The 115,343-nt window shown below is 64.6% G+C and carries 106 protein-coding genes and 1 tRNA gene (2 of these 107 only partly in view); 29 read left to right on the top strand and 78 right to left on the bottom strand.

Features of this window, described 5'->3' with window-relative positions; translation table 11 throughout:
* Window positions 1-135, bottom strand: the beginning of a protein-coding gene (locus E3N85_RS03410) for a DnaJ domain-containing protein (protein ID WP_134459340.1). It extends 801 nt beyond the left edge of the window; only the first 135 of its 936 coding nucleotides appear in the window; it begins with the start codon at window positions 133-135; the stop codon falls past the left edge of the window.
* A 135-nt stretch (window positions 136-270) separates the two neighbouring features.
* Here E3N85_RS03410 and E3N85_RS03405 point away from each other — a divergent pair, with 135 nt between their 5' ends.
* Window positions 271-918 carry a DUF1345 domain-containing protein gene (locus E3N85_RS03405; RefSeq protein WP_241978276.1) on the top strand — a complete coding sequence of 216 codons (648 nt, stop codon included), beginning with the start codon at window positions 271-273 and terminating at the stop codon, window positions 916-918.
* 38 nt (window positions 919-956) lie between these two features.
* Here the strand turns inward: E3N85_RS03405 and E3N85_RS16185 are convergent, their stop codons facing one another.
* Together E3N85_RS16185 and E3N85_RS03400 are read right to left on the bottom strand one after the other, a co-directional pair.
* Window positions 957-1,121, bottom strand: a complete 165-nt coding sequence (locus E3N85_RS16185; protein WP_166783839.1) for a hypothetical protein — start codon at window positions 1,119-1,121, stop codon at window positions 957-959.
* A 104-nt stretch (window positions 1,122-1,225) separates the two neighbouring features.
* Window positions 1,226-1,936: an SOS response-associated peptidase gene (locus E3N85_RS03400; RefSeq protein WP_134459338.1), complete on the bottom strand. Its 711-nt coding sequence runs from the start codon at window positions 1,934-1,936 to the stop codon at window positions 1,226-1,228.
* Window positions 1,937-1,996: 60 nt separating this feature from the next.
* Here E3N85_RS03400 and E3N85_RS03395 point away from each other — a divergent pair, with 60 nt between their 5' ends.
* Together E3N85_RS03395 and E3N85_RS03390 are read left to right on the top strand one after the other, a co-directional pair.
* Entirely contained in the window at window positions 1,997-2,833 is an 837-nt protein-coding gene (locus E3N85_RS03395; RefSeq protein WP_134459336.1) for a DUF3097 domain-containing protein, read from the top strand.
* A gap of 309 nt (window positions 2,834-3,142) precedes the next feature.
* Window positions 3,143-3,346 carry a cold-shock protein gene (locus E3N85_RS03390; protein WP_035840308.1) on the top strand — a complete coding sequence of 68 codons (204 nt, stop codon included), beginning with the start codon at window positions 3,143-3,145 and terminating at the stop codon, window positions 3,344-3,346.
* Window positions 3,347-3,437: 91 nt separating this feature from the next.
* Here E3N85_RS03390 and E3N85_RS03385 read toward each other — a convergent pair whose 3' ends face one another.
* The gene (locus E3N85_RS03385; protein ID WP_174722454.1) at window positions 3,438-3,917 is read right to left on the bottom strand and encodes an Lrp/AsnC family transcriptional regulator; all 480 of its coding nucleotides are present in this window, start codon (window positions 3,915-3,917) and stop codon (window positions 3,438-3,440) included.
* Between the two features lie 106 nt (window positions 3,918-4,023).
* Here E3N85_RS03385 and E3N85_RS03380 point away from each other — a divergent pair, with 106 nt between their 5' ends.
* Entirely contained in the window at window positions 4,024-5,247 is a 1,224-nt protein-coding gene (locus E3N85_RS03380) for a PLP-dependent aspartate aminotransferase family protein (protein ID WP_134459332.1), read from the top strand.
* Here the strand turns inward: E3N85_RS03380 and E3N85_RS03375 are convergent.
* A complete protein-coding gene (locus tag E3N85_RS03375) occupies window positions 5,244-7,061 on the bottom strand; it encodes a DEAD/DEAH box helicase (protein ID WP_241978275.1) in 1,818 nt (605 codons plus the stop codon). The genes E3N85_RS03380 and E3N85_RS03375 overlap by 4 nt on opposite strands.
* 87 nt (window positions 7,062-7,148) lie before the next feature.
* Here E3N85_RS03375 and E3N85_RS03370 point away from each other — a divergent pair, with 87 nt between their 5' ends.
* The 3 genes from E3N85_RS03370 (at window position 7,149) to E3N85_RS03360 (ending at window position 9,664) form a co-directional block, all read left to right on the top strand.
* Entirely contained in the window at window positions 7,149-7,937 is a 789-nt protein-coding gene (locus E3N85_RS03370; RefSeq protein ID WP_134459328.1) for an SGNH/GDSL hydrolase family protein, read from the top strand.
* Window positions 7,938-8,102: 165 nt separating this feature from the next.
* Entirely contained in the window at window positions 8,103-8,471 is a 369-nt protein-coding gene (locus tag E3N85_RS03365) for a metalloregulator ArsR/SmtB family transcription factor (protein WP_134459326.1), read from the top strand.
* A complete protein-coding gene (locus tag E3N85_RS03360; RefSeq protein WP_134459324.1) occupies window positions 8,468-9,664 on the top strand; it encodes a cation diffusion facilitator family transporter in 1,197 nt (398 codons plus the stop codon). Before E3N85_RS03365 ends, E3N85_RS03360 begins: the two co-directional genes overlap by 4 nt.
* Window positions 9,665-9,823: 159 nt before the next feature.
* On the opposite strand, the gene E3N85_RS03355 is transcribed toward E3N85_RS03360, so the two are convergent.
* Together E3N85_RS03355 and E3N85_RS03350 are read right to left on the bottom strand one after the other, a co-directional pair.
* A complete protein-coding gene (locus E3N85_RS03355) occupies window positions 9,824-11,065 on the bottom strand; it encodes a D-alanyl-D-alanine carboxypeptidase family protein (RefSeq protein WP_134459322.1) in 1,242 nt (413 codons plus the stop codon).
* A 45-nt stretch (window positions 11,066-11,110) separates the two neighbouring features.
* Complete coding sequence (locus E3N85_RS03350; RefSeq protein WP_134459320.1) at window positions 11,111-11,920, bottom strand: RNA methyltransferase; 810 nt, start codon at window positions 11,918-11,920, stop codon at window positions 11,111-11,113.
* Between the two features lie 128 nt (window positions 11,921-12,048).
* Between E3N85_RS03350 and E3N85_RS03345 the strand changes: the two genes are divergently transcribed.
* Complete coding sequence (locus tag E3N85_RS03345; protein ID WP_134459318.1) at window positions 12,049-12,972, top strand: Sir2 family NAD-dependent protein deacetylase; 924 nt, start codon at window positions 12,049-12,051, stop codon at window positions 12,970-12,972.
* 48 nt (window positions 12,973-13,020) lie between these two features.
* Window positions 13,021-13,632: a histidine phosphatase family protein gene (locus E3N85_RS03340; protein WP_134459316.1), complete on the top strand. Its 612-nt coding sequence runs from the start codon at window positions 13,021-13,023 to the stop codon at window positions 13,630-13,632.
* Between the two features lie 70 nt (window positions 13,633-13,702).
* On the opposite strand, the gene E3N85_RS03335 is transcribed toward E3N85_RS03340, so the two are convergent.
* Window positions 13,703-14,773, bottom strand: a complete 1,071-nt coding sequence (locus tag E3N85_RS03335; RefSeq protein WP_134459314.1) for a glycosyltransferase family 1 protein — start codon at window positions 14,771-14,773, stop codon at window positions 13,703-13,705.
* Window positions 14,770-15,705 carry an alpha/beta fold hydrolase gene (locus tag E3N85_RS03330; RefSeq protein WP_134459312.1) on the bottom strand — a complete coding sequence of 312 codons (936 nt, stop codon included), beginning with the start codon at window positions 15,703-15,705 and terminating at the stop codon, window positions 14,770-14,772. Before E3N85_RS03330 ends, E3N85_RS03335 begins: the two co-directional genes overlap by 4 nt.
* A gap of 116 nt (window positions 15,706-15,821) precedes the next feature.
* On the opposite strand from E3N85_RS03330, the gene treS reads away from it, so the two are divergent.
* From treS to E3N85_RS03315, 3 genes are all read left to right on the top strand, one after another.
* Complete coding sequence (gene treS / locus E3N85_RS03325) at window positions 15,822-17,519, top strand: maltose alpha-D-glucosyltransferase (protein WP_134459310.1); 1,698 nt, start codon at window positions 15,822-15,824, stop codon at window positions 17,517-17,519.
* 131 nt (window positions 17,520-17,650) lie between these two features.
* Window positions 17,651-18,343, top strand: a complete 693-nt coding sequence (locus tag E3N85_RS03320) for a GAF and ANTAR domain-containing protein (RefSeq protein WP_134459308.1) — start codon at window positions 17,651-17,653, stop codon at window positions 18,341-18,343.
* 208 nt (window positions 18,344-18,551) lie between these two features.
* On the top strand, window positions 18,552-19,238 hold the full coding sequence (locus tag E3N85_RS03315; RefSeq protein WP_134459306.1) for an exonuclease domain-containing protein: 687 nt from the start codon (window positions 18,552-18,554) through the stop codon (window positions 19,236-19,238).
* 68 nt (window positions 19,239-19,306) lie between these two features.
* Here the strand turns inward: E3N85_RS03315 and E3N85_RS03310 are convergent, their stop codons facing one another.
* The 3 genes from E3N85_RS03310 to glgA all read right to left on the bottom strand — a co-directional run bounded on the left by E3N85_RS03310 (window position 19,307) and on the right by glgA (window position 21,781).
* Window positions 19,307-19,558 (bottom strand): type B 50S ribosomal protein L31, encoded by a 252-nt coding sequence (locus E3N85_RS03310; protein ID WP_092107894.1) that lies wholly within the window; start codon window positions 19,556-19,558, stop codon window positions 19,307-19,309.
* Window positions 19,559-19,707: 149 nt separating this feature from the next.
* Window positions 19,708-20,490 (bottom strand): ABC transporter ATP-binding protein, encoded by a 783-nt coding sequence (locus E3N85_RS03305; protein WP_134459304.1) that lies wholly within the window; start codon window positions 20,488-20,490, stop codon window positions 19,708-19,710.
* Window positions 20,491-20,599: 109 nt separating this feature from the next.
* The gene (glgA, locus tag E3N85_RS03300; protein WP_134459302.1) at window positions 20,600-21,781 is read right to left on the bottom strand and encodes a glycogen synthase; all 1,182 of its coding nucleotides are present in this window, start codon (window positions 21,779-21,781) and stop codon (window positions 20,600-20,602) included.
* Between the two features lie 80 nt (window positions 21,782-21,861).
* Between glgA and E3N85_RS03295 the strand changes: the two genes are divergently transcribed.
* The gene (locus E3N85_RS03295) at window positions 21,862-23,106 is read left to right on the top strand and encodes a glucose-1-phosphate adenylyltransferase (protein WP_134459300.1); all 1,245 of its coding nucleotides are present in this window, start codon (window positions 21,862-21,864) and stop codon (window positions 23,104-23,106) included.
* Complete coding sequence (serB, locus tag E3N85_RS03290) at window positions 23,103-23,756, top strand: phosphoserine phosphatase SerB (RefSeq protein ID WP_241978274.1); 654 nt, start codon at window positions 23,103-23,105, stop codon at window positions 23,754-23,756. Before E3N85_RS03295 ends, serB begins: the two co-directional genes overlap by 4 nt.
* A 35-nt stretch (window positions 23,757-23,791) precedes the next feature.
* Here serB and fabG read toward each other — a convergent pair whose 3' ends face one another.
* Window positions 23,792-24,502: a 3-oxoacyl-ACP reductase FabG gene (fabG, locus tag E3N85_RS03285; RefSeq protein WP_134459298.1), complete on the bottom strand. Its 711-nt coding sequence runs from the start codon at window positions 24,500-24,502 to the stop codon at window positions 23,792-23,794.
* Between the two features lie 154 nt (window positions 24,503-24,656).
* Between fabG and E3N85_RS03280 the strand changes: the two genes are divergently transcribed.
* Genes E3N85_RS03280 through E3N85_RS03270 form a run of 3 tightly spaced genes read left to right on the top strand, consistent with a single transcriptional unit; the run spans window position 24,657 to window position 26,042 of the window.
* Complete coding sequence (locus tag E3N85_RS03280) at window positions 24,657-24,932, top strand: DUF3099 domain-containing protein (RefSeq protein ID WP_134459296.1); 276 nt, start codon at window positions 24,657-24,659, stop codon at window positions 24,930-24,932.
* A gap of 46 nt (window positions 24,933-24,978) precedes the next feature.
* Window positions 24,979-25,197, top strand: coding sequence for a hypothetical protein (locus tag E3N85_RS16650; protein WP_370288993.1), 219 nt, complete (start codon window positions 24,979-24,981; stop codon window positions 25,195-25,197).
* Complete coding sequence (locus tag E3N85_RS03270) at window positions 25,194-26,042, top strand: SURF1 family protein (protein ID WP_134459292.1); 849 nt, start codon at window positions 25,194-25,196, stop codon at window positions 26,040-26,042. Before E3N85_RS16650 ends, E3N85_RS03270 begins: the two co-directional genes overlap by 4 nt.
* 47 nt (window positions 26,043-26,089) lie before the next feature.
* Here E3N85_RS03270 and E3N85_RS03265 read toward each other — a convergent pair whose 3' ends face one another.
* From E3N85_RS03265 to sufB, 8 genes are all read right to left on the bottom strand, one after another.
* Entirely contained in the window at window positions 26,090-27,337 is a 1,248-nt protein-coding gene (locus E3N85_RS03265) for a glycosyltransferase (protein WP_241978273.1), read from the bottom strand.
* A gap of 56 nt (window positions 27,338-27,393) precedes the next feature.
* Entirely contained in the window at window positions 27,394-28,992 is a 1,599-nt protein-coding gene (locus E3N85_RS03260) for an ABC-F family ATP-binding cassette domain-containing protein (RefSeq protein WP_134459288.1), read from the bottom strand.
* A gap of 117 nt (window positions 28,993-29,109) precedes the next feature.
* Window positions 29,110-29,757: a TetR/AcrR family transcriptional regulator gene (locus E3N85_RS03255; protein ID WP_134459286.1), complete on the bottom strand. Its 648-nt coding sequence runs from the start codon at window positions 29,755-29,757 to the stop codon at window positions 29,110-29,112.
* A gap of 121 nt (window positions 29,758-29,878) precedes the next feature.
* The gene (locus E3N85_RS03250; protein ID WP_134459284.1) at window positions 29,879-30,208 is read right to left on the bottom strand and encodes a metal-sulfur cluster assembly factor; all 330 of its coding nucleotides are present in this window, start codon (window positions 30,206-30,208) and stop codon (window positions 29,879-29,881) included.
* Between the two features lie 4 nt (window positions 30,209-30,212).
* On the bottom strand, window positions 30,213-30,977 hold the full coding sequence (gene sufC, locus E3N85_RS03245) for a Fe-S cluster assembly ATPase SufC (protein WP_134459282.1): 765 nt from the start codon (window positions 30,975-30,977) through the stop codon (window positions 30,213-30,215).
* Window positions 30,978-31,043: 66 nt separating this feature from the next.
* Entirely contained in the window at window positions 31,044-31,370 is a 327-nt protein-coding gene (locus E3N85_RS03240) for a non-heme iron oxygenase ferredoxin subunit (RefSeq protein ID WP_104200731.1), read from the bottom strand.
* Between the two features lie 2 nt (window positions 31,371-31,372).
* On the bottom strand, window positions 31,373-32,620 hold the full coding sequence (gene sufD / locus E3N85_RS03235; RefSeq protein ID WP_134459280.1) for a Fe-S cluster assembly protein SufD: 1,248 nt from the start codon (window positions 32,618-32,620) through the stop codon (window positions 31,373-31,375).
* Entirely contained in the window at window positions 32,621-34,039 is a 1,419-nt protein-coding gene (gene sufB, locus E3N85_RS03230) for a Fe-S cluster assembly protein SufB (RefSeq protein ID WP_134459278.1), read from the bottom strand. It abuts the gene before it with no gap.
* Window positions 34,040-34,350: 311 nt separating this feature from the next.
* Between sufB and E3N85_RS03225 the strand changes: the two genes are divergently transcribed.
* Both E3N85_RS03225 and E3N85_RS03220 read left to right on the top strand, forming a co-directional pair.
* Complete coding sequence (locus tag E3N85_RS03225; RefSeq protein WP_134459276.1) at window positions 34,351-35,316, top strand: heme A synthase; 966 nt, start codon at window positions 34,351-34,353, stop codon at window positions 35,314-35,316.
* Window positions 35,317-35,617: 301 nt separating this feature from the next.
* On the top strand, window positions 35,618-36,205 hold the full coding sequence (locus tag E3N85_RS03220) for a hypothetical protein (RefSeq protein ID WP_134459274.1): 588 nt from the start codon (window positions 35,618-35,620) through the stop codon (window positions 36,203-36,205).
* Between the two features lie 124 nt (window positions 36,206-36,329).
* On the opposite strand, the gene E3N85_RS03215 is transcribed toward E3N85_RS03220, so the two are convergent.
* Window positions 36,330-37,250, bottom strand: a complete 921-nt coding sequence (locus E3N85_RS03215) for a heme o synthase (RefSeq protein ID WP_134459272.1) — start codon at window positions 37,248-37,250, stop codon at window positions 36,330-36,332.
* A gap of 328 nt (window positions 37,251-37,578) precedes the next feature.
* Between E3N85_RS03215 and tkt the strand changes: the two genes are divergently transcribed.
* From tkt to pgl, 6 genes are all read left to right on the top strand, one after another.
* The gene (gene tkt, locus E3N85_RS03210) at window positions 37,579-39,672 is read left to right on the top strand and encodes a transketolase (RefSeq protein WP_134459270.1); all 2,094 of its coding nucleotides are present in this window, start codon (window positions 37,579-37,581) and stop codon (window positions 39,670-39,672) included.
* Window positions 39,673-39,785: 113 nt separating this feature from the next.
* Window positions 39,786-40,913 carry a transaldolase gene (gene tal / locus E3N85_RS03205; protein ID WP_134459268.1) on the top strand — a complete coding sequence of 376 codons (1,128 nt, stop codon included), beginning with the start codon at window positions 39,786-39,788 and terminating at the stop codon, window positions 40,911-40,913.
* A complete protein-coding gene (locus tag E3N85_RS03200; RefSeq protein WP_134459266.1) occupies window positions 40,913-42,514 on the top strand; it encodes a glucose-6-phosphate isomerase in 1,602 nt (533 codons plus the stop codon). Before tal ends, E3N85_RS03200 begins: the two co-directional genes overlap by 1 nt.
* Window positions 42,515-42,637: 123 nt before the next feature.
* Entirely contained in the window at window positions 42,638-44,179 is a 1,542-nt protein-coding gene (gene zwf / locus E3N85_RS03195; RefSeq protein WP_134459264.1) for a glucose-6-phosphate dehydrogenase, read from the top strand.
* Complete coding sequence (locus tag E3N85_RS03190; RefSeq protein ID WP_134459262.1) at window positions 44,176-45,138, top strand: glucose-6-phosphate dehydrogenase assembly protein OpcA; 963 nt, start codon at window positions 44,176-44,178, stop codon at window positions 45,136-45,138. Before zwf ends, E3N85_RS03190 begins: the two co-directional genes overlap by 4 nt.
* A gap of 2 nt (window positions 45,139-45,140) precedes the next feature.
* The gene (gene pgl, locus E3N85_RS03185) at window positions 45,141-45,926 is read left to right on the top strand and encodes a 6-phosphogluconolactonase (protein ID WP_134459454.1); all 786 of its coding nucleotides are present in this window, start codon (window positions 45,141-45,143) and stop codon (window positions 45,924-45,926) included.
* 77 nt (window positions 45,927-46,003) lie between these two features.
* Here the strand turns inward: pgl and E3N85_RS03180 are convergent, their stop codons facing one another.
* The 10 genes from E3N85_RS03180 to uvrA form a co-directional block, all read right to left on the bottom strand.
* Window positions 46,004-46,372, bottom strand: coding sequence for an RNA polymerase-binding protein RbpA (locus E3N85_RS03180; RefSeq protein WP_092107849.1), 369 nt, complete (start codon window positions 46,370-46,372; stop codon window positions 46,004-46,006).
* Window positions 46,373-46,518: 146 nt separating this feature from the next.
* The gene (gene secG, locus E3N85_RS03175; RefSeq protein ID WP_092107845.1) at window positions 46,519-46,770 is read right to left on the bottom strand and encodes a preprotein translocase subunit SecG; all 252 of its coding nucleotides are present in this window, start codon (window positions 46,768-46,770) and stop codon (window positions 46,519-46,521) included.
* A gap of 131 nt (window positions 46,771-46,901) precedes the next feature.
* The gene (gene tpiA, locus E3N85_RS03170) at window positions 46,902-47,702 is read right to left on the bottom strand and encodes a triose-phosphate isomerase (RefSeq protein WP_174722451.1); all 801 of its coding nucleotides are present in this window, start codon (window positions 47,700-47,702) and stop codon (window positions 46,902-46,904) included.
* Window positions 47,693-48,907 carry a phosphoglycerate kinase gene (pgk, locus tag E3N85_RS03165; protein ID WP_134459260.1) on the bottom strand — a complete coding sequence of 405 codons (1,215 nt, stop codon included), beginning with the start codon at window positions 48,905-48,907 and terminating at the stop codon, window positions 47,693-47,695. The genes tpiA and pgk overlap by 10 nt, the downstream gene beginning before the upstream one ends.
* A gap of 10 nt (window positions 48,908-48,917) precedes the next feature.
* A complete protein-coding gene (gene gap, locus E3N85_RS03160; RefSeq protein WP_134459258.1) occupies window positions 48,918-49,925 on the bottom strand; it encodes a type I glyceraldehyde-3-phosphate dehydrogenase in 1,008 nt (335 codons plus the stop codon).
* Between the two features lie 96 nt (window positions 49,926-50,021).
* Window positions 50,022-50,648: a superoxide dismutase gene (locus E3N85_RS03155; protein WP_134459256.1), complete on the bottom strand. Its 627-nt coding sequence runs from the start codon at window positions 50,646-50,648 to the stop codon at window positions 50,022-50,024.
* A gap of 124 nt (window positions 50,649-50,772) precedes the next feature.
* Window positions 50,773-51,762: a DNA-binding protein WhiA gene (whiA, locus tag E3N85_RS03150; protein ID WP_134459254.1), complete on the bottom strand. Its 990-nt coding sequence runs from the start codon at window positions 51,760-51,762 to the stop codon at window positions 50,773-50,775.
* A gap of 84 nt (window positions 51,763-51,846) precedes the next feature.
* Window positions 51,847-52,722 (bottom strand): RNase adapter RapZ, encoded by an 876-nt coding sequence (gene rapZ / locus E3N85_RS03145; RefSeq protein WP_134459252.1) that lies wholly within the window; start codon window positions 52,720-52,722, stop codon window positions 51,847-51,849.
* 72 nt (window positions 52,723-52,794) lie between these two features.
* On the bottom strand, window positions 52,795-54,699 hold the full coding sequence (uvrC, locus tag E3N85_RS03140; RefSeq protein WP_134459250.1) for an excinuclease ABC subunit UvrC: 1,905 nt from the start codon (window positions 54,697-54,699) through the stop codon (window positions 52,795-52,797).
* A 14-nt stretch (window positions 54,700-54,713) separates the two neighbouring features.
* Window positions 54,714-57,581, bottom strand: coding sequence for an excinuclease ABC subunit UvrA (gene uvrA, locus E3N85_RS03135; RefSeq protein ID WP_134459248.1), 2,868 nt, complete (start codon window positions 57,579-57,581; stop codon window positions 54,714-54,716).
* Between the two features lie 136 nt (window positions 57,582-57,717).
* Here uvrA and E3N85_RS03130 point away from each other — a divergent pair, with 136 nt between their 5' ends.
* On the top strand, window positions 57,718-58,323 hold the full coding sequence (locus E3N85_RS03130) for a PadR family transcriptional regulator (RefSeq protein WP_134459246.1): 606 nt from the start codon (window positions 57,718-57,720) through the stop codon (window positions 58,321-58,323).
* 393 nt (window positions 58,324-58,716) lie between these two features.
* Here the strand turns inward: E3N85_RS03130 and uvrB are convergent, their stop codons facing one another.
* The 8 genes from uvrB to polA all read right to left on the bottom strand — a co-directional run bounded on the left by uvrB (window position 58,717) and on the right by polA (window position 70,722).
* A complete protein-coding gene (uvrB, locus tag E3N85_RS03125; RefSeq protein ID WP_134459238.1) occupies window positions 58,717-60,780 on the bottom strand; it encodes an excinuclease ABC subunit UvrB in 2,064 nt (687 codons plus the stop codon).
* Between the two features lie 45 nt (window positions 60,781-60,825).
* The gene (gene coaE, locus E3N85_RS03120) at window positions 60,826-61,503 is read right to left on the bottom strand and encodes a dephospho-CoA kinase (RefSeq protein ID WP_134459236.1); all 678 of its coding nucleotides are present in this window, start codon (window positions 61,501-61,503) and stop codon (window positions 60,826-60,828) included.
* Window positions 61,504-61,584: 81 nt separating this feature from the next.
* Entirely contained in the window at window positions 61,585-62,439 is an 855-nt protein-coding gene (locus tag E3N85_RS03115; RefSeq protein WP_166783838.1) for a response regulator, read from the bottom strand.
* A gap of 348 nt (window positions 62,440-62,787) precedes the next feature.
* A complete protein-coding gene (rpsA, locus tag E3N85_RS03110) occupies window positions 62,788-64,242 on the bottom strand; it encodes a 30S ribosomal protein S1 (RefSeq protein WP_092448535.1) in 1,455 nt (484 codons plus the stop codon).
* 213 nt (window positions 64,243-64,455) lie between these two features.
* Complete coding sequence (locus E3N85_RS16645; RefSeq protein ID WP_241978272.1) at window positions 64,456-64,740, bottom strand: hypothetical protein; 285 nt, start codon at window positions 64,738-64,740, stop codon at window positions 64,456-64,458.
* A 21-nt stretch (window positions 64,741-64,761) separates the two neighbouring features.
* Window positions 64,762-65,985: a multicopper oxidase domain-containing protein gene (locus E3N85_RS03105; protein ID WP_241978271.1), complete on the bottom strand. Its 1,224-nt coding sequence runs from the start codon at window positions 65,983-65,985 to the stop codon at window positions 64,762-64,764.
* A gap of 238 nt (window positions 65,986-66,223) precedes the next feature.
* Entirely contained in the window at window positions 66,224-67,897 is a 1,674-nt protein-coding gene (locus E3N85_RS03100) for a DUF885 domain-containing protein (protein WP_134459232.1), read from the bottom strand.
* A gap of 143 nt (window positions 67,898-68,040) precedes the next feature.
* The gene (gene polA / locus E3N85_RS03095; protein ID WP_134459230.1) at window positions 68,041-70,722 is read right to left on the bottom strand and encodes a DNA polymerase I; all 2,682 of its coding nucleotides are present in this window, start codon (window positions 70,720-70,722) and stop codon (window positions 68,041-68,043) included.
* 52 nt (window positions 70,723-70,774) lie between these two features.
* Here polA and E3N85_RS03090 point away from each other — a divergent pair, with 52 nt between their 5' ends.
* Window positions 70,775-71,200: a hotdog fold thioesterase gene (locus tag E3N85_RS03090; protein ID WP_134459228.1), complete on the top strand. Its 426-nt coding sequence runs from the start codon at window positions 70,775-70,777 to the stop codon at window positions 71,198-71,200.
* A gap of 10 nt (window positions 71,201-71,210) precedes the next feature.
* On the opposite strand, the gene E3N85_RS03085 is transcribed toward E3N85_RS03090, so the two are convergent.
* On the bottom strand, window positions 71,211-74,882 hold the full coding sequence (locus E3N85_RS03085; RefSeq protein WP_134459226.1) for a bifunctional RecB family nuclease/DEAD/DEAH box helicase: 3,672 nt from the start codon (window positions 74,880-74,882) through the stop codon (window positions 71,211-71,213).
* Window positions 74,883-75,010: 128 nt separating this feature from the next.
* Entirely contained in the window at window positions 75,011-75,616 is a 606-nt protein-coding gene (locus tag E3N85_RS03080) for an ANTAR domain-containing response regulator (protein WP_035879545.1), read from the bottom strand.
* A gap of 38 nt (window positions 75,617-75,654) precedes the next feature.
* On the opposite strand from E3N85_RS03080, the gene E3N85_RS03075 reads away from it, so the two are divergent.
* Window positions 75,655-75,737: transfer RNA gene (locus E3N85_RS03075), tRNA-Leu, on the top strand.
* Window positions 75,738-75,959: 222 nt separating this feature from the next.
* Here the strand turns inward: E3N85_RS03075 and pyk are convergent.
* The 15 genes from pyk to rpe form a co-directional block, all read right to left on the bottom strand.
* Window positions 75,960-77,405 (bottom strand): pyruvate kinase, encoded by a 1,446-nt coding sequence (gene pyk, locus E3N85_RS03070; RefSeq protein ID WP_134459224.1) that lies wholly within the window; start codon window positions 77,403-77,405, stop codon window positions 75,960-75,962.
* Between the two features lie 66 nt (window positions 77,406-77,471).
* Entirely contained in the window at window positions 77,472-78,929 is a 1,458-nt protein-coding gene (locus E3N85_RS03065; RefSeq protein WP_134459222.1) for a glutamate synthase subunit beta, read from the bottom strand.
* Window positions 78,922-83,499: a glutamate synthase large subunit gene (gene gltB / locus E3N85_RS03060; RefSeq protein WP_134459220.1), complete on the bottom strand. Its 4,578-nt coding sequence runs from the start codon at window positions 83,497-83,499 to the stop codon at window positions 78,922-78,924. Before gltB ends, E3N85_RS03065 begins: the two co-directional genes overlap by 8 nt.
* Before the next feature lie 151 nt (window positions 83,500-83,650).
* On the bottom strand, window positions 83,651-84,667 hold the full coding sequence (lgt, locus tag E3N85_RS03055; RefSeq protein WP_134459218.1) for a prolipoprotein diacylglyceryl transferase: 1,017 nt from the start codon (window positions 84,665-84,667) through the stop codon (window positions 83,651-83,653).
* A gap of 81 nt (window positions 84,668-84,748) precedes the next feature.
* The gene (trpA, locus tag E3N85_RS03050) at window positions 84,749-85,573 is read right to left on the bottom strand and encodes a tryptophan synthase subunit alpha (protein ID WP_134459216.1); all 825 of its coding nucleotides are present in this window, start codon (window positions 85,571-85,573) and stop codon (window positions 84,749-84,751) included.
* Complete coding sequence (gene trpB, locus E3N85_RS03045; protein WP_134459214.1) at window positions 85,570-86,781, bottom strand: tryptophan synthase subunit beta; 1,212 nt, start codon at window positions 86,779-86,781, stop codon at window positions 85,570-85,572. The genes trpA and trpB overlap by 4 nt, the downstream gene beginning before the upstream one ends.
* The gene (gene trpC / locus E3N85_RS03040; protein WP_134459212.1) at window positions 86,782-87,552 is read right to left on the bottom strand and encodes an indole-3-glycerol phosphate synthase TrpC; all 771 of its coding nucleotides are present in this window, start codon (window positions 87,550-87,552) and stop codon (window positions 86,782-86,784) included.
* Window positions 87,553-87,571: 19 nt separating this feature from the next.
* Window positions 87,572-87,799, bottom strand: a complete 228-nt coding sequence (locus E3N85_RS03035) for a DUF6704 family protein (protein ID WP_134459210.1) — start codon at window positions 87,797-87,799, stop codon at window positions 87,572-87,574.
* Between the two features lie 59 nt (window positions 87,800-87,858).
* Entirely contained in the window at window positions 87,859-88,542 is a 684-nt protein-coding gene (locus E3N85_RS03030; protein WP_134459208.1) for a Trp biosynthesis-associated membrane protein, read from the bottom strand.
* Window positions 88,542-90,113: an anthranilate synthase component I gene (locus tag E3N85_RS03025; protein ID WP_134459206.1), complete on the bottom strand. Its 1,572-nt coding sequence runs from the start codon at window positions 90,111-90,113 to the stop codon at window positions 88,542-88,544. Before E3N85_RS03025 ends, E3N85_RS03030 begins: the two co-directional genes overlap by 1 nt.
* Window positions 90,110-90,475, bottom strand: a complete 366-nt coding sequence (gene hisI / locus E3N85_RS03020; protein WP_134459204.1) for a phosphoribosyl-AMP cyclohydrolase — start codon at window positions 90,473-90,475, stop codon at window positions 90,110-90,112. Before hisI ends, E3N85_RS03025 begins: the two co-directional genes overlap by 4 nt.
* Window positions 90,475-91,236 (bottom strand): imidazole glycerol phosphate synthase subunit HisF, encoded by a 762-nt coding sequence (hisF, locus tag E3N85_RS03015; protein ID WP_134459202.1) that lies wholly within the window; start codon window positions 91,234-91,236, stop codon window positions 90,475-90,477. Before hisF ends, hisI begins: the two co-directional genes overlap by 1 nt.
* A 21-nt stretch (window positions 91,237-91,257) precedes the next feature.
* Window positions 91,258-92,097 carry an ATP phosphoribosyltransferase gene (hisG, locus tag E3N85_RS03010; protein ID WP_134459200.1) on the bottom strand — a complete coding sequence of 280 codons (840 nt, stop codon included), beginning with the start codon at window positions 92,095-92,097 and terminating at the stop codon, window positions 91,258-91,260.
* A gap of 71 nt (window positions 92,098-92,168) precedes the next feature.
* Window positions 92,169-92,432 (bottom strand): phosphoribosyl-ATP diphosphatase, encoded by a 264-nt coding sequence (locus tag E3N85_RS03005; RefSeq protein WP_104139287.1) that lies wholly within the window; start codon window positions 92,430-92,432, stop codon window positions 92,169-92,171.
* A complete protein-coding gene (gene rpe / locus E3N85_RS03000; protein WP_134459198.1) occupies window positions 92,429-93,112 on the bottom strand; it encodes a ribulose-phosphate 3-epimerase in 684 nt (227 codons plus the stop codon). The genes E3N85_RS03005 and rpe overlap by 4 nt, the downstream gene beginning before the upstream one ends.
* A gap of 139 nt (window positions 93,113-93,251) precedes the next feature.
* On the opposite strand from rpe, the gene E3N85_RS02995 reads away from it, so the two are divergent.
* A complete protein-coding gene (locus tag E3N85_RS02995) occupies window positions 93,252-94,703 on the top strand; it encodes an alkaline phosphatase PhoX (protein ID WP_134459196.1) in 1,452 nt (483 codons plus the stop codon).
* A gap of 287 nt (window positions 94,704-94,990) precedes the next feature.
* On the opposite strand, the gene E3N85_RS02990 is transcribed toward E3N85_RS02995, so the two are convergent.
* The 21 genes from E3N85_RS02990 to efp form a co-directional block, all read right to left on the bottom strand.
* Entirely contained in the window at window positions 94,991-96,424 is a 1,434-nt protein-coding gene (locus E3N85_RS02990; protein WP_134459194.1) for an RsmB/NOP family class I SAM-dependent RNA methyltransferase, read from the bottom strand.
* Window positions 96,421-97,338, bottom strand: coding sequence for a methionyl-tRNA formyltransferase (fmt, locus tag E3N85_RS02985; protein ID WP_134459192.1), 918 nt, complete (start codon window positions 97,336-97,338; stop codon window positions 96,421-96,423). Before fmt ends, E3N85_RS02990 begins: the two co-directional genes overlap by 4 nt.
* Window positions 97,339-99,414 (bottom strand): primosomal protein N', encoded by a 2,076-nt coding sequence (locus E3N85_RS02980; RefSeq protein WP_134459190.1) that lies wholly within the window; start codon window positions 99,412-99,414, stop codon window positions 97,339-97,341.
* Between the two features lie 29 nt (window positions 99,415-99,443).
* Entirely contained in the window at window positions 99,444-100,637 is a 1,194-nt protein-coding gene (gene metK, locus E3N85_RS02975) for a methionine adenosyltransferase (RefSeq protein WP_134459188.1), read from the bottom strand.
* A 107-nt stretch (window positions 100,638-100,744) separates the two neighbouring features.
* Window positions 100,745-101,995, bottom strand: coding sequence for a bifunctional phosphopantothenoylcysteine decarboxylase/phosphopantothenate--cysteine ligase CoaBC (gene coaBC, locus E3N85_RS02970; protein ID WP_134459186.1), 1,251 nt, complete (start codon window positions 101,993-101,995; stop codon window positions 100,745-100,747).
* 24 nt (window positions 101,996-102,019) lie between these two features.
* On the bottom strand, window positions 102,020-102,280 hold the full coding sequence (gene rpoZ, locus E3N85_RS02965) for a DNA-directed RNA polymerase subunit omega (protein ID WP_134459184.1): 261 nt from the start codon (window positions 102,278-102,280) through the stop codon (window positions 102,020-102,022).
* Window positions 102,281-102,393: 113 nt separating this feature from the next.
* Window positions 102,394-103,314, bottom strand: a complete 921-nt coding sequence (gene gmk / locus E3N85_RS02960) for a guanylate kinase (RefSeq protein WP_134459182.1) — start codon at window positions 103,312-103,314, stop codon at window positions 102,394-102,396.
* Entirely contained in the window at window positions 103,307-104,236 is a 930-nt protein-coding gene (gene pyrF / locus E3N85_RS02955; RefSeq protein WP_370288982.1) for an orotidine-5'-phosphate decarboxylase, read from the bottom strand. Before pyrF ends, gmk begins: the two co-directional genes overlap by 8 nt.
* Window positions 104,233-107,520 carry a carbamoyl-phosphate synthase large subunit gene (carB, locus tag E3N85_RS02950; RefSeq protein ID WP_134459180.1) on the bottom strand — a complete coding sequence of 1,096 codons (3,288 nt, stop codon included), beginning with the start codon at window positions 107,518-107,520 and terminating at the stop codon, window positions 104,233-104,235. The genes pyrF and carB overlap by 4 nt, the downstream gene beginning before the upstream one ends.
* Window positions 107,520-108,653: a glutamine-hydrolyzing carbamoyl-phosphate synthase small subunit gene (carA, locus tag E3N85_RS02945; protein ID WP_134459448.1), complete on the bottom strand. Its 1,134-nt coding sequence runs from the start codon at window positions 108,651-108,653 to the stop codon at window positions 107,520-107,522. The genes carB and carA overlap by 1 nt, the downstream gene beginning before the upstream one ends.
* Window positions 108,654-108,741: 88 nt before the next feature.
* On the bottom strand, window positions 108,742-109,320 hold the full coding sequence (locus E3N85_RS02940; protein WP_134459178.1) for a hypothetical protein: 579 nt from the start codon (window positions 109,318-109,320) through the stop codon (window positions 108,742-108,744).
* On the bottom strand, window positions 109,313-110,680 hold the full coding sequence (locus tag E3N85_RS02935; protein ID WP_174722450.1) for a dihydroorotase: 1,368 nt from the start codon (window positions 110,678-110,680) through the stop codon (window positions 109,313-109,315). Before E3N85_RS02935 ends, E3N85_RS02940 begins: the two co-directional genes overlap by 8 nt.
* Window positions 110,670-111,632 carry an aspartate carbamoyltransferase catalytic subunit gene (locus E3N85_RS02930; protein ID WP_134459176.1) on the bottom strand — a complete coding sequence of 321 codons (963 nt, stop codon included), beginning with the start codon at window positions 111,630-111,632 and terminating at the stop codon, window positions 110,670-110,672. The genes E3N85_RS02935 and E3N85_RS02930 overlap by 11 nt, the downstream gene beginning before the upstream one ends.
* A complete protein-coding gene (pyrR, locus tag E3N85_RS02925; RefSeq protein ID WP_134459174.1) occupies window positions 111,629-112,171 on the bottom strand; it encodes a bifunctional pyr operon transcriptional regulator/uracil phosphoribosyltransferase PyrR in 543 nt (180 codons plus the stop codon). The genes E3N85_RS02930 and pyrR overlap by 4 nt, the downstream gene beginning before the upstream one ends.
* Window positions 112,172-112,232: 61 nt before the next feature.
* On the bottom strand, window positions 112,233-112,490 hold the full coding sequence (locus tag E3N85_RS16480; protein ID WP_198412039.1) for a hypothetical protein: 258 nt from the start codon (window positions 112,488-112,490) through the stop codon (window positions 112,233-112,235).
* The gene (locus tag E3N85_RS16475; protein ID WP_198412038.1) at window positions 112,491-112,757 is read right to left on the bottom strand and encodes a M20/M25/M40 family metallo-hydrolase; all 267 of its coding nucleotides are present in this window, start codon (window positions 112,755-112,757) and stop codon (window positions 112,491-112,493) included.
* Window positions 112,758-112,811: 54 nt separating this feature from the next.
* Window positions 112,812-113,159 (bottom strand): PA domain-containing protein, encoded by a 348-nt coding sequence (locus E3N85_RS16470; protein WP_241978283.1) that lies wholly within the window; start codon window positions 113,157-113,159, stop codon window positions 112,812-112,814.
* 5 nt (window positions 113,160-113,164) lie between these two features.
* On the bottom strand, window positions 113,165-113,359 hold the full coding sequence (locus E3N85_RS16465) for a hypothetical protein (protein WP_198412036.1): 195 nt from the start codon (window positions 113,357-113,359) through the stop codon (window positions 113,165-113,167).
* A 62-nt stretch (window positions 113,360-113,421) separates the two neighbouring features.
* Window positions 113,422-114,411, bottom strand: coding sequence for a DUF4190 domain-containing protein (locus E3N85_RS02915; protein WP_134459172.1), 990 nt, complete (start codon window positions 114,409-114,411; stop codon window positions 113,422-113,424).
* A 73-nt stretch (window positions 114,412-114,484) separates the two neighbouring features.
* On the bottom strand, window positions 114,485-114,904 hold the full coding sequence (gene nusB / locus E3N85_RS02910) for a transcription antitermination factor NusB (protein WP_134459171.1): 420 nt from the start codon (window positions 114,902-114,904) through the stop codon (window positions 114,485-114,487).
* Window positions 114,901-115,343, bottom strand: the 3' portion of a protein-coding gene (gene efp / locus E3N85_RS02905; RefSeq protein WP_134459170.1) for an elongation factor P. It continues 121 nt past the right edge of the window; 443 of the gene's 564 nt are visible here — the last part of the coding sequence; the start codon falls outside the window, past its right edge — the gene reads right to left on this strand; its stop codon occupies window positions 114,901-114,903. Before efp ends, nusB begins: the two co-directional genes overlap by 4 nt.

Genomic DNA, 115,343 nt, shown 5'->3' with positions numbered 1-115,343 from the left:
GGTCGCGTTGCCGCCGACGTCGGGGTGGGTTTGACGCAGCAGCAATCGGTAGGCGCGTCGTAGCTCATCGTCGGTCGCGCTCGGGCTCACGCCGAGGACCTCATAGGGGGTGGATGCGGCCGGGCTGTCTTGCATCCTGGGCGGGACCTTTCCGTGTTCGTAGGCAATCGCTGCGAAAACGACCGAAAGATCATGTTACCGCGCGATTCTGACACCGCGCCGAGGGTGCCCGGTGTGATTGACCGGCCTATTCTGTGCCACGATCAGCCTGTGACCCTGAGACTCGCGCACCTGCACCGGTACAGCACCCGGCTGATCGTCATGCTCGTCGTCGGAATTGCCGTCGCTGTGGCGGCCAATGTTCGGGGTGATTGGAGCCTCGCGGTAATCCTCGGCTGGGCGGCCGCTTGTGTGACCTATATCGGCTGGGTCTGGATCGTCGTCGGTCGCCAGGATGCGGATACGACGGCCAGCCATGCTACCCGCGAGGATCCCTCAAGAGGCGTCTCGGAATTCCTCCTCCTTCTCGCCGGGCTGGCAAGCCTCGGTGCCATCGTCGTACTGCTCCTGGGTACCAACGCAACCCCGGGGTCGCAGCGCGGCCTGCTGGCCGGAGTGGCCATCGTCAGTGTTGCGCTGTCCTGGATTCTGGTGCACACCCTGTTCACCCTGCGCTACGCGTCGCTGTACTACAGCGACTCACCCGGTGGCATCGATTTCAATCAGCCCGAACCGCCGCGGTACAGCGATTTCGCCTATCTGGCCTTCACGATCGGCATGACCTATCAGGTCTCGGACACGAGTATCCGAAATCACGCAATCCGGATGGCAGCCCTGCGGCACGCCTTGCTGTCATTTCCGTTCGGATCGGTGATTTTAGCCACGCTGATCAACCTCGTAGCCGGTTTGCTGCATTGAGTAGCGCGGCCGGCGCGCTCAGGCAAGCAGGTCGTGGTTCAGTTGCGGAGCAGGTGGAACGGAATCGCCATGGCCACGGACACGCAGAGGATTCCGCCGATGAAAATCGGTGCCATCAGGGCCGTGACCGAAAAAGCCAGGCCGAACAGCCAAAAACCGAAAACAAAGATCGCAAAGGCGACGACGAAGGCGACAATGTTCATGGGTGGTCCTTTCACGGCAGCGCCCGCGTAATTTCGCCAGTCACTGATTTGAGCGTACTGATCATTCGTACTGATTCGAGCGTACCGGTTAGGGTCCGGTGCCATTACATCGAATCGTTGTTGATCGGTTCGATCAGTTCGGGGCCGTTCCCGGTCATCGGGGCGACTTCGTGGAAATTGAGGGATTCCACGACTATTCGAGAGGCTGCGACAGCGGCATCGACGAGGGCCTGGTCGCCCTCGGTGGCCGGGTCCAACCAGTGGTCCCACCACTCTTCCGGCAGGGCAACGGGCGTGCGATCGTGAATCTGCGCGAGCGGACCCTGGGCGTCCGTCGTCAGGATGGTGGCAGACAGTACCCAGCGCGCCGGATCATTTTCCACTGCCGCAGGATTCTTCCACCAGGAATACAGGCCGGCGAAGGCGAGCGGCAGGCCATCGTCCGAGTGGATAAAGAACGGCGTCTTCACGGTGCCCTCGGTGTGCCATTCAAAATAACCCGTTGCCGGAACAAGGGCCCGGCGTGAACGCACGGAAGACTTGAAGGTCGGTTTCTCGGCGGCGCTTTCTGCCCGAGCATTGAAAGTCGGAAATTTCGAGGTCGGTTCTGTCGCAAACGAGGGAATCAACGACCAGCGGGCCGATTCCAACCGGCGCACGGCCGGGTCGGTCCTCGCGGATTCGAGCACGATCGGAATCTGCTCGGTCGGTCGTATGTTCCACGACGGCTCTGGCAGGTTTTCCCCCTCGTGCTCGACATCGAACATGGCAGCCAGATCGGGCGCCGTATCGGTAATGATGAATCGACCACACATAGCCCCAGAATACCGTGGCCGGTGGACGGGATCCACGCGTTCTCGGCTAGCGTCGATGCAATGGACGATCGATACAGTGCAGACGTGCTCCTCCCCGGCTGGCGTGACGCCGGTCGCATCATCATTCCGACGCAGGAAGCGACGCGTGACCTTGTCGTCGAAGAAATCGCCACCGGATTCTGCGGTGCCGTTCTGCGGGTGGAGAAGAAAATTGTCACGCTGGAAGATCGGCACGGCAAGCTGCGACTGTTCCCGCTCGGCTCCGGTTTTCTGATCGACGGCCGCCCCGTGACTCTGATTGCCCCGACCATGGCCGCCGCCCTGGGCCGGGCACGTACGGCCTCCGGCTCGACGGCCATGCCCAACGCGCCTGCCAGGGTCGCGCGCGCCAGTCGCATCTTCGTCGAGGGACGTCACGATGCCGAACTGGTCGAAAAGGTCTGGGGTGCTGACTTGCGCATCGAAGGGGTTGTCGTGGAATACATCGAGGGCGTCGATAACCTGGACGCAATCCTGCGCAACTTTCGCCCGGACGTCGGTCGCCGGGTGGGAGTACTGGTTGACCACCTTGTGCCCGGCTCCAAGGAGAGCCGTATTGCCGAGGCTGTGGCGCGCGGACCGTTCGCCGCGAGCGTGCTCGTGGTGGGGCATCCGTTCGTCGACGTGTGGCAATCGGTCAAGCCCGCTCGCGTCGGCCTGAGCGCCTGGCCGGAGGTCCCGCGGAGTATCGAGTGGAAACACGGCATCTGCGACGTGCTCGGCTGGCCGCACGAGGAGCAGGCCGACATCGCGCGGGCCTGGCAACGCATTCTGGGCCAGGTGCGCACGTTCGCCGATCTCGAACCGCAACTTCTGGGCCGAGTGGAACACCTGATCGACTTCGTCACAGCCGAATGAGCAGATTTTCCGGTCACCCGGGAATCTCCATGAACGCGCGCAGAGCACTGATAGACCCGGCGTTCACCAGTTATTTGCGCACAACGTGACGTTTTCCGGTAAAAAACGTTGAGAATCCCGAAACCATCCAGACTTGTGGGCTAGTGTTAGACACGAAGTTGTAGTGCTTGCACGTCTTAAACGCACTGATTGTGATTCATCTGGATTGCAGCTAGTGCGCCACATTCCTTTCGGAAGCGGACGACGAATACCGCGACGAACGGTCCCGACAGTCGGGGCCGGTCTAACACTCCTGGAGGAGTTTTACAAATGGCAACAGGTACCGTGAAATGGTTCAACGCTGAAAAGGGCTTCGGCTTTATTGCACCCGACGACGGAAGCGCCGATGTTTTCGCGCACTACTCCGCGATCGCGTCGAACGGTTACAAGTCCCTCGATGAAAACCAGAAGGTCGAGTTCGAGGTAACCCAGGGCCCCAAGGGTCCTCAGGCCGAGAACATCCGCGCCCTCTAAATAGTGCTTGCGAAGAATGCCTTCCGCTTCGGCGGGAGGCATTCTTGTTTTAAGGGATGCCATCGACCGGCCGGAGCCGGTCGATGGCGCCCTATTTGACCAGGTCCTGCCAGCCGTCACCGTCGACATACTCAAAGATCAGGTTCGTCTCGGTGTGAGCGACGGCCGGATGCTCCGCCAGGTGTTCCAACACAAAGTCACGCAGGTGAGACGCATCCGCTGCGGCCACGTGCAGCAAGTAGTCGTCGGCGCCCGCGGTGTGGAACAGCCCGATCACGCCGGGCCAGTGCGGGGCGGCGTTCCGAAAGTCGTCGATCTGCACCCGGGCGTGCTTGACCAGCCGCACCGAGATGAGTGCCTGCAAACTTGCGCCGAGCGCGGCCAGATCGATATTGGCCCGGTAGCCACGAATGTGGCCGAGCTGCTGCAACCGGCGGAGGCGTAGGGAGACCGTGGACTCGGCGACGCCGATTTCGTTCGCCAGAGCTGCCCCTGAGGCCCGGGCATTGACCGACAAGGCACGCAGCAGTGCACGGTCAACCCGGTCAAGTTCCGGCTTCTTCGATTCCATCAAGAGACTCCCTCGTTACCAAGGAGTTTATGCGATTCTAAATAAACCTTTGCAAGGGTCTGCAGCGCCACTTGCGCGAGGGCACAGAATCTGTTTTCGTGAGCACATGTTGCCACTGGTGTCACACATTGAAACCCTTGCCGTGCATGCTGGAATGGATGGCCTCACCGAGGCCGGTATCCACGTTCCAGGAATCGACCTATCGACTACCAATCCGCTGCGCGGCGTCGAGTCCGGCGGTGAGTCGTACGAGAATCTCGCCACCGGGGGAACTCCTGAACCCGGGGACTCTGCGGTGTACCAGCGCCTGTGGCAGCCCGGCGTCGCCCGGTTTGAAACTGCTCTCGCAACGTTGGAGCAGGCTGAGGGCACGGTGGCTTTCGCCACCGGGATGGCCGCCCTGACAGCGACTCTGATCGCGACGGTGACCGCTGGCAAACCGCATATCGTCGCCTTGCGGCCCCTGTATGGCGGAACCGACCACGTCCTGAGCAGCGGGCTCCTTGGCACGACGGTCACCTGGACCGATCTGGCCGGCGTGACGGCGGCCATCCGTCCGAATACGGGCCTGGTGATTCTGGAAACGCCGGCCAACCCCACCCTCGAACTGACCGACATTCGGGCGGTCGTGCACGCTGCCGGAGCCATCCCGGTTTTGGTCGACAACACTTTCGCCACCCCGGTGTTGCAACGCCCGCTTGAATCGGGCGCCACGCTGGTGCTGCACAGCGCGACCAAATTTCTCGGCGGACACGGCGACGCGATGGGCGGGACGGTCTCGGGACCGCGGGAGTGGATGGTGCGTCTGCGCCAGGTGCGCGCTCTGACCGGTGGTTTGCTCTCGCCGTTCAATGCCTATTTGCTGCACCGCGGATTGCGGACCCTGCCGGTGCGGGTCGCGGCTCAGCAGGCAACGGCGGCCGAGGTGGCGACTCGGCTGGCGGGCCACCCAGCGCTGGTGCGCGTGCTCTACCCTGGTCTGCCCGGGCAGGATCCCCAGAGCTTGATCGGGCGGCAGTGTTCCGGCGCGGGTTCGCTTCTGGCACTGGATCTCGGCGGCTACGCGGCGGCCCTGCGCTTCACCGAGGCGCTTCGGCTGATTACCCACGCCGTGTCTCTGGGCGGTGTGGACTCCCTTGTGCAGCATCCGGCGTCCCTCACCCACCGGCCGGTCGCGGCCGAGGCACGGCCAGCCGCCGGCATCGTGCGTATCTCCATCGGGCTGGAACACGTGGATGACCTCATGGATGACCTCGTGACCGCTCTCCTGGTCGCCCGGGTGCCGGTGGGTGCCGGGACCGTTCGGCAAACCGTGTCGCCGTCGGCCTAGCTACGGCCGAGCCTGCGGCGGAGCAGGTCGATGCGCATCTGCAGCTGGGTGACGCTAGCCTGGGCGACGGCCGGGCCGCCGCACAGCCGGCGAAGCTCGGAGTGGATCATGCCGTGCGGTTCATTGGCGAGTTTCGACCACATGCCCACAAGGCTCGACAGCAGAGTGCGCTGTTCCTTGAGTGTGCGGTACAGGGGTGGTGGCTCAAGTGGGGCGATTTCACCGCTCACCGGGTCTTTACGCCTGTCGGTTGACCGCTTGGACTGCCTCGATTGACGCTGACGCAACAGTTCGGAGACCTGTTCCGGCTCGAGCAGGCCCGGGATTCCGATGAAATCGAATTCTTCATCTGTGCCAGGTTCGGCGAGTTCCCCGAACTCGTCACCGTCAAACATGACCATGTCGAAGGTCGCCTGGGAGTCGAGCGCCTGCCAGGTGACATCGTCTTGGCCGAGGTCGTCGGAGGCCTTGTCTTCCTTGTTCGCGGCCGCGACCATGGCGTCTTCGGGGTTGTACATGCCGTCGTCGCCGTCTTCACGGTTGCTGCGGTCGAGGGCGTGATCGCGTTCGAGTTCGAGTGCGTTGGCGAGGCTGAGCAGGCCGGGAACGTTCGGCAGAAAAATGGATGCCGTCTCACCACGCCGGCGAGCTCGCACGAACCGGCCGATGGCCTGGGCGAAGTAGAGCGGGGTGGCCGCGCTCGTCGCGTACACGCCGACAGCGAGGCGTGGCACGTCCACGCCCTCCGACACCATGCGTACAGCAACCATCCAGCGACGGGTATTTTTGGAGAACTCATCGATCCGGTCGCTCGCCTCCTTCTCGTCGGAGAGCACGATCGTGACGGGTTCACCGCAGATGTCTTCGAGAATGACCGCGTAGGCGCGTGCGGTGGTCTGGTCGGTGGCAATGACGAGACCACCGGCATCCGGAATACCGTGGCGTACTTCGGTCAGTCGGGAGTTAGCGGCACGCAGCACAGAGGGAATCCATTGCCCGCTGGGCTCGAGCGCGGTGCGCCAAGCCTGGCTCGTGATGTCCTTGGTGTTGCCCTCGCCGAGTTTGGCTTCCATCTCGTCACCGGCCCGGGTGCGCCACTTCATGTGCCCGGCGTAGACCATGAACATCACCGGGCGCACCACGCCATCGGCGAGGGCACGGCCGTAGCCGTAGGCGTAATCGCTCTGCGACATGCGGATGCCCTGTTTGTCGGGGAGATAGCTGACGAAGGGAATCGGCGAGGTGTCGGAGCGGAACGGGGTACCGGTCAGCGACAACCGGCGGGTGGCCGGGCCGAAGGCCTCGCGGATCGCATCGCCCCAGCTCAGGGCGTCTCCCCCGTGGTGGATCTCGTCGAGAATGACGAGGGTGCGGCTCGACTCGGTGAGCTGCTTGTGTAGAGCGGCGCGCGCGGCGACCTGGGCGTAGGTGACGACAACCCCGTGGTAGTGGCTGCCGTAACTGCGGTCGGCGTTCTTGAACATGGGATCCAGACGGATGCCCGCGCGTGCCGCGGCATCTGCCCACTGGTTCTTGAGATGCTCGGTGGGGGCAACGACGGTGATGCGGTCGATGGTTCGCCTGGAGCGCAGCTCGGCTGCCAGTCGCAGGGCGAAAGTTGTCTTGCCCGCGCCCGGCGTGGCCGCGGCCAGAAAATCGCGAGGTTCGTGCACAAAGTACGCTTCGAGCGCCTCGGCCTGCCAGGCGCGCAACTTGCCGGCGGTACCCCACGCGGCGCGTTCGGGAAAGGACGGAGACAGGTGTTCGGCTGCACTCGTTCCCTGTGCGGGACCAAAAACCGATGGAGTATTCACGTCTGACAAATCTACCAAAGCCCACCGACGTTCGCGTTCGCACGGGTGGGTTCGGCTGAAGACTGGGTGTTCCGTCAGAATGGATCGATGACGAAGCAACAGCATCCATGGTCGCGTTACGTCGCCATCGGCGATTCGTTCACCGAGGGCATCGGCGATCCCGAACAGAAGAGTCCCGGCGGGCACCGGGGCTGGGCCGATCGGGTGGCCGAGATCTTGAGCGACGGTACCGAGGATTTCGCCTACGCCAACCTGGCCGTGCGCGGCAAACTCATTGGCCAGATTGCCGAGGAACAGATCAAGCCGGCCCTGGCCCTGCGCCCGGACCTGATCACCTTCTCGGCCGGCGGCAACGACGTGATCCGGCCCGGTGCCGACCCGGATTTCATAGCCGCACGCTGCGATGCAGCCATTTCGCAGCTGCGTCAGGACGGCGCGACGGTGGTGCTGTTCACGGGAGCCGACCTGGGATTCTCCCCCGTTTTTCGCAGCATCCGCGGCAAGGTCGCGATCTACAACGAGAATCTGCGGGCCATTGCCACGAAGTACGACTGCATCGTGGCCGATATGTGGCAGCTGACCGAAATTCGAGACCCGCGGATGTGGGCGCCCGACCGGCTGCACCTGAATGCGCTCGGGCACCACACCGTGGCACGCATGGTTCTGGACACCCTCAACGTGCACAATTCACTCGCGCCGAGCGAACCTGAGCCGATGCCCGGCACCAACTGGCGCCAGGCTCGCACAGAAGACCTGGCCTGGGCGCGGGAATACCTCGTGCCTTGGGTACTGCGCCGGGTACGTCATCAGTCCTCCGGTGACCACGTGCTGCCCAAACGACCCGACGCTGGCCCGTTCACGCTGCCGCCGGTCTAACCGCATGATGACGTGTAGACCGGACGAGGGCCGGTCGTCGAGTGGCGACCCCCGGATTGCGATCGCGCTCGAGTCGAATTCTGAGCACGCACGTCACCCACCATTCGCTCGATAGCGATCTGCGTCCAAGTTGCACTTCCGACCACGACATGAAAGTATCTGCATATGGATGCAGATAAGCACACTTGTGGTCGGGGACCGGACAGTCAGTTCGTCGAACTCGCAGTCGAGGTTTTCACGATGCTCGCCGACGCGACCCGCGTGCGCCTCATCCTGGCGTTACGCGACGGAGAGTTGTCGGTGAACCATCTGGCAGACATCGTCGACAAGTCCCCGGCAGCGGTCTCCCAACATCTGGCCAAGCTGCGTATGGGCCGGATAGTCACGACGAGGCAGGAGGGACAGCGGGTTTTCTACCAGCTCGAGAACGAGCACGCATCTCAATTGGTCGCTGACGCGATCTTCCAGGCCGAGCACTCCCTCGGCGGCACCCCCCGCCACCACCACCACCACCAGACAAACGAGGGATCATGAACAGCCCCCACACCAACGACCACCCGCACGCCGCGGCACCCACCGGCGCCCACGGCCACAGCGCCGCGCAGGAGGCGGAACGTGCCCAGACTCACGGGCATGAGCACCTGCACGGTGATCACGATCACGATCACGATCACAATCACAATCACAATCACAATCACAATCACAATCACGATCACAATCACAATAACGATCACGACCACGGGTCGAACCATCACAGCCACCCGACCGGGATCAAGGGATTCTTCTATGGGTTGTTCGTGCCGCACTCCCATGACGCGGCGGACTCGATCGACGACGCGCTGGAGGCAAGCAAGGAGGGTATTCGGGCGCTGAAGATCAGCATGTTCATCCTGCTCGCCACCACCGCCCTCCAGCTGGCCGTTGTTCTGATCAGTGGCTCCGTCGCGCTGCTGGCAGACACCATCCACAATTTCTCCGACGCTCTCACCGCCGTCCCGCTGTGGATCGCGTTCCTCCTCGGCCGCCGCGCCGCGACGCGCCGCTACACCTACGGTTTCGGCCGTGCCGAGGACCTTGCCGGCCTGTTCATCATCGCCGTCGTCGCGCTGTCTGCGATTCTCGCTGCCTGGCAGTCGATCGACCGCATCTTCAATCCCCAGCCGTTACATAACCTGGGCTGGGTGCTTGCCGCCGGAGTGATCGGCTTCATCGGCAACGAAGTTGTCGCCGTCTATCGCATCCGGGTCGGGCAGAAAATCGGCTCCGCTGCCCTGGTCGCCGACGGCGTCCACGCCCGCACCGACGGCTTCACGTCCCTCGCGGTCGTGGTCGGGGCCATCGGGGTGATGCTCGGCTTCCCACTGGCCGACCCCATCGTCGGTCTCATCATCTCGGCCGCTATTATCGTGCTGCTCTGGGGAACCGTCCGCTCCATCGGGCGTCGACTGATGGACGGCATCGAACCAGAGCTCGTCGAACGCGCCGGACACGCTCTCGAGCGCACCCCCGGCGTACTTGCCGTCTCCCGGCTGCAACTGCGCTGGGTCGGCCACCGGCTCCAGGGCGCTGCCGTCGTCCAGGTCGCGGCAAGCAACACCCTGGCCGAGGCGGAAGCGATCGTCCACTACGCCGAACACGAGCTCAGCCACGCCTTGCCTAACCTCGACGACATGCTCATCCGCACCAGGATCGCGGCGCCACACCCGGTTAGGCCGCCCACACAGTAGAACGCCGCCCACCGTGAAGCAGAGTACTGGGACCATCCCGACCTGGATCATCGGGAAGAAATCAGAGGGACCCACCATTTTCATGCGGGTCTGGACGTACTAGTCCGGAGAAGGTTCCCGAGCCGGGAAAACGCTGCTTGAGGAGTCAGGGCGGCCGTGTCAGCCGGCGGCGAGCACGCCGGGATGTCCCAGACGCCAGGCCGGGCCGGGATCGGTCAGGGTGCGCTGCAGTTCGAGCGGCACGGTCACCGTGGTCGGCGTTGCCGTGCCGATCGTAAAGGATACCTCGCCCACCTCGTCGCCGGCTCGGCCGATCTGTACATCAGCGGCCCGTGCGGCGCCCGTGATCGGTGAGTCCGACCAGACCACAGCGGATACCTTCCGCTCGGCGACGATGTCGCTGACGTCACCCCACCCGGTCGTGTAACTTCCGAAGACGGCACCCTGCTCGGCCAGGACCACTTCACGGAACCCCGGCTCCAGGCTTTGAATCAGGTCTTCAATCGCAGAATTGAGCTCGGAGTGGGTGTCGCCGCCGAGCACCACTCCGACGAGGGTGACGGTGCTGGTGCCGACGGTGAAATCGGTTGAGAACAACAGGCAGGCACCAGCGACATCCGTTGTACCCGTCTTGATACCGTCGACGCCGCCGCGGCCGAGAAGCTTGTTGGTGTTGGTGACGGTACCGATGACGGGCAGGACCGCCGACGGGAGGGAGACGATTTCGGCGAGAGCTGGGTGACCGACCACGAGTTTGCCGATCTCCACGAGGTCGGCGAGGCTGCTCACGCTCGATGCGGAGAGGCCGCTGGTGTCGGCGATACTGGTCTGGTTCAGCCCGTTCTCGGCCAGCCAGGTTTTCGCAGCCGCCAGGTAGTTGTCCACGGACCCGTACGCCCACAACGCGAGGGACGCCGCATAGTTATTAGCCGACGGCAGCAGCATCGCCTCGAAAGCTTCACGCTGGGTGAGGACCATTCCAGGCACAACAGGAGCCACCGAACCGTTTTCGGCGACCGCGGCGTAGTAGAGGTCCACATCGGCGTCGGTGAAGGAAATGCTGGGTCCGGCCGCGCCGGCAGCCAGCGGCTTGGCATCGAGGATGACGAGGGCGGTGACCATTTTGGCAATGCTCGCGATCGGCACCGTGTCCTGCTGGCCGGTCGAGGCCAGAACACCGGGGAAACCGACCGCGCCGATGGCGCTCTCACCGAAGGCCGGCCAGGCCGGTGCGGCGACCGGCTGGGTGAGCGCGGCCGGCTGCACGATGGTCGCAGCGCTGGCGGGCACCGGAGCCAGAGTGGTCGCACCGATATAGCCGACTCCGCCCAGCACGACGAGGAGGATGCTGAAGACGGCGAGTCGCCTTCGTTGGAGGAGGACACGCCGGGAGGGAGACATCCGTTCAGCCTAACTTCTTCGTGGCGCGCAACCGGCCCGGCACGTTCACGAACGGATGCGCAGGGCGTACAGCGCGACCGCACTCGCGGAGGCGACGTTGAGCGAGTCGACGCCGTGCAGCATCGGAATCGTCACGACCGTGTCGGCGACGGCCAGGGCGTTCTGGCTGAGCCCATCGCCCTCGGCGCCGAGGATGATGGCGAGCCGTTCGGGCGCCGCCTCGGCGAACACGCCGAGGGAGATCGCGTTGTCGGCCAGCGCCAGGGCGGCCAGGTGAAAGTCGGCGGCGTGCAGCAGCGGGGCAGCCACGCTCCACTCCGGCAGCCGAGTCCAGGGCACCTGCAGCACGGTACCCATGCTCACGCGCACGCTGCGCCGGTAGAGCGGGTCGGCACAGCGTGGGGTAATCAGCACGGCGTCGGCGCCGAGCCCCGCAACGGAACGAAAAATGGCGCCGACGTTGGTGTGGTCGACGATGTCTTCGAGGATCACAATGCGGCGGGCATGCGTCAGCAGCGCCTCGACCGGTTCGAGCGCCGGGCGGTGCATGGCGGCGAGGGCGCCGCGGTGCAGGTTATAGCCGGTGAGCTGTTCCAGAACCTGCGCCTCACCGACGTAGACCGGTACATCGGGCCAGTCGGCCAGCAGACGCTCGGCGTCGGGTATCCACTGTTCCTGAATGAGCAGCGACCGGGGCCGATGCCCGGCGTTCAGCGCCCGTGCGATCACCTTGGGCGACTCGGCGATGTACAGGCCGCCGGCCGGTTCCAGGACTCGCCGGAGTGCGACATCGGTCAAACGCGAATAGTCGGCGAGACCCGCACTGAACAGGTCGGTAATGCGGGTGATCTGCACGAGAAGTGCCTTTCGAGACGAGTGATTGAGCCCAAGCCTGACAGGTGGGTAGTCAAACGGGAAAACAGACGAGTTTAGAATCAAGGGATGAGCATCTCGTTCTGCTCTCCCTGCCCGAAAGGAGCGCGATGACAGCCGACTCGGCTTTGCCCAGTGACACGGTGTTGGTCGATGCGCTCGAGCCTGCTGACGGTCCGGAGGCTGCCGCCGCGCTCGCCTCGGCAGTCGCCCTCGATTCCGAGCGAGCAGTGGATGCTGTCGCCACGCTGCTGCGCGGCAAACGTGCCGCCGTGCTCACCGGCGCCGGTCTCAGCACCGATTCCGGCATTCCGGACTATCGCGGCGAGGGCGCTCCGACGCGCACCCCGATGACCTTTCAGACCTTCGTCGCCGACGAACGATCACGAAAACGCTATTGGGCTGGCAGCCACCTGGGCTGGCGAGTGTTCCGCCAGGCTGAGCCCAATCTCGGACATCGGTCGCTCGTCCAATTGGAAAGCGCCGGTGCGATTGCCGGAGTGATCACCCAGAACGTCGACGGACTGCACACCCGCGCTGGATCACGCCACGTGGTCGAGCTGCACGGTTCCCTCGACCGGGTCATCTGCCTGGCCTGTGGTCAGGCCTTCGGCCGCGACAGCATCGCGGCCCGCCTGGAAACCGACAACCCGGTACTCCGCGACCCGGAAAGTATCCAGATCGCTCCCGACGGCGACGCCGACGTGGGAAACATCGATGACTTCGTGGTTCCGGCGTGCACGGTCTGCCAAGGCATGCTCAAGCCGAACGTCGTGTTCTTCGGCGAGCTGGTACCGACGGAGACTTTTCTCGAAGCATCCGCCTTGGTCCAGGGTGCCGACGCCCTCATCGTGGCCGGATCGTCGCTCGCTGTGAATTCCGGCATCCGTCTGGTCGAACAGGCCCGCCGTCGCAAGCTGCCGATCATCGTCATCAATCGAGGCGTGACTAAGGGTGACGGGCGGGCGTTGCACAAACTGGAAGCGGGCACCTCTGAAACTTTCGCCGCCCTGGCCGAACGCCTGCTGGGCTAATCGCGCTTGGCCGCCCAGCGAATCACCGATACACCCGGTGAACCAGGCATGACGACGTTCTCCATCGTTCGTCATGGTCAGACGGATTGGAACCTGCACCACCGGATTCAGGGCAGCACGGATATCCCCCTCAACGCGACGGGCCGCGCCGAGGCCGTCGCCGCAGCAGAGCGTCTGCAGAGCCGCCGCTGGGATGCCATTGTGACCAGTCCACTGCTTCGCGCCGCGGAATCCGCGCGCATCATCGCGGCCGAGCTTGGACTGAACGAACCGCAGATCGTTCCTGCGCTGACCGAACGCCACCATGGCGCTATAGAAGGACTAACCTTCGCCGAGCGCCAGCAGCGCTTTCCCGACGGTGTCATTGTCCCCGGGCTCGAAACGCGGCGTGATGTTGTCGATCGGGTGCTGGACGCTCTGGCGGCGCTCGCGGCCGGGCGAGCGGGCCAGTGCGTGCTCGTACTCAGCCACGGCGGCGTCATTGGCACGCTGCTACGCCATCTGACCGAGGGCGAGCTGCCCCGGCACGGTGATTTCATCGCCAATGGTTCGGTGCACGATTTCCGGTGGGAGAACAATCAGCTGCTTCTGACCCATTTCGACGCGACGACCCGGTTGCCCGGCGATCGTGGCGACGCCGCGGCGACCCCTGTGCTCTGACCCGGGAGCCCCCGGGCCGCGGAGACCGTCATATCCCCGGGGTGGCTCGGGTTCGAGGGCGCCCACCGGGCTATTCGCCGGGCGCGGTTCCCTCGAGCACCCCGAGCAGCGTGCGGGCCGACCCTGCCCAGGTGAATCGGGCAGCCTGGTCGATCGATTGCGCCGACCTTGCCGCCCACTCCCCCGGGACCGCAAGCCGACGCACTGCCGCAGCGATGGCATCGGCTTTGCGCGGGTCGAAATACAGCGCCGCATCTCCACCGATTTCACGAAAAATCGGGATATCACTGACCACGACGGGGATGCCGAGGCTCATCGCCTCAACCAGGGGTATTCCGAAGCCCTCATCGAGCGAGGCGGTCACGAGTGCAGTCGCCGAGCGCACCAGGAGGTGGTACTCCTCGTCGGTAACCCCGTCGTGGAAGACGAGTCTGGCCTGTGGTGCAAGACGGGTCAGCCGGACCTGTTCGGTCTCTGACACCCGGCTGAGCAAGTGCAGATCGTAGTCCGGCAAATCGGCCAGGGCCAGCACCAGCGTGTCGAGGTTCTTGTAGGGCATGAAGGAACCCATGTAGATCAGGCGGGTAGTTTCTGGAATACTCCGGTGACTGGGTATGCCACGTACGGAGTCAGCGGCGTTCGGCACCACGGTGATCGGGCGCCGGGTGAGGTGGTGCTCGATAATCAGCGAACGCGTGGTCTCGGAAACGGTCACGACGCCGTCGGCTCCGTTCAGCAGCAGGCGCTGTGGCCACCAAGACAGGTGGTAGACACGCCAGAGCAGCCGGATAAACGTGGGGAGATCCCGTGGCGGTGTGCGGTTGCGATAGTAGATGAGGTCGTGCACGGTCAGATACAGCCGATATTTGCGGCCCCAGGATCCCATCGTCTGCATCGGGCTGAACACGACGTCGGGCTTGAGCCGGTTGACGGACAGGGCGACGAGCGGTTCGAGCATACTCGTCGGTGCGCTCACGAGCTGCCACGGCAGGGCGGGTAGCAACGCGAGTTGGCGATGGTCGCTGATGAGCATGGTGAGCGGATGCAGGCGGCCCAGTTCGGTGACCAGCCCCGCGGTATAGCGGCTGATGCCGTCGTGCTGACCGAGGCGCACGTAGCGGCAGTCGACAATAATTCTCATACCGGTCGCTCCCCTCCGAGAAATTCTCGAATGAGTAGGGCCGCCGGTTTCGGCTTTTCGTAGTGGATAAGGTGACCGACTTCCTCGATGACCCGTAACGTGGCGTTCGGAAACAGCGCCTGCAACCGATACTGCGCGGCGAGCGGCGTGATGTCGTCCTTGTCCGCCGCGATCAGTAGCGTGGGTTGTTGGATGCGCGCAGCGAATTCGCTCACGTCGTGACTGACCGAGGCGGTGAACGCCTCCATCACGACCCGACGGTTGGCGAAGCCGCTGAAGTAGCGGTCGTGTTGATCGTGGATCCAGCGCCGTAACGCCGGGTCGCGAGTCTTGGCCATGCTCACGCTCATGATGCGCACGATGGCACGGTTCTGCAGCAGCGCATAGCCCAAGCGCTCCGGCAGGGTCGCAGCAGCCCAGTAGTAGAACACGGCGAGCCGAGTCAGGATACCGCGCGGCCCGGACAGTGCCGGCGCGGCGATCGGATTGACCAGGATGACGTCATCGGCCGTGATCCCGTCTGCTATAGCCGCGGCGACGACGATCGACCCGAAGGAGTGCCCGAGCAGAACCAGGCGTCCGGTTGGAGCGAGCACGCGCAGAAACTCCCCCAGCCAATGGGCGTACCCGGCCAAGGAATGCGCACCGTCTGGGAGGGGATCCGACTCACCGAAACCGGGCAGGTCGGGTGCCACGATGCGGAGGTCGGGCGGGATCGCGTCGCCGTCGAGCATCTCGGCCACGACCAGTTGCAGACCGTGGTGATCACCACGAAATCCGTGCACCAGCACGAGGGTCGTCGTCGCGGATGGCGCACCGTACTCCCAGTACCGGCTACCGCTGCTGTTGCCGTCGACGCTGCGAACGGATACGGTGCCTTGGCGCACCGGGAGGCGCACGAGAATTTTGTCGTAAGGCGAAGAAACGATCATCGGACCTAGTTTAGGCGCGAGACTTACGCAAGGCTGGACGTGCACCGGGGCGGTCGACCTAGACTCGAGCCAACATATGTACCGAGAGAGCCCTTTGCCGGGACGGAAGGAAAGCCGTGAGCTTTACCGCACCCATTCAGCTGCCCGGTTTGGCCCTCGATCCGCGGTGGTATCGCCGCGCCGTCTTCTACGAAGTTATGGTTCGCTCTTTCGTTGACAGCAATGCTGACGGTTCCGGCGATCTGGCTGGTTTGGTTTCCAAGCTCGACTACCTGCAATGGCTGGGCATCGACGCCCTGTGGATTCCGCCGTTCTTCAATTCTCCCCTCAAAGACGGCGGTTACGACGTCGCCGACTACCGCACGATTCTGCCGGAATTCGGCACTCTGGAGGAGTTCAAGGACCTGGTGACGAAAGCGCACGAACGCAATATGCGCATTGTTATCGACTTTCCACTCAACCACACCTCGGACCAGCACGAATGGTTCCAGCAGTCCCGCGAAGACCCAGACGGGCCCTACGGAGACTTCTATGTCTGGAGCGACACGGACGAGCGCTACCCCAACATTCGCATCATCTTCACCGACACCGAGGAGTCGAACTGGGCCTTCGACCCGGTTCGTCGGCAGTTCTTTTTTCACCGGTTCTTCTCACACCAGCCCGACCTCAACTTCGAGAACTTCGCCGTGCAGGAAGCCATCTTCGATGTCGTGCGTTTCTGGCTCGACCTCGGAGTCGACGGGTTTCGCCTGGACGCGATCCCCTACCTGTTCGAGTCGGAAGAGGGCAACGGCGAGGGCGAGCCACCCACTCACGAGTTCGTCAAGCGGTTGCGTGCCATGGTCGACCGGGAATATCCGGGACGAGTCATGATCGCCGAAGCGAACCAGTGGCCGCGCGAAGTCGCCGCGTTCTTCGGCTCCGAAGAAGAACCGGAATGCCACATGGCGTTCGATTTTCCGGTCATGCCGCGAATCTTCTACTCCCTGCGTTCCCAGCAGGCCAACGAGCTGGTGCGGGTGCTCTCCGAAACGACCGACATTCCCGAAGGCGCCGGCTGGGGGGTGTTCCTGCGCAATCACGACGAGCTCACTCTGGAAATGGTCAGCGAGGAATACCGTCAGGCCATGTACGGCTGGTACGCCTACGACCCACGAATGCGCGCCAATATTGGAATTCGCAGACGGCTGGCCCCGTTGCTCGACAATTCCCGGGCCGAGTTGGAGCTCGCTCACGCCCTGCTCTTCGCCCTTCCCGGTAGTCCATTTCTCTATTACGGCGACGAGATCGGCATGGGCGACAATATCTGGTTGCCCGACCGCGACAGTTCCCGTACACCGATGCAGTGGACCCCCGACCGCAACGCCGGCTTCTCCGATGCCGACCCCGGCAAGCTGTTCCTGCCGATCGTGCAATCCCTTGTCTACAATTTCACGCAAACCAACGTGGAATCGCAACTGGCTCAATCCGGCTCCCTCCTGCACTGGATTCGCAATGTGATCCATGTGCGCAAGGCACATCCCACCTTTGGGCTCGGCACGATCCGCGTGCTGAAAACCAACCATGAATCGGTGCTGGTGTTCACCCGCAGTTATGCCGGCTCCGGATCCATGTACGGCGACCAGCCCGAAACGGTGATGTGCGTATTCAGCTTTTCGCACAACCCGGTCGCGTTCACCATTGACGATCTCGACATGGCCGGAACCCGCCTGTACGACCTGTTCGGCGGCGCCGTCTTTCCCAGCTTCACCGACGAAGGCTCCCTCACCCTCACGCTGGGCGCACAGAGCTTCTACTGGCTGCACTGTGGATAAACCGTCAGCGATCAACAGCCGGCCGTGGCGACGACGATTGGGGGATCTGCAAGAACTCTTCTGTGCGGCCGCCCACCGCACGTATTCTTGAGCTAAGCAAGCTATCGCCAGGGTCAGGAGGCCGGTCGATCGTGGCTAGATGTTCGAGTTCAGACGTTGGAGTCGAAGACACGGCCGTGTGCGCCCGTTTTCTCGATGAACTACCGGTGACCGGTGCCGCGGTATCAGTTTTCGGCGGGGCCGTCACCGAAACGGTCGTCTGCGCCACCGACGAGCTCGCCGCTCGCCTCGATGAATTGCAGTTCGATCTCGGCGAGGGCCCCCGTTGGCAAGCGGCCCGCACCCGCCTTCCCGTTCTGGAAGCGCGTGTCCGCGAGGTCGCGCATCCGCTCTGGCCGATCTTCCACACGGCATTGATGGACACCGAGGTCGCAGCGCTCTACGTTTTTCCACTCACGCTCGGCGCGATCGATGTCGGAATGGTCGAACTGTACAGCACGACCCCGGGGGTGCTCGATCACACAGACCGGGCGCAAGCACTGGTGTTGGCCAACCAGGCCGCGTGGAAACTACTGGATCGGTTGCTCCGGGTGCAGGAATCCGCCGTCAATGGATCAGCTGAGACAGAGACGACAGCGTCGGCGTCTCCGCTCTCGCGGCGAGAAATTCACCAGGCAACAGGAATGGTGCTGGTGCAGATGAACGTCACACCGACGGAGGCTTTGCTGCTCCTGCGCGCGCACGCGTTCTCGCACGGAAAATCGGTGCGCGCCATCGCGGGTGACGTGGTCGCGCGGCGACTGCAATTCACCCCGGACACCTGAACAGGCACAGGGGGGCAGCGCCCAAGTAAGCGCGGTCGACATGGACGAAGCGTTGACACGACTGCGAGCGATGCCCGGGCGCACCACCACACCGTGCGCGAGAGTGCTGAAAACGTCATCGGCCCATCACGCTCTGATGCTGCCCGGCATGGTTGCTGCCGGGCCGATGCAGCGGATGCGTGTCGGTGGTCGCCCCTAGGGTGGAAGTATGAGCACCTGGAGCGATCACCTCGCCGTATTCGACCTTGAAACTACCGGTATAGACGTGGAGACCTGCCGCATCGTGTCAGCCACTGTCGCCGTTCTTGACCACAACGGCACGGCCGTTGAGCGCATCGATTGGCTGGTCGATCCGGGCGTCGACATTCCGGCCGGTGCTACCAGCGTGCACGGCATCACGACCGAGCATGCCGTGGAGCACGGCCGGGTCGCGGCTGAGGCGGTGGCCGAGATCGTCACGGCGCTACGCGGGCACCTGAGCAACGGGCTGCCTATCGTGGCCTACAACGCCCCCTATGACCTCACCCTGCTGGACCGTGAAGCCCTGCGCTACGGCATCGCCCCGTTGATCTCCCCGAGTCCGGTCGTCGATCCCCTGGTCATCGACAAGGCCGTCGACAAGTACCGCAAGGGCAAGCGCACCCTCGAGGTCACGAGTGCCTACTATGGGGTCGCCCTCGATGATGCCCACGATGCCGGAGCCGACGCGATCGCGGCCGGTCGAGTCGCGCAGGCGATCCACCGGGCGCACGAAGAAGCTCTGCCAGCTACTCTCGACGAGATGCATGCCCTTCAGGTCACCTGGTATCGCGAGCAAGCCGAAAGCTTCCAGGACTACATGCGGCGTGGTCGCGATCCCGAATTTCTGGCCGACACCGCCTGGCCGCAGCGCTGACGATCCACCTCCTTGTGACAAAAAAAGCGACCAGCCGGAGCTGGTCGCTTTTTCGTGTGAACCTGGTGCTATTTGCCGAAGCCCTTGTAGCGCGAGTTGAACTTTTCAACGCGGCCGGCGGAGTCCATGATGCGCTGCTTGCCCGTGTAGAACGGGTGCGATTCGGAGGAGATTTCCACATCGATGACCGGGTACGTGGTTCCGTCTTCCCACTCGATGGTCTTTTTGCTCGAGACGGTCGACCGAGTCAGGAAGGTCGCACCGGAGGCCAGGTCGCGAAACACGACGGCAGCGTACTCGGGGTGAATGTCAGACTTCATGTGGATTTCCTTATGCACTTCTGGTGAACAGACTTGTAACTGGTCACAGTGCTGTTCGATTATTGGGCCCGCCGCCTACGACGACACGCGAATGGCCTATTGGCCAGTCCCTCACTTTAGCAGAGAACCGCGTTGTGGGAACGCCCGGCTCAGAGCGCGCGTGCTGAGTAGCGGCCGTCGGTCTCGGTGACTTCCACGTTCAGACCAAAAGTTTCGCTGAGGGCTTCGGCGGTCAGTGCCTCACCGATCGGGCCAGCGGCGACGACCTTGCCGCCTGACAGCAACAGAACGTGGGTGAACCCGAGCGGAATCTCTTCAACGTGGTGAGTGACCATGATGATGGCCGGCGAGTTGGGTTCTTGCGCGTAACCGCTGAGCAGCTGCAGCAGGGACTCCCTGGCGCCGAGGTCGAGGCTCGCAGCGGGCTCGTCGAGCAGCAGAATCTCCGGGTCGGTCATGACCGAGCGGGCGATCTGCACCCGCTTCTGCTCGCCGTCGCTCAGGGTACCGAACTTGCGGTCGGCGAGATGGTCGAGCTTCCATTCCTGCAGCACACGCTGGGCTCGGCGCTCATCAATGGTCTCGTATTCTTCGTTCCACCGGCCGGTGACCGAATACGCCGCGGTCATGACCACGTCAAGGACCTTCTCCTGGCCGGGAACCTTGCGGGCCATGGCGGTCGAGGCGAACCCGATTCGGGGTCGCAGTTCGAAGACATCCGTTCCGCCGAGCGTCTCCTCGAGAACGTCAGCCTGACCGGTCGACGGGTGCATGAAGGCCGCGGCGATCTGCAGCAGGGTGGTCTTGCCGGCACCGTTCGGGCCGAGGATGACCCACCGTTGGTCGCCGGCGACGCTCCAATTCACTGAGTCGAGGATGGTGGTACCACCCCGGACGACGGAGACGTCGGTGAAATGCAAAACATTGACCATACCCCCATGTTATCGGGCGGGGCCAGTGGCGAAGGACGTCGGGCTCGTCGCGGCGACGGGCCCGACGCACTCACTCGACGGTCAGAGCCCCGACGAACTCACTCGACGATCAGAGCAGGGACGCGTAGATCTCTCGCGTGCGGGTGGCGATCTGGCTCCAGCCGAACTCATGCTCGGCGCGCACTCGACCGGCACGCCCCATTTCGGCGGCTCGGGCCGGATCGCTCACCACCTCGGTGAGAATGCGGGCCAGGTCGGCGACGAACTGATCTGGATGCAACGGGGTGCCCGTGCCGTCGGTGAGTTGCTCAATCGGCACCAGGCGCCCCGTCTCGCCATCGGCGACGACCTCGGGTATGCCGCCGGTGGCGGTCCCGACGACGGCCAGGCCACAGGCCATGGCTTCGAGGTTGACGATGCCGAGGGGTTCGTAAATGGACGGGCAGACGAAGACAGTGCCGTGGGTGAGCACCGCGGCAAGCTCGGGCTGAGCGAGTAGCCGGTTGATCCAGACCACTCCGGAGCGTTCTCGTTGCAGCGCCTCGACTCCGGCCGTCACTTCCGCCATGATGCCGGGAGTGTCGGGAGCGCCAGCGCACAGCACGAGTTGCACCTCGGGCGGCAGCAAGGCGGCGGCGCGCAGCAGGTACGGCAACCCCTTCTGCCGCGTGATGCGGCCGACGAAGACGACGGACGGCCGGTCGGGGTCGATTCCCAGCCCACGCACGAAGTCGCCGTCGAGACGGGGCTTCCAGCGGTCGAGGTCGATGCCGTTGTACACCGTGTGCACCCGACTATCGTCGAGCGCGGGGTAGCTGCGCAGGATGTCGCGGCGCATTCCGTCGCTGACGGCGATCACGGCATCCGCTGCCTCGAAAGCCGTTCTTTCGATCCAGCTGGACACGCGATAGCCGCCGCCCAGCTGCTCGGCCTTCCACGGCCGCAAGGGTTCGAGGCTGTGTGCCGTGACGACGTGCGGAATTCCGTGCAGCATCTTCGCGAGGTGCCCGGCCGCGTTGGCGTACCAGGTGTGTGAGTGCACCAGATCGGCACCAGCGGCGTCCTGCGCCATCTGCAGGTCAACACCGAGAGTGCTCAGAGTCGCGTTGGCGTCGGCCAATTGCGCGGGCACCTCGTAGGCGAAAGTGTCGGCATCCGGGCGGGGCGCGCCGAAGCACCGCACTGACACGTCAATGTGTTCGCGAAGCGCACGCACGAGCTCCGTGACGTGCACGCCCGCTCCCCCGTAAACCTCCGGTGGGTATTCCTTGGTCATCAGATCCACTCGCATGGAGCAAAGGTAGCGCAGCGCAGGACGACGCACACTCCGTCGTGTTCGTTGACCTGCCCGCTTGGCCCTACTCTGTACACATGAAGGCCAAGAAGATCTTTGGAATCGTCCTCGCCGGTGGTGAGGGAAAACGGCTCATGCCACTGACCGAGGACCGGGCTAAGCCCGCCGTCCCCTTTGGCGGGCATTACCGCCTGGTGGATTTCGCCCTGTCCAACCTGATCAATTCGGGCGTTACCCAGGTCGTGGTGTTGACTCAGTACAAGTCACACAGCCTCGACCGTCACGTCTCTCAGACCTGGCATGTCTCCGGTGGATTGTTCAATTCGTACATCGCCTCGGTGCCGGCCCAGCAGCGGCTTGGCAAGCGCTGGTTCAGCGGGTCGGCCGACGCCATTCTGCAGAGCCTCAACCTCATCCACGACGAGAAACCCGACATTGTTGTCGTCGTTGGCGCTGACCACGTCTACCGCATGGATTTCAGTCAGATGATTGATGCCCACATCGCGTCCGGTCTGTCTGCGACGATCGCGGCGATTCGGCAGCCCATCGGTCTGGCCGATCAGTTCGGCGTCATCGAAGTGGATGCCGCCACACCGGATCGGATCTCCGACTTTCGGGAGAAGCCCAAGGATGCCGTTGGACTTGCCGACGCCCCGCACGAGGTGTTCGCCTCGATGGGTAACTATGTTTTCAACACCGACGCCTTGATCGAGGCGGTGCTGCGCGATGGTGAGCGTACCGACTCGAGCCACGACATGGGTGGCGATATCATTCCCGATTTTGTCTCCCGAGGTGACGCGGGCGTCTACGACCTGCAGCGCAATGAGGTGCCAGGGTCGACCGATCGCGACCGGTATTACTGGCGCGACGTGGGAACGATTGATTCGTTCTTCGAGGCGCACCAGGATCTCATCTCAGCGCTGCCGGTGTTCAACCTGTACAACCACCAATGGCCGATCTTCAGCATGCAGCTGAACTCTCCGCCGGCGAAGTTCGTGCGCGACGCTCAAGGCGCGCTCGGCACCATGATCGACTCGATCGTCTCGCTGGGCTGCGTCATCTCCGGCGCCCACATCGAACGCAGTGTGCTCGGGCCATGGACCTCGATCGGGTCAGCCTGCGAGGTCGTTGACTCGATCGTGTTCGACCGGGTGCAGATTTGCGCGGGAGCCGTCGTGCGTCGTGCCATCCTCGACAAGGAAGTGGTCGTCGAGGCTGGTGCCACTGTCGGTGTGGACCGCGATCGCGACCTCGCTCGCGGCTTTAGTGTCACCGAATCCGGCATCACCGTCGTCGGTAAGGGCGTGCGCGTTACTCCGTGATCCGTGCCACTGCACCACGCTTTCTCGTCGTGCTCGACGCGGACTCCACTCTGATCCAAGACGAGGTGATCGATCTTCTGGCGGATGCCGCCGGCTCACGCGACCGCGTCGCCGACGTGACCGAACGCGCCATGCGCGGTGAGCTCGATTTTGCCGACAGCCTGCGCGCGCGGGTGTCGACCCTGGCGGGACTGCCGGACAGCGTCTTCGCCGAGGTGGGGCGACGGATCCGCCCGACCGAGGGGGTCCACGAGCTGATCGCCGGTATCCACGCCGGCGGGGGCGTCGTGGGGGTTGTGTCCGGCGGCTTCCACGAGTTGCTCGACCCCCTCGCGGCCCAGCTCGGTGTGGACCACTGGCGGGCCAACCGACTCGAAGTTGAAGCCGGCTACCTGACCGGTCGCGTACTCGGACCAATCATCGACGCCGAAGCGAAAGCTGTCGCGCTGCGCGAATGGGCGGCGCTCGAACACATCCCCGACGCCCAGACGATCGCAGTCGGCGACGGTGCGAACGACTTGCGGATGATGGATGCGGCCGCACTTTCCGTGGCGTTCAATGCCAAACTTCGGGTGAAGCGTGAGGCCGACCTCGTCATCGATCACTGCGACCTGAGCCAGGTTCTGCCGCTCATCGGCCTCCGCGGCTGAACGGCAGCCCAGCCGGCCCCATTTCGGCAGACGCTCTAATGCCCCATGCCCAGACCGCCGTCGACGGGGATGACCGCGCCAGAGATGTATGCCGCGTCGTCGCCGGCCAGCCAGGTCACCACGCGTGCAACCTCTGAGGAAGTCGCGAAGCGCCCGGCCGGGATGCTGCGTCTATAGTCAGCTTGTTGGGTTTCAGGCAAGGCCGCGGTCATGTCCGTTTCAATGAAGCCGGGGGCGACGACGTTTGCGGTGATGCCCCGCGCGCCGAGTTCGCGAGTGACAGAACGCGCCAGGCCGACCAGGCCGCTCTTCGAGGCCGAATAGTTCACCTGTCCGGCAGATCCGTAGAGCCCGACGACGCTCGAGATGAGCACGATGCGCCCGAATCTGGCCTTGAGCATTCCCTTGCTGGCACGTTTGACCACGCGAAACGCGCCGCTCAGGTTGGTATCGATGACCGAGGTGAAATCGTCGTCCGACATGCGCATCAGCAGCATGTCGCGGGTAATGCCAGCGTTCGCAACGACGACTTCCACCGGGCCGTACGTCGCCTCGATCTCGGTGAATGCGGCGTCGATGGATGCCGCGTCGGTCACATCGGCGCGCACGGTGAGACTTCCAGACGGCCCGTGCCCGGAGCGGGAGGTCACGGCGACGCGGTGTCCCTGGGCGAGGAATTCCTCCGCGATGGCGAAACCGATCCCGCGATTACCGCCGGTGATGAGCACTGTTCGAGCCGTAGTCATGGATTTCCTGTTCTGCTGCTTATTCGGGTCTGGAGACTGCGGCCGGGGCCATAAAACACCCGGCAGATTCAAGTTTAAGGCGTGCAAGGATGCCGCCATGCCAGCGTAGGCTTGAAGCGACGGATTTTCCGCCGCTGACGAATCCGTTGGACCTATGAAGAAACAGTCGATCACTTCGCTCCCCGTCTCGGACGAGATCGAGCGCCGCAACCGGATGATCAAGTATTCGATCGCGATGGCCGTGCGTGTCGTCTGCATCGTGCTCTTGCTGTTCGTGCAGGGATGGTGGCTCGTGCTCTGCGCCATTGGTGCAATCGTGCTGCCGTACTTCGCCGTCGTGGTAGCAAACGTGAAGATTGCGCCGCGCGGAGGCGAGGTTCTGCGACCGGGCGGCCTGGAGATTTATCAGAACGACGACGGAGCCAAGTGAGGGCTCAAGCGCTGGGGCGAGTTCGTTGATCGGACTGGGACGTGCCTTGGAAGAAACAACCTGTTCGCGGGCGGACTGCCGGAATACGGGGAGCTGGCGGCTGGACTGGCGCAACCCGCGCATCCACTCGATCGATCGCGTGAAAACCTGGCTGGCCTGCGACGAACACGTTGATTACCTGCGGGACTTTCTGGCCGCGCGTGATTTTCCCCTAGTGGTACGTGCGCTGGATTCCGCGCCGGAGCCGAGAGGGGACGGGCGATGATGGGCTGGAATTTTGCCGTTAGCCGCCGCTGGGCGGGGTATCTGGCGCTCACCATTCTCTTCGCCGCGGTGTGTTCCGGACTCGGCGTTTGGCAGCTGGCTCGGCGCGATGAGGCCCTGACCGAGTTGTTCAAGATTGATTCTAATTTCGATTCGAACCCGGTTCCCGTCACCGAGGCGCTCCCGGAGCTGACCGACTTCGACGAATCCCAGAAGTGGATGCCGGTTGAACTGACCGGCACCTACCTCGTCGGTGACGAAATGCTCGCCAGAAACCGCCCGCTCAACGTCAATCCGGGCTTCGAAGTGTTGACCCCGTTCCTGCTCACCGACGGAACGATCTTCATCGTCGACCGCGGTTGGCTGCCCACCGGGCAGGAACAGGACGCTCCGGACACGGTGCCGGCACCTCCCACCGGCACCGTAACCGTGGTGGCCCGGCTCAAAGCCAGCGAGCCCGACCTCCCCGGCCGCACGGCGAGTGGAAATCAGGTCGCGACGATCAACCTTTCGACCATAGCCGAACGGCTGAACGAGCCCACCTATACCGGTGCGTACGGCCTCATGGCCAAGGAAAGTCCCGCCGCAACCGAGGCACGCCCAACCGCCGTGCTCAAACCGATTCGCGACGAGGGCCCCCACCTGTCGTACGCCTTTCAGTGGTTTGTGTTCGGCCTGCTCGCCTTCATCGGTCTCGGCTGGGCTCTCCGGGAAGAATATCGCAGTGTGAATGCCCACGACCCTGAGGAACGCGAGCGAGCGGATGAACGTGCCCGAAAGCGCGCAGCGAAACCACTCAACGACGCGGAGATTGAAGACCAGCTTCTCGACCGGCAACTGCACTAGCCGAAGGCCTGCTTCAGGCGACCGCGCGGTGGTACTCGTGCATGCGGTCAGGGCACTTCAGTGGGTACCCCGCCGGTTGTGCGAACAAGCAGCCCCTGGTAGACGGCAAGCAAAGATGCGGCCGACCGGGCCCAGTCGAGGCGGAGGGCGTGCTCCCGCGCCGCCGCGGCCAGGTCGCGCGCGCGCTGCGGATCGGTCAGGACAGACGCGATCGTGTCAGCCCACACCAGCGGTTCACGCGACTCTAGTACCAGGCCGGTCATCCCGTCAATGACGGCTTCGCGTAGTCCACCGGATGCTGCGGCGATGACGGGCACGCCGCTCGCCGCAGCTTCGAGCGCAACGAGACCATAGGTTTCCGAGTGCGACGGTACCAGCACGAGACGGGCACCACGAAACAGGGCTGCCAGATCGGCCCGGGATTGGGGACCAAGGAGCCGCAGCTGATCGGTCACCCCAACCCGCTCGGCGAGTGCCCGCAGCTCGTCAACGTAGCCGTCGTAGTCGGCAGAGGCAGCGCCGGCAATGACCAAGTCCGGGCGGATGCCGGCCGGCACGGCTGCAACGGCGGCAATGGCCAGGTCGAGGCCTTTGAGGGGTTGCAGGCGGGCTGCAACGAGAACGCAACCGCGGCCGTCGGCCGGTAACGCCCGATCGCCCAGAAGCGCAGGTACGGCAGGCGAGAACATGGCATTGTCGACGCCGGGCAGCACGACGGACGTGCGTTGCACTGCCCCACCCAATCTCCCCGTGATCGTTGTCGCCTCGGCCGCACTAATCGCGACGAGCGCATCCGATTCGCGCGCCAACCAGGCCTCTCCGGGCATCCGTCCCGCTGATTCGGCGCGTTCACCCGCTGAGAGCGGCGTCGAATCGTCGGCTGCGATGCTGTGAAAGCTCTGCACGTGCGGAATGCCCCACCGCCTGGCCACCGGCAGAGCGGCCATACCGGAAAACCAGTGGTGCGAGTGGATGATGTCCCAGGCCGGTCGCGCGGCCAGCCGAGCCGAGAACTCCGCGATCCACTGCTCGTGCTCGCCCTTTGCCAAGGCGACCGCCGGACCCGCGTCGAGAAACTCCAGGGTCACGCCGGGTGCGAGCTGCATCGACGCGGGCTGATGGTTCGCAGAACGGCGGGTCAGGATGCTCACGTCATGACCGAGGGCTGCCAGAGCTTCCGCCTGATGGCGAACCACAACGTTCATGCCCCCGGCGTCACCGTCACCGGGATCTGCACCGGGCGAGGTGTGCAGGCACACCAGCGCGATGCGAAGTGACTTTTCGGGCGGCAGCACGCACGGTTCCTTTAAATCGGACGATCCGGCGAGGCTACGCCGCATCAGCGAATCGGTTAGGACAGCTCGATGAGGTCGAGGTAATCCTTGTTCCAGTGGTCTTCCGTACCCTCGGGCATGATCAGCACCCGTTCCGGGTTGAGGGCCTGCACGGCGCCCTCATCGTGGCTCACGAGCACAACGGCGCCGGCATAGTGCGCGAGAGCATCGAGGATCTCCTCGCGACTGGCCGGGTCGAGGTTGTTGGTGGGCTCGTCCAGCAGCAGCACGTTGGCGCCGGAGACGACGATCATGGCCAGGGCGAGACGGGTCTTCTCGCCGCCGGACAGCACACCGGCCGGCTTGGTGGAGTCGTCACCGGTGAACAGGAACGAGCCGAGTACTCGGCGGGCTTCCATCTCGGTGATGCTCGGCGAAGCGGACACCATGTTCTCGAGCACGCTGCGGTTGACGTCGATCGTCTCGTGCTCCTGCGCGTAGTAGCCGATCCGCAGGCCGTGTCCGGGTTCGATCGAGCCGGTGTCAGATTCGTCGACACCCGCCAGCATGCGCAGCAGGGTGGTTTTTCCTGCCCCGTTGAGTCCGAGGATGACGACCTTGGATCCGCGGTCGATCGCGAGGTCGACGGCGGTGAAGATCTCCAGGGAACCGTAGCTCTTCGACAGGTCCTTGGCCATGAGCGGAGTGCGTCCGCACGGCGCCGGCTCGGGGAAGCGCAACTTGGCGACACGTTCCACGGCCCGCACGGCGTCGAGCCCGGAGAGGAGCTTCTCGGCGCGAGCCACCATCTGGTGGGCAGCCGCGGCCTTGCTCGCCTTGGCGCCGAACTTCGCAGCCTGCAGCTGCAGGGTGGACGCCTTTTTCTCCGCGTTGGAGCGCTCCTTCTTGCGGCGGTCGGCATCGGCTGTCCGCTGCAGCAGGTAGTTCTTCCAGTTCATGTTGTAGATGTCGATCATCATGCGGTTCGCATCGAGGTAGAACACCCGGTTGACCGTTTCGCCGACGAGTTCGATGTCGTGGCTGATGATGATGACACCGCCCTTGTAGTTCTTGACGAATTCGCGCAGCCACGCCACCGAGTCGGCGTCGAGGTGGTTGGTCGGCTCGTCAAGGATCATCATCTCGGCGGCCGAAAACAGGATGCGGGCGAGTTCGATGCGGCGACGCTGACCGCCGGACAGGGTACTCAGGGCCTGGTCGAGGATGTGATCGGGCAGTTTCAAGTTGCTGGCGATCGAGGCGGCTTCGGCCTCAGCGGAGTAGCCGCCCAGGCCGTTGAACTCGTCGGTCAGGCGACCGTACTTCTTCATGGCGGCGGCGCTGATCTTGGGATCGGGGTCGGCCATGGCCAGGCTGGACTCGTGCATGCCGAGCGCGATGGTGCCGAGGCCGCGGGCATCGAGGATGCGGGTGCGGGCCAGCATGGTCGGGTCGCCGGCGCGCGGATCCTGGGGCAGGTAGCCGATCTCGCCGGAGTGACTGATCGACCCCTTAGTCGGGTTGGTCTCCCCCGCGAGCGTCTTCGTCAGGGTCGTCTTGCCGGCGCCGTTTCGACCGACCAGGCCGATCTTGTCGCCGCTCGCGACGCGGAAGTTGACGCCCTCCATGAGCACACGGGCTCCAACGCGGATTTCGAGATCTTGCACGTTGAGCACAGCAATAGTCCATTCGAAGTGTTTTGTACGGGTGTGAAGTGTGGGTGGACCAGAGCGGTCCAACTCACTAGTATATTTGCCCTGAGCCTTGTTTGGCGCACGCACGCCCACGCTGGGCTAGAGCAGGGCGGCCAGCAACGATTTTTCCAGCCAGTTGAGGTACGCCTCGGTCGACCAGCCCAGCGACAAGACCAGCGTCCTGAAGGTATGCGGGTGGGCCAGCGCCCACATCGTCGCCGCGGCCTCATGGTCGCTGGGGCCCCCGCTATAGATCTGGCTCCCGCGCAGACCGCGCTTCTCCCGGAGCACCGCGGCGACCTCACCAAAGCCATGGAGCCGGGCCGCGTCGCGCTTCTGCTCGAACTCCCCCACGTCGGGATCGACCACGGCCGCTTCGCTGACGATACGGAGGATTCCCGCGGTGCGCTCATTCACGAGAGCGCTCGACCGGGCCAGAATGCGAATGACCTCTGTCGCCGTGCGCGCCTCAGCGATTCGTTCGCGCGTAGCGCCGGACAGCAGCGCCGGGGCATCCGGCTCTTCCGCTACCCGGTCAAGCACCGCCGCCAGCAATTCGGCCTTCGAGCCCACCGAGTTGTAGATCGTCTGCACGACGACGCCAGCCTCTTCCGCAATCGCCGCCACCGATGTGCCCACGTAGCCGCGCTCGAGCATGAGTCGGCCGGCCGCCATGACAATCTCCGCCCGAGTGCTTGCCGCCTGCACCGCGCGCCGCCTCAGTGCCCCGTGTTCCCCGAAATCCATAGGATTAGCATAGCGTTCTACTGAGTAGAGCGTATTACGAGTGGGTGCGGGCAGCGTTGACAGACAGAGAGAAGGCCCCTCCTGCGGCTGCAGATGGGGCCTTCGACTACCGACGGGAGAGCTACATGGCGAAGCCGAGGGCTCGCATCATGTCGCGGCCGTCGTCGGTGATCTTGTCAGGTCCCCACGGCGGCATCCAGACCCAGTTGATGCGAAACTGGTCGACGACACCGTCAAGCGCCTCCGCCGTCTGCTCCTCGAGCACATCGGTCAGCGGACAGCCGGCGGAGGTGAGGGTCATGTGGATGATGAGCGCGTTGTTCTCATCGTCCCAGCCGAGGTCATAGATGAGCCCGAGGTCGACGACATTGATGCCGAGCTCCGGGTCCATGACGTCTTTCAGGGCCTCTTCGATTTCGTCGAACCGAGCCGGACTGAGTGTTGAAGCCATACGATCAGCCTACGTTCGACGGGACGAGAAAGCGATCGTAGCCTTCGTCCTCGAGGCGGTCTGCAAGCTCAGGCCCGCCCTGTTCGGCAATGCGACCATTGACGAAGACGTGCACGAAGTCAGGATGGATGTAGCGCAGGATGCGCGTGTAGTGCGTGATCAGGAGCAGGCCGAGGCCGGTGTTGGTCTTGGCACGGTTGACGCCCTCCGAAACGATCTTGAGTGCGTCCACGTCGAGGCCGGAATCGGTCTCGTCGAGCACGGCGAACTTCGGCTTGAGCAGTTCAAGCTGGAGAATCTCGTTGCGCTTCTTCTCGCCACCGGAAAAGCCCTCGTTGACGTTGCGCTCGGCGAATGTCTTGTCCATGCGCAGGTCCGTCATCGCCTGGCGCACATCCTTGATCCACGTGCGAATCGCCGGGGCCTCCCCCTCGATGGCCGTCTTAGCGGTGCGGAGGAAGTTGGTGACGGTCACTCCCGGAATCTCGACCGGGTACTGCATGGCAAGGAACAACCCCGCGCGGGCCCGGGCATCCACTGTCATTGTGAGCACTTCGGCGCCGTCAAGAAGGATGGAGCCGCTCTCGACGTGATACTTGGGGTGGCCGGCGATCGTGTAGGCGAGGGTGGACTTGCCCGAGCCGTTCGGGCCCATGATGGCGTGGATCTCGCCCTCGTTGATGGACAGGTCGACGCCGCGCAGGATCTGCTTGGTGCCCTGGTCGGTCTCGACGCTGACGTGCAGGTCTTTGATCTCAAGAACAGACATGAATGTCTTATTCCCTTCTGAATTTGGCTTGAATGGCTGGTGGGGCGGTCGGTGCGTGAGACAGACTCAGACCGCGACGGTGACGGAAGGATCGACGAAGATGAAACCGTCGATGAGTTCAACGTTGTAAACCGGGACCGGATCGTAGGCCGGCAAGGACAGCGGCTTTCCGGTAGTGAGGGAGAACATCGAACCGTGGGCCCAGCACTCGAGAGTCTGGCCCTCCACGAATCCCTCGGACAGGGAGATATCGCCGTGCGTGCACGTGTCTCCGATGGCGAAGACATCGCCGGCGGCATCGCGCACGAGGGCGATGGCGACCCCGTCGATTTCGACCTTGACGGCCTGGTTCACTTCGAGCTCATCGAGAGCGCAGATCTTCGTTGCAGTCATGCTTACTTGTCGTCCGTTCCAATAAGTTCCGCTTCGATTGCGAGCTGCAATCGAGCTTCGAGTTCGGGGGAACCAATCTGCTGCACGACCTCGGTGAGGAATCCGCGCACGACGAGTCGCCGCGCTTCCTCCTCGGTGATGCCGCGAGCCTGCAGGTAGAACAGCTGCTCGTCGTCGAACCGTCCCGTGGCGCTGGCGTGACCGGCCCCGACGATGTCGCCGGTTTCGATCTCCAGGTTGGGGATGGAATCAGCGCGGGTACCCTCGCTGAGTACAAGGTTGCGGTTCTGCTCATAGCTGTCGGTGCCGGCAGCCTTGTTGCCGATCAGTACATCGCCGATCCAGACCGTTCGTGCGTCCTGGCCCTGCAGCGCCCCCTTGTAATTGACCCGGCTGCGGCTCTTCGGCGCGTCGTGGAAGACGTAAACCTGCTGTTCCAGGTGCTGCCCGGCATCCGCGAAGTACAGCCCGAGGAGCAGCGTATCGGAGCCGGGTCCGGCTAGACGCACCGAGGGGTTGACCCGAACGATGCTGCCGCCGAGGGAGACGACGACATGCTTGAGGCGGGCGTCACGGCCGACGGATGCGAAATGGTTGGCCAGGTGCACCGCCGAGTCATCCCATTCCTGAAGCGAGACGACCGTGAGATTCGCAGACTCGCCGAGGATGATCTCGACGTTTTCGCTGAGCCGAGCCTCGCCCGTATTCTGCAGGATAACCGTGGCCTGGCTGAACGGTTTGGCCTCGATGATCGTGTGGGCGCCGCGGGCGGAGTTGCCGAGAACCGATCGCGTGACCGTGATCTCCTTGGCTTCCTCGCCGCTCACCGTGATGGCGAGAGCCTCGTCGAACGCCGACCAGGCGTTCGCGGCTGCACGTTCTTCCGGCAAACCGGCGGTGCCGATGCGGGCATCCGTACGGGGTACCCACTCGACGGAGATATCCGCTGTCGGGGTGGACTCGACCTCGTAGCGGGAGCCGTCGAGGTCACCGGCCGTGAGGTCGCTGAATTTTCCGACGGGCGAGTGCTTCCAGACGGCTTCGCGGCCGGTGACGGCCTCGAAATCGGTCACGTTCACGCTCTTGAAACGGTCCGAGCGGGTTTGCACCGGCACGTAGCCGAAACGACCGTCGGAATGTTCCTTGATCCCGTGCTGGCCGGGCGACAGGGTGGACGAACCGGCAACAGGTGTAGATGGTGCGGGCACAGTTTTTGAAGCGCTCTTCGAAAGCGCTGAAGCGGCGGACATTTAGCCGACGGATCCTTCCATGCCCATTTCAATGAGCTTGTTGAGTTCGAGGGCGTACTCCATCGGGAGCTCCCGGGCGATCGGTTCGATGAATCCACGAACGATCATGGCCATGGCTTCGTCTTCGGGCATGCCGCGACTCATCAGGTAGAACAACTGCTCTTCGCTGACTCGGGAGACGGTGGCCTCGTGGCCGAGCTGTACGTCGTCGACACGGATGTCGATGGACGGGTAGGTGTCAGAGCGCGACTGGGTGTCGACCAAAAGAGCGTCGCAGCGCACGGTGTTGGCGGAGTGGTGTGCGGAGGCGTCTACCCGGACTTCACCACGGTACCCGCTACGCCCGCCACCGCGAGCGATGGACTTGGAGACGATCGACGACTGCGTGTACGGCGCCATGTGGATCATCTTGGCGCCGGCGTCCTGGTGTTGGCCCGGCCCAGCGAATGCCACCGAGAGTGTCTCGCCCTTGGCGTGCTCACCCATCAGGTAGATGGACGGGTACTTCATGGTGACCTTGGAACCGATGTTGCCGTCGATCCATTCCATCGTGGCACCTTCGCCGGCCGTGGCCCGCTTGGTGACAAGGTTGTAGACGTTGTTCGACCAGTTCTGGATGGTCGTGTAGCGAACGCGGGCGTTCTTCTTCACGACGATCTCGACGACGGCGGAGTGCAGCGAGTCGGACTTATAGATCGGGGCGGTGCAGCCCTCGATGTAATGCACGTAGCTGCCCTCGTCGGCGATGATGAGCGTGCGCTCGAACTGGCCCATGTTCTCCGTGTTGATGCGGAAGTACGCCTGCAGGGGAATCTCCACGTGCACGCCGGGCGGCACGTAGACGAACGAGCCGCCGGACCAGACGGCCGTGTTGAGCGCGGCGAACTTGTTGTCACCGGAGGGGATGATGGTGCCGAAGTACTCTTCGAAGAACTCCGGGTGCTCTTTGAGCGCCGTGTCGGTGTCCATGAAGATAACGCCCTGGGCTTCGAGTTCTTCGTTGATCTGGTGGTAGACCACTTCGGACTCGTACTGAGCTGCGACACCGGAGACGAGGCGCTGGCGCTCCGCTTCGGGGATGCCGAGCTTCTCGTAGGTGTTCTTGATGTCGTCGGGTAGGTCGTCCCAGGTCTGGGCCTGCTTCTCCGTGGAACGGACGAAGTACTTGATGTTGTCGAAGTCGATCTCGGACAGGTCAGCGCCCCAGGTCGGCATGGGCTTGCGTTCGAACATTTGCAGGGCCTTCAGACGACGCTGCAGCATCCAGTCCGGCTCGGATTTCAGGTTCGAAATGTCCGTGACGACTTCGGGAGAAATGCCACGGCGCGCAGATGCGCCCGCCTTGTCAGAATCGGCCCACCCGAATTCGTAGGTGCCAATCCCCTCAAGGTCGGGACGGTCTAGCAGGACATCCGACATATTTACCTCTTCTCTACCCAGCACAACCCGGATATTAGTCCGGTGATTCCCGGGCGACCTCAGTGGAGACCACGGGGAACGGGTTGTGTGGACAGCTACGTTGCGTACCTAGAATGTTCATAGAGACAAAATGAACCCGAGCCGGTCAGTGCCCTTTCGGGCTCCGTCCGGTTCCGGTCGACATCGTGCAGTCACCATGACCGTACGAAAGATCTCCATGGAAGTTCCAATTCTACAGGTTGATCAGCAGGATACGCGTGCTTGCCGGTTGATTCACATTTGCACAAGGAACAATCAGAAAATACGCGATCATGAGTAAGACAGTGGGAGCAGAACCGGTGAATTCCATATACCAATGGTTACCCAGCGCTATTGACACACGTATTCGGGTGGTTGCCTGGCTGTCCCTGGTGAGCGAGATAGTGATCGTCGGCACCGGCGGCGCCGTACGCCTCACCGGATCCGGACTCGGCTGCCCGACCTGGCCGAACTGCGTCGCCGGTTCGCTCGTGCCATCGCAGGAGATGGGCCTGCACGGTGTCATCGAGTTCGCCAACCGTTTGATGACCGGACTGATCGGAATCATTGCGATCGCGGCTGTCGTTCTGCTCTGGCGTATGCGCAAGGAGCGCAAGGACCTGTTCGTCCTCGCCGTGATTCTCGGCGGTGGCGTTCTCGCGCAGGCACTCGTCGGCGGCGTCACCGTGTTGACCGGACTCAACCCCTTCATCGTTGGCTTCCACTTCACGGTGTCACTCATCATGGTTTGCCTGGCGACCGTGCTCGTGCACCGGGTCTATCTCGCGCCGGGGCCACGTGCCCTGGTCGTCCCGGTCGGCTTCGCCGGGCTGGCCTACGCCACCAGCTTCGTCGTCGCGCTGACCGTGATGATGGGCGTGCTGACGACCGCCTCCGGACCGCACTCTGGTGATGCCGCCGCGGGACGCACGGGCTTCAACGCTGAATTGCTGCAGCACCTGCATGCCTGGCCGGGCTACGCGACGCTGGTCTTGACGATCGTGCTGCTCGCGGCATCCGTTCGTTCCAAGCTGCCGGTTCGTTCGTTCATCGTCACGCTGTTGCTGATCGAACTCGCGCAGATCGCGATCGGACTGCTGCAGGCAAACCTCGGCTTGCCGCCGGTGCTTGTGGGCCTGCACATGGTGCTGGCCTGCGTCCTCGCCGCAGCGATGACCGCCGTCGTGCTGAACCTCAAGGCCCCGGCCGGCGTAACAGCCGACCTGCCTGCGGCCGAGCACGAGCGCATGCTCGGCTGACTGGAGCAGCCGTGGCCCGGTGATCAACCGGGTGTACAGGTTGCGCATCATGACGACCCGGGCACCTGACTTGGAAGCGGCGGCAATCGTCGCGTCGAAAATCTGCGTCCAACGGGCGGCCCAGTCGGTGTAGGGCGGATTCGTGCACAGAAAGATGTTCGACACGCCCGCGGCCGCTCGGATAAACGCGGCCGGATCACTCGCATCGAGCACCTGGACGGTAGAGCCGACAGCTGCAGGGCCGCTGTCGAATTCCCGCGCCGCTCTCCCCCCACGGACATCGCCGGTGTACTCTCCCTACATGCATCTCGCTCCGGGAGCCAAATGGAAGCCGTCAGACGATGCGGCGCGCCTCGTCCTGTTCGGTCCGCCGGTGTTTGGCTTCGTGCCGCAACCGCGTATTCAAGAACGTGGCTGGAGCTGGTACGGCAATCACGGACGCACGTTGGAAGCACAGGCGCACTACTGGCTCGCCGACCCAGCGGGCAATTTCTGGTTCGAGGACTCCCCGGCCGGGCCGGTCGGAATCGCCGAACTGCGCGGATTCGTTTTCACGGATGTGCCCGGCTCCACCAATCGCGGTGGCGACCCGACCAGGGACGCACTCAATCAGCACCTGCAGTACATCGTGATGAACTACGCCAAGAACCCCTACGAGTTCGGGTCGGAATTGTGGGCTAACCGGCACACGCAGCAGCAGTCCGAGATCGAGCTCGCGCTGGCACACCGGTCGAACCTTATCGTCGACGACACGCTCCTGCCTGCCATCACCGTCACGGCGTGCGATTTCACGGCCACCGGGATGAGCCTCGCCGGGCGCGTGGTCACGGTCGTGATTCATTCGGCCGACATCGGCAAGATCGACACCCGACTCATCCGACGGGTGTAGCTGCGGTGCTCAGGAGGCCAGCACACTCAGAGCGACGCGAGCAGAACGGCCCGCTCAGAAAAACGCGTGTAGAACGGCGCGTGCAGAGCGGCCCGCTCGGAACGTCCCGCTCGGAACGGCCCGCTCAGAACGGCAGAAGCGGATCGACTCCGACGGCCACGAAGAGCAGGGTCAAGTAGGCGATCGAGCCGTGGAAGACGCGCATCGGTGACACATGCTCGTGCCGAATCGCCAGGCTGTACAGCCGGTGCGTCTCGTAAATGAACCAGCCGCCGGTGACCAGGGCGGTAAAGCTGTACAGCAAGCCCATGTCAGCGATCGGGATCAACAGCAGCGAGCAGGCGACGGTGGCCCAGGCATAGAGGATGACCTGCAGCCCGACCTGAGCTCGACCTCGAACGACGGCAAGCATGGGAACTCCGGCGGCCAGGTAGTCGCTGCGGTATTTCATCGACAGTGGCCAGTAGTGCGGCGGCGTCCACAGGAAGATGATCATGAACAGGATGACCGGGGGCCAGGACAGATCGCCGGTTACCGCGGCCCACCCGATGAGGACCGGCATACAACCCGCCACACCGCCCCAGACGATGTTCTGCGGGGTGCGACGTTTGAGGATGATCGTGTAAAACACGACGTAGAGCAAAATTGCACCGAACGACAGCGCGGCGGCAAGCCAGTTTGTCAGCAACCCCAGCCACAGAATGGATGCTGCGCCCAACGCCCAGGCAAAGATCAAGGCTTCACGGTCGCTGAGTTCTCCGGTGACCAGCGGACGATTCTTGGTGCGCTTCATGAGACGGTCGATATCGCGATCGAGGTAACAGTTGAACGCACCTGCGGAACCCGCACTGAGCGATCCGCCGACGAGCGTCGCCAGGATCAACCAGAGGCTGGGGATCCCCCGTTCGGCGAGCAACATTGTGGGAGCGGTAACCACCAGAAGAAGTTCGACGACTCGCGGTTTCGTCAGGGAGACGTAGGCCTTAAGGGTGCGCTTCAGTGTGCGCGGTCCGCTCCGGACCGGGGTCTTCAGGGCGACGTCCATTAATCCTCTAACGCTAGGCAAGTCTTCCCATTCTAGGACACCCCCCGACAGATCCACCGACGCCAAATGACGAGCGTGCTTCCATGTAACGTCATACGACTCGTGCGTTCGTACAGGGTTCTCTATACTTGGACTGTTCCCCATCCTTTTTTTGGTACTTCAGCGCGCACCTCCTGGTGGCCCGGTATCAAAAAGTTGAGGGCGCCATCCAGTGGCGGCTCGTGGAAACGAAAAAAACCAGCAGGTTTCGATTTCTATACGTGTGACGATAACTAATGGGCGGTTGACGACAACTCGCCCTCTTCGTTTTATAGAAGGGCCAATAGACGTGGCAGCATTGCAGTGGGATTCCATCGACAACAAAGCGGTCGACACCGCGCGCATTTTGGCGGCTGACGCCGTCGAGAAGGTTGGGAATGGGCATCCGGGCACCGCGATGAGCCTCGCACCTGCCGCTTATCTTCTGTTTCAGAAGATCATGCGCCGTGACCCGTCTGACAATGAATGGATCGGTCGCGACCGTTTCATCCTCTCGGTCGGTCACAGCTCACTGACCCAGTACGTGCAGTTGTATCTCGGCGGCTACGGCCTCGAGCTCGAAGACCTCAAGGCTCTCCGTACCTGGGGATCCAAGACCCCCGGCCACCCGGAATACGGCCATACCGATGGCGTCGAAATCACCACCGGTCCGCTCGGCCAAGGACTCGCCTCGGCGGTGGGGTTCGCCTATGCGTCACGCTTCGAGCGTGGCCTGTTCGACCCGAATGCCGCCTCCGGCTCGAGCCCCTTCGACCACTTCGTATACGTCATCGCCGGCGATGGTGACCTGCAGGAAGGCCTGACGAGCGAGGCATCCTCTCTCGCCGGCCACCAGCAGCTCGGCAACCTGATTGCGATCTACGACAGCAACCAGATCTCGATCGAGGACGATACCAACATCGCCTTCACCGAGGACGTCGCCGCTCGCTATGCCGCCTACGACTGGCACGTGCAGACGGTCAACTGGAAGAAGACCGGCTCCTACGTGGAAGACGTCGCCGAGTTGAACGCGGCCATCGAGGCCGCTCAGAAGGAAACCGGCAAGCCCAGCCTGATCATTCTGAAGACGATCATCGGCTGGCCGAGCCCGAAGAAGCAGAACACCGGCAAGATCCACGGCTCAGCCCTCGGCGCGGAGGAACTCGCCGGCGTCAAGACCGTGCTGGGTTTCGACCCGGAGAAAACCTTCGACGTTGCCCCCGAGGTCATCGCACACACCCGCCTGGCCCTCGAGCGTGGCGCGGCACAGCACGCCGAATGGACCGTGCAGTTCGATGCCTGGGCTGCGGCTAACCCCGAACGCAAGGTTCTGCTCGACCGGGTGCTCTCCGGCGACCTGCCCGACGGCGTCGACGAGGCGCTCCCGGTTTTCCCCGCCGATACCGCGGTTTCGACCCGTGCCGCGTCCGGTAAGGTACTCACCGCCCTCGGCGCTGTCATCCCCGAACTGTGGGGCGGCTCGGCCGACCTCGCCGAATCGAACAACACCACTATCGGCGGCGCAGCTTCGTTCATTCCGAGCGAACACTCCACCGGCGAATGGACCGGTAACTCGTATGGCCGGGTGCTGCACTTCGGCATTCGAGAGCACGCCATGGCCGCCATCCTCAACGGCATCGTGCTGCACGGCAACACGCGTCCGTTCGGCGGCACCTTTCTCATCTTCAGCGACTACATGCGCCCCGCGGTGCGTCTGGCCGCGCTCATGAAAGCGCCGTCGATCTTCGTCTGGACCCACGACTCCGTCGCACTCGGCGAAGACGGCCCCACGCACCAGCCGATCGAACAGCTGGCGACCCTGCGCGCCATCCCCGGGCTCGATGTGGTTCGTCCCGGCGACGCCAACGAAACGGCCTGGGCCTGGAAGACCATTCTGGAACGCCGGGGCGGTCCGGCCGGCATTGCCCTCACCCGCCAGAACATTCCGGTGTACGAGCGCGGCGAAGGCGCAGCATCCGCTGAAACCTTTGCCTCAGCGAAGAACGTGGCCCGCGGCGCGTACGTGCTGGCCGAAGCCGTCGGCGGAACGCCGGACGTCATCCTGATCGGTACCGGCTCCGAGGTGCAGCTCGCCATTGACGCCCGCGCCCACCTCGCCCTCGAGGGCATCCATGCCCGCGTGGTGAGCGCGCCGTGCCTGGAGTGGTTCGAAGAGCAGAGCAGCGAATACCGCGAATCGGTGCTCCCGGCCGCGATCACCGCCCGCGTGTCGGTCGAGGCTGGCCTCGCGCTGACCTGGCGTGGCTACGTCGGCGATGCGGGGCGCAGCATCTCGATCGAGCACTTCGGGGCATCCGCTGACTATCAGACGCTGTTCCGCGAATTCGGGATCACCACCGAGGCCGTTGTGGCCGCCGCCAGGGAATCAATCAACGCCTCCTGACGTTGCCCCGAGTACGGGGTCAGAGCCACTTCTCACAACATCACCCCACTTTTCCTCTCCACACATCGCATCAGCCAGCTGCCTGACAGCAGCACTACCAGGAGATTTCCACCATGACAAACCCCACGCCCCTCGCCCAGCTCTCCGCAGCCGGCGTCAGCATCTGGCTCGACGACCTCTCCCGTGAACGCATCAATTCCGGCGGACTGCAGGACTTGATCAAGAACAGCAACGTCGTCGGCGTAACCACCAACCCGACGATCTTCGCCGGCGCCCTCGCCAAGGGTGAGGCTTACACCGAGCAGGTCGCGACCCTGGCCGCCACCGGATCGAACGTGATCGATGCCGTCTTCGCCATCACGACCGACGACGTCGCCGCCGCCTGTGACATCTTTCGCCCGGTTTACGACTCGACCAACGGTCAGGACGGGCGCGTCTCGATCGAGGTCGAGCCGGGCCTGGCCCGCAACGCGGCCGGAACGGTCGCCGAGGCTCAGAAGCTGTGGACCAAGGTCAATCGTCCCAACGCCATGATCAAGATCCCCGCAACGGTCGAGGGCCTCGAAGCCATCACGGCGACCATCGCCCTCGGCATCAGCGTCAACGTCACGTTGATCTTCAGCCTGGAGCGTCACCGTCAGGTCATCAACGCGTACCTTGCCGGACTCGAGAAGGCCAAGGCTGCCGGCATCGATCTCTCCACAATTCATTCGGTTGCCTCATTCTTCGTCTCGCGCGTCGACTCCGAGATCAACGCCCGCCTCGAAGCGATCGGCACCCCGGAAGCCCTTGCGCTCAAGAGCAAGGCCGGCGTCGCCAACGCGCAGCTCGCCTACCAGGTGTACGAGCAGGCGTTCGGCAGTGAGCGGGCGCTTGGCCTGATCAAAGCCGGAGCCACGAAGCAACGCCCGCTCTGGGCCTCGACCGGCGTCAAGGACGCCAGCCTGCCTGACACCCTCTACGTGACGGAACTGGTCGCCCCCGAGGTCGTCAACACGATGCCCGAGAAGACCATGCAGGCCGCCGCCGACCACGGCGTCATCCCGGCCGACTCGGTCACCGGATCCTACGCCGCGGCAAACGCAGTGCTCGACGCGTTGGCAGCCCAGGGTGTCTCCTATGACGACGTGACCCGCCTGCTCGAAGAAGAAGGCCTGTCGAAGTTCGAGGTGTCCTGGAACGAACTGCTCGACACCGTGCAGACGGCCCTCACAGCCGCGTCGACCACGTCGGCTGTCTAATGAGCTTCCGCATCTCGGTTAGTGGCGCCGCGGCCGACGCCGTTCGCGCTACGGTGCCTACCCTGGTCACGGACCTCGTCGCTTCCGGAATCACGGCCCAGGACCCCGCTCTGTGGGGGCCGGAGGTCGAAGCTGAAGCCGCGGTGCGCCTCGGCTGGACCGAATCCGTCGCCGTGTCACGCCCGCTCGTGGCCGAAATCGTCGAGCTGCGAGCCACCTTGCAGGCCCGCGGTGTCACCCAGATCGCGCTGGCCGGAATGGGCGGATCGTCTCTGGCCCCCGAGGTCATCACCCGCACCGCCCACGTGAGTCTGACGGTGCTCGACGCAACCGACCCCGGCCAGGTGCTCTCCGCGCTCAACGACAACCTGGCCGGTACGGCCCTGGTCGTCTCCTCCAAGAGCGGCTCCACCGTCGAAACCGACAGCCAGCGCCGTGTGTTCGAACGTGCGTTCCGAGCGATCGGTATTGATCCGGCCGACCGCATCATCGTCGTGACCGACCCGGGGTCGCCGCTCGAGGCATCCGCACGAGAAGCCGGCTACCGCGTCTTCAACGCCGACCCCACCGTTGGCGGACGCTACTCCGCGTTGACCGCGTTCGGTCTCGTGCCGTCGGGACTGGCCGGTGTGGATATCGGTGCGCTGCTCGACGAAGCCGACGCCATCGCGCTCGCGCTAGCCGTGGACTTCCCCGAGAACCCTGGACTCGTGCTGGGTGCGGCAATCGCCGCCACCAGCCCCCGCCGCGATAAGCTCGCCATCGTCTCGGACGGTACCCACATTGTGGGCTTCGCGGACTGGGTCGAGCAACTCATCGCCGAATCTACCGGCAAGCTCGGCACCGGCATTCTGCCAGTGGTGCTGGAACTGGACGCTCCCGAACTGACCGAGGCGCTGCCGGATGTGCAGCTCGTGCGGGTCGTCGCCGACGCCGGCACGGACGTGTTCAGTGAAACTGGCGGCGAAATTCATGTGAGCGGAACCCTGGGCGCACAATTTTTGGTCTGGGAATACGCGACCGTTGTGGCCGGGCGTCTGCTCGGCATCAACCCGTTCGACCAGCCCGATGTGGAGTCCGCCAAGATCGCCACTCGCGGTCTGCTCGATGCCCGCCCCGCGCCGGAGCCGGCCGCGTTCATCACGGATGGTATCGAAGTGCGTGGCACCCCGCACGTCATTGGTGCAGCGAGTGATCTGGCCTCGGCAATCGATGCGCTGCTCGAAGAGCTCGGTACCGACGGATACGTTGCCGTTCAGGCTTACGTGGACCGCCTCGCCCTCCCGGAACTGGCCGATATTCGTAATAAGCTCGCCGCGCTGTCGAAGCGTCCGGTGACGTTCGGCTGGGGACCGCGCTTTCTGCACTCCACTGGGCAATTCCACAAGGGTGGACCGGCGAACGCCGTATACCTGCAGATTCTGGCTACCCCGGCGGAGGACCTCGATATTCCCGAGCGCCCCTTCACCTTCGGTGAGCTCATCCAAGCGCAGGCCAGCGGCGATGCGAGCGTGCTCGCCGAGCACGGGCGCCCCGTGCTGACGTTGACTCTGACGCAGCCCAAGCAGAACATCTCCGCTCTCTTCCACGCTCTGGCTTAGCTGGATTCAGTTCCTCGCCGGTGCTGCCCACGAGGAACTTTCCAGCTGAACGTACTAACCTCTTCGCAGCATTCCCGTGTTGTGTCTCCCAATCTTTTTGCACAATCCCGTTGAAGGAGCTGCATGTCCCCGGTGGAAATTACTCCGGATTTTAATCCGCTCAGGTCCCCCTCCGACTACCGTCTGAATCGCATTGCCGGGCCCTCAAGTTTGGTCATCTTCGGCGTCACCGGTGATCTTGCGCGCAAGAAACTTATGCCCGCGGTCTATGACCTCGCCAACCGGGGGCTGTTGCCTCCCGGTTTCGCCCTCGTCGGCTTTGCCCGCCGGGACTGGGATAACCAAGACTTCATGCAGGTTGTGCATGACGCCGTGAAGGAATACGCCCGTACCGAGTTTCACGAGGACGTCTGGGCTCAGCTGGCCGAGGGAGTTCGTTTTGTTTCGGGAACCTTTGACGACGATGAGGCCTTTACGCGCCTCAGCGAAACGATAGCCGAACTCGACCGGGAGCGGGGAACGATGGGCAACCATGCCTTCTACCTTGCCATTCCGCCAAAAGCATTCCCCCAAGTCACCGAACAGCTGCGCCGTTCAGGCCTGGCCGAGCAGGAGAATGGCCAGTGGCGCCGCGTCGTCATTGAGAAGCCGTTCGGCAGTGACCTCAAGACGGCACGAGAGCTCAATGACGTCGTCGAGTCGGTCTTTCCGCCGGACTCCGTCTTTCGGATCGACCACTACCTCGGTAAGGAGACGGTGCAGAACATTTTGGCGCTCCGGTTCGCCAACGAAATGTTCGAACCGCTGTGGAACGCCAACCACGTCGAACACGTGCAGATCACCATGGCCGAGGACATCGGTGTGGGTGGCCGTGCCGGATACTATGACGGCATCGGCGCCGCGCGCGATGTGATTCAGAACCATCTACTGCAGCTGCTCGCTTTGACGGCGATGGAAGAACCGATCTCATTCGACGCCGCCGATCTGCGCGCCGAGAAGGAAAAGGTGCTCGCCTCGGTGCGGCTGCCCGCCGACCTGGGCACCGGCACCGCGCGGGGCCAGTACGCCGGCGGGTGGCAGGGCGGCGAAAAGGTCGTTGGTTTTCTTAACGAAGACGGCATGGACCCGGAATCAGTCACCGAGACTTACGCCGCCATGCGTTTGACGATCGACACGCGCCGCTGGGCTGGAGTGCCGTTCTACCTGCGCGCCGGTAAACGCCTCGGGCGTCGCGTCACCGAAATCGCCGTGGTCTTCAAACGCGCCCCGCAGTACCTGTTCGCGCCCGGGCAGACGGCGGAACTCGGCCACAACGCCCTGGTTATTCGGGTACAGCCCGATGAGGGCGTCACGATCCGGTTCGGATCGAAGGTGCCGGGGGTGGGCATGCAGGTTCGCGACGTCACCATGGACTTTGGTTACGGCCACGCCTTCACCGAGGCGAGCCCTGAAGCCTACGAGAGGCTTATCCTCGACGTACTCCTCGGCGACCCTCCTCTGTTCCCCCGTCACGAAGAGGTCGAGCTGTCCTGGAAAATTCTTGACCCGATCGAAGAATACTGGGCCACGCAGGGGCAGCCAGAGCAGTACCGCCCCGGAACATGGGGCCCCACATCCGCTGATGACCTACTGGCCCGCGACGGCCGCACTTGGAGGCGACCATGATCGTCGATCTGCCCAACACGACAACCGCGAAGATCTCGAAAGCACTCGTGCGCATTCGGGAGGAGGGCGGAGCTGTCGCTCTCGGGCGGGTGCTGACTCTCATCATTGCCTCGAATCTTGGACGCGAGGAGGAGGCCATCGAGGCGGCTAACGATGCTTCGCGTGAGCATCCGATGCGCGTTATCGTCGTCTCAACCCGGGAAGAGATGTCGTCTTCGGCGACTCCCGAAGCACGCGTCGACGCAGAAATCAGGGTCGGTGGCGACGCCGGAGCAAGTGAGGTCATCGTTTTGCGTGTCTACGGTGATGCCGCGAACGATCCGGAAAGCCTGGTGACCGGGCTGCTGCTCTCAGATGCTCCCGTCGTGGCCTGGTGGCCGGGGACAGCCCCGGCCGTTCCGAGCGATTCCCCGCTCGGACGCATCGCCTATCGCCGGATCACTGATGCGTCCGCGCAGGCCGATCCGCAAGCGGCTCTGCACCACCTTTCCGGAAGTTATCAACCCGGTGACACCGACTTCGCGTGGACCCGCCTGACGCTGTGGCGCGCTCAACTTGCCGCGGTGCTGGACCAACCGCCGTATGAGTCGATCACCGGGATCAGGGTCACCGGTGCTGCGGCGTCTCCATCGACGACACTCTTGGCTGCGTGGCTGCAAATGCAACTCCAGGTGCCGGTGGAGTGCGAGCTCACCGCTGGCCCGCAGACCAACGGTGTGCACGGTGTGCACCTCACACGGACGTCGGGCATAATTTCACTCGAACGCGAAGTACCCGACATCGCCACGCTCAGCCAGCCGAATCAGCCAACACAGGATCTCACCCTGAAACGTCGCAGCCTGCGCGACTGCCTGGCTGACGAACTGCGTCATCTTGATTCCGATGAGCTGTATGGTGAAGTCATCACGCGCGGCCTGCCGCAACTTTTTGGCGTGGTGACCCAAGGGACCGGAGTATGACCGTGACGAACGAACGACGTGTGCTGGTGCATCAGAACAGGCAGGCACTGGCCGGGTCGGTCGCAGCACGCTTCCTGACCAATATGGTGGATGTGCTCCACGAGCAAGACATAGCCCATGTCGTGCTCACCGGAGGGTCGGTCGGAATCGCGGTTCTGGAGGCTATCAACGAGTCGGCTGCACGGGACACCATTGACTGGTCGCGGGTAAATTTCTGGTGGGGCGATGAGCGGTGGGTTCCGCGCGCGGACCGTGAACGAAATGAGTTACAGGCACGTGAAGCGCTGCTCGACCACGTGGACGTTCCCCAGAAGAACATTCACGCGTTCGGCGCCTCGGATGACCACATCGATGCCGACGCCGATGCGTTAAATGCGGCAGCCGCTCGTTACACGGCGGAGCTGCTCGCTCATGCCCCGAAAGGCGAGCAGTACCCACGTTTTGACGTGACTTTTCTCGGGGTCGGACCGGACGGACATGTTGCGTCGCTCTTCCCACACCGATCGGGTATTCGTGAGCGCGAAGCCAGTGTGGTTACCGTGCGCGACTCCCCCAAACCGCCGGTCGATCGTTTGTCGCTGACGCGCCCCGTCATCAACTCGTCCAACCGCGTGTGGCTGGTTCTTGCGGGATCGGATAAGGCGTCGGCACTCGGTCTGGCCCTCGCCGGTGCGAGCCGAGACGAGGTTCCTGCCGCGGGAATCAAAGGTCGCTACCGTACGGTATTTTTCGTGGACAACGACGCGGCCGCCCAGGTACCGGAAAGTCTCATCGCGCCGGCCTACTAAGCGCACCCCGCGCGGACTGACGCCCCAAAAAAAACACCGGCTCTCGAATCGAGAGCCGGTGTTTCTCAATCAACGCCTCAGTTCGTGGGCGACAGCTTGCCGCGACGAACTCGCAACTGATTGAGCGCTTCTTCAAGGAGCGACTCTGCTTCTTCTTCGGTACGACGCTCTTTGACGTACGCCAGGTGCGTCTTGTAGGGCTCAAGTTTCACCACGGACGGCGGATTCTCTTTGTCGCGGCCGGCCGGAAGCCCAGACGATGGGCAATCGATGGTGACGGGGATCTCCTCGTCGGGGAGGCTCGCGGCAAAGTACCGGACGGTCTCATTGCCGAGTGCATCCCAGTAGGAGACCTTGATGCGGTCCGCGTGAAATCCGCGGTCCTGCTCGCCCATGGGGCCCGCGCCTACACGTGAGCCACGAATTGCGCTGCCGCCTGATGCCATCTTGTTCCTCCGTTGACTCGTGCAGTTGTGCGCTGCAGATTCGAGCAATTGTTGGTGCTGCTGTTAGGGGTGTTGCTATTGACGGGGTGTGCGGGTGAAAAACTCTGCCTCGGGAAGCTCAGGGTAACTCCGCACCGGGTAAAAAGTTAAGCCCCGGTGTCAAACTTGGTGATCAATCCGAGAACGACGATGCACGAGATCCACAACAGGCCCAGAATAATGGTGATGCGGTTGAGGTTGCGCTCCGCAACCCCCGACGCTCCGAGGTTGGAGGTTACGCCGCCGCCGAACATGTCGGACAACCCACCACCCCTCCCTTTGTGCAACAAAATGAGCATGGTGAGCAGGAGGCTTGTTATACCAACGAGCACCTGCATGACGACCTGGAGAATCTCCACACGAAACCTTTCAAAACACGGTGGGCGCGACTCTGGCGCCCAGACCATCGTAATTATACCCTCCATGCACGAGCGAGGTGATTGCCGCGGGGCAACCACCTCACTGTACGCAATGGGAGGAACGCGTCGGTTTAGAGGCCGACGTGCTTGTGATAGCGAATAATGCTCGAGAACTCCGGAATATCCAGGCTAGCCCCGCCGACCAGGGCACCGTCAACGTTGGGCTCCCGCATGAATGCGGCAATGTTGCCGCTCTTCACCGAGCCACCGTAGAGGATGCGGGTCTTATCGGCTACGTCCTGACCGAGCGTGTCAGCGAGAACGCCGCGGAGCGCGGCGGCAACCTGCTCGGCCTGCTCCGGCGTGGCGGCCTGACCCGAGCCGATGGCCCACACCGGCTCGTAGGCCACGACGATGTCAGCCGCGTGGGTGACACCGGCGAGGGCGGCACGGAGCTGAGCGACCGGAACAGCGCTCGGACCGGCTACGGCGAGATCCTCCGCGCTTTCCCCGACACAGATCAACGGCACGAGGTTGTGCTTGAGCGCGGCGGTCACCTTGGCGCCGACCTGCTCATCCGTCTCATTGTGCAGGGTTCTCCGCTCGGAGTGCCCGATGATGACGTACTGGCATTCCAGCTGGGCCAGGAAAGCACCCGAGATCTCGCCCGTGTAGGCTCCAGAATCCGCAGCCGACAGGTCTTGCCCGCCGAACGCCAGCGGCAGCTTGTCGGCCGACACCAGCGTCTGCACGCTGCGCAGATCGGTGAACGGCGGGAAGACCGCTACCTCGACGGCGGTGAAATCGTGCCCGGCGTCCTTCAGATTCCAGGCCAGCTTCTGCACGAACGCGATCGCCTGGAGGTGGTCCAGGTTCATCTTCCAGTTGCCCGCAATCAGCGGTGTACGCCGAGGGTTGATGTTCACTGCCATCCGAGGACCTCCAGTCCTGGCAGGCGCTTGCCCTCGAGAAATTCGAGGCTCGCGCCACCGCCGGTAGAAATATGACCGAATTGGTCATCATTGAAACCGAGAATGCGCACGGCCGCGGCGGAGTCTCCGCCACCGACCACGCTGAGGCCGGTGACCTCGGTGAGAGCAGCGGCCACCGTGCGGGTGCCCTCCGCAAAGGGAGCGAGTTCGAAGACACCCATTGGACCGTTCCAGAACACCGTCTTGGACGCTCGAATAGTCTCAGCGAACGCTTGCGCTGTGTCCGGTCCGATGTCCAAGCCGAGTCCGGCCGCACCGAACGGGGTGTTCTCGATGCCGTCGGCCGGTGTGATCACGTGTTCAGCATCTGCACCGAACTTCGACGCCACGACGACGTCGGTCGGCAGCACGATCTTGACACCAAGACGTTCAGCGTCGGCCAGGTAGCCACGGACCGTGTCGATCTGGTCGCTCTCCAGCAGGCTGGCGCCGACCTTATGTCCCTGGGCGGCCAGGAAGGTGAAGAGCATACCGCCGCCGATGAGCAGGAAGTTCACGCGGGGAAGCAGATGCCCGATCACGCCGAGCTTGTCGCTGACTTTCGAGCCGCCGAGGATGACCGTGTAGGGCGCCTCAGGCTTTTCGGTGAGGCGATCGAGCACGTCGAGTTCGGCCGCGATCAGCAGGCCGGCAGCGCTGGGTAAAAGGGACGCGAGATCGAACACGCTCGCCTGCTTGCGGTGCGCGACTCCGAATCCGTCGGACACGAGCGCGTCGCCGAGCAGGGCGAGCTGCTGGGCGAACGCGAGCCGCTCGGCATCCGCCTTACTGGTTTCACCGGCGCTGAAGCGCAGGTTCTCCAGAACGACGATGTCGCCGTCCCGCAGGGCCGCGACCGCTTGGGTAGCGGACTCGCCGACGGTGTCGGTGGCAAAGGCCACTGGGCGATCCACCAGTTCGCTCAAGCGAACGGCAACCGGCTTCAGGCTGTATCGGGTATCAACGACGCCGTCGGGGCGCCCGAGGTGAGAGATGATCACCACGCGGGCGCCCTGAGCCACGAGGGCGTTGAGGGTGGGCAGTGACGCCCGCACTCGTCCGTCGTCGGTGATCTGACCGTTCTTCAACGGCACATTCAGGTCGAAGCGGACAATAACCCGCTTGCCGCCAAGCGGTCCGAGCGAGTCAATCGTGCGTAACGTCACCGCGCGGCCGTTAGAGTCGCTCGGCGACGAACTCGGTGAGGTCGACGAGGCGGTTGGAGTAACCCCACTCGTTGTCGTACCAGGAAGCGACCTTGACCTGGTCACCGATCACCTTGGTGAGTCCGGCGTCAAAGATCGAGGAGTGTGGGTCGCCGACGATATCGCTTGAGACAATCGGGTCTTCGGTGTAGCTGAGGATACCCTTGAGGGGGCCATCCGCTGCAGCCTTGTACGCGGCGTTGACTTCTTCGACCGTTACCGGGCGGGAGGCCGTGAGGGTCAGGTCGGTGATCGAGCCGGTCGGAACCGGAACGCGCAGGGCGTAACCATCGAGCTTGCCGACACTCTCCGGGATGACGAGGCCCAGGGCCTTGGCGGCGCCGGTCGACGTGGGAATGATGTTGAGCGCGGCGGCGCGGGCTCGACGCAGATCGCTGTGCGGGCCGTCCTGCAGATTCTGGTCAGCAGTGTACGCGTGGATGGTCGTCATGAGGCCACGCTCGATGCCGAAGTTGTCGAGGAACACCTTGACGAGCGGCGCGAGGCAGTTCGTCGTGCAGGACGCGTTCGAGATGATGTCGTGAATCGCCGTGTCGTAGGTGTCTTCGTTCACACCGAGCACGAGCGTCGCGACGTCAGCACCCGTTGCGGGAGCCGAGACGATGACCTTCTTGGCGCCGGCCTGGATGTGCTTCTGGGCGTCGACGGCCTTCGTGAAGCGGCCGGTCGATTCGATGACGATTTCCACGCCCAGCGCGCCCCAGGGCAGGTTGGCCGGGTCGCGCTCGGCGAGTACCTTGATGGGCTTGCCGTTGACAACGATGCTGTCCCCGTCGACCTCGACGGTGGCGTTCAGTCGGCCGCCGACGGAGTCGTACTTGAGAAGGTGCGCGAGCGACGCGGGGTCGCTGAGGTCGTTGACGGCGACAATTTCGATGTCACTGCCCTTGGCGAGGGCCGCTCGGAAGTAGTTACGACCAATGCGGCCGAATCCGTTGATGCCGATCTTTACGGACACAAATAGCTCCTGTTGCTGAAAAGGCGCCGGAAGGCGCGATGAAAAGAATGCGGAAGGACAACGGCGGTGCCCCGTATCGCTCGGGGCACCAACCGGCTACGAGAGTAGCAGCAGTCCGTTCGTCTTCTCGCGAGCGACGGTGAAACGCTCCTGGACGTTTGCCCAGTTGGCGATGTTCCAGAAGGCCTTGACGTAGTCGGCGCGCACGTTGCGGTAGTCGAGGTAGTAGGCGTGTTCCCAGACATCGAGCATGAGAACCGGAACGGTTCCGGCAGCGAAGTTGGACTGCTGGTCGAAGAACTGCTGGATGATCAGGCGCTGCCCGATGGAATCCCAGGCGAGGACTGCCCAGCCGGAACCCTGCACGCCGAGTGCGGCCGCGGTGAAGTGTGCCTGGAACTTGTCAAAGGAACCGAAGTTGTCATCGATTGCCGCAGCGAGCTCGCCGACCGGCTTGTCGCCGCCGTTCGGGGACAGGTTGGTCCAGAATATGGAGTGGTTGACGTGGCCGCCGAGGTTGAAGGCGAGATCTTTTTCCAACTTGTTCACGTTGGCGAGGCTTCCGCTGTCGCGGGCCTCCGCGAGCTGAGCCAGTGCTGTGTTGGCCCCGGTGACGTAGGCCTGATGGTGCTTGCCATGGTGGAGTTCCATGATGGTGCCGCTGATGCTGGGCTCGAGAGCCGCGTAGTCGTAATCAAGGGTGGGGAGGGTGTATTCAGCCATTACTTTTCTCCTTGTGAGTTGTGCCGCCGCATCGAGTGCGACGACGTTGTAAGCGACGATTTAGTCTACTCGCGGGCGTTGCGAGCCACAGAATTCGTGTCGGCGTGCGTCTGCGGGTGCGACGTCAGAGGGGTGCAAGGTCATCGGGGTGGACCGGGTACTCAACGTCGGTTCCTTCGATGCCGAGCTCGACCGCTTTCTTGTCGGCCATGGCGAGCAGGCGTCGAATTCGGCCGGCGACCGCGTCTTTGGTCATCGGCGGCTCGGCGTGGTGGCCGAGCTCGTCGAGGCTGGAGTCGCGAAAATTGAGACGCAGGTCTCCCGCATAGCGCAGATGTGTGGGGATGTCCTCGCCGAGGATGTCCATGGCCCGCTGCACCCGGGCGCAGGCGGCGACAGCCGCCTCGGCGGAACGACGCAGGTTCGCGTCGTCGAAGTTGACCAGGCGGTTCGCCGTGGCGCGCACCTCGCGGCGCTGACGCAGAGTTTCCCAGTTGAGCACCGTGTTGGTGGCGCCCATATGCACCAGCATCGCGCCGATAGCGTCGCCGTCACGGATAACGACGCGGTGTACCCCGCGGACTTCGCGCGCCTTGGCCGCAACACCGAGGCGTCCGGCCGCTCCGACAAGCGCCAAAGCAGCCTCGTTGCCGGGGCAGACCACCTCCAGCGCCGCCGAGCGGCCCGGATCGGTCAGGGTGCCGTGAGCGAGGAACGCGCCGCGCCAGACGGCGGCGATCTCTTCCTTCGAGCCCGTGGTCAGACGGTTGGGCAGACCACGGATCGGTCGACGACGGGCATCCAGCAGGCCGGTCTGACGCGCCAGCGTCTCGCCGCCTTCGATGACCTGTACGAGGTAATGGCTGGACTGACGAATGCCGGTGGCGGCGATGACCTGCAGGGCGCTGCGCACCCCGTAGAGTTCGGCGAGGTCTTTGCGCACCCGTCGCGCCAGGATGGCGGTGTCAAGTTCGGATTCAATCGCGATTCGGCTGCTGATCATGTGCAATCCGCCCGAGAACCGGAGAATTGTGGCCAGTTCGGCCGCGCGCACGGTGGTCTTGGAGACCTCCACGCGCGAAAGTTCATCTTTAACGTCGGCGGTGAGTGCCAATCGCTTTTCCATTCTCTTGATCAGTTGCGTGAGGTCTAAGTGGTGAAAGCCCGGCGAAGTAGCGGAGGCTGCTCCCGGGCTCGCTTATTCGCGACCGAGGTCGCGGTGCTTGATATTGACCACGACACCGGGAAGCTTTTCCAAGCGGGATGCCAGCTCTTTGGCCATGGCGACGGAGCGGTGCTTGCCTCCGGTACACCCGATACCGATGGTGGCATGGCGTTTGTTTTCCCGCTGGTAGCCAGCCAACACGGGAGCCAGGGCGGCGGCGTAGTGGTCGATGAAATCGAGGGCACCAGTTTGGGCGAGTACAAAGTCTCTCACCTCCGGGTCGACGCCGGTGTGTGCGCGCAACTCGGGGATCCAGAACGGATTCGGCAGGAAGCGGGCATCCGCGACCAGATCGACGTCGGTCGGCAGGCCATATTTGAAGCCGAAGCTCATGATGGTCAGCTGCACACCCGCGCTGCCCTCGGCCGCGAACCGCTCGGTGATCGTCGTCGCCAGCTGGTGCACGTTCAGGTCGGACGTGTCGATGACGAGGTCGCTGGACTCCCGCACGGCGAGCAGTCGGGACCGCTCCGCCGCGATGCCGTCGAGAAGGGTGCCGTCGCCCTGCAGCGGATGCGGGCGGCGCACGGATTCGAAACGACGTACGAGCGCGTCATCGCGGGCTTCGAGAAAGATGACCTGCACCTGGGTGCCGCCGCGCAGCTGCTGCACGGTCTCCAAAAAGTCACCGAACAGGTCGCGCCCCCGAATATCGACGACCGCTGCGATTCTGGGCAGGTTGGTGCCGGCCCGTTCGACCAGATCGACCAGGGGCCGCAGCATTTGCGGCGGCAGATTATCGACGACATACCAGTCGAGGTCTTCCAGCGCATTGGCTACGGTGGAGCGTCCCGCCCCGGACATTCCCGTGACGATCAGCACTTCCTGCTTGTCGGGGTCCGTAGTCATTCTTGGAAATCGCCTTAATGAGAAGTTGGTGGATGCTCAAGCCTACCCAGCGCCGGGGGGTTCAGATTTCGTTCAGGCGCGCAGGTGGGCGTGGACCGACTCGGCCAGCACCGGGCCGATGCCGCGAACATCCGCTATTTCAGCGGCCGAGGCGACCTTGAGCCGCGCCACCGACCCGAAATGTTGTAGCAGTACTTTCACCCGGGCCGGGCCGAGTCCGGCGATTTCACCCAGAATCGAGGAAATATCCTTCTTGCGTCGAATCCGCTGATGTGCGATCGCGAACCGGTGTGCTTCATCGCGGATGCGCTGGATGAGAAATAGCGCATCGCTGTTGCGGGGCAGGATCACCGGATAGTCGGAGTCGGGCAACCAGATCTCTTCGAGCCGCTTAGCGATTCCACAGAGTTGGATGCCGGTGACGCCCGACTCGGCGAGTGCGCGTCTGGCGGCGGCGACCTGCGGTTGGCCACCATCAACGATGAGCAGGTTCGGCTGGTACTTGAACTTGGCGCGCTTCTGCTCTCCCGGTGCGATGTCGGTCAGGTCGGTCTCGACCGCCACATTTCCGGAGGCCGCATCCGCGTGGACGGACTCGGGTTTCAGGTAGGCGAGCCGTCGGGTGAGGATCTGATAGATCGAGTCGGTGTCGTCGGTTGATTCGGGGATGTTGAACCGTCGGTATTCGTCTTTGCGGGGCAGCCCGTCTTCGAAGACCACCATGGAGGCGACGATATTGGTGCCGCTCAGGTGCGACACGTCGTAGCACTCCATGCGCAGCGGCGCGGCTGGCATTTCAAGGGCTTCCTGGATGTCTTCGAGGGCTTTGGAGCGTGCCACGAAGTCCGAGCTCCGCCGGGTCTTGTAGAGCATGAGCGCCTGCTTGGCGTTGTTGGTAGCCGTCACGAGCAGCGCCGCCTTCTCGCCGCGCTGCGCCGCCACGAGCCGCACCTTGCGCCCCGCCACGTCGGCCAGCCAGGTTTCCAGGGCTTCGGCATCATCGGGCAGTTCGGGCAGCACGATCTCGCGCGGCGGTTTGCTGTCATGGTTGTAGGCCGTTTGCATCATGGAGTCGATGAGCTCACTCATAGTGACATCGAGCTCCTTGTCGACCATCCAACCGCGCACACCGCGGATGCGCCCGCCCCGGACGATAAACAACTGCACAGCCGCGGCGAGTTCGTCTTGCTCAATGGCGAACAGGTCGATGTCGACGTTGTCGCGCAGCACGACGGCGCTCTTCTCGAGCACGGCGTTGAGCGCGCGCACCTGGTCGCGCCGTTTGGCGGCGATTTCGTACTGTTGGGCGACAGCGGCGTCTTTCATCTCCTGGGTGAGTTCGTTGATGAGCTTTTTATCGTGGCTGCCCATGAAGCTCACGAACTCGTTGACGATTGTGCGGTGATCCTCGATGGACACCAGACCGGAGCAGGGGCCGAAGCAGCGCCCGATCTGGCCAGCGAAGCACGGCTTGCCACTCTGCATCGCCCGCTTGTAGTTGGCGTTGTTGCAGGTACGGATGGGAAATGCCTTGAGCATGAGTTCGATGGTTTCGTACACGGCCCACACCTTGGGATACGGTCCGAAATAACGGGCGCCCTTGATGCCCTCGGTGCGCGTAACAAGGGCGCGCGGAGCCTCATCGGCGAGGGTGACCGCGAGATACGGGTAGGACTTATCGTCCTTGAACTGCACATTGAACGGCGGATCGAACTCGTTGATCCACATCCACTCGAGTTGCAGGGCCTCGACCTCGGTGCCGACAACCGTCCACTCCACACCCGTTGCGGTGGTCACCATTCGTCTGGTGCGCTCGTGCAGGCTGTGCAGCGGCGCGAAGTAGTTGCTCAGCCGCGCGCGCAGGTTCTTGGCCTTACCGACGTAGAGGATACGCCCGGTCTCGTCCCGGAACCGGTAGACGCCGGGGGTCGTAGGAATCTCGCCCGTTTTCGGGCGATAGCTCAGGGCATCAGACATGGCCGTCCGGTTGCCTAGCCGGCAGCCAGGACCTCCTTGAGGAAGGAACCGGTGAAGCTCTTCTTGACCGTGGCGAGGTGTTCGGGGGTGCCGGTGGCGAGCACTTTTCCGCCGCCGGAACCGCCCTCCGGACCGAGGTCGATCACCCAGTCGGCCGACTTGATGACGTCGAGGTTGTGCTCGATCACGATGACGGTGTTGCCCTTATCGACGAGGCTGTTCAGCACGAGCAGCAATTTACGCACGTCTTCGAAGTGCAGGCCCGTGGTGGGCTCGTCGAGTACGTACACGCTGCGGCCGTTGGAACGGCGCTGCAGCTCGGTGGCGAGCTTGACCCGCTGGGCCTCGCCGCCGGACAGGGTCGTGGCGCTCTGACCGAGGCGAACGTAGCCGAGGCCGACCTCGACGAGCGTCTTCAAAAAGCGATGGATCGATGAGATCGGTTCGAAGAAGTCGGCCGCTTCGCTGATCGGCATGTTGAGCACCTCGGCAATGTTCTTGCCTTTGTAGTGCACGGTCAGTGTGTCGCGGTTGTAGCGGTCTCCCCCGCATACCTCGCAGGCCACGTACACGTCGGGGAGAAAGTTCATCTCGATCTTGATGGTGCCATCGCCCGAGCAGGCTTCGCAGCGGCCACCCTTGACGTTGAAACTGAACCGGCCGGGCAGGTAGCCGCGGGTCTTCGATTCGATGGTTTCGGAGAACAGTGTGCGGATCTTGTCGAACACTCCGGTGTAGGTGGCCGGGTTGGAGCGCGGGGTGCGCCCAATGGGCGCCTGGTCGACGTGGATGACCTTGTCCAGCTGCTCCAGACCGGTGACCCTGGTGTGTTTGCCGGGTAGTTTGCGGGCACCGTTGAGCCGGTTGGCGAGCACCCGGTAGAGAATGTCGTTGACCAGCGACGATTTGCCGGAGCCGCTGACCCCGGTGACGGCAGTGAAGGTGCCAAGCGGAAAAGTCACCGACACCTTCTGCAGGTTGTTGGCCTCGGCACCGGTCACGCCGATGAGACGTTCTGGGTCGATCGGGCGCCGTGTCGTGGGAGTAGCAATGGACTTGCGCCCGGCCAGATAGTCACCGGTGAGGGATTTCGTATTGGCAAGCAGGTCTGAATAGGAGCCGGAGTGCACAACGTGCCCCCCGTTGACGCCGGCGCCCGGACCGATGTCAACGATCCAGTCGGCGGTCTTGATGGTGTCTTCGTCGTGTTCGACCACGATGAGGGTATTACCGAGGTCGCGCAGGGTGACGAGCGTCTCGATCAGGCGCCGATTGTCGCGCTGGTGCAGGCCGATGCTCGGTTCGTCGAGCACGTAGAGCACCCCGGTGAGACCGGAACCGATTTGGGTGGCCAAACGGATGCGCTGCGCCTCACCGCCCGAAAGCGTCGCCGCCGCGCGGGACAGGTTCAGGTAGTTCAGCCCGACCCGGATGAGGAAGTCGAGGCGCGCACGAATCTCGCGCAGAACCTGGGCGGCGATGGCCGCCTCCCGATCGGTCAGGGTGAGCTCGTCCATGAACTCGCGGGCGTCGCTCAAGCTGAGCGCGCAGACATCCGCAATGCTCGCGTCGTGCACGAGCACGGCGAGTACCTCAGGCTTGAGCCGGGTGCCACCGCACACGTGGCAGTCAACCTCGCGCAGGTATTCGGACCAGCGCTGACGCTGCGTGTCGCTCTCGGCCTGCAGGTACTGGCGTTCGATGTAGGGCACAACCCCCTCGAAACCGGACGTGTAGCTCATCTCGCGGCCGTAGCGGTTCTTCCACTTGACGCGCACCTCGAAGTTGTCGCCGCGCATGACGGCGTTCTGCACCTCACTGGTCAAATCGCCCCACGGCGTGTCGAGCGAGAAGTCCAGGTCGCGGGCAAGGCCGTCGAGCAGTTTCTCGTAGTACTGGAACAGCCCCTTACCCTGCGTGGTCCAGGGCAGTACGACGCCCTCGGCGATGCTCAGATCGGGGTCACCGAGCAGCAGGTCTTCGTCGACGGACATGCGGGTGCCGAGGCCGGAGCACTCCGGGCAGGCGCCGAACGGGGCGTTGAACGAGAAGGTGCGCGGTTCGATTTCGGTCAGCTGCACCGGGTGGTTGTTCGGGCAGGACAACTTCTCGGAGTAGTTCTGCCAGGCCTTGTCGCCTTCTTCATCGAGAAAGTTGATCTGCACCAGGCCGTCGGTGAGTTTGAGAGCCGTTTCGAGCGAGTCGGTGAGGCGACTGAGCAGCTCGGGGCCGGCGACCAGGCGGTCAACAATGACGGCGATGTCGTGCTTCTGCTGCTTCTTGAGCGTGGGTGGTTCGCTCAGCTGAATCTGCGCGCCGTCGACGATCGCGCGAGAATATCCCCCGCCGGCGAGTTCCTGGAACAGGTCGACGAACTCGCCCTTCTTCTGCGAGACGACCGGACTGACCACCTGGTAGCGGATGCCCGCCTTCAACTCCATCAGCTGGTCGGCGATTTGCTGCACGGTCTGGGACCGGATGACCTCGCCACAGATAGCGCAGTGCGGTACACCGATACGGGCCCAGAGCAGCCGCATGTAGTCGTAAATCTCGGTGATGGTGCCGACCGTGGACCGCGGGTTGCGGTTGGTTGACTTCTGGTCGATCGAGACCGCCGGGCTCAGGCCCTCGATGAAGTCGACGTCGGGGCGATCGACCTGGCCGAGGAACTGCCGGGCATAGGCTGAGAGCGACTCGACGTAGCGGCGCTGCCCCTCGGCGAAGATCGTGTCGAAGGCCAACGATGACTTGCCCGAACCCGAAAGCCCGGTGAAAACCACGAGGGAATCGCGGGGAATCTCCAGATCAACGTTGTGGAGGTTGTGCACGCGGGCTCCGCGCACACTGAGTTTCGGACCTGTTGCTACCTGCGTAATCGACACCTAATAAGTCTATGCAACGCCACCGACACCGCCGTACAACGACCGCCGCCGAGAGCGAACACACGGCTGCCCACATATTGTTACGGTGTATGTATATACACGGTAGTTATTAGCCGTCTGAATCGCCGGAGGTCGTATGTCCGTTCGTCAGAGCCTGCTCGCCATCCTCAACCAGGGGCCGTGCTACGGCTACCAGTTGCGGGCCGAGTTCGACCGTCGCACCGGGTCGACCTGGCAGCTCAACGTGGGTCAGATCTACAACACCCTCGACCGACTCGAGCGGGACGGCCTGGTGCAGAAGGCAGACATCGACGCCGATGGCCAGAACTACGTCGAGATCACGGCTGCCGGCAGCGCGGAGGTCGCCGACTGGCTCGGCTCCCCCGTGGTGCGCACCATGGCCACCCGCGACGAGCTCGCCATCAAGCTCGCGATCGCCGTGACGCTGCCGGGCGTCGACATCGCCCAGGTGATCCAGGTACAGCGCACCGCAACAATGCGCACCCTGCAGGAGTTGACTCGCACCAAGAACGCTACCGCCGACCCGGAATCCTCCGATCAGTTGGCCTGGCTGCTCGTGATCGACTCACTCATCTTCGCCGCCGAGGCCGAGGCCCGGTGGCTCGACCACTCGGAGAACCGGCTCGCCCAAGCGCGAACCGCCGGCCTGGCCGCTCCCCTGCCGCTGAACACCGACGTGCCCAAGCGCGGTCGCCCGGCCAAGGCGCACGTCGGCGCCTGACTGAGGGACAGCGGCTTAGCCCGATCTCGGCCAGGGAACTCGCGACACTGCGCCGTCGTAGCCTCGGCTTCGTGATTCAGGATTTCTTCCTGTCGATGGCGAGCACCACCCCCGACGCGGAACCAACCCAGACAGAGCCAGACCACGTGCCGACGCTCGTTGCCGTCTGCGGTGCACTCAGGGCCGGCGCGACATCCGGGCTGGGAGGGCAGCATCCGCTCTCGCGGCACTCATTAGGGACGACGGCACTCATTAGGGATGAAGGCACTCGTTGCTACGAATGCCTTGACACCTAACGAGTGCCGCGAGACCCGACGAGTGCCACCACGTGAGGGAACGAACAGCCGGTGACCCTGTGGGACCGATGCCGGCTCGCGAGGCTCTCCAGCGCGGTTACTGCAGGTGGCCGGCCTTCTCCATCTGCCGCAGTTCGCGCTTGAGCTCGGAGAGCTCATCGCGCAGGCGCGCGGCAAGCTCGAACTTGAGCTCCCCGGCGGCCTCGAGCATCTGCGAATTGAGGTCGGCGATGATCGATTCGAGGTCGTTGGCGCCGTTCGCGGCCAGGCCGACCCGGCGGTTCGGCGCCCCGGTCTTGCGGCGGGCATCGCGACCGGCGAGCAGCTCGGCCGTGTCGGCCTCCTCGCGGGCGAGGGCCTCGGTGATGTCGCCGATGCGTTTGCGCAGCGGGGTCGGGTCGATGCCGTGCAGGGTGTTGTATGCGACCTGCTTCTCTCGGCGCCGGTCGGTCTCATCGATGGCTTTCTCCATCGAGGCGGTGAGGCGGTCGGCATACATGTGCACCTCTCCCGACACGTTGCGGGCGGCGCGGCCGATGGTCTGAATGAGTGACGTGGCGGAACGCAGGAATCCTTCCTTGTCGGCGTCGAGGATGGCGACAAGTGACACCTCGGGCAGGTCGAGGCCCTCACGCAGCAGGTTGATGCCGACAAGTACGTCGTAGATGCCGGCTCGCAGCTCGGTGAGCAGTTCCACCCGGCGCAACGTGTCGACGTCGGAGTGCAGGTAGCGCACTCGCACCCCGGCTTCGGTGAGGAAGTCGGTGAGGTTCTCGGCCATCTTCTTGGTGAGGGTCGTGACGAGCACGCGTTCGTTGCGTTCGGTGCGCTTCTTGATTTCTTCGAGCAGGTCGTCAATCTGCCCGGCGCTCGGCTTGATGACGATTTGCGGGTCGATCAGGCCGGTCGGGCGAATGATCTGCTCGACGATGCCGTCGGCGATACCCATCTCGTACTTGCCCGGCGTCGCCGACAGGTAGACGGTCTGGCCGACCCGGTTCTTGAACTCGTTGAATTTGAGGGGTCGGTTGTCCAGCGCGCTCGGCAGTCGAAAGCCGTGGTCGACGAGGGTGCGCTTCCGCGAGGAGTCCCCCTCGTACATGGCGCCGATCTGCGGGACGGTCACGTGCGATTCATCGATGACCATCAGAAAGTCGTCGGGAAAATAGTCGAGCAGGCAGTGCGGGGCCTCGCCGGGTTCGCGCGCGTCGATGTGGCGGGAATAGTTCTCGATGCCGGAGCAGAAGCCGATCTGCTCCATCATCTCCAGGTCGAAGGTGGTGCGCATGCGCAGCCGCTGGGCCTCGAGCAACTTGCCCTCGCGTTCGAGCACCTCCAGGCGTTCAGCCAGTTCGACTTCGATGGTGCCGATGGCGCGACGCATGACGTCGTCGCTCGCGACGTAGTGTGACCCGGGAAAAACGGAGACCGAATCGAGTTTCTTGACGATGTCGCCGGTGAGCGGATGCAGGCTGTAGAGCCCCTCGATCTCATCACCGAACATCTCGATACGAATGGCGAGCTCTTCGTACATGGGGATGATCTCAATCGTGTCGCCGCGCACCCGAAAATTGCCTCGGGAGAAGTCGACGTCGTTGCGCTTGTATTGCATCGCCACAAATTTGCGCACCAGCCAGTCGCGACTGACTTTTTGACCCACCTGCAGCGCGATCATGGCATCAAGGTAGCCTTGCGGCGTGCCGAGCCCGTAGATGCACGATACGGTCGACACCACGATGACGTCGCGGCGGCTCAGCAGCGAATTGGTGGTGGAGTGCCGCAGCCGTTCCACCTCTTCATTGATCGAGGAGTCTTTCTCGATGAACGTGTCCGTCTGCGGAACGTAGGCCTCTGGCTGGTAATAGTCGTAGTACGAGACGAAGTATTCCACCGCGTTGTTGGGCATGAGGTCGCGAAATTCGTTGACCAGCTGGGCTGCGAGAGTCTTGTTGTGGGCCAATACGAGCGTGGGGCGTTGCACCTGCTCGATCAGCCAGGCGGTTGTGGCCGATTTTCCGGTTCCGGTGGCGCCGAGCAGAACAATGTCGGTTTCGCCGGCATTGATGCGGGCGGTCAGGTCGGCGATGGCGGACGGCTGGTCACCGCTCGGCGTGTACTCACTGACCACTTCAAACGGGTTCACAGAGCGCGTGGGTTCCATGTTCCTATTCTACAAACGGGGTCTGACAGTCAGCCTCCGGGCGCGTTACGGCGCGCGGGTGCCGTCGGTCGCTTCCACCCCGCGAGCCTCGGCCACGCGAGCCTCGGCCACGCGAGCCTCGGCCGCGCACGCGCGCGTCCACACCGCGTCGACCTGGGCCAGAGTCGCGTCGATGGTGCCGTTGTTGTCGATCACGACATCGGCCAGGGCGAGGCGGTCCGCATCACTCGCCTGCGCGGCAATGCGGTGGGTAGCTTCCTCGCGGGTGAGTCCACGCAACTCCACCATGCGCTCGATTCGGACCTCAGCATCTGCGTGCACGACAACGATCAGATCAAACGTGACCAGACCGCCGGCGATGGCTTCGGCCAGCAGCGGAACGTCGTACACAACGATGGCGTGCGGGTCGGCGGCACCCGCTGCAGCGACCCGGTCGCGGGTGAGTCGTCGTACCGCCGGATGCGTGATGGCATTCAGCCGCTCCCTCCGGTTCGGGTCGCTGAAAATGATGGCACCCAGCGCTGGTCGATTCAGCGTGCCATCGGCCAGCAAGATAGCGTCACCGAACTCGGTGGCAATCGCGGCGAGGCCGGGCGTGCCGGGTTCGACCACTTCACGGGCCAGCTGGTCGGCGTCGATCCCGACGGCGCCCAAGGAGGCCAGCCGCTTCGCCACGGTGCTCTTGCCCGACGCGATCCCGCCGGTCAGCCCAATCAAATACATTCCGCCATGCTATCCGCTGCGCCGCCGCGCGTGACGAGCGGATGCGACCGGCTGCACCGAAAACGAACTGCGGGCATCGGCCTACTCGAGGGCCCGCTGGATCTTGGCCAGGAGGGTCTCAACGTTGACGTCAGGCTCGTTCATCGCGACCACCGGCTGTTCCGGGTCGCTGTCAATCGTGTCCTGTTCCTCGTTCGTGAGAGCAACCGGGGCGAGGACCAGCACGGGAATGTGCTGCGTACTGGCATGATCCCGAAGCGCGCGAAGCATCTTGAGGCCACCCAGTTGTTCCATCACAAGGTTGACCAGAATCAGGTCAGGGGCCAAGGCCACAGCGTCGGCAATGCCAGCCGCCCCGGTGGCCGCGGATTCGACGTGAAAGGCCGATTCGTGCAAGTAAGCGGTGACCTGGTTGACGGTTTCGTCGTCCTCGTCGACGATGAGGATGGTGCGCGTGCGCGGCCGATCCGGGCGAAGACCCAGCAGTATGAGAGAACTCTGCAACTCGGCTTGCTGGAGCGGTTTCTCCAGAACGGCAGCAGCACCCCGCCTCAGCGCCATGCCCATGTCAGTCAGGCCCGCAATAACAATGACCGGTATGGATGTCAGCCCGAGCGAATCTTGCAGCTGCAGCAGGAATTTCCAGCCGTCCATTCCGGGAAGGTGCACATCAAGGGTGATCAGGCTCAGCGGAACACGCCGAGCAATGTCGAGAGCCTCCTCGCCGCTGGCAACCGTGAGCACCCGAAACCCCTCCGTCTCCAGGAACACGCGCAGGAGCGCGGCCGATGTGGGATCCTCCTCGACGACGAGCGCCGTCGCGTGGCTGTCCGCGGTGTCGCTGCTGACGGCTGCTTTGGCGACGCTGGGCGGCGCGTCGGCGAAGGCAGCGTCGCCCCCCGTGCCGCCGTTGTCTGAGGGACAAAAACTGTTCATGCAATTCTCCGATGGGGCTGTGGTTCGTGAAACTGGTGTGCACGGGCGCATTCATCCAGAAAACAGGGTTTCGTGGGGAAATTGGACGTGCGCGGCAATCCTGAAGATATCGGGACGCGCTGAAAGGAGGATATATCCTCACCATTAGGTATAGCACGAAGTGTTCCGAGACCCACAGTCAAGCTGAATACGAATACGAATACGAATACGACGGATGCTCAGTGGACTCCGGCATCCGGCTCAGCCGCAGTCGGTGCGGAAACCGTCCTTGTAAAATCCATCCGTTGCACAACGAAGCGGGCCGCACCCCGAAGGATGCGGCCCGCTGCTGAACGTCGTGCGGTGGTGCTAGTTGCCGCCGGAGAGCTTCTCGCGGAGAGCCGCGAGTGCTTCGTCGTCGGCGAGCGTGCCGGCGCCAGCCGACTCGCTCGAGAAGGCCGAGCCGGCCGGTGCAACGTCGCTGGGGGCAGCGATCTCGTCGTTCGCGGTCGAAACCTGCTTCTTGTGGGCTTCCCAGCGAGCCTGGGCAGCAGCGTAGTCCTGCTCCCACTTTTCGCGCTGCTCGTCAAAGCCTTCGCGCCACTCGTTGGTCTCGGAGTCGAAGCCTTCGGGGTACTTGTACTGGCCCTTGTCGTCGTACTCGGTGAGCATTCCGTAGAGCGCCGGGTCGAACTCGGTGCCGTCGGGGTCGACGCCATCGTTGGCCTGCTTGAGGCTCAACGAGATGCGGCGACGCTCGAGGTCGATGTCGATGACCTTGACGAAGACCTCGTCGCCGACCGAGACAACCTGCTCGGCGAGCTCGACGTGCTTGCCGGAGAGCTCGCTGATGTGCACGAGGCCCTCGATGCCCTCGGCCACGCGAACGAACGCGCCGAACGGAACGAGCTTGGTGACCTTACCCGGTGCAACCTGGCCGATGGCGTGGGTGCGGGCGAAGACCTGCCACGGGTCTTCCTGCGTTGCCTTGAGCGACAGTGAGACGCGCTCGCGCTCGAGGTCAACTTCGAGGATCTCGACGGTGACTTCCTGGCCGACTTCAACGACCTCGCTGGCGTGCTCAATGTGCTTCCAGCTGAGCTCGGAAACGTGAACCAGGCCATCGACGCCGCCGAGGTCGACGAACGCGCCGAAGTTGACGATCGAGGAGACGACGCCCTTGCGGACCTGTCCCTTCTGGAGGTTGTTGAGGAACGTGGTGCGGCTCTCGCTCTGCGTCTGCTCGAGCAGGGCGCGGCGCGACAGCACAACATTGTTGCGGTTCTTGTCGAGTTCGAGAATCTTGGCTTCGATCTCCTGGCCCAGGTACGGGGTCAGGTCGCGAACGCGGCGCAACTCGATGAGCGATGCGGGCAGGAAGCCACGCAGGCCGATGTCGACGATGAGCCCACCCTTGACGACCTCGATGACCGAACCGGTGACAACACCGTCGGACTCCTTGATCTTCTCAACGTCTCCCCATGCACGCTCGTACTGAGCGCGCTTCTTGGAGAGGATGAGGCGGCCTTCTTTGTCTTCTTTCTGAAGAACGAGAGCCTCGACCAGGTCGCCGACCTTGACAACCTCGGAGGGGTCAACGTCGTGCTTGATGGAAAGTTCGCGGGAGGGAATGACACCCTCGGTCTTGTACCCAACGTCGAGGAGAACCTCGTCGCGGTCGATCTTCACGACGGTGCCCTCGATGAGGTCTCCGTCGTTGAAGAATTTCAGAGTCTTTTCGACCGCGGCAAGAAAGTCTTCAGCAGATCCAATGTCGTTGATGGCGACCTGCTTGGGTGCCCGTTCGGTCGTTGCGATTGTCATGTAGTAGTTGCTCCAGGATGGACATAATCGGGCCACACGCGAACAGTTGTTCAGGTGTTTTGGATGCTCCGCGGTACAGAACGACCGGGCAGCACTCCGCGCATGGCAGCGGATAGGGCATCACAAATGTGACACTCCATACTAACTACCCGCGGAGACGAGGGGCAACTCGACATTCGGCGCGGTTCCGGGCTGCCCACCGCCGGTCAGCGATTACGGGCCGACAACGATGTGGCCGACCGCGCCGCGTTCGGCATCCGTCATGGCGTGCGTCACGAACGGATAAGTCCCTGCCTCGGGAAAGCTCCGTTCGACAAACCCGCCCTGCGCCGGCGCGAGACCGAGCGTCTGACTGCCGCCGGTACCGGTGCTGCCGCCGTCACGCAGCAGGTAGTCGCCCTCCGCGTAAACCGTGTCGAACCGCCCGCCGACGACGTGGAAGGAACTCGCCAGGTTGGGCCCGGCATCCAGTACCCAGAAGCGGATGCGCTCCCCCACCTGCGCCCGCAGGGGCTGCTCCTAGTACTGGTTGGCGTAGCCGTTGAAGACGACGAGGTCGGGGGTGGCGGCGGCGATCTTGTCGGAATCGGCAATGCCGCCCTGCGGCCCGAGGTAGAACTCGGACTGGACGAGCAGGTATTCCCGGTCGACCGGATCAAGCCCGGCGGGGTCGATCACGACCGCCCCGAACATGCCGTTTGCGATGTGCAGCGACATCGGCATCGTGGACCAGTGGTAGAGCCAGATGCCCGACCGAGTGGCCGTGAATGAGTACTCGAGGGTTTCGCCCGGCTCGATTGTGCGCATCGGACCGTCGGGGGCCAGGGCACCGGCGTGGAAGTCCAGGGAATGGCCGGTCGTGGCATCGTTGATCAGGGTGATCGTGATCGTGAACGTGTCGCCGACCCTCCCGCGCAGGGTGGGACCGGGCGCGGTGCCGTTGAACGGCCACAGTTTCTGAGTCATCCCGGGCGCGACCTCGACCTCGACCTCGGTGTCGCCGACTCGGAAGGTGTAGTCGTGATGGGTGCCCTGCGCCGCCGGCGGCAACGCGGCGTCGCGCGCCTCGAATCCGGGCGACGGGTCGGCCTGGGAAGCGAGGTCGTCGGCGGCAGATGCTGCCCGGGCGGTTGCGCCGGAATCAGCACGGCCTGTGTGGTGGGCCGCAGCATCCGTAGCCGCAGCATTGGTTGAACCATCGCCGGCGACGTTGATCTGCAGCACCATGCCCATCTGGCGGTGCCCCGCAATGGAACACCAGCCTGCACTGCCGGCGGTCATGATTCCGGCGTCGACGGTAACGGTCTCCCCCGTGGCAAGCCGGCCCGAGGTCACCCCGTTCGCCAGGGTGAGGTCATGCACGACGGTGTCGTCGTTGGTGACGGTGAGTTCGAGCCGATCCCCGGCGGGCACGGTCAGGCTCGACGGTGAGAAACGCATGTCGAACATCGTCACGGTCAGCTCGGTGACCTCACCAGAGGCGACGGTCACGGCGTCCCGGGCGCTGACCGATGCCGCACCGACCCCGGCCGTGACCGGGTCGAGGGCGACGCCCGCGGTGACGGCCCAGCACTTCTTGATGGCGATGGCCCGTTCGAGCACGATCAGGGTACCGACGAAGCCGAACACCATGAGCGCGTCATGGAACGCGGCCATGCGGTCGGCGAGCGGTGGCACGTCGAAGCCGAGCAGGGCGGTCGCCGCGTACAGCCCGAGCAGCAGCGACGCCCCGGCTGGAGCCAAAAACAGAAAACGGATGCCCGAACGATCGATCAGGGCGCGCTCGGGCTTCGGCCGGGGCTGCGAATGCGCGGGGACGACTTCCGCAGGGAGAGTGCCGGTCGTAGCTACAGTGCCGGTCTTAGCTACAGTAACGGTCTTAGCTACAGTAACGGGGTCGGACGGGAACGACTCGGGCGACGCACCCCCTCAGTTGACCGAGCCGAGTAGGCCCGCTGGGGACTGCGTCGCCGACGCCGGGTCAGGCCAGTGCCGACCGCAGGGTGTCGAGGCCAACGCCGCCGAGGTCGAGGGCACGCCGGTGAAAGTTTTTGATCGAGAAGTTTGCGCCCTCGCGGGCGGCGCACTCGTCGCGGAGTTGCTCCCAGATGCGCTGCCCCACCTTGTACGACGGAGCCTGGCCGGGCCAGCCGAGGTACCGGTTGACCTCGAACTTGACGAAGCTCGCGTTCATGTTGACGTTCCGGCCGAGAAAGTCGAAGGCGTACTCCGCGGTCCACGGGCCCGAACCGTCTGGCAGGGTTTTGCCCAGGTGCACGCCAATGTCGAGAACGACGCGCGCCGCGCGCATCCGCTGCCCGTCGAGCATGCCGAGACGGTTCGCCGGGTCGTCGAGATAACCGAGTTGCTCCATCAGGCGTTCGGCGTAGAGCGCCCAGCCCTCGGCGTGCCCCGACGTACCGGCTAGTTGGCGGCGCCAGGTGTTGAGCTTGGCCCGGTTGTAGACGGCCTGGCCGATCTGCAGGTGATGGCCGGGCACACCCTCGTGGTAGACGGTGGTCAGTTCTCGCCAGGTGTCGAATTCGGTCACGCCGACGGGCACCGACCACCACATGCGGCCGGGCCTGGTGAAATCATCGGTCGGGCCGGTGTAGTAGATGCCGCCCTCCTGCGTGGGGGCGATCATGCACTCGATCGTCTTGATCGCGTCGGGGATGTCGAACTGCGTTTCGGCCAGGTCTGCCACGGCCTTATCGCTGGTCTTCTGCATCCATTCCTGCAAAGCCTGGGTGCCGTGCAGCTTGCGGCTCGGATCCGTGTCCAGATACGCGATCGCCTCGAGCACGCTCGCGCCCGGCTTGATCTGGTCGGCCACCTTCTCCTGCTCCCGGGTCATGCGGGCGAGCTCTTCGATGCCCCACTCGTAGGTTTCGTCGAGGTCGATCGTCGCCCCGAGGAAACGTCGGGAGGCGAGGGTATACAGATCGCGACCGATAGCGTCCTCGGACGTGGCTTTGCCCTCGAGTTCGGTTCTGAAAAAGGTCGCGAGTGTGTCGTAGGCGGCGGCTGAACGGCGGGCGCCGAGGCCCACGTCGTGCGCGAGAGAGATGGGCAGGGAGCCGTCGTCCAGGGCCGCGCTAGCAGCGAACTCAGCGAAGAACCCGTCCTGTGCGGCGTGGCGCTCGGCCTGGGCGAGTACCTCCCGCACCTGGCGGCGAGCCGGCGTCACTCCGCGTTCGATGCCGAGTCGGAGGGTCGCGATGTACCCGTCGATGGCGGCCGGAAGATTACCCAACCGGGATGAGATGTTGGCCCAGTCATCGACGGTCTTGGTGGGCATGAGGTCGAAGATCTCGCGAATCTCCTGCGCTGGCGACGCGATCACGTTGAGGTCGCGGAGCTGCAGCTGAGCGTCAGAGCTTTCGACGCTGAGTGACAACTCGCTGCGGAGGTCGGTCTGCGTGACGTCATCGACGCTGTCGACCGGCCGAGCGGCATCCAGCTGTGCGATCGTTTTTTTCGCCTCGTCGACGAAACGTTCGTGGCCGGCGGGTGAGTAATCACCGTAGCGGCCGTCACCCCCTGCGCGGCCGATGTACGTGCCCACCGTGGGGTCAAGCTCGACGAGGGTGTCAACCCACTCTTCGGCGATCTGATCGATGGCCGTTGGAGTGCGCTGGGTGTCGTTTGTCATGCTCCCGAGCCTAAAACACGACAACTCGATGCGAGCCCCCCACTTGGGGAAATCGCCGGTCACCCGCCGATGATGCTCGCACCGCGATCAACGGAGCCTGATCAACGGCTCGCGATCAACGGCTCGCGATCAACGGCTCGCGATCAGTGCGCCGCGACGTCCCAGTTCGGTCCTCGACCGATCTGTACCTCCAGGGGAACGAGCAGGTCGGCTGCCGATTCCATGTTGTGGGTAACCACCTGACGCAAACCATCCCATTCGCCCGGGGCGACATCGAAGATCAATTCGTCGTGCACCTGCAGCAGCATGCGAGAGTCCATCGAGGCATCCGTCAGGTCGGCGGCGATACCGTTCATCGCGATCTTCATGATGTCGGCCGCTGAACCCTGGATCGGCGCGTTGAGGGCCGCTCGTTCGGCGTTGTCGCGCAGCACCCGCTTGGGGCTGGCCAGGTCGGGGAATGGCCGGCGCCGGCCGAAGATGGTTTCGGTGTACCCGTCGACCTTGGCCTGCTCCACGACGTTGCGCAGGTAGTCGCGCACCGCGCCGAACCGCTCGAAGTAGTCAGTCATCAGCTGCTTGGCTTCCTTGGTGTCGATTCGCAGCTGGCGGGACAGCCCGAAGGCGCTGAGGCCGTAGGCCAGGCCGTAGCTCATGGCCTTGACCTTGCTGCGCATGTCACCGGTGACCTCGGCCGGATCGACACCGAAGATGCGCGAACCGACGAAACGGTGCAGGTCTTCGCCGGCGTTGAACGCCTCGATCAGGCCGGCATCTTCGGAGAGGTGCGCCATGATGCGCATCTCGATCTGCGAATAGTCGGCGGTGAGGAGGCCCTCACTCTGCGCGCCGGCTTGGAACGCCGCCCGGATGCGTCGGCCTTCCTCGGTGCGCACCGGGATGTTCTGCAGGTTCGGGTCGTTCGACGAGATGCGGCCGGTCGTGGTGCCGATCTGCACGTAGGTCGTGTGGATGCGCCCGGTGGTATCGATGGCCTTGTCGAGGGTCTCCACGATCTGGCGCAGCTTGGTGGCATCGCGGTGTTTGAGGAGCAGATCGAGGAACGGATGGGGGTTGCTGGCCTGCAAGTCGGCGAGAGCACCGGCATCCGTTGAAAAACCGGTCTTGTTCGCGCGGGTCTTGGGCATTTCCAGCTGGTCGAACAGCACGTTTTGCAGCTGCTTGGGTGAGCCGAGGTTGACCTCGCGGCCGATCTCGGCGTAGGCGGCGGCGGCGAGGCTCGCTGTGCTGGCGCCAAGCTCGGCGGACAGCTCGGCGAGTTGCTCGTGCGAGACGCTGACGCCGGCGAGCTCCATATCGGCGAGGGCCAGCAGGGTCGGCAGCTCGATGTCGATGAGCAATTTGAGGGAGCCGGGGTCGAGGGTGGTTTCGACGGCGGCGAAAACGCGCAGGGTGTACCAGGCCTGCGCGGGCGCGCCGGCCTGCTTGGATTCATCGGGCACGAGCTGGTTGGGGTCGGCGACCGGCAGGGCTTCATCGAGGTAGCGCGACACGAGGTCGGCCAGGGATTTGTCTGGGCCGCCAGGGCGAATGAGCCAGGCACCGACCAGAGTGTCGAAAGCGAGGCCGTTGAAGGGCAGACCACTGCGCCGCAGCGCCTTCACCTGATGCTTGGCGTCGTTCAAAATCTTGGGGGCATCACCGGCGAGCCAGGCCTCGAACGGGGCGTAGTCCATGCGGCCGGGCTGCCAGGACAGGTTGATCGTCTCGGTCGGGCTGGCCAGGCCGAAGCCGATCGCCCGTCCGTCTTGCACCTCGACGGTGAGACCGAGCCCGGCCGGGTTCGCCGCGATGGCGCGATCCAGCCAGGACTGGAGTTCTTCGTCGAGCAGATCCTGCGCGATGGGCGCCTGCACGGCCGGTACTTCGTCGATGACTGCAGCGGCAACGGCAGATGCCGCTGCTGCGGGTTCTTCACCGGCCAGTTTGAGCACCCGGTCGAGCAGGGTTTTGAACTCAAGGCGGGTGAAAATGTCTCGCACAGCCGCGGTGTTCATCGGCCCGCGTTCCAGCGCAGCGACCGCGACGGGAAGCTCGAGGTCGGTGACGAGACGGTTGAGCCGGCGGTTGCGAATCGCGTTCTCTTTCTGCTCGCGGAGGTTGTTGCCGACGACGCCCTTGATCTCCTCGGCGTGTTCGAGGATGCCCGCGAGGCTGCCGTAGAGGCCGAGCCATTTCACGGCGGTCTTTTCGCCGACCTTGCTGATGCCGATCAGGTTGTCGCTGGTTTCGCCGACCAGGGCGGCGACGTCGGGGTACTGCTCGGGTTTGATGCCGTAACGTTCGAGCACCCGGGCCGGGTCGTAACGGGTGAGGGCCGACACGCCCTGGCTGGAGGGGTAGAGCAGCGTGACGGTCTCGTTGACCAGCTGGATGGCGTCACGGTCACCGGAGACGACGAGCACGTCGTAGCCGGCGGAGGTGCCCTCCACCGACAGGGTCGCGAGGATATCGTCTGCCTCGAAGTCTTCCTTGGTGATGGTCGTGATGTTCATCGCGGCGAGGGCTTCCTGCAGCAGGGGAATCTGGCCGAGGAACTCCGGCGGGGTCGCATTGCGCGTGCCCTTGTACTCGGGGTATTCCCGGGTGCGGAAGGAGGCGCGGGAGATGTCGAAGGCGACAGCAAGGTGGGTCGGCTTCTCGTTGCGCAGCAGGCTGAGCAGCATGGACAGAAAGCCGTGAATGGCGTTCGTGTGCTGCCCGGCATGGGTCTGGAAGCTGTCCACTGGCAGAGCGAAAAACGCCCGGAATGCCAGGGAATGGCCGTCGATGATCATCAGGGTAGGCTTTTCGGAGTCCAACACTCCCCCAGCCTACAAGTGTCTTCCCGCGTGGGCTCCCCGACCAAAGGTGATCATGTTCGATACGACTGACGACGCACTCGCCTGGGTTCAGCAGCGCGGCGCTGGCGACCTGGCCGACAAGATGGGGCTGGAGTTCACCGAATTCACCATTGACCGGGCCGTGGCACGAATGCCCGTGGCCGGTAACACGCAGCCAGCCATGCTCATGCACGGCGGCGCCTACGTCGTTCTCGGCGAGTCGCTTGGCTCAATGGCCGCGAATCTGCACGCCGGGCCGGGGAAACTCGCCGTGGGCATCGAGATCAACGCCTCGCACAACCGGTCAGCGACCTCCGGGTACGTCACCGGTGTCTGCACCCCGATTCACCTCGGCCGCACCCTCACCACGCACGAGATTGTGGTCACCGACGATGCCGGGCGGCGTTGCTCGACGATTCGCATCACGAACATCATCAAGGACCTGCCGCCGCGGGTCTAGGTCTGTCTGTTCAGGCTTCGGGCTCGACCAGGCTGATGAACGCACTCAGTTCGGCGACGCCGGCTGGAGTCACGGGTAGGTAGTCGGTCAGCGCGGGCGAATAGACCAGGTAGGCGGCCCATTTCGCCCGCGAGATGGCGACGTTGAGCCGATTCTTCATGATGAGGAACGCCATGCCGCGGGGCGCGTCATCGGCCGAGGACGCCGCGAGCGTGACGATGGCGACGGCGGCCTCCTGCCCTTGGAATTTGTCGACCGTTCCCACGCGAACGTCACGGTAACCGGCGACGGCCAGGGCCTCTCGAACCAGCACCAGCTGGGCGTTGTACGGGGTCACGACGATGACGTCGGCCTCGGTCAGGGGGGTGTCGACCCGATGGGTGGTCGGGTCGGTCCACCGGCGGCCGAGTGCGCGCCGCACGAGTGACACGACAGCATCCGCTTCTTCGGAAGACGCGATCGCATTGCCGGTGTGCACGACGGGGACCATGTGCAGGCCGGGCGTGATGCCGGCGAGTAGCCGGGTCGCGGTAATTGGGTCGGCACGCAGCAGGCCGCCGTAGGACAGCCGGGAGACGGGCGCGGTGACGGCCGGGTGCATACGCCGGCTCTCACTCAGGAAGTATCCGAGGTCGGTCGACAGCACGTCGTTTTCGGCCGCAACCCAGCCGAGCGCAGACTGGTCGATGGGCTCGGGGTGCGTGCCCTGGCTGACCTGCGGCAGCTGCTGCGGGTCGCCGAGCAGCAGCAGGTTACGTGCGCCGACGCTTGCCGCGATGGTCGAGGCGAGCGAAAACTGTCCAGCTTCGTCGACCACGAGCAGGTCGAGGCTATGGCGCGGGATGCGCGCCGGATTGCTGAAATCCCAGGCGGTGCCACCGAGGACGAATCCGGTGGCAGCGTGGTCGAGCGCGAATAACAGGTGTCCGTCTTTCGGCAGGGCTGTGTAGCTGGATTCGGCTTGGTCGGCACCGGTTTTCGGCACCTTGCCGACGAGCGCTGGATCGAGGCCGGAGCCGACCACGGCATCCAGTAGATTCTCGACCACCGCGTGCGACTGCGCCACCACGCCGATCTTCCAGCCGTGCTGGTGCACGAGCGCGGTGATGACGTGCGCGCCGAGATAGGTCTTGCCGGTGCCGGGCGGCCCTTGCACCGCGAGATACGAGTGGTCGAGGTCTCGCAGGCTCGCAATCACCGCGTCGACGGTCTGCCCGTCGGCCGGTCTCGGCGCAAGGTGGCCCGCACGGGTGCGCGGCGGGGTGCGGCGCAGAATATCGACCATCGGGTCGCGCGGCCAGCCCGGCTGTGCGTCGACGAGGCCTGCGGCCCACTCATCGATGGCGGGTTTCTGCTGCATCGGTCGGGGTGGCGCGGCCGGTGCGAGCGCGCTCGGTCGATGGCTGTAGCGTGCAACGTCTTTCGGCAGCGTCTCTTCGACCAGAATGCCACCGTCGTCGGCGACCTGGAGTACGTGCACACTGCGATGGCTGCGTGCGCCCGCCGCCGTGTCGGTGTTCGCGAACGGCCCCGGGTATTCGTAGAGCAGGTACGGTCCGGCCTGGTCACCCGGCTTGATACTGCTGCCCGGAGCGAGCCGGCCGTGCAGCCAGAGGTGGCGACGGTCCACGCGCTGCTGGCCCGCACGGAACCAGTCACGTTCCACGTCGACGCGCTCCACGACGAGCACGTCTCGGGTGTCCTGCCATTCGTCAATGGGATACTCAAGCCGAAAATAGTGCCCCCACCAGAAGCTCTTCTGCTCACGCCGGTGGTAGTCGATCGCGGCGGCGGCGAAGGCAGCCGCGGTCTGGTCGGCACTGCGCGGAGTGTGAGTGGTGCCCGCGGTGACGGTAGCGAAATCCAGCAGGGCGTCGCGCACGGGTGACGGTTCGAGCGTGTCGACCTTTGCTTCGATCGCTGTGTTGACCGAGCGGATGCCGGCTCCGTGGGCCAGCATGAGCAGCCAGTTGCGCAGGCGCAGCGTTGACACGCAGTCGTAGCGGTTGTAGTCGGCGATGGACTCGAGCATGCGCTGGGCTTCGGCCTGATTTCCGGGGGTGGCCTCGTCGCCGTGCGCGTGCAGGTCGCGGGCGGCGACGTATTCGGTGATCGAATCAGCGGCGTTCGTGACGTCGCCGCCGCGCAGATCGGCGCCCATATAGAGCGGTTCAAGCTTCTTGATCGAGTACGAGCGCGACCCGACGCGCATGGTCTTGCGCACGAGCGGGTACAGGTCGACCAACACATTCTCCCGGAGCAGCTGGTCGATCTGGTCTTCGCCGACACCGTGCCGGGCAGCGAGGCTGAGCAGGTGGGTGCGCTCGTAGGCCGCGTAGTGGTAAACGTGCAGGCCCGGAAACCTCGCTCGACGCTCGGCGAGATAGGCCAGGAAGTCGATGAGAGCCTGTTTCTCGTCGCGCCAGGTGTGCGCCCAGAAGGCCCGGAAAGTCTCATCTGGGTCGACCAGGCCGAACAGGTAGTCGAGGCCCCACCGTGTGGCGCCACCGGGCGTGTCGGCCCCGGTCGCGTCTCCCCCGGCCACGTCTCCCCCGGCCATGTTTCCCTCGGTCGCGTCTCCCTCGGTCGCGTCTCCCTCGGAATAGAGCGGATCTCCCTCGAAGTCAAAGAAGATATCGCCCGGGTTTGGTTCGGGGAGCACGGCCAGCGCAGCCGGGTTGTACAGGTCAACGGGCGGCGGCAGGGTGGACGTGGCCTGCAGCTGAAGCCGTGCTTGCGTGCGTAGGGCGCCGAGCGTGGAGTCGGAGATGCCGTCGCAACCCCCGGTGGTGGTGGCGAGTTCTTCGATGGTGTGGATGCCGGCGGCCGCCAGCCGGACGCGTTGCGACAGCCGCAGACCGGCCACGAGAAGGGGATCGCGGTGCTCCTGCACCTCCAGCTCGCAGGTGGCACAGCGCCCGCAGACCGTGTACCGCGCATCTCCCCACGCGACGGCAGCGTCATCGTCGAGGCGTTCCATGATGATTCGTACCAGACGCTGTTTGCGTTTGCGGTACACCGGTCGAATTTCAGCGAGCCGGTGCACGCTCACCGAGCCGTCGCCGAGCAACAGTTCAACGATGTCGGCCGTCGGCACTTTGATGCGCTCCATCTGCTCGGCATAAGCGGCGAGCTGCAGCAGGGCTGTCACGCGGGCGTGCCGGGCGAGCTTGGTGTCTTGCAGCAGCCAGCTGCCATCGCTCTGGCGCACGATGAAGTCTGCGAATCCGACGAAGGCGATCGTGTCGTGGCCGCCTGTGCCGGTTGGATTGCGCGTACCGGTTGGATTGCCTGTGCCGGTTGGATTGCCTGCACCGGTTGGACGGGCGGGGGTTGCCCCGCCGTAGTCAGAATCGAAGAACGTCGCCTGAAAGATGACGTCGTGACCGATGGTGAAGGCCAGCCGTGTGTCTTCGGCTGCAGCGTCGAGGGCCGAGCGCGATATCTGTTCGGGCCGGGCAATCTCGATGACCGACTGGCTCCTCCGGTAGCGTTCGAGCACCCGGTGCTCGTGCTCGTCTCCCAGGCGCGAGGTGCGCTCGAGCATAGCGTCGACCGGGTCGGGCACCGTAGGGACGCGGCCGAGCCTGGCATCGATGCGGCGCAGGAAAGCAAACTCGCAGACGGATGCCGCGCTCAGGTCGCTCGCGCTCGTCACGACGCTGCCGTCCAGCAAAAACATTGGCTTGCCCTTCGTTGCTGTGAGCGTATCGGACGCCGCCGACACGCCGACCAGGAGAGCGAGGGGAAACAAAACGGCCCGGCAAGATCTGCCGGGCCGTTCCGTGTAATTCTGAGGTATCGGTTGCGCTACTTCTTCGCGCTGAGCTGCTCGATGATGGCCTGCGACACGTCGTGCATGGTGAGGCGACGGTCCATGGAGGCCTTCTGAATCCAACGAAAGGCTTCGGGCTCAGTGAGACCCATTTTCTCGTTGAGCAGGCCCTTGGCCCGATCGACGAGTTTGCGGGTCTCGAACCGCTCGACCAGGTCGGCGACCTCGGCCTCGAGCGTGATGATCTGGCTGTAGCGCGAGAGGGCGATCTCGATCGCTGGCAGCAGGTCGTTCGGGGTGAACGGCTTGACGACGTAGGCGAGGGCGCCCGCCTCGGTGGCGCGCTCGACCAGTTCCTTCTGGCTGAACGCGGTCAGCAGCACAACCGGGGCGATGTGCTCCTTGGAAAGGCGTTCCGCCGCGCTGATGCCGTCGAGCTGGGGCATCTTGACGTCCATGATGACCAGGTCGGGGCGGAGTTCCCGTGCCAGGGCGACCGCAGTTTCTCCGTCACCGGCTTCGCCGACGACTTCAAAGCCGTTGTCGCGCAGAATTTCGACGATGTCGAGGCGAATGAGGGATTCATCCTCAGCGACGACAACGCGGCGCGGAGGGGTGGGGGTGCTGTCTTGGTCGGTCACGACCAAAAGCCTACGGTATTCTGAACGAGTAGTTGTAAGCCGGTGTGGCGGAATGGCAGACGCGGAGCACTCAAAATGCTTTGTTCGTAAGGACGTGTGGGTTCGAGTCCCACCACCGGTACAATTTTTTATCAGTGAATTGCCAGATCAGCTGCTTTTCTGATCTTCCCGACCTGACCTGAGCGGGTAGGTACGTGCGATTGCCGCAGCGGTCGGCGAAGGGCGCCAGTTTGTGTCGGCAGGCGCGTACCTGTCGGGGTGACGCCATGGTGGACCAGTAGCCGATAGCAACGAAAAGCCCCACTCCGTGACGATCACGGAGTGGGGCTTTTCGCAGGAAACGCTACTTTTTGACGTACGCCGGCGCGAGCTCGTTGTGGGCGTCACCCACGCGGTGCACGCGAATGTCGTTCGTCGAACCCACGATTCCAGGAGGGGAACCCGAGATGACGACGACCTTGTCACCGACTTCAGCGAGGCCCTGGCCGATGAGAATGTCATCGACCTGACCGAACATCGCGTCGGTATGGGTCACCGGGTCCACCAGATAGGTCTGGATACCCCAGGTGAGGGCCAGTCGACGACGAATGCCCGCCTCCGGAGTGAACGCCAGCATCGGAATTTTGGACCGCAGCCGCGACATACGCCGGGCAGAGTCCCCGGACTCGGTGAAGATACAGAGAAACTTCGCGTCGACGAATTCGGCGACCTCGATGGCTGCCAGGGTGATGGCACCGCCCTGGGTGCGCGGCTTATTGGTCAGCTTGCCGATGCGCTCGAGCCCATGTACCTCGGTGGATTCCACGATGCGGGCCATGGTCTGCACCGTGACGACGGGGTATTCTCCCACGCTGGTCTCACCGCTGAGCATGACGGCATCCGCGCCGTCGAGCACGGCGTTGGCGACGTCGCTGGTCTCGGCCCGGGTGGGCACCGGGCTCAAGATCATGGATTCGAGCATCTGCGTGGCGACAATGACCGGCTTGGCCATGCGCCGAGCGATCTCAACGGCCTGTTTTTGCACAATCGGCACGGCCTCGAGCGGCAGCTCGACGCCGAGGTCGCCACGGGCGACCATGATCGCGTCAAAGGCATCGACGATCTCTTCGAGGTTGTCGACGGCCTGCGGCTTCTCGATCTTGGCGATCACCGGAACGCGGCGGCCTTCCTCGGCCATGATCTCGTGCACGCGGGTGATGTCATCGGCGCTGCGCACGAACGACAGCGCGATGAGGTCGGCTCCGAGACGCAGGCCCCAGCGCAGGTCGGCTTCGTCCTTCTCCGACAGGGCCGGAACGTTGACAGCCACGCCGGGCAGGTTGATGCCCTTGTTATTGGAGACCGGGCCGGCAACGATCACCTTGGTGGTGACGACAACGCCATCCGTTTCGACGACCTGCACCTTGACCTTGCCATCGTCGATGAGCAGAAAATCACCGGGGTGCACATCGTGCGGCAGTCCCTTGAAGGTAGTGCCGGATAGTTCTTTGGTGCCGAGTACGTCTTCGGTGGTGATCTTAAAGATATCGCCCACGGCCAGTTCGTACGGGCCGCCCTCAAATTTGCCCAGACGAATCTTGGGGCCCTGCAGGTCGACCATCACGGCGACGGCACGCCCGGAATCGTTGGCTGCCTTGCGCACGTTGGCATAGACACTCTCGTGCACCTGGTAGTTGCCATGGCTCAAGTTCATGCGGCAGACATCGACACCCGCGTCGATGAGGGCTCTGATCTGCTCGTAACTCGCGGCTGCCGGCCCGAGGGTGGCGACAATTTTTGCGCGTCTCATTCTGGTGAATCTCCGATTTCCGCGCTTTTCGGGCGCATTACAACGTGCTGCATGAAGAGGAATGGATTAGAGGGCGAAGGAACGGTCAGTGGGCTTCACCGGAGACGGCAGCTGAGTCTGGCCTTCCAGAAAATGGTCGACGGCAGCCGCGGCGGCGCGGCCCTCGGCGATGGCCCAGACTATGAGCGACTGGCCACGACCGGCGTCTCCGGCGACGAAGACACCCTCATGGCTGGTCTGGTAGTTGCCGTCACGCTCGACGTTGCCGCGCTCATCGAACGGAAGCTTCAGCTGGTGGCCGAGGTCGCCTTGTTCCGGGCCGGTAAAGCCCATGGCGAGCAGCACGAGGTCGGCCGGGATCTCCCGCTCCGAGCCGGCTTTGGGAACGCGGCGTCCGTCGAGGTATTCGGTCTCGGCGATGCGGATGGCTCGCACTTCGCCGAAATCATTGGTCAAGAATTCGACCGTCGACGCGAGGTACTGGCGGGTGCCGCCCTCTTCGTGAGCGCTGGATACCTCGAACAGGGTCGGCGACATCGGCCATGGCTGGCTCTCCGGGCGGGTCGTGCCCGGTTGCTTGCCGATCGCCAGGTTGGTGACGGATGCTGCCAGCTGGCGGTTCGCGGTGCCGATACAGTCGGCTCCGGTATCACCACCGCCGAGCACGACGACGTGCTTGCCCTCGGCGGTAATCGATGCTTCGATGCTTCCGCCGGCGCCGATCTTGTTCTGCTGAACCAGGTACTCCATGGCGAAGTGCACGCCGGGCAGATCGCGCCCCGGAATCGGCAGGTCGCGGGGCACCATGGCACCGGTCGCTACGACGACAGCGTCGTAGCGGGCACGCAGGTCGTCCCAGGTGATGTCCACACCGATGTTGACGTTGGCGCGAAACCGGGTTCCCTCGGCCGTCATCTGGGCGAGGCGCAGCTCAAGGTGCTTCTTCTCCATTTTGAAGTCAGGAATGCCGTAACGCAGCAGTCCGCCGATGCGGTCGTCGCGTTCGAACACGGCGACAGTGTGGCCGGCACGGGTGAGCTGCTGCGCCGCCGCGAGTCCGGCCGGGCCGGAGCCGACGACAGCGACGGTCTTGCCGGTCAGGCGGCCGGGCGGTTGCGGCTGCACCCAGCCCTTGGCGAACGCTTGGTCGATGATCGAAACCTCGACCTGCTTGATCGTCACGGCCGGCTGGTTGATGCCGAGCACGCACGACGATTCACACGGCGCCGGACAGAGCCGACCGGTGAATTCGGGAAAATTGTTCGTCGCGTGCAGGCGTTCGATGGCCGCTCGGCCCTCGTCGCGCCAGACCAGATCGTTCCACTCGGGGATGAGGTTACCGAGCGGGCAACCCTGGTGACAGAACGGCACGCCGCAGTCCATGCAGCGGCCGGCCTGCCGTTTGAGCACGGCGCTGTCACCCTGCTCGTAGACCTCTTTCCAGTCCATCAAGCGGATGGCCACCGGCCGGCGAGCGGGAAGCTCACGTTCCGTGGTCTTCAGGAATCCCTTCGGATCAGCCATTGGTTACCTCCAGAATTCGATTCCAGACAACGAGGCCGTCAGGATCGAGCCCCTCATCGACGGCCGTCTGCCGGGTCTCCAGTACGGCCGCGTAGTCGCGCGGCAGCACCTTGACAAATGCGTTCATGGTTTCTTCCAGGTGCTCCAGCATGCGCGCGGCCAGTGCCGAGTCAGTCTGGTCCCGGTGTTGTTCGAGCAGGTCGCGCACGATTTCACGGTCGACACTGTCGAGGGCGAGAAGTCGCAACTCCCCCGAGGTCAGGGCGTCACGGTTGACCCGTTCGGCGGTCAGTCCGTGCACATAGGCGGTGCCACCACTCATGCCGGCGCCGAGGTTGCGTCCGGTCTCGCCGAGGATGACGGCGAGTCCGCCGGTCATGTATTCCAGGGCGTGGTCGCCCACACCCTCCACGACAGCGATCGCACCGGAGTTGCGCACCAGGAATCGTTCGCCGACGATGCCGCGAATGAACATGCTGCCCTGGGTGGCACCGTAGCCGATGACGTTACCGGCGATGACGTTGTCTTCGGCCGGAAATTGGCTGGCCCGATCGGGGCGCACGATGATCTGCCCGCCCGAGAGACCCTTGCCGACGTAGTCGTTGGAATCGCCTTCGAGCCGCAGGGTGATGCCGCTTGGCAGGAACGCCCCGAACGACTGCCCGGCCGACCCGGTGAGGGTGACCTCGATGGACCCGGCCGGCAGGCCGTTTTCGCCGTGCCGCAGGGTGACCTGGTGGCCGAGCATCGTGCCGACGGCACGTTCCGTGTTGCGGATCGGCAGGTCGATACTGACCTTACCGCCGTGTTCGAGCACGCTCTGGCTGCGACGGATCAGTTCGTTGTCGAAGTGCTTGTCTAGTTCGTGTTCCTGGGCGCGTGCCCACTTGCGCGGTTCGGACTCGGAGAAGTCCGGGCCGCTCAGAATTGGCGAGAGGTCGAGCCCCTGGGCCTTCCAGTGGGTGAGGGCACGGTTCACATTGAGCACCTCCCGGTGGCCGATGGCTTCGTCGAGGCTGCGGAATCCGAGGTCGGCGAGGTACTCACGCACCTCCTGCGCGATGAATTCGAAGAAATTCACCACGTGATCGGCCTGACCGGCAAAGCGCTTGCGCAACTCCGGGTTCTGGGTGGCGACACCGACCGGGCAGGTATCGAGGTGGCAGACGCGCATCATGATGCAGCCCGAGACGACGAGCGGCGCGGTGGCGAAACCGAATTCTTCGGCGCCGAGCAGGGCACCGACGAGCACGTCACGCCCAGTCTTCAGCTGGCCGTCGACCTGCACGACCACGCGGTCGCGCATGCCGTTGAGCATGAGCGTCTGCTGGGTCTCGGCGAGGCCGAGTTCCCACGGGGTCCCGGCGTGCTTGAGGGAGTTGACCGGGCTGGCGCCCGTTCCGCCGTCATGACCGCTGATCAGGATCACGTCGGAGAGTGCCTTGGCGACACCGGCCGCGACGGCACCGATACCGGACTGGCTGACCAGCTTGGTGTGGATGCGCGCCTTCGGGTTGGCCCGTTTCAGGTCGAAGATGAGCTGCTTGAGGTCTTCGATCGAGTAGATGTCGTGGTGCGGCGGCGGCGAGATGAGACCGACGCCGGCGGTGGCGTGCCGGGTACGGGCAATCCACGGGTAGACCTTGGTGGGCGGCAGCTGACCGCCCTCGCCGGGCTTGGCGCCCTGGGCGAGTTTGATCTGGATGTCGTCGGCGTGGGTGAGGTACATGCTCGTCACGCCGAATCGGCCCGACGCAACCTGCTTGACCGCGCTACGTCTGGTCGGGTCGAGCAAACGGTCGAGGTCTTCGCCGCCCTCACCGGTGTTCGACTTGCCGCCGAGGCGGTTCATGGCGATCGCAAGGGTTTCGTGCGCTTCCTGGGAGATCGAGCCGTAGCTCATCGCGCCGGTCGAGAAGCGTTTGACGATCTGCGACACCGACTCAACTTCGTCCAGCGGCACGGGCGACCGCTGGCCGGGGCTGAGCGTGAACATGCCCCGCAGGGTCATCAGCGATTCCGCCTGGTCGTCGACCATTTTCGTGTATTCGCGAAAAATATCGTAGCGGCGGGTGCGGGTCGCGTGCTGCAGCCGGAAGATGGTCTCCGGGTTGAACAGGTGCGGGGCGCCGTCCCGACGCCACTGGTATTCGCCGCCGGTCGCGAGGCGTTCGTGGGCGGTCACGGCAGCATCCATCGGATAGGCGGATGCGTGCCGCGCCAGGTTTTCGACACCGATCACGTCGATGCCGACACCGCCAAGCTTGCTCGTGGTGCCGGTGAAGTACTGATCCACGAACGACTGGGCGAGGCCGACGGCTTCGAAGGCCTGAGCACCGGCGTAGGACGACACGGTGGAGATACCCATCTTGGACATGATTTTGAGCACCCCCTTGCCGAGCGCCTTGATCACGTTGCGCACCGCTTTCTCGGGCGTGACGTTGGTGATGATGCCGCTGCGCACGAGATCTTCGCAGGTCTCCATGGCCAGATACGGGTTCACGGCCGACGCACCGTATCCGATCAGCAGGGCCACGTGGTGCACCTCGCGCACATCGCCGGCCTCGACGACAATGCCGACCTTCATACGGTGTTCGGTGCGAATCAAGTGGTGGTGCACGGCGGCGATCATGAGCAGCGACGGGATCGGTGCGAGGTCCTGAGTGGAATCGCGATCACTGAGCACGATGAACAGCGCGCCGGACACGATTGCCTCGTCCACCTCCACGCAGATCGCCGCGAGCCGCTTCGCCAGGGCGTCCGGCCCCTCCTCGAAGCGATACAGACCACGAATGGTCGTTGTGGTGCGGCTGCCGATGGCGGGGTCGATGTGCTGGATCTTCGCCAGTTCGTCGTTATCGATGACCGGGAAATCCAAAATCACCTGGCGGGCGTGCTCCGGACCGGCGGACAGCAGGTTGCGTTCCGGCCCGAGAGCGAGCTTGAGGCTCGTGACGACTTCTTCGCGAATCGAGTCGAGCGGCGGGTTGGTGACCTGCGCGAACTGCTGGGTGAAGTAGTCGAACATGAGGCGCGGACGGTCGCTCAACACGGCGATGGGGGTGTCGCTACCCATGGCGCCCAGCGGTTCGGCGCCGGTGCGGGCCATCGGGGCGAGCAGAATGCGCACCTCTTCTTCGGTGTAGCCGAAGGTGCGCTGACGACGCACTACGGATGCCGGCGGGTGCACGATGTGCTCCCGCTCCGGAAGGTCCTTGAGGTTGATGCGCCCCTTCTCGAGCCAGTCTCCCCACGGTTCGCTCGCGGACAGTTCTGCTTTGATCTCCCGGTCGTCGATGATGCGGCCGGCCTTGGTGTCGACCAGGAACATCTGGCCGGGGCGCAAGCGGCCCTTGCGCACGACGCGGGCCGGGTCGATGCCGAGCACGCCGATCTCACTCGCGAGCACGACGAGGCCGTCGTCGGTGACGAGGTAGCGTCCGGGGCGCAAGCCGTTGCGGTCGAGCGTTGCCCCCACCAGGGAACCGTCGGTGAAAACGATCGCGGCGGGGCCGTCCCACGGTTCCATGAGCATGGAATGGTATTCGTAGAAGTCGCGACGTTCGTCGTCGAGGTCGGTCTGGTTCTCCCACGCCTCCGGCACCATCATCATGATGGCGTGCGGCAGCGACCGACCGGACAGGCTGAGCAGTTCGACAACCTCATCGAAGGAGGCCGAGTCGCTCGCACCCGGGGTGACGATCGGCAGCAACGGTGCGACGTCGCCGAGCAACTCGGATTCGAGTTGGGACTGACGCGCACGCATCCAGTTGCGGTTGCCCTGCACCGTGTTGATCTCGCCGTTGTGGGCGATCATGCGGAACGGCTGGGCCAGGGGCCAGGACGGGAACGTGTTTGTGGAATAGCGGGAGTGCACGAGGGCGAGTGTCGAGACGAAGCGTTCGTCGGACAGGTCGGGGTAGAACGGTTCGAGCTGCAGGGTCGTGACCATGCCCTTGTAGACCAGGGTGCGACAGGACAGCGAGACGAAGTAGATCTCCAGTTCGCGTTCGGCACGCTTGCGCAGCCGAAACGTCTGCCGGTCGAGCGCGATGTCCGAGAGCGGGTCGCCGGATTCGGTGGTGCGGGTGCTTTGCACGAACAGCTGCTGGATGGCGGGCATGTTGGCACGGGCCTGGCTGCCGAGGTCTTCCGGGTGCACCGGAACCTCACGCCAGCCGAGGATGGTGAGACTTTCCTCCTCAGCGATCAGGCTGATCGCGCGTTTGATCCCGGTGCGCGCGGTCGGGTCGGTCGGCAAAAAAACGTTGCCGACGGCGTACTGGCCCAGCGGGGGAAGCGCGAAATCCGTGACGGCGCGCAGGAAAGCATCCGGCACCTGAGTGATGATGCCGGCGCCGTCACCGGTCCCGGCATCGGAGCCGACCGCCCCACGGTGCTCAAGGTTGCGCAGGGCGTCGAGGGCCTGGGTGATGATGTCGTGCCCGGCGGTGCCACGCAGGGTCGCCACCATGGCCAGGCCACACGCGTCGCGCTCGGCCGACGGGTCGTACAGACCGGATGCTTCAGGCATGCTGCTGAAGCGGGAGTAGAGAGGTTTCTGCGCCATGGAGACCGTCCTCACGAAATGATTGGCTGTAAGGGACGACGTCGGCCCGAAGGTGAAGTGTGCAGGAACCGTAACGAGGCGCCCTGTTCGGGCCGGGGCCGCAACCGGGCGCCGCTACGGGTGTGTCAGCTGGGATTGCGCAGACATGAGTCTACAGACGCGAAGCGCTCGTGCTTGTGGCTGCGGCCTCGGTCGATTCGGGGTGATCGGCATCATCGCTCTGATCCGCGGTGGTGTCATCGTCTGGTTCCGAATCGCTGTCATCGAATTCTACCCCAGCGTCAGGACCATTCCATTCCCGACCGGTAACATACGGGCTGGGCTCAAGGCCCGGGTGGCGGTGACGCTGCACGAGAATGATGACCAGACCGAGCGCGATGGCCGCCAGGGCAGCCCAGACGTTGGTGCGGATGCCGAAGTAGATCTCGCTCGGGTCGATGCGAATCGACTCGAAAAAGCTGCGCCCCAGTCCGTACCAGATGAGGTACGCACCCAGGGTCTGACCGAACCGCAGGCGGAATTTGCGTTCGAGGTAGAGAATGACGGCCACACCGAGCAGGTTCCAGATGATTTCATAGAGAAAAGTCGGGTGGAACAGCGTGCCGGACGGCAGCCCGACCGGGAAGGCAACATTGCTCGGTTCGATTTCGAGGCCCCAGGGCAGTCTCGTCGGCAGACCGAACAGTTCGTGGTTGAACCAGTTTCCGAGCCGGCCGGTGGCCTGCGCGACGAGCAGCGCGGGCGCGACGGCATCGGCGAACGTCCAAAAGCGGATACCCGCCAGTCGGCAGCCGATGTAGGCGCCGACGGCGCCACCGATCAGCGAACCGAAGATCGCGTTGCCGCCCTCCCAGATGTACAGGGTGCGCAGCAGGTCGGCGCCCTCAAAGAAGTAGTCGCCCGGGTGGGTGAGAACGTGGTAGATGCGTGCACCGACGATGCCGAGGGGCACCGCCCAGAGGATGATGTCGAGTACGACTCCCGGCTCCGCGCCACGCTTGGTCAGGCGACGGGAGGTGATGATGGTCGCCAATATGATTCCGGCAAGGATGCACAGCGCGTACGCGTGGATGCGGAACGGTCCGACGTCGAAGAAGCTCCATCCCGGGCTCGGAATACTCGAGTTCAAAATGCTCGTGCTGCTCAAAAAGCTCAGAGGCCAGGACACCTAGGTACTACCTTTCATCGTGACTCACATCACTTGGGGCGATTCGATCGATCGCCTCGAACAATTAAGTGTAGAGCGCGTCTACGCGGCGGGGCGGATATCGCGCGCACCGACGGCGAGTTCACGAGCCAGGCGTCCAACGGCTGGTATTCCCCCGTCGGTCAGCGCCTTCACGAGCGCGGAGCCGACGATGGCGCCGTCGGCGTAGCCGAGAATCTCGCGCACCTGCTCGGGCGTGGAAATGCCCAGGCCGACGCACGCACTCGTGCAGCCGACCGCGCGCAAGCGCTCCACCAGGATGCGGGCGGCCGCGTCCACGCCGGCGCGAGCGCCGGTCGTTCCCATCGTCGAGACGGTGTATACGAATCCGCGGCTCGCCTCGATTGCTTGTACCAGGCGGGCGTCAGACGACGACGGTGCGGCCAGGAAGACGCGGTCGAGGTCGGCACGAACGCTCGCCGCCATCCAGTCGTCGGCTTCGTCGGGAATGAGGTCGGGCGTGATCAGTCCGGCACCGCCAGCGGCGCGCAGGTCGTCGGCGAATCGTTCAACGCCGTACTGCACGACCGGGTTCCAGTAGGTCATGACCAGAACGGGGGCATCGACCTGTGCGGTGATGGCCCTGATCGCCTCGAACCCGTGGCGCAGCTTGAACCCGTTGGCCAGTGCCTGCTGGGTGGCCGCCTGGATGACGGGGCCGTCCATCACCGGGTCGGAGTAGGGCAGGCCGAGTTCGATAACGTCGACGCCGTTGGCGACGAGGGCCACCGCAGCGTCGATGCTGTCGTTCAGCGTGGGGAAACCAACCGGAAGGTAGCCGATGAGGGCTCCCCCACCCGCCGAGCGTCGGCGGGCAATGGTCTGTTCGACCGTGCTCACAGCTCCGCTCGTGATTGGGGTCGTCATGACTGTTCCGCGCCTTCGTCGAGCAGGTCGAAGTACCGACCGGCTGTTTCCATGTCTTTGTCGCCGCGACCGCTGAGATTGACCAGGATGGTCGCCTCCGGGCCGAGTGCGCGACCGAGCTCGAGGGTGCCGGCGAGGGCATGGGATGACTCGATCGCCGGGATGATGCCTTCGGTGCGGCTGAGCAGCCGCAGGGCGCTCATCGCCTCGTCATCGGTGATCGGCAGGTAGGTAGCCCGGCCGATGCTGGCAAGCCAGGCGTGCTCCGGTCCGACTCCCGGATAGTCGAGGCCCGCCGAAATGGAGTGCGAATCAACGGTTTGACCGTCTTCGTCCTGCAGCAGCATGCTACGGGCGCCGTGCAGCACTCCGGGGCGGCCCTTCGTGATGGTCGCCGCGTGTCTGGGCGTTTCGACGCCGTCGCCAGCCGCTTCATAGCCGAACAGGGCAACATCGGGGTCGTCAAGGAAGGCGTCGAAGATCCCCATGGCGTTCGAACCGCCGCCGACACAGGCCGTGACGGCGTCCGGCAGGCTGCCGGTCAGATCGAGGACCTGCTTGCGGGCCTCCTCCCCGATGATTTTTTGAAAGTCGCGCACCATGGCCGGGAACGGATGCGGTCCGGCCACGGTCCCGAAAATGTAGTTGGTGGTTTCAACGTTGCTGACCCAGTCGCGCATGGCGTCGTTGATGGCGTCTTTCAAGGTGCGCGAGCCGGTTTTCACCGGAACGACCTCGGCGCCGAGCAGGCGCATCCGGGCGACGTTGAGTGCTTGACGTTCGGTGTCGACCTCGCCCATATAGACGACGCACTCCAGCCCGAACAGGGCCGCGACGGTGGCCGTGGCCACGCCGTGCTGGCCGGCCCCGGTTTCAGCGATCACGCGGGTCTTGCCGATGCGCTGGGTGAGCAGGGCCTGGCCGAGCGCGTTGTTGATCTTGTGCGAACCGGTGTGGTTGAGGTCTTCACGCTTGAGGATGATGCGGGCGCCACCGGCATACTCGGCGAAGCGCGGCACCTCGGTGATGATGGAGGGGCGACCGGAGTAGTTGACGTGCAACTTCGTCAAGGCCGCAGCGAAAGCCGGATCGTTCCTGGCGAGTTCGTATTCCGCCGTGAGTTCATCGAGCGCCGCCACGAGGGATTCGGGCACGAACCTGCCGCCGAAGTCACCGAAATAGGGGCCGGGCTGTGTACGTAGAGACATTTAAACCGCCAAAAACTCAGAGAGGGTTCGGATGGGATCGCTCGTGACGAGCGCTTCGCCGACCAGGACGACATCGGCGCCGGCGCCACGGTAGTGCGCGACGTCGGCGGCTGTCTTGACGGCGGATTCGGCGACACGGATGACGCCGGACGGAATTCTGTCGGCGAGGGTGCCGAAGAGGTTCGGATCGAGTTCAAAGGTGGACAGGTCGCGCGCGTTGACCCCGACCAGGCTCGCTCCGATGTCGAGAGCACGACTGACTTCGTCGCCGCTGTGCGTTTCGACCAGGGCGGTCATGCCGAGCTCGTGGATGAGTTCGTGCAGCGAGAGCAGCGAGGCCTGGTCGAGGGCGGCGACGATGAGCAACACCAGATCGGCGCCCGCCGCGCGGGCTTCGAACACCTGGTACGGCGTGCCGATGAAATCCTTGCGCAGGATGGGAATGCTCACCGCAGCCCGCACCTGCTCGAGGTCGGTCATCGAGCCGTGGAAACGGCGACCCTCGGTGAGCACGCTGATCGCGCTCGCCCCGCCGGTCTCATACGAGACCGCCAGCGCCGCCGGGTCGGTGATGGCCGCCAAAGCACCGCGGCTCGGGCTGGCCCGCTTGATTTCCGCGAGAATTTTTACCCGATCGGCCGGGGCCAGGGCCGCCAGCGCGTCGAGTGCCGGCGCGTGAGCGCGCGCCGCGGCCTCCACGCTCGCAAAGGGGCGAGTGAGGAGGCGTTGCTCAGCGTCTAAAACCGCGCCGGCGAGAAGTTCTTGAAGCACTAGGTCTCTACGCCGCCGATTAGTGGGTGTGCGGGGCGGGCAAGGCGCCGACGCCGTAGCCGACCTTGCTCAGCACATAGCCCACGATGACACCGGCGATGAGGAGCCCGAATGAGGCCCAAACGAGCCAGACCAGCTCGAAGAAGAAGGCAGTGGTGCCGATGGTGAATGCGGCCAGCATGATGATGACAGCGGTCCAGGCCGCCGCGGAGTGGCCGTGTCCGGGATCTGACGGATCGATGCTCATTGTTCTCCTCTAAATACGTTGACTAGCGAGTCAAGTCTAGCGGAGCAGCGGCCCGCAGTTCAGCGAGCGGTGGGGTCATCGCCGCGACTGAGGTCGTCCCAGTCCCCGACGGAGTCGCTCGGTGCCGGCTCCTCGGTCGAACCGGCCGGCGCGCGACCACTCAGGGCCGAAGCCGGCACGGAACCGTCCCGGGAGGCTACCGGTTCAAAACGCACAGCCTGATACTTGCGGGTCGGTCCGGGCCAGCGGCCACTCGTCAGGACGACGGCCACGCCGGTGGCTGCCATGATCACGGCAGCACCCATTGCGACAAACGGCCACGGTGTGACAATCGTGCCCAGCACGCTCAGCGCAATGGACTCGTGTCCGGCGATTCCGGTCGCCGCGGTCACCGCAGCGGCACTGGCCCGAGAGGGGTCGCTGACCGCGAGGAACGTGGCGAGAAAGACCGAAAACCCGAGGAGCACTTCGAGCGCTCCGAGCACGATGCGAATGAGCCGGCCCGCGATGGTCAGGGCGCCGGCCAGCGCGAAGCCGGAGAGGGCGAGTGCCGTGAGCGCCGGCGCGGCGATCGCTCCATCGATCTGCAACACCTGGGTGCCAGCATCGGGGAGCCCGACTTCAGCGTGTACCCAGACCTGCGTCCAGGCCAGCATTGCCAGGGCGCTCGCACCCAAAATGGTGAGAAGGAGCACAAGTTTGAGCCGGCGCGGGGACATCCGCTTGGCTGATTCTGTGGCCACTAGGACACCCGCCGCATCGCGTTGGCGATGGCGACGGCGCGCAACGGGGCTGCCGCCTTGTTTTGCGACTCCTGGTACTCGGAAGCCGGGTCGGAGTCGGTGACGACGCCGCCCCCGGCCTGCACCCGGGCGATGCCGTCCTTGATGGTGGCGGTGCGGATGGCGATAGCCAGGTCGGCGTCGCCGGCGAAGCCGAAGTAGCCGACCACTCCCCCGTACACGCCACGCTGGGCCGGTTCGAGGGCGTCGATGATCTCCAGCGCCCGCGGTTTCGGAGCGCCCGACAGGGTGCCGGCCGGGAAAGTGGCACGGAAGACGTCGATCGCGGTCTTGCCGGCGACCAGGTTGCCCTCGACCGAGGACACCAGGTGCATGATGTGGCTGAACCGTTCGATGCGCATGAACTCGGTCACTTCGACCGATCCGGCCGTGCAGACCTTGAGTAGGTCGTTGCGAGCGAGGTCGACGAGCATGAGGTGCTCGGCGCGTTCCTTGGGGTCTTCGGCGAGCTCGATCGCGTAGTCGGCGTCGGCATCCGGTGTGGTGCCACGCGGCTTGGAACCGGCGATCGGGTGCGTGAAAACACGTTTGTCCTGCACCTTGACGAGCGCTTCGGGTGAGGAACCCACGATCCAATACGGGTCGCCGCTCGGCGTTTCCAGGCTGAGCAGGTACATGTACGGGCTCGGATTGAGGCTGCGCAAGACGCGGTAGACGTCGATCGGGTGCGCGGTGCACACCTGGTCGAAGCGCTGCGAGATGACGACCTGAAACACGTCGCCGTCAACGATGTGCTGTTTGCCGATGTTGACAGCAGCGAGAAAATCGTCGCGCGTGGTGCGGTTGATCGGTGCGCTCGGCGCTTGCAGGTCGACCTCAGCCAGCCACGCCTCCCCGGGCGCTGCGAGGCGGGTTTGCAGGGAGTCCAGGCGTGCCGTCGCATCAGCCCACAGCTGGTCCGGCGTGTCGGCACCGTCGTTGAGCACGTTGGCGATGAGTTGCACCGTGCCGTACTTGTGGTCGAGTACGACGAGGTCTGCGACGAAGCTGAACGACTGGCCAGGTACGTCGTAGTCGGCGGGCGGCTGGTGCGGCAGGCGTTCGATCTGGCGGATGGCCTCCCAGCCGATGAATCCGACGAGTCCGCCGGTCAGCGGCGGGTGCTCCGGCAACCGCGGCGTCTGCCAGCGATCGAACAGATAGGCCAGTGCGGCCAGCGGGCCCAGGTGTGCGGCATCGCCCAGCGCGCGGTCGGCGGAAAGCCCGTAATCGATCCAGCGGGTGTCGTCGCCGTCCTGGGTGAGCACACCGAACGAGGACACGCCGACGAAGGAGAACCGCGACCAGATACCGCCCTGTTCGGCCGATTCGAGCAAAAAACTGCCCGGAAGACCGTTGGCGAGCTTGCGGTAAATGCCGACCGGGGTTTCACCGTCGGCGAAGAGCTCTCGAATGACCGGGATGACCCGGTGCGCGTCGATGAGCGCGTCGAACTGGCCGCGGGTGGTGGAGCCAGCGGTGCTCGTTTTTGGGTTGCTGCGTCCGGTTGCTGCCGGGGAGCGCTCGGTCATGCCACCGGCCTTTCCAGTGTGATCGCGCCGAGGTCACGCCCGTCGAAGCAGGTGCGGGAGCCGGTGTGGCAGGCCGCTCCGACCTGGTCGACCTGCACGAGCAGGGTGTCGCTGTCGCAGTCGAAGGCGGCCGAGTGCACGTACTGCGCGTGGCCGGAGGTATCGCCCTTACGCCAGAATTCCTGGCGGCTTCGCGACCAGAAGGTGACGCGCCCCTCAACGAGGGTGCGGCGCAGCGCTTCCCGGTTCATCCAGCCGAGCATGAGCACCTCGCGGGTGTCCCACTGCTGAATGACGGCAGGCAGCAGTCCGTCGGCGTTGAAGACGGCGGCGTCGAGCTGATCGGTCAGTTCTGCGCTCATCAGCGCACCAGCAATCCGGCGTCGGTGAGCTCGCGCTTCACGTCGCCTACGGTCAATTCTGCATTGTGAAAAACGGATGCGGCCAGTACGGCGTCCGCGCCGGCCCGGATCGCGGGTGGAAAGTCGGACACGTTCCCGGCGCCGCCGGAAGCGATCACCGGAACACGACTGTTGGCCCGCATGAGCGCGATGAGCGCAATATCGAAGCCGGCTTTGGTGCCGTCGGCGTCGATCGAGTTGACCAGGAGCTCCCCTACCCCCAGCTCGATCGCCTGCCGGGCCCAGCCCACAGCGTCCAGGTCGGTTTCGGTGCGGCCGCCGTGCGTGGTCACGATGAAGCCGCTCTCGGCGCGTTCGGATCGTTTCACGTCGAGGCTCAACACCAGTACCTGGGCGCCGAAGCGGTCGGCAATTTCAGCGATGAGAGCCGGGCGGGCAATTGCCGCACTGTTGACGCTGACTTTGTCGGCGCCGCTCGCCTGCAGACGGGACACGTCTTCGACGCTGCGAATGCCACCGCCGACGGTGAGCGGAATGAATACCTGCTCGGCCGTGGCACGCACCACGTCGTAGGTGGTCGAGCGGTTGTCGACGGTGGCCGTGACGTCGAGGAAGGTGAGCTCGTCGGCGCCCTGTTCGTAGTAGCGGCGTGCGAGCTCGACCGGGTCGCCGGCGTCGCGCAGGTTTTGAAAATTGACACCCTTCACGACGCGACCGTTGGCCACGTCGAGGCAGGGAATGACGCGCACACTCAAACTCATGCGAGTTCTCCTTTCCCCGGGTTACAAACGGGCGTTGTGAATGGTGGTGACCAGGATGGCTCTGGCGCCGAGGGCGTAGAGGGCGTCCATCACATTGTTCATGTCGAGCCGGGCGATCATGACGCGCACGGCGGCCCACTCCGGGTCGTGCAGCGAAGAGACGGTCGGAGATTCGATGCCGGGAGCGAGCGCTGCCGCCGCGTCGAGCAACGCGACCGGAATATCATAGTCGAGCAGCACATACTGGCGAGCCACGAGCACTCCCTGCAGTCGGCGCAGCAGGGTGTCGATGCCGGCCTTGTCGTTGGTGGAGCTGATCAGCACGGCGGTGGATTCAAGAATGACCGGTCCGAAGATTTCGAGGCCAGCCTTGCGCAGCGTCGTGCCGGTGGAGACAACGTCGGCGACAGCATCCGCTACGCCGAGCTGAACGGCGGATTCGACGGCACCGTCGAGTTCGACCAGGTCGACCGTCACGGAGTGCGTGGCGAGGAAACGTTCGACCAGGCCGGGGTAGCTTGTGGCGACGCGCAGGCCGTCGAGGTCTTTCAGCTCGGTGAAGCGACCGGCCGGCCCGGCGAACCGAAAGGTCGAGTCGCCAAAGTCGAGGCTGGCGATCTCTACGGCTTTCGAGTGCGAGTCGAGCAGCAGGTCGCGTCCGGTGATACCGACGTCGAGTGCGCCTGATCCGACGTAGGTGGCGATGTCGCGAGGGCGCAGGTAAAAGAATTCGACCCCGTTGCGCGGGTCGGCGGTTACGAGGTCGCGCGGATCGCGGCGACCGGTGTACCCGGCTTCGGCCAGCATCTGCGCGGCGGTTTCAGACAACGAGCCCTTGTTGGGCACGGCAATTCTCAGCATGGGAGTATTCTCTCGGTTTGGTTCACACGACTATTCACTGAAATCAGGCCAGCGTCACACTCTGGCGCGGGTCACAGATGTCGGTAGATGTCGGCCGGAGACAGGCCCTTGGCAATCATCATGACCTGCAGGTGGTACAGCAACTGGGAGATTTCGGCGGAGGTTTCGTCGTCGCTTTGAAACTCGGCAGCCATCCAGACTTCGGCGGCTTCTTCGACAATTTTCTTGCCAATGGCGTGCACGCCGGCGTCGAGTTCACGCACGGTGCCGGAGCCCTCGGGGCGGTTGCGGGCCTTGTCGCTCAGTTCTACGAAAAGGTCATCGAAAGTTTTCACGACTCTAGGTTACCCGCCCCGTGACGGTGACTGGCCGCGCGCTCCCGCAGCAGGCTGATCTGGGCGGCTGGATTCTCGGCCCCGAACACGCTGGACCCCGCCACGAAGGTATCCGCGCCAGCCGCAGCGGCGATTTCGATCGTCTGCTCGGTGATGCCGCCGTCGACCTGCAGCCAGACGTCGAGGCCGTTCTTTTCGACGGCAGCGCGGAGCTGTGCGAGCTTGGGCATGGTCGATTGCATGAAGCTCTGACCGCCGAAGCCGGGTTCGACCGTCATCACCAGCACCTGGTCGAATTCGCCCAGCAGGTCGAGGTAGGGCGCGACGTCGGTGCCGGGCTTCAGAGCGATGCCGGCACGGGCTCCGATTGAGCGCAGCCGGCGGGCCACGGTGACCGGGTCGGTCGTGGCCTCGGCGTGGAAGGTGACCGAGAACGCCCCAGCCTCGGCGTAGCCGGGCGCCCACCGCTCGGGGTCGTCGATCATCAAGTGGATGTCCAGCGGCAGCGGCGATACCTGCTGCAGGCGTTCGACCATGCCGAGCCCGAAGGTGAGGTTCGGTACGAAATGGTTGTCCATGATGTCGACGTGAACCAGGTCGGCCGAGCGGATGCGACCCAGCTCGCTCTCAAAATTGGCGAAATCGGCGGCGAGGATGCTGGGGTTGATGCGGGTGGCCATCCACTCAGCCTACCGAGCCGCGCTCGGCGAGCCCGGTTCACCGTGCGTTCCAATGAGCGTTGCCTGACGTTACCGGGAGCGGATAGACCTAACCGTGGTGCGCAGTTGCGTACGCCCATCCGTCTTCAAGGAGATTCATATGTCCTCATCCGTGTCCCGCCGGGGCTTCCTCGGTGGCACTGCCGCGACGGGCCTCGGCTTCGTATTCGCCGGTGCCGGCAGCCTGGATCCGTTCTCCCGCGCCGCTGCCGCTACCCGTCCCTCCGCCGGGTATGGCGCGCTGGTGCCGGACCCCAAGGGCGTGTTGGCGCTGGTGCCGGACCCCAAGGGCGTGTTGGCGCTGCCGGAGGGGTTCTCGTACACGATGATCGCGCAGTCGGGGGTGACGATGACCGATGACGGCGGCACCCATCCGAGCGACCCCGACGGCATGGGCGTCTTCGCCGGATTGGCCGGTGGCTCGATCATCGTCACGAACCACGAAAACAGCGGCCGCGAAGCGCACCCCGTTCCCGTTGCGGACGGCCTTACCTACGACATCGGAGCCATTGGCGGCACCTCGACGATTACCGTCGACGCGAATGGCACTCGCATCGGCCAGTACACGAGCCTGGCCGGCACCGACAATAACTGTGCCGGCGGTTTCACCCCGTGGGGGACCTGGCTGAGCTGCGAGGAAACCGAAAGTCGCGTCGGTAGCGCGGGTAACACCAAAAATCACGGCTACGTGTTTGAAGTCGACCCGTCCAGCCGCGAAGCGAACGTGGGCAAAAGCTTCGTACCGCTGAAGTTCATGGGTCGCTACTCCCACGAGGCAGTCGCCATCGATCCTTCCACCAGCGCCGTCTACCTGACCGAAGATGCCAGCAATCCCAATGGCCTGTATTTGCGCTGGACTCCGCCAAGCGGCTTCATGCCGGGCAAGGATGCTCTTCGTCAACTCGCGCAGTCCGAGGGCGGCGACATCGCGGGCGCCCTTCAGGCCATGAGTTGCTACCGGGGCAGCACGCACGTCGCGGATCTGGCCGAGGCCACGCGGCCCGGCACGCGTTACACGGTTCGGTGGAAGGGTGTCCCCGACCGAGATGCCGCCACCACTTCCGTTCGCAGGCAATTCAGCGACGAGCAGATCACCCGTTCCCGCAAACTCGAAGGCCAGTGGTGGGCCGACGGCGGCGCCTTCTTCGTTTCCAGCTTCGCGCGGACCACCGACGGCAGCGCCAACGAGCACGACGGCCAGGTGTGGTTCTACGATCCGGCCAGTGAGAGCATCACCCTGAAGACCATCTTCGGTGTGAACGCCAACCCCGACGTCGAGGGAAACAACTTCGATGGCCCGGACAACATCACAGTCGCGCCGCAGGGCGGACTCATCCTGGCCGAGGACGGCAATGGGATCTCGCACCTGGTGGGAGTGACCGCGGAGGGCAAGTCGTATCCACTGGCTCGAAACGACTTCAATGACAGCGAGTTCTGTGGGCCCGCCTTCAGCGCTGACGGCAAAACCCTGTTCGTGAACATTCAGTCACCCGGTTTTACGCTGGCCGTCACGGGACCGTGGGGTCGACCCAGCAACTCCAGCACTCGCTAGCAACCGCCCGGACCGCGGGCCCGTGACCGCACATCTCTATTCGACCGTGAACTCTTGGGTACCACCGTGGCTGAAAACTGATTTCCAGCTGCGCTGACTGTGCTGACCGGGTTCACGGACGTGACCATCGGCCAGGCTGCGAACGGGCTGGTCAGGGAGCAGGCGGACGCAGCGGGGCTCCGCTTGGCAGAGACGGCGAACAGACCAGGGTGCGACAGACCAGACTCTGCACCGGGGCGCAGTCACCGAGACGCAGCCCCGACCTGCTGGGGATTGCCGATAGCGGTCTAGTCGGCGGAGCGCTGGAGAAGGGTGATGAACATGGCGTCGGTGCCGTGTCGGTGCGGCCAGAGCTGCACGCTCCCGGTGTCGGCGGGCAGGTCGAGGTTGGCGGCGCTGAAGGACTGCACGACAGCGGCCGTGTCGAGCGCCGTGACGGTGCCGCCGGCCTTGCGCACAGCGACGGCGACGATGGCCCGTGTTTCGGCCGTGTGCGGCGAGCAGGTGACGTAGGCAAGGATGCCGCCGGGCTTGAGGGCGAGCAGGGCCGCGTCGATCAGTCCGGACTGCAGTCCGGCCAGGTCGGCGACGTCCTTGGGCTGCTTGCGCCAACGCGCCTCCGGCCGGCGCCGCAGTGCACCGAGGCCGGTGCAGGGCGCGTCGAGCAGAATACGGTCGAAGGTGTCCGGGTGCGTGTGGCCGATGGTGGTGCCGTCGACTTCCCACACCGGAACTGGCTCCGGAAGAGCCTCGAGGGCGGTGCGCACGAGGGTCGCCCGGGCGGGAACGAGCTCGTTGGCCACAAGTTCCGCTCCCCCGGCGCGTGCCTCGGAGGCGAGCAGGGCGGCCTTGCCACCGGGTCCGGCGCAGAGGTCGAGCCAGCGCTCCCCCGCGACGATCGGGCGGGCCCGGCTGAGTGCGAGGGCAGCGATCTGCGATCCTTCATCTTGCACCCGAACGCGGCCCTCCGTCGCCGTCACGAGGTGGTAAGGGTCTCCGGAGTCCAGCACGAAACCGACCGGCGAGAATTCGTCGGCGAGGCCGAGGCGTTCGCGGTCTGCGTCGGTGGCGAGGCCGGGGAGCGCGACCATGTTGACCTTGGCGGCCATGTTGTCGGCGGCGAGCAGGTCGGCCAGTTCGCCTTCGTGCCCTTCGGCGCGCAGGGCCTGGCGAAAAGCGCGCACGATCCAGGTGGGGTGCGAGAACTCGGCGGCGAGCCGGTCATCGGCGTTGACGGTGCCCTCCAGTACCCGGTCACGCCATTCCTCGGCACTCGACCGAGAGATCGTACGCAGCACCCCGTTGGTGAAGCCGGTGGCGGAGCGCGAGCCGACCTGTTTGGCGAGTGAGACCGATTCGTTCACGGCGGCGTGGGTGGCGATCCGGGTGGCCAGCAGCTGGTGGGCGCCGAGGCGCAGCACGTCGAGGATAGCGGGGTCGATCGCGGTGACCGCGCGGTTCGCGGCGAGGGCGATCACGCGGTCGTAGAACCCCTGCATGCGCAGGGTGCCGTAGGTGAGCTCGGTCGCGAGGGCGGCATCCGCCGTATTCAGGGCGGCGCGCTGAATACGGGTCGGCAGCAGCAGGTTGGCGTAGGCGTCGGATTCGCGCACAGCCGCGATCACTTCGTAGGCGATCCGGCGCGCTGGCTGCACGAAGTCGGCCGGGGTGTGGCGGGGTCGAGCGGCGCCGGTCTGGCCGGTTTGCGTGTAATCACTCATGATGCCGTCACCGTCTCTGCTGCCACTCCGCGCCACCAGTCGTTCGCACTCATCGCCGTCTTTCCGGCCGGTTGCACGCGCAGCAGAACCAGCGGTTCGGTCTGCGTGCCCACCAGCACTGTTTTTTCACGCTGCAGAATCATTCCGGCAGGTAGGTTGACCTCGTCGACGCTGGGTGCGACCGCGAGAAGTTTGAGAACCGCGCCGTCCACGGCGGTGAATGCGCCGGGTTCGGGAGTTACCCCGCGAATGCGGCTATACACGGATGCTGCCGGCTGGTTGAAGTCGATGCGCGCATCGTCCCGGACGAGTTTGGGGGCGAGGGTGACTTCGCCGGCCTGCGGCACGGCCCGTGCCGTGCCAGCGGCGAGGTCGGCAACGACGCGCAGGAGCAATTCGGCGCCACTGTGGCTGAGCTGCTCGAGAAGTATTCCGGATGTGGAATGTGCGCCGAGCGGCTGGGAGAAACTGCCGAATACATCGCCGGCATCGAGCTCGGCTACGAGCTGGAACACGGCGGCGCCGATAAGTTCATCGCCGGCGATAACCGCCCGTTGCACCGGGGAGGCGCCACGCCAGCGCGGTAGGAGCGAGAAGTGCAGGTTGATCCAACCGAGGCGCGGAACGGAGAGCAGCGGTTCGCGGATGAGTCCGCCGTACGCGACGATGACGCCGAGGTCGGGCTGCAGGGCTCGGATCGTCTCCGTGGCTTCGGCGTCGAGCCGGTTGGTTTTCAGCACCGGCAGACCGCGCGCGATCGCGGCCTGCGCGACCGGCGACGGGGTGAGGGTGCGTTTGCGGCCGAGCGGGGCATCCGCTCGGGTGATCACGGAGACAATCTCCTGATCGGTGCCGACCAGGGCCGTGAGGCTGGGCAACGCGACCTCGGGCGTACCGGCAAAGACGAGTTTCATTTAGAGCAGCTCCGGGTCATCGAATCGAACTTTAAGTGTAGGTGCCGGTTGGAACGAAACAGACTTCGGTTTGCGGCGCTTAGCGGCGTTCCGCACGACCGCCGCCTTGAGCGCCCGGGCCACCTCGTCACCGCGGGCGTAGCCGAACCGGACGACCGCCCGCACCAGGGGTGCTTCGGTGTCGACCGGGCCCAGTACGTCGAGACCGGCGACCACCGCGAGGTCAGCGAGGGCGGCCTCGACGTCGGCGGCGGTTCCGGTGACGGAGGCGACCCGCACGGCCGGTGGAAAGCGCAGCTGGCGACGGTCGGATAGTTCACTCGCGGCGAAGATGTCGGGGCGCCAGGAGTTCAGCGCCCGGGCGAGGGCGCCGCCGACCCCGGCGAGCAGCACGGGGGCGCCGGGCGCGGCGAGGGCGGCCGCGTTGGTCCACCAGCGCAGGCAGTCTTCACCGACGCGCAGGGATTCGCGGGCGAGCATGCGTTCACCGTCGAGTATGAGAATGGCCCGGTACCCGCCGGTCGGCACCGGTTCGGCGCCGCGGGTCGCGATGACGAGGGCGGGCTGGGCGCCAAGGGTCTGCACCGTGTGTTCGCCGTCGGCCACGATGACGCGCGCGCCGGGAAATGCGCGACCCAGCTCTTCGGCGGTGCGCCCGGTGCCGAGCGTCACCACACGCAGTTTGGTGCCTTCGCAGTGCGCGCAGGTCCAGCCGGCGGCGAGGGCGCCGCACCAGCGGCAGGACGGCACGGCCGAGGCCGATTTGAGCCCGAGCGGTCCCTGGCAGTGGGTGCAGCGAGCGGCCTTCTTGCAGCTTTGGCAGGCGAGCATGGGCGCGTAGCCGGGGCTGGCGACCTGTACGAGCACGGGCCCGTGGGCGAGCGCCTCACGGGCGGCCTGCCAGGCGGCCGAGGGGATGCGGGCTGCGCGGGCCTGCTGGTCGGGCTCGGATTGAAAGTCGGTGGGGATGATGCGCGGGTGTCGGTCGGCGGCCGGGTTCACCTCGGCGAGGTAGCCCAGTTCGACCAGGCGCTGGGTTTCGACGCTGCGCGAGTGGCCGAGGAGCACGAGGGCGCAGTCACTGTCCTGCTGGCGGACCAGGGCCGCGTCGCGGGTGTTGACGTAGGGGCTGAGCGGTTCGGAGTAGAGCGGATCGCCGTCGTCCCAGACGGCGATGAGGCCGAGGTCGTGCGCGGGGGCGTACACGGCCGAGCGGTTGCCGAGGATGATGCGCGCCGCGGGTTCGAGGCAGGCCAGGAACGCGCGATAGCGGTCGGGGTTCGGCTGGCGGGCATCGACCCGGCAGAGCGGCAACGTCGGGGCGAGTTGGGCCAGGGCGGCCTGCACCTGGTCCTGATCGCGAAAATCCGGTACGCAGAGGATGGCGCTCTGCCCGGTTTCGAGCGTGGCGACGGCGAGCTCGGCCAGTGTCTGCGCCCAGCGGCCGATGGTGCTGCCGTCATCGAGCTGCACGAGTTCGGGGATCGCCGCGACGGCGACCCGCTGATGTTCCATGATGGCGCTGTCGAGGCGACCGGTCGGGTAGCCGACAAAAGCGGGTGTTGCCAAGGCGATCGCGGCGGGTGACGGTGTCGGGGCGTCGATCTCGACCGTCGGGGTCCCGGGCGTGCTCGGCTCGGTCCGGCTGCCGGGCGCAGATTTGACGGCCTGCGCGGCCAACCAGGCCTTTTCCACGCGCACCTGCCGCGGCGGCACCGCGAGTCGGATGATGTCGCTCGCGTTCCCGGCGGCGCGATCCGCCAGTCGGCGGGCCAGTGTCCACACGGCTGGCGTGAGCACAACGGCCGTCGACACCACGGAATCGAGCGGACTCAGTGCGCCGTGGAAGGCGGCATCCGTTTCACGGGCGGATTCAGACCGCGCTGCGCGCGGATCGAACAACTCGATCACATACGCGTCGACGACGCGCCCACCGGAGCGAAACGGCACCTTGACGCGCATGCCCTCCGCAACCTCACCCACCAGTTCGGCGGGTACGCCGTAGTCGAACAGATGGTCGAGTTGCGGCAGGGGCGAATCAATCAGCACCCGTGCGACGAGGCCAGCGTGCGTCATAACTGCGTCGTCGAATTCAGGGAAACAGTTCAGAGGCCGGCAGCGCTGCGCAGGTCGTCGACCTTGTCGAGGCGCTCCCAGGTGAAGTCGGGCAGTTCCCGGCCGAAGTGACCGTACGTCGCCGTCTGCGCGTAGATGGGACGCAGCAGGTCGAGCGAGTGGATGATGGCGGCCGGACGCAGGTCGAACACGGCGCGGATGGCCGCGGTGATCTCCTTGTCGGGCAGCACACCGGTTCCGAAGGTTTCGACGTACAGGCCGACCGGAGACGCCTTGCCGATCGCGTAGGCGACCTGAACCTCGAGGCGTTCGGCCAGGCCGGCAGCGACGGCGTTCTTGGCGACCCAGCGCATGGCATAGGCGGCGGAACGGTCGACCTTGGACGGGTCCTTGCCGCTGAACGCACCGCCGCCGTGACGGCTGGACCCGCCGTAGGTGTCGATGATGATCTTGCGACCGGTGAGGCCGGCATCGCCCTGTGGGCCGCCGATTTCAAAGCGCCCCGTGGGGTTGATCAGCGTCGTGAGCAGGGAGGAATCGAGGTCGATCCGGTCGAGCACCGGACGAATCACGAGCTCTTCGACCTCGAGGCGCAACTGCTCGGTGGAGACGGAGGGCGCGTGCTGAGTTGACACCACGACGGTCTCGACGGTGCGCGGAATGATTCCGTCATAGCCGATGGTGACCTGAGTTTTGCCGTCGGGCCGCAGGTAGTCGAGCTCGCCGCTCTTGCGTACGAGGGCGAGACGTTCGGCCAGCCGGTGGGCGATCCAGATCGGGATCGGCATGAGTTCGGGGGTTTCGCGGGTGGCATAGCCGAACATGATGCCCTGATCGCCGGCGCCCTGCCGGTCGAAGTCATCGAGGCTGGACTGTTCGCGCGTCTCAAAGGCGTTGTCGACGCCCTGGGCGATATCGGGTGACTGCCCCCCGATGGAGATTTCGACGCCGCACGATCGGCCGTCGAACCAGACGTCCGAGGAGTCGTAGCCGATATCGGTGATGCACTTGCGCACGATCGACGGAATTTCGACATAGGCCTCGGTGGAGACCTCCCCGGCCACGTGGACGAGCCCCGTGGTGACGAGCGTCTCGACGGCGACCCGGCTGTGCGGGTCGTCGGCGAGAAGGGCGTCGAGGATGCTGTCGGAGATCTGGTCGCAGATCTTGTCGGGGTGACCTTCGGTGACTGATTCCGAGGTGAAGAGGCGAAGATCGCTCATCTGGCCCGTCTCTGTAGAAGTTGAAAACGTACTGGTTGAGAACGTAGAAGTTGACGTCGTTACCGAACAGGTCGGTGGGTACCGCGGAGTGCCTGTCGCAGCGGAGGCTAGCGGATCAGGTCAAGTATGCAGTTGGCCACCGACATTTTGCTGCCGGAGGCCTCGTTCACTATAACTCCGTGGCAATCGAGCACCGTCACCGTGTTACGTTCGGTGCCAAATCCCTCGGTCGCTCCGAACGTGTGCCCGACCCGGTTCACGACCAGGAAGTCGCAGCCCTTACGGGAGATTTTGTCACGGCCGAGTGCGAGCAACCGGTCGGCATCCGTTTCGGTTTCTGCGGCGAAGCCGATGATCAGCTGGCCCGGTTTGCGGGACGCTGCGAGCCCGGCCAGGATGTCGGGGTTCTTGACCAGTTCCAGGGTGAGGGTGTCCCCCGCATCTGCTTTCTTGATCTTGCCGAGCTGGACCGTCTTCGGTCGGTAATCGGCGACCGCGGCGGCCATGATGACGACCTCGGCCGAGTCTGCGGCCAGCGTCATGGCCTCGTGCATCTCCACGGCGCTGCTGACCAGGATGGTCGTCACGCTGGTTGGAACGGCGACCTCCAGATTGGCCGCGATGAGCGTGACCGACGCACCCCGCGCCAGGGCCGCCTGGGCCAGTGCGACGCCCTGTTTGCCGCTGGATCGATTGCCCAGAAACCGCACCGGGTCGAGTGGTTCGCGGGTTCCACCGGCGCTGATCAGTACCCGGCGACCGGTCAGATCCTGACCAGCGGATGCCACGGTCTCCCTTGACTGTTCCCCGGCCGAGGCCACCCGGTCGAGCACGGCGAGGGCGACCGCGACGATGGTCTCCGGCTCTTCCATGCGGCCCGCTCCGGAGTCGGTGCCGGTGAGGCGGCCGACGCCGGGGCCGACAATGGTGATGCCACGAGATCGCAGCACGGCGACGTTCGCGACGGTCGCGGGATTGTTCCACATTTCGGTGTGCATGGCCGGGGCGATCACGAGCGGTGCGGTGCTGGCCAGAATGGTGTTGCCGAGCAGGTCGTCGGCGAGGCCGGCGGCGATTTTGGCGATGCTGTTGGCCGTCGCGGGAGCGACGACGATGAGGTCGGCACCCTGGCCGATGGCGACATGGCGCACCTCGGCGACGCCCTCATAGAGGTCGGTGTGCACCGGGTTGCGGGAGATCGCCTCCAGGGTCGGCTTGCCGACGAAGCGCAGCGCGGCCGGGGTAGCAATCACGTGAACCGAGTCGCCGTTCAACACGAAAGCGCGCACGATATTGACGGCCTTGTATGCGGCGATGCCGCCGGTGATACCGACGACGATCGTGCGAGGTGTCTTCATCCTGCGCGCTTTGAGCTTGGAGCTTTAACCCTCGACGATGGGGCGGGAGACGAGCTTGTCGTCGTTGATCTCGCGCAGGGCTACCGAGAGCGGCTTGTCTTCGACGGTCGAGTCGACGAGCGGTCCGACGTTGTCGAACAGGCTGCCTTCGTGCAGGTCGGCGTAGTAGTCGTTGATCTGACGCGCCCGCTTGGACGCGAAAATCACGAGGGCATACTTCGAGTCGACCTTGGAGAGCAGGTCGTCGATGGGCGGGTCAATGATGCCAGTGGGCTTGTTCGCCATTGGTGTCACACTCCTAGTAGAGCACGGCCTGAGGCGGCGTGCGAATCTGTTGTTGAACGGTACATGCGAGGTGGATACGCGCCCTGAGACGCGCGAATCAGCGGATGCGGGCGCTACGGCATGCTGGATGCAGCGCGGATCTCCATCAAGTCTACGACCTCGCGGGCGGCGTCGGCGACATCGTGGTTGATCACGCGGTAATCGAACTCCCCCTGGGCGGCCAATTCCAGCTTCGCGGTCTCCAGGCGGCGGGCCTGTTCCGCCGCGTCTTCGGTGCCCCGGCCGATCAGACGGCGCACCAGTTCGTCCCAGCTCGGCGGCAGTAGAAACACCAGACGGGCTTCCGGCATGGCGCGGCGCACGGCGCGAGCGCCCTGCAGATCGATCTCGAGCAGCACGCTGTTGCCGGCGGTGATGGCGGCATCGACCGGGCCGCGGGGAGTGCCGTAGCGGTAGGCGTTGTGCACTGTGGCCCATTCGAGCAGTTCGTCGGCCGCAATCATGCGGTCGAATTCGTCGTCGGAGACAAAGTAGTAGCTGACCCCTTCGGTTTCGCCGGGGCGCGGCGCCCGCGTCGTCGCCGAGACGGAGAGCAGCACGTCGGGGTAATTCTTGCGAATGTAGCCGGCAACGGTGCCCTTGCCGACCGCGGTGGGGCCGGCCAGGACGATGAGTTTGGAGTCGGCGGTGCTGTGCCGCTGGGCAGGTCGTTCGGAGAGGAAGTCCCGCAGCCGGTCACGCTGGTGTCGGCCGAGTCCGCCGAGGCGTTTCGACGGCGAAATCTCCAGGCGGTGAATGATGCGCCGCATTTTGGTCACGCCGATGGCCGGAATGCTCACGAGCAACTCGGTCACCCGCAACCGGCCCTCGACCCCGATCGGGTCGTGTATCGCTGTTGCGAGCACCTCGAGAGCGGTACGTTCGCCGGAAGCGACCTCGGCTTTGACCTTGGCGCGGGCGCGGCGTGCCGCGACGGCGGCGCGCGACGCAGCCACCCGGTCGACTTCGGGCGGGGTGGGGCGGTTTTCAGCCACGAACGGCACCTACTTCGGCTACTCGGCGCTCAATGGCTTCTTCGATCCGGCGGGGTCCGGCCGAGAGCACACTGCGCGATTCACTCACGATAACCCCGTCGGCGTATTCACCATATATCGAGATCAGATCCATAATATTCCCACCTTGGTGTCCGAAGCCCGGTGCCAGCACCGGTGTTCGACATTCGGTCGACGCCTGATGCACGTCAATACCGAAGGCGGCCAGGTCGAGGGTGGCTCCGAGCACGACGCCGATCGACCCGAGACCGGTCGCTACCGAAGCGCATGCTGCCCCCTCGATGACTCCGCTGGCCCGTGCGTTGCGCTCGCCGACATCATCAAGAATGGCGCGGGCGACGCTCGAACCCGCGTACGGTCCCTCGGCCACGATTGCGCGCTGGATGTGCGCGGCCTCGGGGTTGGAGGTGGCGGCGAGCAGGAAGACACCCTTGCCGGTTGCTGCCGCGAGGGTGAGCGGTGACTCGAGCGAACCGACACCCATGTAGGCGGCCAGGGTGAGGGCATCCACTTCGAGCGGGGAACCTGGTGAGAGCCAGGCCTCTGCATACGCCAGGGCGCTCGTGCCGAGGTCGCCGCGTTTGGCGTCGCCGATCACGAGCAGGCCAGCCTGCCTGGCGTCGGTCAGCACCCGTTCCAGGGCGGCGAAACCGGCCGAGCCGAAGCGTTCGTAGAAGGCGACCTGCGGTTTGACCAGGCCGACCCGGCCGGCCGCAGCGGCGACGACCGCGCGGCCGAACGATTCGGCGCCGTTCGCTGTATCGGGCAGGTTCCAGTCGCGCAGCAGCCAGGAATGCGGGTCGATGCCTACGCATAACTGGCCATGCTCGGCGAACACGCCAGAGAGTCGCTCACCAAAGGAGACGGCCGCCCCGGTCGCGGCCGGCTCGGCCGACACCGTCACAGCAGGGCCGTTCGCGCGGTGGCGTACTCCTGGAGCGAGGTCACCTCGAACCCGTCACGGATCGAGTCGATTGAGGCGACCGCGGCGCTGAGCTCGGCAATCGTGGTGAACAGGGGCAGGTCACCGGCGACGGCGGCCGCGCGAATCTCGTAGCCGTCGGCCCTGGCCGTGCTGCCGCCGGGGGTGTTGATGACAATCTGGATTTCTTCGCGGCGAATGAGCTCGACGATAGAAACGTCGTGCTCGCCCGTCTTCTCACTGAACTTGGTCACGACGCGAGCGCGAATGCCGTTGCGTTGCAGCACCTCGGCGGTACCGATGGTCGCGGCGATCTCGTAGCCGAGCTGCTGCAATCGCAGCATGGGCAGGATGATCGCACGCTTGTCGCGGTCGGAGACCGACACGAAGACGGTGCCGGACAGCGGAATTCCGCCATAGGCGGCGAGCTGGCTCTTGGCGAAGGCCCGCGGAAAGTCGCGGTCGATGCCCATGACCTCGCCGGTGGAGCGCATTTCCGGGCCGAGGATCGAGTCGACGGCGAGGCCTTCCGGGGTGCGGAACCGGTTGAACGGCAGCACGGCTTCCTTCACCGCGACCGGCGATTCGATCGGCACGCGAGAGCCGTCGATCAGCGGAAGCTTGCCCTCGGCCTTGAGTTCGGCGATGGTCGTACCGACCATGATCAGCGCGGCGGCCTTGGCCAGGGTGATGCCGAGCGCTTTGGCGACGAACGGAACCGTGCGCGAGGCGCGCGGGTTGGCCTCGAGCACGTAGAGCACACCGGCGCCGATGGCGAATTGCACGTTGAGCAGGCCCTTCACGCCGATGCCGCGGGCGATGCCGAGCGTGGCTTCGCGCACCCGGTCGATCTCGGCGCGGCCGAGGGTGACCGGCGGCAGGGTGCAGCTCGAGTCGCCGGAGTGGATGCCGGCCTCTTCGATGTGCTCCATGACACCGCCAATGTAGAGCTCGTGACCGTCGTAGATGGCGTCGACGTCGATCTCAATCGCGTCGTCGAGAAAACGGTCGACGAGCAGCGGATGCCCCGCGCCGATGATTCCCTGCCCGGCCATGCGCGTGAAGTAATCGGCGAGCGACGGGGAATCGTAGACGATCTCCATGCCGCGGCCGCCAAGCACGTAGCTCGGGCGCACGAGCACCGGGTAACCGATTTCTTCGGCCACCACGACGGCTCCGGCGAAGTCGATCGCCGTACCGTTGCGGGGGGCGAGGAGGCCGGCATCGCCCAGAATCTTCGAAAACAGTCCCCGTTCCTCGGCGAGGTCGATCGCGTCGGGGGTGGTACCGAGAATGGGAATGCCGGCCGCTTCAAGGCCGCGGGCGAGGCTCAGCGCGGTTTGGCCGCCGAGCTGCACGACCACGCCGACGAGTTCGCCGCTCTGGCTTTCGGCATAGATGACCTCGAGCACGTCTTCCAGGGTGAGCGGTTCAAAGTACAGCCGGTCGCTGGTGTCGTAGTCGGTGGAGACCGTCTCCGGGTTGCAGTTGATCATGATGGTCTCGTAGCCGGCCTCCGACAGTGCGAAGGAGGCATGCACGCAGGAGTAGTCGAATTCGACGCCCTGCCCGATGCGGTTGGGTCCGGAGCCGAGAATGACGACCTTGCGACGGTCGCTGGCGACGACCTCGGTCTCGGCATCGTAGCTGGAGTAGTGGTACGGCGTGAGCGCGGGAAACTCCCCCGCGCAGGTGTCGACGGTCTTGAACACGGGGCGCACGCCGAGAATGTGGCGCACGGTGCGAACATCCGCTTCGCCGAACCCGCGCAACTCGCCAATCTGGGCGTCCGAGAAGCCGTGGTCCTTGGCGAGGATCATGATGTCGCGGTCGAGTCGGTCGGCCGCGGCCACCTGGTCGGCGATCTCGTTGATGAGCACGATCTGGTCGATGAACCACGGATCGATCTTGGTGGCAGCGTGCACCTGCTCGATCGTCGCACCGCGGCGGAGGGCCTGCTGCACGGTGACGATGCGGCCGTCGGTGGGAATTTCGGCGATGGTGAGCAGTTCATCGACCGTGCGGGTCTCGTCGCCCCAGTGAAAGCTCGACCCGCGCTTCTCGAGCGACCGGAGGGCTTTCTGCAGGGCGGAGGCGTAACTACGGCCGATGGCCATGGCTTCACCGACCGATTTCATGGTGGTGGTCAGGCGCTGGTCGGCGGCCGGGAACTTCTCAAACGCGAAGCGGGGCACCTTGACCACAACGTAGTCGAGGGTGGGTTCGAAGCTCGCCGGGGTGACACCGGTGATGTCATTGGGAATCTCGTCGAGGCGGTAACCGAGGCTCAGTTTTGCAGCGATCTTGGCGATCGGAAAGCCGGTCGCCTTGCTGGCCAGTGCTGAGGAACGCGACACGCGCGGATTCATCTCGATCACGATGACGCGGCCGTCAACCGGGTTGATCGCGAACTGGATGTTGCAGCCGCCGGTGTCGACGCCGACGGCGCGGATGATGTCGATCGAGATGTCGCGCAGGTGCTGAAACTCACGGTCGGTCAGGGTCAGTGCCGGGGCAACGGTGATGGAGTCGCCGGTGTGCACGCCGACCGGGTCGACGTTTTCGATCGAACAGACCACGACCGTGTTGTCGGCCGTGTCGCGCATCATCTCGAGTTCGTACTCTTTCCACCCGAGGATGGATTCTTCGAGCAGCACCTCGGTGGTCGGGCTGTGGTGCAGGCCGTCGGTGACGATGCGGCGCAGTTCCACCTCGGTGTAGGCGAAGCCGGAGCCGAGGCCGCCCATGGTGAACGAGGGGCGCACGACAAGCGGATAGCCGAGATCGTCGGCGTAGCCGACGGCTTCGTCGACGGTGCGGGCAATGAACGAACGGGCCACGTCCGCGCCCGCGTCGAGGACGAGCTGCTTGAAGATCATGCGGTCTTCGCCCTTGTTGATGGCGTCGAAACTCGCACCGATCAGTTCCACGTCATATTTCTTTAGAATTCCGCGCTCGTGCAGCTGGATGGCCGCGTTGAGGGCGGTCTGCCCACCCAGGGTCGGCAGAATCGCATCCGGTCGTTCCTTGGCGATGATGGTCTCAAGAATTTCCGCCGTTATCGGTTCGATATAGGTCGCATCGGCGAAGTCGGGGTCGGTCATGATGGTGGCCGGGTTGGAGTTGACCAGGATGACGCGAACGCCTTCTTCGCGTAACACGCGGCAGGCCTGGGTGCCGGAGTAGTCGAACTCGCAGGCCTGGCCGATGACGATCGGACCGCTGCCGATGACAAGAACGCTGTTGATATCGTCGCGCTTGGGCATTATTTGGTTTCTCCTGCAACGGCTGACTGCGAAGCCAGCACGACGTCTCTGAATCGATCGAAAAGGTGGTTGGCGTCGTGCGGGCCGGAGGCTGCCTCCGGGTGGTATTGCACCGAGGACGCATTGATGTCGAGGCAGCGGATTCCTTCAACCACCTGGTCGTTGAGGCTGTAGTGACTCACTTCGACCCGGCCGAACCCGGCGCGCGACTCATGGATGCCTTCGATGGGCATGTCGACGGCGAAACCGTGGTTTTGCGAGGTGATCTCGATCCGGCCGGTGCTTTTGTCGAGTACCGGCTGGTTGATGCCGCGGTGCCCGAACGGCAGTTTGTAGGTGCGAAAACCGAGTGCACGGCCGAGTAACTGGTTGCCGAAGCAGATGCCGAAGTAAGGAATGCCCGCACGGAGCACCTCCTGCAGCAGGGTGACGTGTGCGTCGGAGGCGGCCGGATCGCCTGGTCCGTTCGAGAAGAACAAGGCGGAGGGCTTGAGCGAGAGTACATGCTCGGCGGTGACCGACTGCGGCAGCACAAGCACTTCGAAGCCACGTTCTGCGAGGTAGTTGAGCGTGCTGGTCTTCACCCCGAGGTCGAGGACCGCGACCGAACCAGTGCGTTCGCCCTGGGCGGGAATCGAGAAGGGTTCGACCGTCGAGACTTCGAGTGAGAGGTTGCGTCCGCGCATGGCCGCGCCGGAGAGCACGCGTTCGAGCTGCTCGCTGTCGGACAAGCCGAACAGCTCGCCGGAGAAGATGCCGCTTTTCATCGCGCCCAGGGAGCGGATATGGCGGGTGACCGCCCGGGTGTCGATGCCGCTGATCGCGACAATGCCCTGTGCTTCGAGGTCGTCGTCGAGGGTGCGAGTGGCCCGAAAGTTCGAGGCGAGGCGTGCGGGTTCCCGCACGATGAAGCCGGCGACCCAGATCTGGCGGGACTCCATGTCGTCGTCGTTCATGCCGGTGTTGCCCACGTGCGGCGCTGTCATGAGCACGATCTGGCCGGCGTACGACGGGTCGGTCAGGGTCTCTTGATAGCCGGTCATGCCGGTGGCGAAGACGACCTCACCCAGCGTCTGGCCGGTACTGCCGTAGCTGCGGCCGACGAAGCGGCGGCCGTCTTCGAGTACAAGCACGGCCGGGCCGGGAACGGCCCTGGCCGAGACGGTGGAATTCAGGTCAGCGGATACCGGTGCCTGGTCTGGTGCGGTCGAGTCGGGCACGTCAGGCCTCACTTTCGTCTTGTTTGGCCGGGGCGGCTGCCGAGCCGGTAGCCGGGCCGGCAGCAGTGGCTGAAATGGTTCGGATCGTGTCGACGAGGCGAGCGCGATCACGGGGATCGATGATGCGGAAGAAACTGTCGACGGCGCGTCGGTCGTGGGTGATCTCGGCGTTCTGGGGCGAGTACAAACGCCAGGACAGGCGCACGAGTCCGTCGGTTTCGACCGCCCGGTCGATGGCAACCTGGGCGGCACCGACGGCGTCGATGGCGGCGGCCGGAACGAAGACCGGCTCGTTGCCGTCCAGATCGAGTGTCACGCCGGCCCCGGTCACCGTGAGGGCGGCACGGGCGCGAAAGCCGAGGCCGCGGATGGCGAGGCGTTCGAGCGGGGCATCGCGCGGCGTGGTCGCCACGTAGTAGGCCTCGGCCCCGGCGAGGGCGACTCCCTCGGTGCTCGGCATCGGGTAACCGGCGGTGAGCCCGGCATCCCGTCGGCTGCGCTTTCGCCAGCTTCGCCACATGAGAATCAGAACGCCGAGCAGAACGAGCGCTGTGATGACAGCGGGAATGGTCCTATCCATGAACGACGACTCCGCTCGCCTGGTCGGCTATCTCGAGGCTGCTGCGCACCACGCCATCGAGCACGGTCGGGTAGCCCCGGTGGAAGGTCGCCCGCACCTCACCCGGCAACGTCATCGACAGGTATGGTGAATTCGTGCTCGTCCCGGCGAGATCCGCGCGGCCGAACACGCGGGTTGCTGCGGGGTCATACAGGGTCAGTTCGGCGGGAGATCCGACCGCGATCGGATTGCCCTGGCCGACCAGGCGGCCGATGCGGGCCGGGGTGCGTGAGAGCACGCGTTCGATATCGGCCCAGTCCAGCAGCCCGGTCGCCACGACCGCCGCGTGCACGACCGACAGGGCCGACTCCAACCCGACCATACCGTTGGCGGCGGCATCCCACTCGCAGTCCTTGCTTTCAACGGGGTGCGGGGCGTGGTCGGTCGCGACGATGTCGATCGTGCCGTCGGCGAGTCCGGCTCGCAGCGCCTCCACGTCTTCCCGGCTGCGCAACGGCGGGTTCACCTTGAAGCGGGCGTCGTAGCCCCGCACGAGGTCTTCGGTCAGCAGCAAGTGGTGCGGGGTGACCTCGGCGGTTACGTTGATGCCGCGGGCCTTAGCCCAGCGGATCACGTCGACCGAGCCGGCCGTGGAGACGTGGCAGACGTGCAGTCGTGACCCGACGTGTTCGGCCAGCAGCACGTCACGAGCGATGATGGATTCTTCGGCGACGGCCGGCCAGCCGACGAGGCCGAGTTCACCGGAGAGGGCGCCCTCGTTCATCTGGGCGTTCTCGGTCAGGCGCGGTTCCTGCGAATGCTGCGCGATGACGCCGTCGAAGGCCTTGACATATTCAAGCGCGCGGCGCATGAGGAGCGGGTCCGATACGCAGAACCCATCGTCCGAGAACACCCGCACGCGAGCTTTGCTCGACGCCATCGCCCCCAGCTCGGCGAGTTGTTTGCCGGCCAGGCCCACGGTGACGGCGCCGATCGGCTGCACGTCCACGTACCCGGCACTCTCGCCGAGGGCGAGCACCTGCTCGACCACCCCGGCGGTGTCCTGCGCTGGCAGGGTGTTGGCCATGGCGAACACACTCGTGAAGCCGCCGCGCGCCGCAGCGCGGCTGCCGCTCAGCACCGTTTCACTGTGCTCGTAGCCCGGTTCGCGCAGGTGCGCGTGCAGGTCCACGAGGCCGGGCAGCGCGATGAGTCCCTCGGCGTCGATGACGCTGGCACCGCTTTGCGACAAGCCGATGCCCAGCTCGGTGATACCCCGGCCATCGAGACGGATATCGGTGCTCGTGCCGTCCGGCAGGGTCGCCCCGCGAATGAGCCAGCGTTCCTGCAGTTCGTGTTGCTGCAATCCGTCAATCGACATTCTTTGATTCCTTCCGGTCACCGGACAAGAGCAGGTAGAGCGCGGCCATCCGCACGGAGACGCCGTTCGTGACCTGTTCGAGCACGGTCGAATTAGCGGAGTCGGCCGCCGCCGAAGAGATCTCCAGGCCACGATTCATCGGGCCGGGGTGCATGACAATGCTAGCCGGACCGAGCCGACGAAATCGCGCGTCGTCGAGGCCCCAGACCCGGGAGTACTCGCGGCTGCTCGGAAAGAATGCGGCGTGCATCCGTTCGGTCTGGATGCGCAGCATCATGACCACGTCGGGACCGGCGTCGATCGCGTCATCGAGGTCGAAGCTGAATCTGGCCGGCCAGAGCGAGGTGTCACTCGGTAACAGGGTGGGCGGGGCGACGAAGGTGACATCGGCGCCGAGGGTGGTGAGCAGCCAGAGGTTGGAGCGGGCGACCCTGGAGTGCAGCACGTCGCCCACGATGGTGACGCTGACCCCGTCGAGGCCCGTGCCGCGTGAGGCCTGGCCGTGAATGCGGCGGCGGATGGTGAAGGCATCCAGCAGCGCCTGAGTGGGATGCTCGTGGGTGCCGTCGCCGGCGTTGATGATGCCAGCATCGATCCACCCGCTCGCGGCGAGCACCGCCGGGGCGCCGGAGGCTGGATGACGGATGACGACGCCATCGGCGCCGATCGCGGCCAGGGTCTGCGCGGTATCTTTCAGGCTTTCGCCCTTCGACACGCTGGAACCCTTGGCGCTGAAATTGATCACGTCGGCGCTGAGTCGCTTCGCCGCGGCCTCAAACGAGATGCGGGTCCGAGTGGAGTCCTCGAAGAACAGGTTGACCACGGTCTTGCCGCGCAGGGTCGGAAGTTTTTTCACCTCGCGCTCGGCGACATCCGCCATGTCTTCGGCGATGTCGAGCAGGTTGATCGCCTCGTCACGGCTGAGGTCCTTGGTGGAGAGCAGATGCCTCATCGGTTGCTCCCGCCGTCGATCGAGACGAATTCGTCTCCGTCGCTCTCCACGAGGTGCACGTTGATGCGCTCGTCGGTCGCCGTCGGCAGGTTGCGGCCGACGAAATCGGCGCGAATCGGCAGCTCGCGGTGCCCGCGATCGACGAGCACCGCCAAGCGCACAATTGTGGGGCGGCCGTGGTCGCCGAGAGCGTCGAGGGCGCTGCGGATGGTGCGGCCCGAGTACAGCACATCGTCAACGAGCACGACCGTTGCGCCGTCGATACTTCCGGGCACCTCGGTGCGGGAGGGGGTGCGGGTGCGGCCGTGGGCGAGATCGTCGCGATAGAGCGTGACGTCGAGCGATCCGACTCGCAGCATTGTTGCTGCCGGTTCAATGCGCTGGATGATATCGGCGATGCGGCGGGCGAGAATAACGCCGCGGGTGGGGATGCCGAGAATTACGAGGTTGTCCGGGCCCCGGTTGGACTCCAGGATCTCGTGGGAGATTCGAGTCAACGCGCGGGTGATGTCAGCCTGAGTGAGCACAGTGTGCGCCAAATGCCGACCTCCTTCCCCGTCTCACAGGACGGATCTTAAAGGATGTCTGATGTTCCCTAGCCTAGTCGATCGTGCGCCACCGGTGAACGGGCCAGGACTGGACGGAGCCAGCACTGACCCGAGTGGGTAAATCGCGCTCTCGTGCAGCCCGGTCGCCCCAACACTGCGACCGGGCTGAACCGGGAGGGCCCGCCGTGGCACTCGGGTCGGCCGAGGCGTCACCGTCGTAGACGAAGCGCACGTAGTTCGGCGAGGCGAGCATGTCGAAGTTCAGGTTGGCGTAGATTTTGGCGAGATCGACGTCACTCGCGATCGCCACCTAGTTCTCGGACCCGAGAAGCCCGAGTTCCTCGGCGCCCCAGAACGCGAACCGCACCTGCTGCCGCGGCTGGATCTTGAGCTTCTTCATCTGAATTGCGGTCTCGAGAATCGTGGCGGTGCCGCTGCCGTTGTCATTGATCCCCGGCCCCGCGAGCACCGAATCGAGGTGCGCCCCGACCACGATCACCTTGTCCTTATTGCCTGTGCGGGTGTCGGCGATGATGTTCACGGTCGTACGCGTCTCGGCGATGACATCCGTACTCACCGCAACGGTCGTCGGCCCTGCCAGGGCCGACGCGTAGAGCGCGGCGCCGTCAGCCTAGCTCAATCCCACGACAGGCACGGATACCGGGGCACCGAGCGTTCCCTCAACCAGTTCGGTGCGGCCGGGATTGCCCTCATTGAAGATGATTACGGCGTCATAGCCCGCAGCGATCGCGTTTGCCGCTTTGATGGCGAATGTGCACGTGCCGCGCTGGATGAGCGCTACCTGGGGCTCGGTGGCCGAGGCCGGTAGAAAGTCGGTCGCGGCACATCCTGACGCCGAGCTCGGTGCCGGTGTGGCCGGAACCACGGTGTTCGTCGCGGCGACGAGGCCGCCGACAATATCGCCGCTGCCCGAGTAGGTGAAAGTGGCCGTCTCGTAGTTCTGCGGCGCGGGCGACACCTGGCTCAAAGAGGGAGGGTCACCTCCTGATAGAACTCGAACTCGAAGGGTTGCTCCGTCACCTGGTAGCCGGCCGTCAGCAGGCGCGCTTTGACGTAGGCAGCGGATGCCGTGTAGCCGGGCGTGCCGGCCGCCCGCGTTCCGCCGGCATTGTTGGCAATCCTTTGCAGGGCCCGTTCGTGTTTCAGGATGCCACTCAAACAATGGCCCGGGATTACACTCTTCGGAAACGACGTTACCGAATCGTGACCTGTGCCGTGCGTTAGAACGCGGTGGCGACGAAAGCGGAGAATTCCGCGGTATCGGTGATGCTGCCCAGGTACTGACGCCCGTCGACGAGCACGGTCGGTGTGCCGGAAACGGCTTGGATCTCGGCGCCATCGATTGGACCGGCCAGCGCCGCCGCGGTGTTCTGCTGAGACCAGAGCAGGTATTCCCCCGTCTCAACACACTCGGTGATGCTCACATTCCCCGGGGCCAAGTCCACCAGTTCGGCGTCGCTGAGCCCGGAAGTTGCCTCGAGCGGCTGGTTAGCGAACAACGCTGACAGATAGTCGAGGGTACTCTCCGGGTTCAGCGTGGCCTGGCAGGTCAGCGCCGCGGATGCCCGGCTGGAGTAGCTGGTGCCCTGGGACAGGCGGTCGAGAAAAGTGAGTGAGTGCACCCGGAGGGTGATGACGCCGCTTTCCACGCCCGCGATCAGCAGTTCTCCGTTGGCCTCTTCGAACTGGGCGCAGAACGGGCACATCGGGTCGATGTATTCGTCAACGATGACTGCGCCGGTACCGAATTGGAGATAGCCATCATCAAAGTTGGCGGCGCCCAGCTGACCGGTCGGCAGCGGCTCGGTCGCTTCCGGAGCAGGCGACGAGGTCGACGAGTCGGACGAGCCCGAGTTGGAACCCACGGCGACAACGACAGCACCGATAGCGGATGCGAAGATGATCGCAAACACGACGAGGATGGCGACCACGGCCGTGCCGATGTACCCGATGATGAGGCCGGCGAGGGCGAAACCCCGGCCCAGTTCGCCGCGCGCGCGAATCTGCCCGAGCGCCATGTGCCCCGTGATAATGGCGACGAGCCCAAGGAAGAACGACGACACGAACGACACGATGGCCAGGGTGTTGGTCTTCGGCGCCGTCACAAATGGCAGAGTCGGCCCGCCCATCGGCGGTGACGATGCGTACGGGTTGGGCTGCAGCGGCGCAGGTGGCTGGTCGCGGGGAGCGTCTGGTCCGGTGCTGTCCATGTGCGTACCCTTCGATGCGGCGAGACGATCTCGGCCCGGTCCGAGCCTGTCGCGGCGTCAGGCCGGCCGAGGATCAGGCTGACGGAGCGGTTTGGGCGATCTTGCCGAGCAGTCCGTTGACGAAGCCGGCCGAGTCATCCGTGGACAGAATTTTTGCGGCTTCAACGGCTTCATCGATCGCCACGGCGTGCGGAACCGCATCGTTGTAGAGAATCTCCCAGATGCCGATGCGCAGGATGGCACGATCGATATTGGGCATGCGAGCGAGCGACCAGCCCTGCGAGTAGGTCTCGATCAGTTCGTCGATCTCTTCGCGGTGATCCACGACCCCGTCGACGAGTTCGCGAGCATAAAGCCAGGAGGCCAGGCGTGCGGGCTCGCTCGCGGCGCGTTCCGCCTCGGTCGCGAGCGACTGGGGAATGCTGATCTGACGCACATCGGCGGCATACAGAATGTCGATGGCGCGCTTGCGGGCCTTGGTACGTGCGCTCATTCGTTAACGCGACCCAGGTAGTCGCCGGTCCGGGTGTCGACCTTGACCTTGGTGCCCTGCTCCAGGAACAGCGGAACCTGAATCTGGAAGCCGGTCTCCACTGTGGCCGGCTTGGTGCCGCCGGTGGAGCGGTCGCCCTGCAGGCCCGGCTCGGTATAGGTGATTTCGAGGGTCACGGATGCGGGCAGCTCGACATACAGCGGGTTGCCGTTGTGCAGTGCCACGGTCACGGCCTGGTTTTCGAGCATGAAGTTGCTCGCATCGCCGACGACGGCGGCGGACACGGTGATCTGGTCGTAGTCGGCGACGTCCATGAAGACGTAAGCGTCGCCATCGTTGTAGAGGTACTGGAAGTCGCGGCGATCGACGTTTTCGGTCTCGATCTTGGCGCCGGCGTTGAACGTTCGGTCAACGGTTTTGCCGGAGACGACGTTCTTCA

It is taken from the genome of Cryobacterium sp. Hz9, assembly GCF_004402825.1.
In the GTDB taxonomy this organism is placed as follows: domain Bacteria; phylum Actinomycetota; class Actinomycetes; order Actinomycetales; family Microbacteriaceae; genus Cryobacterium; species Cryobacterium gelidum.
The sequence above is the reverse complement of the archived record's forward strand: the minus strand, read 5'-3'. Positions and strand labels throughout refer to the sequence as shown.

What these genes read in the sequence shown, in the direction of transcription:
- E3N85_RS16185 (WP_166783839.1), bottom strand. Translation starts at nt 1,121, where the DNA reads ATGAACATTGTCGCCTTCGTCGTCGCCTTTGCGATCTTTGTTTTCGGT.
- E3N85_RS03400 (WP_134459338.1), bottom strand. Translation starts at nt 1,936, where the DNA reads ATGTGTGGTCGATTCATCATTACCGATACGGCGCCCGATCTGGCTGCC.
- E3N85_RS03395 (WP_134459336.1), top strand. Translation starts at nt 1,997, where the DNA reads ATGGACGATCGATACAGTGCAGACGTGCTCCTCCCCGGCTGGCGTGAC.
- E3N85_RS03390 (WP_035840308.1), top strand. Translation starts at nt 3,143, where the DNA reads ATGGCAACAGGTACCGTGAAATGGTTCAACGCTGAAAAGGGCTTCGGC.
- E3N85_RS03385 (WP_174722454.1), bottom strand. Translation starts at nt 3,917, where the DNA reads ATGGAATCGAAGAAGCCGGAACTTGACCGGGTTGACCGTGCACTGCTG.
- E3N85_RS03380 (WP_134459332.1), top strand. Translation starts at nt 4,024, where the DNA reads ATGTTGCCACTGGTGTCACACATTGAAACCCTTGCCGTGCATGCTGGA.
- E3N85_RS03370 (WP_134459328.1), top strand. Translation starts at nt 7,149, where the DNA reads ATGACGAAGCAACAGCATCCATGGTCGCGTTACGTCGCCATCGGCGAT.
- E3N85_RS03365 (WP_134459326.1), top strand. Translation starts at nt 8,103, where the DNA reads ATGGATGCAGATAAGCACACTTGTGGTCGGGGACCGGACAGTCAGTTC.
- E3N85_RS03360 (WP_134459324.1), top strand. Translation starts at nt 8,468, where the DNA reads ATGAACAGCCCCCACACCAACGACCACCCGCACGCCGCGGCACCCACC.
- E3N85_RS03355 (WP_134459322.1), bottom strand. Translation starts at nt 11,065, where the DNA reads ATGTCTCCCTCCCGGCGTGTCCTCCTCCAACGAAGGCGACTCGCCGTC.
- E3N85_RS03345 (WP_134459318.1), top strand. Translation starts at nt 12,049, where the DNA reads ATGACAGCCGACTCGGCTTTGCCCAGTGACACGGTGTTGGTCGATGCG.
- E3N85_RS03340 (WP_134459316.1), top strand. Translation starts at nt 13,021, where the DNA reads ATGACGACGTTCTCCATCGTTCGTCATGGTCAGACGGATTGGAACCTG.
- E3N85_RS03335 (WP_134459314.1), bottom strand. Translation starts at nt 14,773, where the DNA reads ATGAGAATTATTGTCGACTGCCGCTACGTGCGCCTCGGTCAGCACGAC.
- E3N85_RS03330 (WP_134459312.1), bottom strand. Translation starts at nt 15,705, where the DNA reads ATGATCGTTTCTTCGCCTTACGACAAAATTCTCGTGCGCCTCCCGGTG.
- E3N85_RS03315 (WP_134459306.1), top strand. Translation starts at nt 18,552, where the DNA reads ATGAGCACCTGGAGCGATCACCTCGCCGTATTCGACCTTGAAACTACC.
- E3N85_RS03310 (WP_092107894.1), bottom strand. Translation starts at nt 19,558, where the DNA reads ATGAAGTCTGACATTCACCCCGAGTACGCTGCCGTCGTGTTTCGCGAC.
- E3N85_RS03305 (WP_134459304.1), bottom strand. Translation starts at nt 20,490, where the DNA reads ATGGTCAATGTTTTGCATTTCACCGACGTCTCCGTCGTCCGGGGTGGT.
- glgA (WP_134459302.1), bottom strand. Translation starts at nt 21,781, where the DNA reads ATGCGAGTGGATCTGATGACCAAGGAATACCCACCGGAGGTTTACGGG.
- E3N85_RS03295 (WP_134459300.1), top strand. Translation starts at nt 21,862, where the DNA reads ATGAAGGCCAAGAAGATCTTTGGAATCGTCCTCGCCGGTGGTGAGGGA.
- fabG (WP_134459298.1), bottom strand. Translation starts at nt 24,502, where the DNA reads ATGACTACGGCTCGAACAGTGCTCATCACCGGCGGTAATCGCGGGATC.
- E3N85_RS03280 (WP_134459296.1), top strand. Translation starts at nt 24,657, where the DNA reads ATGAAGAAACAGTCGATCACTTCGCTCCCCGTCTCGGACGAGATCGAG.
- E3N85_RS03270 (WP_134459292.1), top strand. Translation starts at nt 25,194, where the DNA reads ATGATGGGCTGGAATTTTGCCGTTAGCCGCCGCTGGGCGGGGTATCTG.
- E3N85_RS03255 (WP_134459286.1), bottom strand. Translation starts at nt 29,757, where the DNA reads ATGGATTTCGGGGAACACGGGGCACTGAGGCGGCGCGCGGTGCAGGCG.
- E3N85_RS03250 (WP_134459284.1), bottom strand. Translation starts at nt 30,208, where the DNA reads ATGGCTTCAACACTCAGTCCGGCTCGGTTCGACGAAATCGAAGAGGCC.
- sufC (WP_134459282.1), bottom strand. Translation starts at nt 30,977, where the DNA reads ATGTCTGTTCTTGAGATCAAAGACCTGCACGTCAGCGTCGAGACCGAC.
- E3N85_RS03240 (WP_104200731.1), bottom strand. Translation starts at nt 31,370, where the DNA reads ATGACTGCAACGAAGATCTGCGCTCTCGATGAGCTCGAAGTGAACCAG.
- sufD (WP_134459280.1), bottom strand. Translation starts at nt 32,620, where the DNA reads ATGTCCGCCGCTTCAGCGCTTTCGAAGAGCGCTTCAAAAACTGTGCCC.
- sufB (WP_134459278.1), bottom strand. Translation starts at nt 34,039, where the DNA reads ATGTCGGATGTCCTGCTAGACCGTCCCGACCTTGAGGGGATTGGCACC.
- E3N85_RS03225 (WP_134459276.1), top strand. Translation starts at nt 34,351, where the DNA reads ATGAGTAAGACAGTGGGAGCAGAACCGGTGAATTCCATATACCAATGG.
- E3N85_RS03220 (WP_134459274.1), top strand. Translation starts at nt 35,618, where the DNA reads ATGCATCTCGCTCCGGGAGCCAAATGGAAGCCGTCAGACGATGCGGCG.
- E3N85_RS03215 (WP_134459272.1), bottom strand. Translation starts at nt 37,250, where the DNA reads ATGGACGTCGCCCTGAAGACCCCGGTCCGGAGCGGACCGCGCACACTG.
- tal (WP_134459268.1), top strand. Translation starts at nt 39,786, where the DNA reads ATGACAAACCCCACGCCCCTCGCCCAGCTCTCCGCAGCCGGCGTCAGC.
- E3N85_RS03200 (WP_134459266.1), top strand. Translation starts at nt 40,913, where the DNA reads ATGAGCTTCCGCATCTCGGTTAGTGGCGCCGCGGCCGACGCCGTTCGC.
- zwf (WP_134459264.1), top strand. Translation starts at nt 42,638, where the DNA reads ATGTCCCCGGTGGAAATTACTCCGGATTTTAATCCGCTCAGGTCCCCC.
- E3N85_RS03190 (WP_134459262.1), top strand. Translation starts at nt 44,176, where the DNA reads ATGATCGTCGATCTGCCCAACACGACAACCGCGAAGATCTCGAAAGCA.
- E3N85_RS03180 (WP_092107849.1), bottom strand. Translation starts at nt 46,372, where the DNA reads ATGGCATCAGGCGGCAGCGCAATTCGTGGCTCACGTGTAGGCGCGGGC.
- tpiA (WP_174722451.1), bottom strand. Translation starts at nt 47,702, where the DNA reads ATGGCAGTGAACATCAACCCTCGGCGTACACCGCTGATTGCGGGCAAC.
- E3N85_RS03155 (WP_134459256.1), bottom strand. Translation starts at nt 50,648, where the DNA reads ATGGCTGAATACACCCTCCCCACCCTTGATTACGACTACGCGGCTCTC.
- rapZ (WP_134459252.1), bottom strand. Translation starts at nt 52,722, where the DNA reads ATGACTACGGACCCCGACAAGCAGGAAGTGCTGATCGTCACGGGAATG.
- uvrC (WP_134459250.1), bottom strand. Translation starts at nt 54,699, where the DNA reads ATGTCTGATGCCCTGAGCTATCGCCCGAAAACGGGCGAGATTCCTACG.
- E3N85_RS03130 (WP_134459246.1), top strand. Translation starts at nt 57,718, where the DNA reads ATGTCCGTTCGTCAGAGCCTGCTCGCCATCCTCAACCAGGGGCCGTGC.
- uvrB (WP_134459238.1), bottom strand. Translation starts at nt 60,780, where the DNA reads ATGGAACCCACGCGCTCTGTGAACCCGTTTGAAGTGGTCAGTGAGTAC.
- coaE (WP_134459236.1), bottom strand. Translation starts at nt 61,503, where the DNA reads ATGTATTTGATTGGGCTGACCGGCGGGATCGCGTCGGGCAAGAGCACC.
- E3N85_RS03115 (WP_166783838.1), bottom strand. Translation starts at nt 62,439, where the DNA reads ATGAACAGTTTTTGTCCCTCAGACAACGGCGGCACGGGGGGCGACGCT.
- rpsA (WP_092448535.1), bottom strand. Translation starts at nt 64,242, where the DNA reads ATGACAATCGCAACGACCGAACGGGCACCCAAGCAGGTCGCCATCAAC.
- E3N85_RS03100 (WP_134459232.1), bottom strand. Translation starts at nt 67,897, where the DNA reads ATGACAAACGACACCCAGCGCACTCCAACGGCCATCGATCAGATCGCC.
- E3N85_RS03090 (WP_134459228.1), top strand. Translation starts at nt 70,775, where the DNA reads ATGTTCGATACGACTGACGACGCACTCGCCTGGGTTCAGCAGCGCGGC.
- E3N85_RS03085 (WP_134459226.1), bottom strand. Translation starts at nt 74,882, where the DNA reads ATGTTTTTGCTGGACGGCAGCGTCGTGACGAGCGCGAGCGACCTGAGC.
- pyk (WP_134459224.1), bottom strand. Translation starts at nt 77,405, where the DNA reads ATGAGACGCGCAAAAATTGTCGCCACCCTCGGGCCGGCAGCCGCGAGT.
- E3N85_RS03065 (WP_134459222.1), bottom strand. Translation starts at nt 78,929, where the DNA reads ATGGCTGATCCGAAGGGATTCCTGAAGACCACGGAACGTGAGCTTCCC.
- gltB (WP_134459220.1), bottom strand. Translation starts at nt 83,499, where the DNA reads ATGGCGCAGAAACCTCTCTACTCCCGCTTCAGCAGCATGCCTGAAGCA.
- trpA (WP_134459216.1), bottom strand. Translation starts at nt 85,573, where the DNA reads ATGACGACCCCAATCACGAGCGGAGCTGTGAGCACGGTCGAACAGACC.
- trpB (WP_134459214.1), bottom strand. Translation starts at nt 86,781, where the DNA reads ATGTCTCTACGTACACAGCCCGGCCCCTATTTCGGTGACTTCGGCGGC.
- E3N85_RS03035 (WP_134459210.1), bottom strand. Translation starts at nt 87,799, where the DNA reads ATGAGCATCGATCCGTCAGATCCCGGACACGGCCACTCCGCGGCGGCC.
- E3N85_RS03025 (WP_134459206.1), bottom strand. Translation starts at nt 90,113, where the DNA reads ATGACCGAGCGCTCCCCGGCAGCAACCGGACGCAGCAACCCAAAAACG.
- hisI (WP_134459204.1), bottom strand. Translation starts at nt 90,475, where the DNA reads ATGAGCGCAGAACTGACCGATCAGCTCGACGCCGCCGTCTTCAACGCC.
- hisF (WP_134459202.1), bottom strand. Translation starts at nt 91,236, where the DNA reads ATGAGTTTGAGTGTGCGCGTCATTCCCTGCCTCGACGTGGCCAACGGT.
- hisG (WP_134459200.1), bottom strand. Translation starts at nt 92,097, where the DNA reads ATGCTGAGAATTGCCGTGCCCAACAAGGGCTCGTTGTCTGAAACCGCC.
- rpe (WP_134459198.1), bottom strand. Translation starts at nt 93,112, where the DNA reads ATGGCCACCCGCATCAACCCCAGCATCCTCGCCGCCGATTTCGCCAAT.
- E3N85_RS02995 (WP_134459196.1), top strand. Translation starts at nt 93,252, where the DNA reads ATGTCCTCATCCGTGTCCCGCCGGGGCTTCCTCGGTGGCACTGCCGCG.
- E3N85_RS02990 (WP_134459194.1), bottom strand. Translation starts at nt 96,424, where the DNA reads ATGAGTGATTACACGCAAACCGGCCAGACCGGCGCCGCTCGACCCCGC.
- fmt (WP_134459192.1), bottom strand. Translation starts at nt 97,338, where the DNA reads ATGAAACTCGTCTTTGCCGGTACGCCCGAGGTCGCGTTGCCCAGCCTC.
- E3N85_RS02980 (WP_134459190.1), bottom strand. Translation starts at nt 99,414, where the DNA reads ATGACGCACGCTGGCCTCGTCGCACGGGTGCTGATTGATTCGCCCCTG.
- metK (WP_134459188.1), bottom strand. Translation starts at nt 100,637, where the DNA reads ATGAGCGATCTTCGCCTCTTCACCTCGGAATCAGTCACCGAAGGTCAC.
- coaBC (WP_134459186.1), bottom strand. Translation starts at nt 101,995, where the DNA reads ATGAAGACACCTCGCACGATCGTCGTCGGTATCACCGGCGGCATCGCC.
- rpoZ (WP_134459184.1), bottom strand. Translation starts at nt 102,280, where the DNA reads ATGGCGAACAAGCCCACTGGCATCATTGACCCGCCCATCGACGACCTG.
- carB (WP_134459180.1), bottom strand. Translation starts at nt 107,520, where the DNA reads ATGCCCAAGCGCGACGATATCAACAGCGTTCTTGTCATCGGCAGCGGT.
- E3N85_RS02940 (WP_134459178.1), bottom strand. Translation starts at nt 109,320, where the DNA reads ATGGATAGGACCATTCCCGCTGTCATCACAGCGCTCGTTCTGCTCGGC.
- E3N85_RS02935 (WP_174722450.1), bottom strand. Translation starts at nt 110,680, where the DNA reads ATGTCGATTGACGGATTGCAGCAACACGAACTGCAGGAACGCTGGCTC.
- E3N85_RS02930 (WP_134459176.1), bottom strand. Translation starts at nt 111,632, where the DNA reads ATGAGGCATCTGCTCTCCACCAAGGACCTCAGCCGTGACGAGGCGATC.
- E3N85_RS02915 (WP_134459172.1), bottom strand. Translation starts at nt 114,411, where the DNA reads ATGGACAGCACCGGACCAGACGCTCCCCGCGACCAGCCACCTGCGCCG.
- nusB (WP_134459171.1), bottom strand. Translation starts at nt 114,904, where the DNA reads ATGAGCGCACGTACCAAGGCCCGCAAGCGCGCCATCGACATTCTGTAT.